This window comes from Thiocystis violascens DSM 198, assembly GCF_000227745.2.
GTDB classification, from domain to species: Bacteria; Pseudomonadota; Gammaproteobacteria; order Chromatiales; family Chromatiaceae; genus Chromatium; species Chromatium violascens.
This window is the reverse complement of sequence record NC_018012.1, coordinates 1-115,343: the sequence shown is the minus strand read 5'-3', so window position 1 is coordinate 115,343 and position 115,343 is coordinate 1. Positions and strand designations below refer to the sequence as shown.

Below are 115,343 nucleotides of genomic sequence, written 5' to 3'. Positions count from 1 at the left end.
CACCAGGGATCCATGTGGATGACATAGTCGGCGGCGGTGAGGTTGAGCCCGGAACCGCCGGCGCGCAGGCTGATGAGGAACAGATCGCCCTCCCCCGCCTGGAACGCGGCGACGGCGGTCTTGCGCTTGGCCTCCGGGGTGGAGCCGTCGAGATATTGATAACGCACGCCCCGCGCGTCCAGATGGGCGCGGATCAGATGCAGATGGTCGACGAATTGGCTGAACACCAGCGCTTTGTGACGGTTTTCGAGCAGTTCGTCGACGATCTCGCCGAAGGCGTCGAGCTTGGCGCTCGGGATGTCGCTGTCGGGCAGCGCCAGCTTGGGATGACAGCAGGCGCGGCGCAGTCGCATGATCTCGGCCAGCAGTTGCATGCGCTTTTGGCCGGGGTTGGCGTCTCCGAGTTTCAGCCGTTCGATGGCCTGTCGGCGCAGTGCTTCGTAAAGCGCCGCTTCCGCCGCGCTGAACTCCAGTTCCAGGGTGATTTCGGTGCGCGGCGGCAGTTCGCTCAGGACATCGGTCTTGAGCCGGCGCAGGATGAAGGGCTTGAGCAGTTGGCGCAGACGCTGGCGCGCGCCGCTGTCCTGACGTTGTTCGATGGGCGCGGCGAAGCGCTGGTTGAAGGAGTCCAGCGAGCCGAGCAGTCCGGGGTTGATGAACCGGAAGAGGTTCCACAACTCGCCCAGATGGTTTTCAATGGGGGTACCGGTGGTGATCATCCGAAAGCCGGCGTTGAGCTTCATGATCGCCTGCGAGCGTTTGGTCTGGGCGTTCTTGAACGCCTGCGCCTCGTCGGCGACGATGGTCGACCAGTTCACGCCGGCGAGCCGCTCGCCCTCGGTCTGGAGCAGTCCGTAGGTGGAGATGATGAGATCGAAGGGGCCGGCTGATTCGAGCATCCGCTCCCGATCGCCCTCGCCGAAGCGTTTGGGTTGCAACGTCGGCGCGAACCGGCGAGCCTCGCTGACCCAGTTGGAGCAGACCGACATGGGGGCCAGGACCAACGTCGGCCCTTCCGGGGCACGCGCGAGGATCATCGCCAGGGCCTGCACGGTCTTGCCCAGTCCCATGTCGTCGGCCAGACAGGCGCCGGCGCCCCAATGGGCCAGACGCGCGAGCCAACGGTAGCCCTCGACCTGATAGTCACGCAATTCAGCTTGCAGCGTGGACGGGATGACAGGCTCCAGTTCGCGCACCTCGGCCAGCCGCGCCAGCAGACCCTTCCAGTGTTTGCTGGACTTGACCGCCATGCCTTCCAGACTTTCCTCGATGGCGGCGGCGGCCAGCGGGTGGAAATGTCCGCGATCGGTCAGGCCCCGCAGATTGTCCAGGCGTCGGCGTAGCGACTCGCTGAGCACCAGATATTCGCGTTCGTCCAGGCGCACGAAACGGCCTTTGGAGTCCGCGACCAGTTCCAGGAGCTTGCGCATCCCGAGCAGGCTGCCATCGTCCAGGGTCAGTCCGCCCTCCAGCCCCAGCCAATCGCGTTCCTTGGCGATACTCACGCTCATCCGCGCGAGCGTGGCTTCCTTGGAAAGACCGATCCGCTTGCCCTCGGGCCATTGCAGCACGACCGCGTCGCCTAGCATGTGCAACTGTTCCAGCGCGGTCAGTGCCGTTTCGGGATCGTCCAGACACCAGTTCCAGTCGCCTCCGTCGGCGAGCGCCGGGCAGGCATCGAGCACGGTTTGCGCGTTCCGGCGCTCGCCGACCAGATCGCGCGCGGTCTGCACCGCGCGCCCGTCCAACTCGCCGAACAGGGTCGACAGGCCCTGACCCGGAAGCAGTCGCGGACCCTTTTCGCCCAAGGGCTGCATCAGGAGTTCCAGATTCAGACCGGCCTCGGCCGGATTCAGATGCAGATAAGGACGCGGATCGGCGGGGACGGTTTCGGCGATCTGTTCGGTTCCGCCGATTGCCGAATGCACGGTCAGCAGCGGGGCGATGGCGGCGATACCTTCGAGCAGCCGCTCCTTGCCGTCCGGTGGAACCTTGAGCCCCTCGGCCCCCAGGATGGACGCGATCCGGCGATGCGTGGCGTCGAACTGTATCAGCCGGATGCGCGCGGCGGATTCGCTGACCAGCAGCAGATTCGAGCCTTCCGGGGGCACCGGATTGATGCGCACCAGGATGACGCCCTCGCCCTTGACCACTTCGAGCGCCGGGCCGCCGCGCACCAGTTCGAGCGGGGTCTCCATGGCGCCGGCGCGAAACACCAGCGGATGCCCGACAGCGGCTAGCAGGGCGGCGTCCGAGTCCAGGCTGAAATGGGTGCGGCCATAGCCGCCGTACCAGCCGGTTTCGGTCTCGCGCTGGATGCAGCCGCAGATCCGTCGATCCTGCGGGGTCAGATAGTCGTAATCATTGGGCGACTCTGCCAGCTTCTGCAACGCGACCGGGCGGCCCTGCGACCAGCCGCCGGCCTTTTTCCGCTTCTGTTCGCGCGGCTCCAGGGTACCCTGACCGCCATAGAGCGCGAGCTGCCAGCACATCCGGCGATCCGCTCCGGCCTCGCCGCCCGGCGCGGTCTTGCCCTCGCCGCCCGTGGCTCCGACCCCCTTGAGTGCCTCCAGGGCGATCTCCCAGGCCGATTTCGGGGTGAGCAGTCCGGCGAGCCTGACCAGTGACTCCGGTGGCGTTGGCAGCGCGGCAATCTGGAGTGGCCGGCCGTGCAATCGCAACAACTCGATGCCTTCCCAGGCATACCAGTGGATCCCCGCCGCGACGGCATCCTCGCAGTAGGTCGCAAGTGCCTTGAGCAACTCCAGACCGGGACGTTCGCCCAGCCAATGACGCATGAGACACAGAAAGAGGAGATCGAAAGGGCGTTTGACCACCGCGCCCTCGCGCAGCCAGCTTGCCTCCTGCGGGCGCTGGCGTCCGGCGAGCACGCTGGCCAGTTGGCTGAGCATCTGGAAAACCGGCGCGCTCGGATCGGCGACTGGCAACCGCAGCACCAGACCGGCTTGCGCCTGGACCCGCTCCAGATCCGCCGGCGAGCCCCGACGCAGCAGCGCGAGCAGGTGCATGATGCCGGGCAGCCCCGGCACGGCGAGATTGCGCTTGCGGGTCTGACGCCGCAGGGTCGCGAGGTGCAGATCGAAGACCTCCAGCGATTCTTCGTGACGCCCGCGCGCCAGATGCAGCCAGCCGATCAGGGGCAGGGTTTCGGGCGTGATCCGGTTGCCCAGGATGGCCGCGGCCTGGTCGAAATAGCCCCTGAACAGATGTTGCTCGGCAAGCGCGCAGGCCGCTTCGGGATACTCGGTCGCCAACGGCGTCAGACCACGCTCCATGAACGCCTGAATCTCCGGTCGCGGAGTCAGCGTCAGGCTCGCCTCGCGCATCCCCGGCGCGAGCGCCAGGATGCGCAGCCGAGGGCTGAGCATCTCGAACCAGTCCGGATCGGGCGAGGCGGTACAGATACGCGTCAGCGACTCGACCTCCCGGTAGCTCACGGGCAGCTCCGGGCTGCGCTTATCCAATCCGAGCAGAGTCAGGACATCCGCTTCCCGACCGGCGTAGAGCGCGTTGCGCAGTCGCCGCGTCTGCCGGCGCTCGCTCACCGTCTCCCACTGATAGCGCGACTTGGCGCTCATGACCGTCTCGGCGGCGGCAACGATGCGATCAAAGGTGCCTTCGCGAACCGTTTCGCGGGTGAGCATCTCGGCCAGATCGGGGGCGCAGAAAAAATTATTCCCCTGCTTGACCAGGATCCGCTGAACGAGCAGACGGGTACGTCGCGCGGTCGAAAAGAGTGTGGAGAGTGGCTGGCCCTTCTGATCGCGCCAGCCAAGCTGGTTCAGGATTGTCTGCAAGCTGGTCTGGTTGACCGCTTCATGGACAACGGAAACCACCTGGAGAATGCGGCGCTCGTCGGCGGGGAGTTCCTGCGCGGCTTCGATCACAGTGGCCATAAAAACCTTAAATAGTGGGAGTCTTTGGATTGAGGGCAGCAACTTAGGCGATTGTTGGGAAAGCCCCTAACCGTAGGAACCCGCTTGCGGGCGACTTGACCCGCTAAGATGCCTTCCATGCGCCCAGCCGTCGCCCGCAAGCGGGCTCCTACGGGGTTTGACGCCGGGTCAAGTCATTTCCGGAATTCGCCTAAATTCAACCGCGCCGCTGACGGATGAAATGTTCCAGCAGCGCGCGCGTGGACGGATCATGATCCGCCGTCACCTTGCCGGACTGGATCTCGTCGAGGATGACGCTGGCCAACTGTTTGCCAAGTTCCACGCCCCATTGGTCGAACGAATTGACGCCCCAGATCACGCCCTGGGTGAAGATGCGGTGTTCGTACAGGGCGATCAGCGCGCCCAGGGTACGCGGGGTCAGACGCTCCATCAGGATGCTATTGGTCGGCCGATTGCCGGGGAAGGTACGGTGATGGGCGAGCCATTGCGCCTGCTCCTCGGGGAGGCCCGCGGCCCGCTGCTCCGCCAGCGCCTCCTCGAAGGTGCGACCGCGCATCAGCGCCTCGGTCTGGGCGAAGAAGTTAGCCATGAACTTGGGATGATGATCGCCGAGTTCGTTGTGGCTGCGAATGGCGCCGATGAAATCCGCCGGAATCGTCTGGGTGCCCTGGTGGATGAGCTGATAGAAGGCGTGCTGACCGTCGGTGCCCGCCTCGCCCCAGACCACCGGGCCGGTGCTGTAATCGACCGCCACGCCCTCGCGGGTGACGCCCTTGCCGTTGCTCTCCATGTCGCCCTGCTGCAGATAGGCCGGCAGGTAACGGAGCGACTGATCGTAGGGCAGCACCGCGTGGGTGCGGGCACCGGCGAAGTTGGCGTACCAGACTCCGATCAATCCTAGCAGCGCCGGCATGTTCTCGGACAGATCCGCGGTGCGGAAATGCTCGTCCATCGCATGCGCGCCTTCGAGCAACTCGACGAAGCGATCGAAACCGACCGCCAGCGCGATCGGCAGGCCGATCGCCGACCACAGCGAATAGCGCCCGCCGACCCAGTCCCAGAAGCCGAACATGTTGGCGGTATCGATACCGAAGGCGGCGACCTTTTCGGCGCTGGTGGAGACAGCCACGAAATGATGGGCCACCGCCGCGGGATCGCCGAGCGCCGCGAGCAGCCAGTCGCGCGCGCTGGTGGCGTTGGTCATGGTTTCCTGGGTGGTGAAGGTCTTGGAGGCGACGATGAACAGCGTGGTCTCCGGGTCCAGTCGCTGCACGGTCTCGACCAGATGGGTGCCGTCGACATTGGAGACGAAATGCACCCGCAGATCGTCGCGCTGATAAGGCGCCAGCGCGGCGCAAACCATCTTGGGACCAAGATTGGAACCGCCAATGCCGATATTGACCACGTCGGCGATGCGCCGCCCGGTATGTCCGCGCCAGTCGCCGGAACGGACGCGGTCGACGAATTGCTCCATACGTCCGAGCACGCCATTGACCAGCGGCATCACGTCTTCGCCATTGACCTGGATCGGCCGATTGGAGCGATTGCGCAACGCGATATGCAACACCGCACGCCCTTCGGTGTTATTGATCGGCTCGCCGTCGAACATGCGCCGGGTCCAGCCCTTCAGATCCACCGCCTCGGCCAGCGCCAGCAACAGGGACAGGGTCTCCTGGGTGACGAGATTTTTCGAGTAATCGAGCTGGAGCCCGGCCGCCGACAGGCGCATGGACTCGGCGCGCTTGGGCTCGGCGGCAAACAGATCCTGGATCCGCGCGGCTTGCAGCGCGTCCCAATGTTGCTGAAGGGCCTGCCACTGAGGGGTCTGATTCACGAGCGACATGATGATAAATTTCCTCGCGCAAAATAAGGGGTCAAGCGTTCGTCTCCCATAAGGACTGGGTCGCAATCTCCCGAACCCGGAATAGGGGTTTACCCAATCTCTCTCCGGAAATGAAGACATCGGCTTGCGCGGCAATCGCCACGGCGAGATGAATCGCGTCCATTGCGGCAAGCCCATAATCCTGGGCGAGGAGTTTAGCCGAATCGACCAGTGAGATTGACCAAAGATGGTGCTCGGCGCGGACTGGTAATTCATCCGGTAGATGCACCAGATGATCCGCGCTCACCCGTCAAGCCCATTACGCCACTCTTGATCGTCCCGGTCGAACAGCCGGTTGGCCTCGGCCGGCCCCCAGGAACCGGCCGGATAGGTTTGGATGAAATCGCGCTCGGTGGCCCAGAGTTTGAGCACCGGATCGACCACCCGCCAGGCCCAGTTCACCTCGTCATAACGCAGAAAATGGGTGTGATCGCCCTCGATCACGTCCAGGATCAACGCCTCGTAGGCGTCGATGTGCTCGGGCGGCAGGGTACAACTGCTGGCGTCCAGACGCTCGGTCTGGGCGAGCATTTCGAGCCCCGGCTGTTTGACCTGGATCTCCAGACGCATGCATTCGTTGGGCTGGATGTTGAGCAGGATCCAGTTGGGTTTGAGCCGTTCGATGGCAGTGGACTGGAATAACTGCTGCGGCGGGTGCTTGAAACGAATGGCGATCAACGAATTGGTCTGCCCGAGCCGCTTGCCGGTGCGCAGATAGAAGGGCACGTTGCGCCAGCGCCAGTTGTCGATATAGAGCTTGAGCGCGGCATAGGTCTCGGTGGTGCTGTTCTGCGCCACGCCGGGTTCCTCGCGATAGCCGGCCAGTTTGCTGCCGCCGGCCTGACCCGGCGCGTACTGGGCGCGGAACGCCTGCGCGTGAACCGCCTCGCGCGGAATCGGGCGGATGGAGCGCAGCACCTTGACCTTTTCGTCGCGCAGCGCCTCGGCGTCCAGGTTCGGCGGCGGCTCCATCGCGACCAGTGTCAGCATCTGCAGCAGATGACTCTGGATCATGTCGCGCAGGGCGCCGACCCCATCATAAAAGCCGGCGCGCTCCTCGATCCCCTGCGACTCGGCGTGCGAGATCTGCACGTGATCGATGTAATTGCGATTCCAGAGCGGCTCCAGAAGCAGATTCGCGAAGCGGAAAACGAGTATATTCTGCACCGTGCTTTTGCCGAGATAGTGATCGATGCGATAGATCCGATCCTCGGTAAAATGGCGACGCAACCCGAGATCCAGAATGCTGGCGCTCTCCAGATCGAACCCGAACGGCTTTTCCACCACCAGCCGGGACCAGCCCCGTTCCTGGGCGTGAAGACCGTTGGCGGCGAGTTGTTCGACAATCGGCGCATAATATTTGGGCGCCACCGCCAGGTAGGACATCAGGTTTCCGGAAAATCCCTCGGCGCCCTGTAGCCGCTCGGCGAGTCGTCGGTAACCGTCGGGCTGTTCCAGATCGCCTTCGACGAAATGCGCGCGCGCCAGCAAACGGGAAATGGCGCTCGCGTCCTGTTTTTTTGCGCCGTATTCGGCAAGTATCGTTTGGATATGCCCGCGCCAGTCGTCGTCGGACCAGTCGCGCCGGCCAAAACCGAGGATCCGGCTGGCGGGGTGCATCCGTTCCGCCGCCTCGATGTGATAGAGGGCCGGGAGCAGTTTGTGACTCGCCAGATTGCCGGTGGCGCCGAAGATGAGAATGGTGCAGGGATCCAACATGGGCCTGTTGCCTCGCTCTAGGGGAAATGTGCTAACGTGAAGTCTGTCATCAAGTTGCCAAGCCGTGCGCGGGCGCATCACGAGCACACCCGCCAGGATTCAGAGACCTCCCATGGAGCAGCCAGTTAAATCCTCTTCCTCCCCCGCGTCCAATCAAGATTGCTTGAGCGTCCTGATGGCCAGCAGCGAGGCGCATCCGCTGATCAAGACCGGCGGGCTCGCCGATGTCGCGGCCAGTCTGCCGGCGGCCTTGCGGCAGCTCGGGCATGACGCGCGGCTCATCATGCCCGCCTACCCGCGCGCCGTCAGACAGTTGCGCGACCCGAAGCCGCGGTGCGAACTCAAGGTTCCCGGATATCCCGCCGGGATCCGTCTGCTGGAGGGCCTGCACCCAGACCATGACCTCCCGGTTTATCTGGTCGACGCGCCGGACTATTTCTGCCGGGAAGGCAATCCCTATACCGATCTCAGCGGTCGCGACTGGGGCGATAACGCCGAACGCTTCCTGCTGTTCTGCCGCGTCGTCGCGCTGATCGCCCAGGGTTTGCCGGCGCTCGGCTGGCGGCCCGACGTGCTGCACGGCAACGACTGGCAGACCGGCCTGGCCCCGGCCCTCCTGAAGGATCTTCCCGAGCGCCCGGCCACGGTCTTCACCATCCATAATCTGGCCTACCAGGGCCTGTTCGACCGCGCCACCTATGAGCGCATCGGGCTGCCGCCCGCGCTCTGGAGCCTCTCGGGGTTGGAGTTTCATCAACGCCTGTCCTTCATCAAGGGCGGCATCGTCTTCTCCGACCGGGTCAATACCGTCAGCCCGACCTATGCGGCGGAAGTCCGTACCCCGCGCTTCGGCTGCGGGCTCGATGGACTGTTGCGTCAGATCGGCAGCCGCTTCAGCGGCATCCTCAACGGGATCGACTATCAGGCCTGGGATCCGGCGACGGATCCGCTGATCCCGCATCATTATGATCGGGACAGCTTCGGCCTGAAGGCGGAGAACAAACTCGATCTCCAGCGCGAGTTCGGTCTGCCGCGCAACGAGGACGCCTTCGTCCTCGGCTATATCGGGCGACTGGTCGAGCAGAAGGGCGTGGATCTGATCCTGGCGATCCTACCGGAACTGCTGCGCGACCCCCGCGTCCAGTTCATGGTGGTGGCCGCCGGCGAACGTCGGACCGAGCAGGCGCTGCTGGACATCGCCGCCCGGCACCCGCGCCAGGTCGGCGTCTTCATTGGCTATGACGAGGCGCGCGCGCACCGCATCGAGGCCGGTTGCGATGTCTTTCTCATGCCCTCGCGTTTCGAGCCCTGCGGACTCAACCAGATCTACAGTCTGCGCTACGGCACGCCGCCCATCGTCCATCGCACGGGCGGACTCGCGGACACGGTCGTGCACAGCACGCCCGAAACGCTCGCGAACGGAACCGCCACCGGTTTTCTGTTCGACGAACCGCAATCACCAGCACTGCTGAACGCGATCCATCAATCCTTGCGCCTCTATCGGGACGACCCGAACGGCTGGCAACGACTGGCAACCACGGGGATGTCGCAGGATCTGAGCTGGGAGGCCAGCGGGCTGCAATATCTCCAACTCTACGCCGACGCCATCGCGGAGCGTCAAACCCGGCTCGACGCGGCGCTGGGTTGATGCGCCGCGCCGTCGAGACTCGCTAGAATGGGAACTCCCTAATAAGCGACCCCACGAGCAAATGCCCATGAAAATTCTGATCGTGTTTAACCGCGAGCCCTACGACAACACCGATGTCACCTGGAACGGACTGCGCCTCGCCAACAGCCTGGCCGAGAACGGACAGGAGGTTCGTCTATTTCTCATGAACGATTCGGTGGATCTGGCGCGTGAGGTCTGCCGTCCGCCCGAAGGTTACGATCAGGATCTCTCGCAGATGCTCAAGGCGCTGATCGCGCGTGGCGTCGCGGTCAAGGTTTGTGGCACCTGCATGGCGCGCTGCGGCATTTACAAAAATCATCCCTATTTCGAGGGTGCCGAGCAGTCGACCATGCAAGCGTTGGCGCAGTGGATCGTGGACAGCGACAGGATTCTAACGTTCTGACATCTTGACGTTTAGCGTGCCGGCACACGGCACATGCCGCACCGCATGCCTGGTTGATCCCAAGAGATTCAGGCCGCTTGGGCAGGAATCGCATCGCCGGTGCGAATCACCCGATTGTGCTCGTTGAGATAGACCAGATCCGGTTTGAAGACCTCGGCCTCCGCCTCGGTCATGCCGGCATAGGCGCAGATGATGACCCGATCGCCGGGCGCGGCCTTATGAGCCGCGGCGCCATTCACCGAGATGACCCGCGAACCGGCCTCGGCGCGGATCGCATAGGTTGTGAAGCGCTCGCCATTGGTGACGTTATAGATCTGAATCTGCTCGTATTCGCGGATACCCGATAGCTTAAGGAGATCCTCGTCGATGGCGCAGGAACCCTCGTAATCCACTTCGGCATGCGTCACGCAGGCGCGATGCAACTTGCACTTCAGCAAGGTTAAATGCATGTATTCATTCCTCTCAAAGGCCGCTCGGGCCGGGTCTTCATGACTCGATGAAGACGCTTTCATTAGCAGATAGCCAGTAGTTTACCGCAGCATTTGCTGCAATGCAGCATCACGCTGCGGCGATCCGCGTCACTCTCAGATTATCGATCAACCGCGCCCGACCGAGATAGGCCGCTCCCAGGACCACGACATTCGCATCGTCCCCAGTCACCGGATCAAGATCGTCCGCCCGGCGAACCGTCACATAATCGGGCGTCAGACCCGACTCCCGCAGCGCCGCGACCGCCGTTCGTTCGACCTCATCGACGGCGATCCCCTGACGCAACAACTGTCCCGCTTGCGTCAGCGACCGATACAGCGCGGGCGCAAGCGCGCGTTCATCCGGAGACAGATAGCCATTGCGCGAGCTCATCGCCAGTCCGTCCGGCTCGCGCACCGTCGGCACCCCGACGATCTCGACCGGCAGATTTAGATCCTCGACCATGCGCCGGATCACCAGCAGTTGTTGGAAATCCTTCTCGCCGAACAGCGCGACATCCGGCTGTACCATGTTGAAGAGTTTACAGACGACCGTCGCGACCCCGACGAAGTGTCCGGGCCGGGTGGCCCCGCAGAGGATGTCCGAGAGTCCGGGCACCTCGACCCGCGTTTGACCGGACTGACCGCGCGGATAGACAACGCTGGCCGTGGGCGTGAAAAGCAGATCGCAGCCGGTCCCGTCAAGCAACCGCCGGTCCTCTTCCAATGTGCGCGGATAGGCGTCCAGATCCTCGCCGGCGCCGAACTGAAGCGGATTGACGAAGATGCTGACGACCACTCGCTCGGCCCGACTCCGCGCCTCCCGCGCCAGCGTCAGGTGACCTTGATGCAGGTTGCCCATGGTCGGGACAAACGCCACCCGTTCGCCAGCGGCGCGCCAGCCGGCGACCCGGGCGCGCAGATTCTCAAGTGGCTCGATGCGATCCATTCTCGTATCCCAGTCTTCAATACGGCGTTTCGACGGCCGCCGGGAAACTGCCGTCGCGGACCGACTCCACATAGGCGGCGATCGACTCGGCGATCGAGCCGCGCCCATGCATGAAATCGCGGCTGAAACTCGGCGGACGGCCGGGATGCAGACCGAGCATGTCATGCAGTACCAGCACCTGACCGTCGCACCCCGCGCCGGCACCGATGCCGATGACGGGAATCGTCAGGGTCACGCCGATCTCGGCGGCCAACGCCGCCGGGACGCACTCCAGCACCAGCAGACTGGCGCCCGCGTCCTGCATCGCCAGGGCATCGTGCCGGATCGCCTCGGAGGAGGCATGATCGCGTCCCTGGAAGCGGTAACCGCCGATCCGATGCACCGACTGCGGCAGCAGCCCAAGATGCGCGCACACCGGCACGCCCTGCTCGGTGAGCCGCCGGACAATCTCCAGCATCGGCGCGCCGCCTTCGAGCTTGACCACATGAGCCCCGCCCTCCTGCATCAGACGCGCCGCATTGTCGAGCGCGCGCTCCGGCGTGGCGCAGGACAGGAACGGCAGATCGGCCACCACCAACGCCCGCTCGCGTCCACGAGAAACGCAGGCGGTATGGTAGGCCATCTGCTCGACCGTCACCGGTACCGTGGTGGCATGGCCCTGCAGAACCATCCCGAGCGAATCGCCCACCAGCAGCAGATCCACACCCGCCGCGTCGAGCAGGCGCGCGAAGCAGGCGTCATAACAGGTCAACGCAACAATCCGCTCGCCCCGCGACTTCATGGCGGCCAGAGCGGTGACGGAGATCGGCGTAGAGGACATTGGCGGCTCCGAAGGCATCATGAAGGGTGAAAAGAATACTGACAGCGGCCCGGCGGTACCAGTTTTTCGGCATTGTTCTCCCATCGCATGCGACGGGATCGGTTAAGTATGACTCGGCATCACGGCCCTGACACAAATCAATCAGGCGACTGACCCGTTGGTGGAGTGCATCCACTTGTCCGATCAACGCGGGGCGATCAAAAAGGCGGATGGTCTCGGACAGGGCGCCGACGATCTTCCGATAGTGCGCGACATCCTCGTCCGACAGGGTGTGGTCTTTGCGATCCTTGAGCCATTTGTGGCAGACCGAGTCTGAGCGGCGATATCCACATGCCAGTCGGTCAGCTTCTCACGTAGTCAATCGCCATTGATCTGCAATACCAGAATGTTTCGGAGAGGATTCGCCCCTGCGCTCTGGAATCAACCGGCTGTTTCCGTGGAGGAAGCGGCGGACTTACCGCGACGCCGGCGCGGCCGGCGGCGTTTGGCTCCGCCTTCGATCATCTTGGCCCGCTCCGGACCGCTCGCATCCTGGAAACGGGTCCACCAGTCGGCCAGCTCGGCATCCGCCTCGCCCGCGGCGGCCCGCACCACCAGAAAATCGTAGGCGGCCCGGAAACGGGGGTGGGCGATCAGCCGATAGGGCCGCTTGCCGTCGCGCTGTTCGAGACGCGGCTGCAGCGCCCAGATTTCGCGCATGGGCAGCGAGAAGCGCTTGGGGATCGCAACCAGCGATTGTTGGCGCTGGCAGACCGCGCTGGATGCCAGCAGAATCGCCTCGACGGCGGGCATCCCCTCGGCCTGTAACTGCTCGGACCGCTGGCGCACCGGCTCCCAAAGCAGAATCGCGAACAGAAACGCGGGGGTGACCGGTTTATCCTCCCGAATACGCTGATCGGTGTTCGACAACCCGCGGCTGACGAAGGTGATCGGAAAGTCGTGATCCTCGCGCGCCAGACAGGCTTCGGTGTCCGGGAAGAGCTGGCCGAAGAGCCCGTAATGACGCAGTTTCTCGAAGACGTCGAGACCGTAGCCCGAGTGAAACAGTTTGATGAGCTCGTCGAACAGACGCGCGGCGGCGATGTCGGCAAGCAGCGAGCCGAGTTCGTACAGCGGCCGCTCGGTGGCCGGTTCGATGGCAAAGCCGAGCTTGCAGGCGAAGCGCACGGCGCGCAGCATCCGCGCCGGATCCTCGCGATAGCGCTGCTCGGGATCGCCGATCAGACGCAGCCGGCCGGCCTTCAGGTCCGCCAGGCCATCGGCATAATCGTGTAGCGAAAAATCGGCGATATCGTAGTAGAGCGCGTTGATGGTGAAATCCCGCCGTAGCGCATCCTCCGCGATGGAGCCATAAATGTTGTCGCGCACGATCATGCCGTTTTCGAGTCGGCGATCCAGCGGATCGGCATCGTCGCCGCAGCCGCGAAAGGTCGCGACCTCGATGATGTCGCGCCCGAAATGGACATGCGCCAAACGGAACCGTCGCCCGATCAGGCGGCAGTTACGAAAGACTTGACGCACCTGTTCGGGGGTGGCGTCGGTGGCGATATCGAAATCCTTGGGCTCGTGGCCCAGAAGCAGATCGCGCACGCCGCCGCCGACCAGATGGGCCTGAAAATTCTCCTGCCGGAGCCGATAGAGCACCTTGAGCGCGTTCTCGCTAATGTTCGCGCGGGAGAGGCTGTGTTCCGGACGAGGCACGATCAGCGGTCTCGTCACGTTCGTCGTGTTGGGGTCGGATTCCTGCATGACCTTCGTGTAAGCGGTTCCTTAAAGCGCCGGGGCGGCAATTCGTGAGAGCGGGAATGGATCCCAGTGTTCCCCAGCGAGTAAATATGACCGGTTGGCCGGTCGAGAATAACCGCCGCTTGTGAAACGGCAGCGTCTGCGTATATTATGCGATTCTTCGCTGCACTCGCAGACATAATTACTGCTCCCTTCGTCTAGCGGTTAGGACGCTGGCCTCTCACGTCGGCAACAGGGGTTCGAACCCCCTAGGGAGCGCCAATCGAAATCAAGGGCTTGCGCCACACGCGCAAGCCCTTTTTCGTGTCCGCCCGACAGCCTCGATCAGGCTCAGGGAATCCCAAGCAACTTGTGCGTCTGCACGCTCAACCGCCAGCGCGGCTGGGCCTTGCAGTAGTCGATCGCCTGGGCGGTATGGACGGCGAGATGGGGACCATCCATCGGCTGCAGGAAAAAATACCGGAAGCCGAGCCCCTCGAAGCGCTCGGGCGGAGCCTCGGGCTGCGGATAGACGAGTTTGAGTTCGTCGCCCTCGATCAGCCGGAGTTCGGCGCCGGCCTTGGGACTGACGCAGATCCAATCGAGCCCCAACGGCGCGGGACAGGTTCCGTTGGTTTCGACGGCGATCTCGCAACCGCGCGCATGCAGGGCGGCGATCAGCGGGGCGTCGAGCTGCAACAGCGGCTCTCCGCCGGTACAGACGACATAGGGTCTGACTCCGGCGTCATCATCGCCAAGCCAGGCCGCGCGAATCCGGTCGGCCAGTGCGCTGGCGTCGCGAAAGCGTCCGCCGCCCTCCCCATCGGTGCCTCGAAAGTCGGTATCGCAGAAGTTGCAGACAGCCCGCTCGCGATCCGGTTCGCGCCCGGACCAGAGATTGCAGCCCGCGAACCGGCAAAAGACGGCCGGACGGCCAGTCTGGGCGCCCTCCCCTTGCAAGGTGTAAAAGATCTCCTTGACCCGATAACTCATGTCGGCAATGCCGGTCCCAGTTCGCCCCAACAGAGACTGGCCCCGCATCCTGGCGTCTCGTGCAGGTCGATGCGGTCGAGTTGGGGGAGCACGGCCGCGCACTCCTCGCGGATCCAAAGTGCCAGACGACCGGGATCCGCGGCGTCAAGACGCGGCAATGCGTCGAGCCGATGGTGATCGAGTTGCCGGTAGACGGGCGCGAATAGAGCCTTCACATCGCCATAGTCGACCGTCCAGCCAAGCACGGTGTCCAGCGGCGCGGTGAGATGCAGCCGCAGCAGATAGCTGTGACCGTGCAGCCGGCGCCGCGAGTCGCCTTCGGGGGCCGCGGGGAACTGGAGCGCGCTCTCGAAACGCTGTTCCTTCCAGATACGGTAATGACGGCCGTCGTAGTGACAGCCGGCGGTCGCGGTTTCGTAAACGGTCACCCAGGACAGCGCCGGCAACTCGGGCTTGAGACGCTGCCACAACCAGCTCGCGAGCAGCTCGCTGGTGGGATTTTCCAGACCGGGAATGTCATTCAGACAGGCGTGATGGAGTTCGGCCTGGAGCGGCGCCCAGAGCGTGTCGAGCCGATCGAAGTCGCTCCCCATGTCCCGACCCGCCAGCGCTTGATCGGCGTGCAGGATGACCTCGAAACCATGACCATGCATGCGCCCGCATTGATGCCCCGGCGGGACGTTCGGCAGGCGATGGGCGGCCTCGAAACGGAAACGGCGCCAGACATGGGCGTGATCCGCGCCATCCAGATCGGCGCCCTGATCGCGGGTGCTTTGAATGCCGATCGACGCGACTCCCGGCACGCCGAGGCGGTCGCGCACCCAGCGCGCGAGGTTTTCGTCGGTCGGGACTGGCAGGAATTCGTTCAGATCGCGATAATCGAGCGCCCCGACGCATGCCTGGAGCGCGGCGGTCAGCATCCCGGTCGCGGCACCAGGAAAGGCGGCCCAGTCGGACGGCGGATCGGCGCGGACGCGCGCCAGGAAACCGTGACCGTGCAGACGACGCGCGCGATGTCCCTCCGGCAGGATCGCCACCCGGCGCGCGGCCTCGAAGGGAGCGGCGGCAACATGGAAAAGACGTTCGGTCATGCGACAACCTCAAAGCGAAAAAACGGCGTCTCATCGTTCATCAATCGGAACGCGGCGTAACAGCGGATCGGCGAACCCCGCCTCGGCAAAACCCTTGGCACGGAGCAGACAGGAATCGCACTCTCCGCAGGGCCGGCCAGCCTCGCCGGGATCGTAACAACTGCTGGTCAGGGCATAGTCGACGCCCAATTCGATCCCCTTGCGAATGATTCCGGCCTTGGTGAGTTCGATCAGTGGCGCATGGATTTTGAGCCGTTGACGGCCTTCCACCGCAGCGGCGGTGGCCAGGTTCGCCATGCGCTCGAAGGCTTCGATATACTCGGGGCGACAGTCGGGATAGCCAGAATAATCGAGCGCATTCACCCCGATAAAAAGATCGCTGGCGCCCAACACCTCGGCCCAGGCGAGCGCAAAGGAGAGAAACACGGTATTGCGCGCGGGGACATAGGTGATCGGAATCCCCTCGCCCATCCCGGCCAGGTCGCGCCCTTTCGGGACAGCCAGGTCGGCGGTCAGGGCCGATCCGCCGAAGCGCCGCAGATCGATGTCGGCGATCACATGCTCGGCCACGCCCATGGACTTGGCAACCCGCGTGGCCGCATCGAGTTCGATCGCATGGCGCTGACCGTAGCGGAAAGACAGTGCATAGGGTACAAAGCCCTCGGCCCGGGCAATGGCGAGCGTCGTCGTCGAATCCAGCCCGCCGCTCAGCAGCACCACCGCATTTGTCATCTCTTCACCCCTTGCACGCATCTTGATTCAACAGGTAGTTCATCCGAAACTCGGCCGATAGCCACATCACGCATCCAATGCTGGACGCGTTCAATCCATCCAATTGGTGCAAATCGATGCAAAAACATGTTATCCGACTGTGGGATCTGCCGACCCGCGTCGTTCACTGGCTGCTCTTCGTACTGGTGGCGGCGGCCTTCGTCACCGGGCTGTCTGGCGGCAATCCGATGGTGTGGCACGGCCGTCTTGGACTTGCCATTCTGGGCCTGCTGACCTTCCGACTGATCTGGGGTCTGATCGGTTCCACCTATGCCCGTTTCAGTCAGTTCGTGCGCGGACCCGGGACGATACTCGCCTACCTGCGTGGCCGGTGGCATGGGATCGGGCATAATCCGCTGGGGGCCATCTCCGTGCTGGCACTGCTTGGCGTCCTACTCTTTCAGACCCTGAGCGGCTTAGTCGCCAACGATGACATTGCCTTCAAGGGCCCCCTTTACGCCATGGTGTCGACGGCGACCAGCGAGTGGATCACCAGCCTTCATCGGCAAACGATCTGGTTCATCGGCGGACTTGTCGGGCTCCATGTCTGCGCGGTCCTGCTCTATACCTTCGTGCGTCAGGACAACCTGATCAAACCGATGCTGACCGGCCGTAAGCCTGTCGCGGATCCAGCGGTTAAGTCGGCCGGCGGCGGCGGCCCGTTGGCTTTTATCGTGGCCTTGGCGCTGACCGCTGTGGTCGTCTGGATCGCAAACGGCGGACTGCTGACGCCACCTCCGCCTCTGCCAGCCAGTACCGTACCGGCCTGGTGATCGGTCATAAAAAGGCCGCCCACGAAGGCGGTCTGTCTTCAAAACCAGCCTGACCGCATCCGCTCCGACGGCAATCCGTTCATGCCAGCCTAGCGGATCGCGCGCAACGACGCCTCTCGGAATGGATGCGGTTTAAGGCCGGATCAGTTGTCGGCACGATATTTCTTATGGCAGGCCTTGCAGGCACTACCGAGATCGGCAAACGCCGCCTGCACCTCGCTCTTTTCGCCTTCGGCGGCAATCTCGGCCAGGTTGTCGGCGGCGTCCATGAACTCGCGCGCCAGTTGGCCGACATCCTCCCCATTCTGGAACAATTCTGGCTTCACCCGAGTCTTCACCTCGCCGATATTTTGATCGGTGCCGGGGCCATAGAGCGCGCCCATCCCCGAGTTCGCGATCGCGGCAATGGCATTGGCGGCCTTCGAGACCTGATCGGAACTAAAGTCGCCCTCCAAATTCGCCTTGATTTTGCCCATGTTCCAGCTCATAAAGCTGTACCCGGCCTGGCGATACTCGATCTGTTCTTCGGGCTTGAGGTCAGCGAACGCGGCACTGGCGAATGCGACGGCAAGGATGCCGAAGGTTGTGCTGGCTACCGTTCGTTTCATAGACAATCTCCATGTTGAAAAAATATCGCGGTGAGAGTTTCCCTCTCGCGACGGAGCGCGAGAGCGCTTGCCTACATTGGGGCTAACGACATTGCTCACAAGTTAGGCGATTTCCGGACAAGCGCGGTTTCGCTGACCCTTCTCCCAAGCTCGGCTAGAATCCGCTCATCGTGACGCACTGGAACCGCTCGATGATCCTGTTTTTCTTTCTGCTTGGCCTGGCTGTCCTCATCCTCGGCGCCGAATTGCTGGTGCGTGGCGCCTCCCGCCTTGCCGTCTCCTTCGGCATCTCCCCGCTGGTGGTGGGCCTGACCGTCGTGGCCTTCGGCACCAGTTCGCCCGAACTGGCGGTCTCGGTGCAGTCCACCTGGTCCGGACAGGCGGATATCGCGCTGGGCAACGTGATCGGCAGCAATATTTTCAATATCCTCTTTATCGTTGGGCTCTCCGCGCTCATCACCCCCCTGATCGTCAATCGGCAGCTCGTGCGTCAAGAGGTGCCGCTGATGATCGGCGTCTCGCTGCTGACCTGGGGCCTGGCGTGGGATGGCGCACTGTCGTTTCTGGACGGCGCGCTGCTGTCCGGCCTGCTGGCGGTCTATTGCGTGTTTTTGATCCGGCAGAGCCGCCGCGCCCAGTCGTTCGATCTGGCGAATGCAAACGCCTCACCGCTGGACCTGCCGGATGATTCGACCTGGGACCGGCATTGGGCTGTGCAACTCGGACTGATCGCCGCCGGGCTGATCCTGCTGGTGCTCGGCTCGCGCTGGCTGGTGGAGGGCGCGATCGCCTTCGCGACCTGGATGGGAGTCAGCGAGCTTGTCATCGGACTGACCATCGTCGCCGCCGGCACCTCTCTACCCGAGGTCGCCACCTCGGTCCTGGCGGCGCTGCGGGGCCAACGCGATATCGCGGTGGGCAACGCGGTCGGCAGCAACATCTTCAATCTGTTATGCGTCCTCGGCATTTCCGCCTTGGTCGCGCCGACGGCGCTGCCGGTCTCGACGGGCATGCTGAGCTTCGATCTGCCGATTATGATTGCCGTGGCAGTCGCCTGTCTGCCGATCTTTTTCACCGGCTATGTGATCGCGCGCTGGGAGGGCTTGCTGTTTCTGGCCTATTACGTGGCCTATACAGCCTGGCTGTTCCTGCACGCCACCGACCATGGCGCCCAGGCGCTGTTCGGTACAGTGATGATCGGCTTCGTCCTCCCGCTCACCTTCGTCACGCTCGCCGTCCTGAGCTACCGCCATTGGCAGGGATCGCGCCGTCCGGGCAATACCTGAGCGGGCCGCGCGGAGGCAGCCTGTCGGCCACACCAAACATCGGGACACCGCTTCCGAGCGGCAGTCGGTTCGGTTATGATTCGACGACTCATCAGGCGGCCTGTCACGGGTTGGCCTGACCGGCAATCCCGAACGGCTGACGCGGACCATTCTTCCGCGCCAGTCCCCCCTGACAACAAATCATCCACGATGGTGGCGAGACGGAGAATCCCATGGGACTCGGTGGTATCAGTATCTGGCAGCTCCTAATTATCCTGGTCATCGTTCTGTTGCTGTTTGGCACCAAGCGATTGAAAAATGTCGGTTCCGATCTCGGTGGCGCGATCCGGAGCTTCCGCGAATCGATGTCGAACGCGGACAAGGATGACAAGGTCGACGATGAACAACCGACCAGCGGACAGGTCGCCAGTGCGCAGGTTTCAACGTCGAAAACCAATCAGGACACGGACAAGAATCGCACCTGACCCGCGATCGACAGAGCAGGTTGACTCATCATGTTCGATGTTGGCTTCTCGGAACTGATTCTGGTCGCGGTCGTCGCGCTCCTCGTCGTCGGCCCGGAGCGGCTGCCGAAGGTCGCCCGCGTCGCCGGCATGTGGCTCGCGCGCGCGCGGCGCAGCCTGGTCGCGGTCAAGCAGGAGATCGACCGTGAAATGAAGGCGGGGGAACTCGCTGAAATCCTCAAGCAGCAGGCCGCTGCCAATCCGCTGGAGACCATTCTGGAGGATTCGTCCAAACCTCCTTCGCCATCGCCTACCCCAGCCGCGCCGGCTTCCGCCGATCCCTCGGCCACGCCCGATCAACATTCGCGCGGCTAAGGCAGCGACGATTGTCCGTTTCGACTGCGTGACAAGCGCGCGACCAAAGGCGAACGGAGCATGGGCAGACGCTTTCCCGGAAGTCACCTAAACCGCTTCGCACTCCGCAACTCCCGCACCTGGAAGCACCCTGGCGGTGCAAGACGATCCACTCAAGGATGGTCCGCTCACCACTGCGGGGAAACCTATTGACAACAATTCATGCCGTTAAAGAGGTTGCTCGATTGAATCCCCTATCCGCCTGGACATCCCGCGTCCACCAATCCTCGTTCTCCCGGCGCATGCCCCGGCCCGTGACGATCGCCCTGATCCTGACCGTCCTGCTGGCGCCGGTCGCGGCCAGTGCCGCGACGACACAGGAGATCGCGCTCTTCGGTATCCCGATCGAATTCATCCTCTTCGCACTCACCCTGCTTGGGGTCGCCTTCCTTCATCACCACACACTCACCGTCGCCCTAACCGGGCTTGCCGCGATCACGACCTACAAACTCGTCTTCACGGGTTTTCACGCGGGCGCTGGCCTTGCGGGTCTGGCGGGTCACATGGGGCATGAATGGGTCATCCTGACCAACCTGCTCGGGCTTCTGCTCGGTTTCGCGCTGCTGGCTCGGCATTTCGAGGACAGCGGAGTGCCCCAGATTCTGCCCCGCTATCTGCCGGATGGCTGGCTCGGCGGCTTGGCGTTGCTGGCCGCGATTTTCGTGCTGTCGAGTTTCCTCGACAACATCGCCGCAGCCCTGATCGGCGGCACCATCGCCTTTACCGTCTTCCGGCGGCGGGTGCATATCGGCTATCTCGCGGCCATCGTCGCGGCCTCCAATGCCGGCGGCTCGGGGAGCGTGGTTGGCGATACCACGACAACCATGATGTGGATTTCCGGCATTGCACCGCCAGAGGTCTTCCACGCTTATGTCGCTGCGGGCGTGGCCCTGGTGATTTTTGGCATCCCCGCCGCGCTCCAGCAACATCGCTTCTCACCGATCGTCCGCGATGCCCCGGCGGGAGCCCAGATCGACTGGACGCGCCTCGCCATCGTCGCCTGGATTCTCATCGCCGCCGTCTCCACCAACATCGTCGTGAATTCCGGCTTCAAGGAACTGGCGGACAGCTTCCCCTTTCTTGGCGCCGCGGTCTGGGTCGCCATCCTGCTCGTGGTGCGCGTTCGCAAACCCGAGTGGAGCTTGCTGCCGGAGGCATTCAAGGGCAGTCTCTTCTTGTTGACGCTGGTCGTCTGCGCCTCGATGATGCCCGTGGAGAAGTTGCCGGAGGCCTCCTGGTATTCCGCCTTCACCCTCGGCTTCGTCTCCGCCGTCTTCGACAACATCCCGCTCACCGCGCTGGCCATCCAGCAGGGCGGATTCGATTGGGGGATGCTGGCCTACGCGGTCGGTTTCGGCGGCTCCATGATCTGGTTTGGCAGTTCGGCCGGCGTGGCGCTCTCGAATATGTACCCACAGGCCAAATCGGTCGGCTCCTGGCTGCGTCACGGCTGGCATGTGGCGGTGGCCTATGTGATTGGCTTCGCCGCCCTCATGTTCACCCTTGGCTGGCAACCGCATGAGGCGTCGCTGGCGGCGGCCCCCGTCGCGAACACCGCGCACAGCGAACAACCCGTACCCCAGCTCGATAATCCAACGCACGCGGATCGGGAGACAGCGCAATGATCAAGTTTCTGGCACCGGTCGATGGTTCGGAATCGGCGGAACGTGCCGTCCGCCACCTGATTCAACTCGCTCGCTGCAAGGCGCCAGCGGAAATTTATCTTCTCAATGTGCGTCCTCCGATCGAGGCATGGGAAGTGCGCCGCTTCCTGACCGAGGAAGAAATCGCGCAGACCCAGCAGGGCGAGGGCGAAAGCGACCTGCAGTCCGCGCGCGCCTTGCTCGACGAGGCGGGACTCCCCTACACCGCCCAGGTGCTGATTGGCCCGGTCGCGCAGACCATCGCGACCTTCGCCACCGAGCAGGGCTGCGACGCCATCGTCATGGGGACGCATGGCCGGGGAGGACTCGGGAATCTCCTGATGGGATCGGTCGCGACCAAGGTGATCCATCTGGTGAAGATTCCGGTGACACTGGTCCGGTAGACGGGAACGGCCTTGCCCGGCGCCGCCGGGTCGGGCCGTAAACAACCGCTTGGCCTGGGTCCGACAGGTTGCTCGTCCTGCTTTGTCGCGATTTTTATATCGCCTGCCCTGTTTTTTTCAACATTTTGATACCGGCTCTCCTAGCATAAAGGCAGTCCATGCCCGTGACGGAGGTGAACCGTGGATCTCGTCTATCTTGCTGGCATCGTCGCGCTCTTCGCTCTGGCGGTTGGGTTCGCCCACGGTTGCGCCAGATGGGGAGGTGCCCGATGAGCTGGTTGCACATCGTTAGCGCCGTCGTCGCGGTGGCGCTGCTCGTCTACTTGATCGCCGCCCTGCTCAGGCCGGAAGATTTCGCATGACGCCGCATGCCTGGATGCTTCTTGGGCTTTACCTGCTCGTGCTCCTGCTCGCGGCCAAGCCGCTGGGCAGCTACATCGCGGCGGTGATGGAGGGGCGCCCGATCCTGGCGCTGCGGCTCGGCGGCGGTCTCGAATCGCTGCTGTATCGCCTGTGCGGGGTGCGCCAGAACAAGGAAATGGGTTGGCTGCACTACGCGCTGGCCATCCTGCTGTTCAACCTGCTCGGTGCGCTGGCCGTCTATGCCCTGCAACGGCTGCAAGTCTGGCTGCCGCTCAATCCCCAGCAACTCGCCAACGTCAGCCCGGATTCGGCCTTCAACACCGCCATCAGCTTCGCCACCAATACCAACTGGCAGGGCTATGCGGGCGAATCGACCATGGGCCATCTCACCCAGATGCTGGGTCTCGCGGTGCAGAACTTCCTCTCGGCCGCCACCGGCATCGCGGTCGCCGTGGCCCTGATGCGCGGTTTCGCCCGGCATTCGGCCAGCACCATCGGCAATGCCTGGGTCGATCTGACCCGCGTCACACTCTATCTGCTGCTGCCGATCGCGCTGGTCTACGCCGTCTTTCTGGTCAGTCAGGGGACGATTCAGACGCTCGACGGCTACCAGGAGGTGACGACGCTGGAGTCCGGTCCCGCCACGGCGGCGCCACAAACACAGACCCTGCCGACGGGTCCAGTCGCCTCGCAGGAGGCGATCAAGATGCTCGGCACCAACGGTGGCGGCTTCTTCAACGCCAACTCGGCGCACCCCTACGAGAACCCGACGCCCCTGACCAATATCATCCAGATGCTCTCGATCTTCCTGATCCCGGCGGCGCTCTGTCTTACCTTTGGGCGGATCGTCGGCGATGTCCGTCAGGGCTGGGCGGTGCTGGCGGCCATGACGGTGCTCTTCGTCGTCATGGCGGTGGTGGCGATGAGCGTCGAGCAGCAGTCCAACCCACTGTTGACCAGCCTGGGTATCGACGGCTCGGCGGGCAATCTGGAAGGCAAGGAGACGCGCTTCGGCAGCGCCGAATCGGGCCTCTTTGCGACCATTACCACGCTCGCCTCCTGCGGGGCGGTCAATGCCATGCATGATTCATTCATGCCACTGGGCGGCTTCGTGACCCTCTGGAACATGATGCTCGGCGAGGTCGTCTTCGGCGGCGTTGGCACCGGGCTCTATGGCATGCTGGTGTTCGCGGTCATGGCCGTGTTTCTGGCCGGACTCATGATCGGGCGCACCCCGGAATATCTGGGCAAGAAGATCGAGGCCCACGACATCAAGATGGTCTCGCTCGCCATCCTGGTGACGCCGCTGCTGGTCCTGACCGGCACCGCGCTGGCCGTGACGCTGCCCGCCGGGGTGGCCGGGGTCGCCAATCCCGGCGCACATGGCTTCGCGGAGATCCTCTACGCCTTCACCTCGGCGGCCAACAATAACGGCAGCGCCTTCGCCGGACTCTCGGCCAACACGCCCTTCTACAACGTCCTGCTGGGCATCGCCATGTGGTTCGGACGTTTCATTGTGATCGTGTCGGTTCTGGCGCTGGCCGGGAACCTCGCGGCCAAGAAGCGCATCGCCGCCAATGCCGGCACCATGCCGACCCATGGTCCGCTGTTCGTGATGCTGCTGATCGGCACCGTGGTGCTGGTCGGCGCACTCAACTATGTCCCGGCGCTTGCACTCGGGCCGGTGGTCGAGCAACTCATGCTCCAGTCGGCGCATTGATTTAAGGAGAGACACGTGGCCCGTAAGACACTATCCATGTTCGATCCGGCCCTGCTGTGGCCGGCCGTTCTCGATGCCTTCCGCAAGCTGAACCCGGCGGCGCAGTGGCGCAATCCGGTGATGTTCGTGGTCTATGCCGGCTGCCTCCTGACCACCGCGCTTTGGGTGCAGGCGCTCACCGGGACCGGCGAGGCCCCGGCCGGATACATCCTCGCCGTCACCCTCTGGCTGTGGTTCACGGTGCTCTTCGCCAACTTCGCCGAGGCGCTGGCCGAAGGTCGCAGCAAGGCGCAGGCCGCCTCGCTGCGCGGCTTGAAGCGCGAGACAATGGCCAAAAAGCTCAAGTCAGCCGACGCGAACGCCGACTGGTCGTCGGTCCCCGCCACCGAACTGCGCAAGGGTGATCTGGTGCTGGTACAGGCGAACGACACCATCCCCGCCGACGGCGAGGTCATCGAAGGCGTCGCCTCGGTCGATGAGTCCGCGATCACGGGCGAGTCCGCGCCGGTCATTCGCGAGGCCGGGGGCGATTTCTCGGCGGTGACGGGCGGGACGCGCGTGCTGTCCGACTGGCTGCTGGTGCGGGTGACGGTCAATCCCGGTGAGACCTTCGTTGATCGCATGATCGCGATGGTCGAGAACGCCAGGCGCAGGAAGACCCCGAACGAGATCGCGCTGACCATCCTGCTGGTCGCGCTCACCATCATCTTCCTGGTGGTCACGGTGACCCTGCTGCCCTTTTCGATCTTCGGCGTTCAGGCCGCCGGGGCGGGCACGCCGGTAGCCCTGACGACACTCATCGCACTCCTGGTCTGTCTGATCCCGACGACGATTGCCGGTCTGCTCTCGGCCATCGGCGTGGCCGGCATGAGCCGGATGATGCAGGCCAATGTCATCGCCACCTCCGGGCGCGCGGTCGAGGCCGCTGGTGATGTCGATGTGCTGCTGCTGGACAAGACCGGCACCATCACCCTGGGCAATCGTCAGGCCGCCGCCTTCCTGCCCGCCGAGGGCGTGCCCGAGCGGGATCTGGCAAGCGCGGCCCAACTGGCCTCGCTCGCCGATGAGACGCCGGAGGGCCGCAGCATCATGGTGCTGGCGAAACAGCGATTCGGCCTGCGCGAGCGCGACATCCAGGCGCTGAACGCGCAGTTCATCCACTTCTCCGCCCACACCCGCATGAGCGGGGTCGATCTGCCGGGCAGTCAGATCCGCAAGGGCGCCGTCGATGCCATCCGCGCGCACATCGAGACGCTCGGCGGACGTTTTCCGCCGGGGGTGCTCCGCGCCGTCGAGGAGGTCGCCCGCCGTGGCAGCACGCCGCTGGTGGTCGCGGACGGCAGCCGCGTGCTGGGTGTCGTCGAGCTGAAGGACATCGTCAAGGGCGGGATCAAGGAACGTTTCGCCGAGCTGCGCCGCATGGGCATCCGCACCATCATGATCACCGGCGATAACCCGCTCACCGCCGCCGCCATCGCCGCCGAGGCGGGGGTCGATGACTTCCTCGCCGAGGCCACGCCGGAGGCCAAGCTGGCCCTGATCCGCCAGCATCAGGCCGAGGGCCGGCTGGTCGCCATGACCGGCGACGGCACCAACGACGCCCCGGCGCTCGCTCAGGCCGATGTCGCGGTCGCCATGAACACGGGGACTCAGGCCGCGAAGGAGGCCGGCAACATGGTCGATCTCGATTCCAATCCGACCAAGCTGATCGAGGTCGTCGAGACCGGCAAGCAGATGCTGATGACGCGCGGCGCATTGACCACCTTCAGCGTCTCGAACGACATCGCCAAATATTTCGCCATCATCCCGGCGGCCTTCGTGACCACTTACCCGCAACTGGGCGCGCTCAACGTCATGGGGCTCGCCAGCCCGACCTCGGCGATCCTCTCGGCGGTCATCTTCAACGCGCTCATCATCATCGTCCTGATCCCGCTGGCGCTGAAGGGCGTGACCTACCAGCCGATGGGCGCCGCCGTGCTGCTGCGCCGCAATCTGGCGATCTATGGTCTGGGCGGTCTGATCGCGCCCTTCATCGGCATCAAGCTGATCGACCTGACCATCGCCGCCACCGGACTTGCCTGAGAGGACACCATCATGACCGCACTCATCCGCCCCGCCGTGAGCCTTTTTCTGCTGCTGACCGCCCTGACCGGCGTTCTCTATCCGCTCGCGGTGACGGGCATTGCCCAGGTGCTGTTCCCCGCCGCCGCATCTGGCAGCCTGATCGTCCGCGACGGCAAACCGGTCGGCTCGGCCCTGATCGGCCAGTCATTCACCGATCCCAAGTATTTCTGGGGCCGGCCTTCCGCCACCTCGGGTCAGCCCTACAACGGCGCGGCCTCGGGCGGCTCCAATCTGGGACCGCTGAATCCGGCGCTGGTGGAGGCCGTGAAGGAACGCATCGCCGCACTCCAGGCGGCGGACCCGGACAACCAGCGGCCGATTCCGGGCGATCTGGTGACGGCCTCCGGCAGCGGGCTCGATCCGCACATCAGCCCGGCCGCTGCGGCCTATCAGGTGGGGCGTGTCGCCCGCGCGCGGCGGATGGAGGTCGAACGGGTTGCCATACTCGTCGCCAGGAACACGGAAGGTCGGCAGTTCGGATTCTTGGGGGAGCCGAGGGTCAACGTCTTCGCGCTCAATCTGGCGCTTGATACCGAGGGGCTGTCATTACGTCAGGGTGGTGCGGAGTAGTGGCTTTAACCACTTGTTAAGCGATGCTTGAGAAGCACGGGAAAGTACGCTAACTGGCCGAGTGTGCGACAGGATGTCGGCGCCGAGCAAATTGCTGGACGATCTCTGGTGGCGCTGGCATCAAATGCGCCTCGATGGTATCGGCGGAAAGATCGGCACCGCATGCCCACTCAAGAAAATAGCCTCCGTTGTGAACAGCCGTGAATTCATCATGATCCTGGAGGGCCGCGAAGACCTCCCCTGACAGATAAGGCTTGATATCAAAGAGACCCATAGCGCCGTCTTCAGACGCGACGAGAAGAATATGATTTTCCAAAGGTATGACTTCAGCGATTCTCATTGATCGAGTCCTCTGATCGGAAAAGGCTTTTTACCGTTGACAGCAAGTTCCCAATCGGCGATTAGCTCATCTTCGTGAATTGCGATCCAGGCGACGACCATCTTGTCTTTGTGAGGTTTCAGTGGGTAGCGTGCCATCAGAAATCGTTGCGCACATTCGTCCAGTCTTCGAATTCGCTATCATCGCCAGCGTGAAGTCGTGCTCGAATTCGCTTGGTGTTCTCACGCTCTGCTTCGGATAAGGGTTCCTCATCCTCAAACAGTACGTAGCGATCGGAAGGTAAATGCTTGAGAAACGCGATCAGATAAGTGCGCTCGTCGATTTCAAGAGTCACGGTCTTCATGTCAGCTCCAAATGGCTCTCTCAAGCCTTGATTCGCGCTGAGTGTAGCGTTGCTTTAACTGATTATTAGGCGGTTCTGATGTTGTGATGTTGGGGTTCACTCTCGTTCACCCCAATCTACCGCCCTCAAGCGATTTTCATCTTCGGGTCGGCCTAATTCTACTTTGTTAGCTTGACATAAGCTTATGATTTTCAAATATTATTTTCAGGGAAAATTTTATTTGGAAATGGCAGATCATGGCTAACGCGATTGGTAGCGAAACCGATGCGATGTTAAAAAACATGGTTGGTAACCTCTCCGCTCATCTGGAGGATTATCACGAATTTTTTCAAAACGAAACAGCTGATGGTCATGAACTGAGTCGAGCTTACATCATGGGTCTTCTCAAAACTGAAGCCGGAAAACGGAATCTCGAACGCATCAACGAAGAAATTGATGTGTCCGGTGGTGATGGTTATCAACGGATCCAACAGTTCATCACAGATTCACCGTGGTCGGCGGGAAACCTCATCGGTGCGATCGCCCAAGACACCTCAAGTCTGTATGCGAATCAGCCGAATTATCGCGGTCGGGATGTCGGCTACATCATTGATGAGTCAGCGCATCTCAAGAAAGGCAAGTATTCCGTTGGCGTCGCGCGGCAATATGCCGGTGTCATTGGTAAGGTTGAGAATTGCCAGGTGGGCGTTTATGCCAGCTTAGTTTGGGAATCACAGAGCACGTTAATTAATGAGCGGTTGTTCCTTCCAACGTCCTGGACCGCTGATTTAAAGCGATGTGACCAAGCGGGTATTCCTGAAGAGGCACGTCAGTTTAAAACGAAGATCGAACTCGCACTGGAGATGATTCAATCCGATCTGGCGGCGGGCGTAGACATTGGTTGGGTGGGCGGTGATGGCCTGTACGGACACGGGTTAGAGCTTGGTGTTTCTTTAGATAACATAGGGTTAAATTTTCTGCTTGATGTTCATTGCGATCAGATGATCTATCCCCTCAAACCCATTCTATCGGTTCCGGAATCCGCTGGGCGAGGACGAAAGCCAACCAAACTTCAAGCTGATCGCGACCCCACGCAAGTGAGATGGTATGCCGACCATCTTTATCCTTTCCAATGGCGCACGATGGCCGTTCGCAATGGGGCCAAAGGGCCGATCACGCTGTCCGTTCATACCGCTCCCGTGTGGGTTTGGGATGGCAAGTCGGAGCGCGTGACCGAGCGGGTATTGGTCATCAGCCGAAATCACGCGGACAACAAGATCAAATACTCACTCAGTAATGTCGATTATCGGAGCACCCCGATCGAAAGGCTGGCTTACATGCAAGCACAGCGCTATTGGGTTGAACGGGCATTTCAAGAAGCCAAAAGCGAATTAGGAATGTCAGATTATCAAGTCAGAAAATGGAATGCCTGGCACCACCATATGGCGCTGGTGATGTTGTCGCTGTCCTTTATTGTTAAAGAGCGTCTTTTGCACAAAACCGATTATCCATTGGTGAGTTGCCGTGATCTTCGGCTTCTCATCATCGCTTTACTACTCAACGATCCGGATGCGGTCGAAAAAAGAATCCAGCAAATGCGGGTCAGGCATGAGCAAAGGCGCAAGGATATCGAGCGTTATTACAAGCTGACCGCGACGGGATAGTCAATGCGTTTGAATTAAAGTAACAAAGTAGAACTAAAAATAAATCTACCCTCCTTTTCTCCCGTGCAACACTTTGTCATGATTAAAGCTCGCCATCTTCTCTAAGTTTTTTAACGTCATTTGATATGGTTTTTTGAGAGTACAGAGTCTTCTCGGCGATTTCTGTTTGAGTTAAGCCTTGGTTAATCATTTTCTTAACTGTTTTTCTACGAGCTTCAGGCTTCTGCTTTTCGATATGCTGGGTAGAAGTGTGTGTGTAGCCTTCCATTTGTGTTTGGGTTTGAATTACTCGGGCTTTCCCATCACTAGAATCAGCCTTAACTGTTATGCTTCCATTGCTTGACTGATTAATTTCATAGTTTCTGACTGTGCCCTGCTCAATGCCGGTAGCAAGAGCGCGGAGAGTATTGGCAATATTTACCTTGGATTGAATTACAAGAGGATGTTCTTCTGACATGTGGTTGCTCCGATTGTGTGAATGTGAGAGCACAATATCAGAAGAAACCGAAAATGACTAGTAATTTTTCGGTTACTAGAACTTGTTGACTTACGATAGCGCTGAGGGACATAACTTTAAGCACTAGGCAGAATCGGTTCTCTCTCCGAACAAACCCCGATCAGAAGCCAGACATCACTCTCCCGCCTGACTCGGCTTATTGTCTCGCCCGATACCGAACGCCGTCAACCAACTGAAATACAAAGCGAAATACAACGCCCAACCCTCATCATTCAAACCATCCCCCTGGCTTTGCGCTCAAGCCCAAGAGGAACCCCACATGTCCGATGGTCGCCCCGATCCCGATGCGCTTCTGGAGCGCATCAAAGAAGATGAGCAGCGCGCCGCGCGCGGTCGGCTCAAGGTCTTCTTCGGCGCCTCGGCGGGGGTCGGCAAGACCTACGCCATGCTGTCCGCCGCGCGGGCGCAGGCGGAGCAGGGGGTCGATCTCGTCGTCGGGGTCATCGAGACCCATGGCCGTCGGGAGACCGAGGCGCTGTTGACGGGGCTGGAACGGCTGCCGCTCAAGGAGTTGGAGTACCGGGGGCGGGTGCTGCGGGAGTTCGATCTTGATGGCGCCCTGGCGCGCCATCCGTCGCTGATTCTGATCGACGAGCTGGCGCATTCCAATCTGACCGGCTCGCGTCATCCCAAACGCTGGCAGGATGTCGAGGAACTGCTGTCGGCCGGGATCGACGTCTATTCGACGGTCAATGTCCAGCACCTGGAGACACTCAACGACGTGGTGGGCGGTATCACCGGCATCCGCGTCTGGGAGACGGTGCCGGATCATGTCTTCGATGCCGCCGACGAGGTGGTGCTGGTCGATCTGGCGCCGGATGAGCTGTTGCAGCGGTTGAAGGAGGGCAAGGTCTATCTGCCCCATCAGGCCGAGCGGGCGATCCAGAATTTCTTCCGCAAGGGCAACCTGATCGCGCTGCGCGAGCTGGCGCTGCGCCGCACCGCCGACCGGGTCGATCGTCAGATGCTGGACTATCGACGCGATCAATCCGTGGCGCCGGTGTGGCAGACCCGCGAATCGGTCCTGGCCTGCATCGGTCCCGGCGAGAGCGCCGAGCGCATCATTCGCCGCGCCGCCCGGATCGCCGCGCGCGACGACGTGCCCTGGCATGCGCTCTACGTCGAAACGCCCTCATTGCAGCGTCGCTCGCGGGCGCAGCGTCAGTGCATCCTGAAACGGCTCAAGCTCGCCCAGGAGCTGGGGGCGGAGACGGCGACCCTGTCCGGCGGCGACCCGGTCGAGGTGGTGATCGGCTATGCGCGCAGCCACAACCTGTTCCGAATCCTGCTCGGACGCGATCATCCGCGTCGCTGGCGGCCCTGGTACCGTTCATTCGCTGACCGGATCGGCGGACAGGCGCCGGAACTGGAGGTGATGCTGGTCGCCCATGACGAGGCGCGCCCGCCGTCGCCCGATCAGGACCGGACGGACGAGTCCTGGCTGGAGCGGCTGAAGGCGCCCTGGCGGTCCTATGCGATGAGCCTGCTCATCTGCGCCACGGCGGCGGTCGCGACGGCTCCGCTGCACTCGATGTTCGATCTGGCCAATATCGCCATGCTCTTTCTGCTGGCGGTCGTGGTCGTCGCGGCGCGTTACGGACTTGGACCTTCGGTCATGGCGTCCTTTCTCAATGTCGCCGCCTTCGATTTTCTCCATGTGTCGCCGCGCTTCTCCTTTTCGATCAGCGATATTCAGTACCTGCTCACCTTCGTCGTCATGCTGGGTGTGGGGCTGGTGATCGCGCAGCTCACCACGGGCATGAAGTATCAGGCGCGGGTGGCGAGCCGCCGCGAACGCCGGGCGCGCGCACTCTACGAGCTGTCGCGCGACCTCTCCGGGGCGCTGTTGCCGGAACAGATTGCCCAGATCGGTCAGCGCTTCGCCGAGTCGGAGTTCGGTGCCCGCTCGGTCATCATGCTGGCCAATGACAGCGAACGGTTCAGCGCGCTGGTCCTGCCCGCGCCGGGCGAATTGCCGGTCGATGTCGGCATTGGCAAATGGGCCTTCGATCATGGCGCCGAGGCGGGCTGCGGCACGGATACCCTGCCGGGCAGCCCGCTCCTCTATCTCCCGCTCCAGGCGCCGATGCGGGTGCGTGGCGTGCTGGCGCTGGAGCCGCGCGATCCGCGCCAGATCATGGTTCCCGAGCAACGACGTCTGCTCGATACCTTCGCGCGGCTCATCGCGATCGCGCTGGAGCGGGTTCACTACGTGGAGGTCGCCCAGACCACGACTTTACAGATGGAATCCGAGCGTCTGCGCAATGCCTTCCTCGCGGCGATCTCGCACGACCTGCGCACCCCGCTCACCGCGCTGGTGGGTCTGGCCGATGCGCTCGCGATGACCCGACCGCCGCCGACCGCCGAGCAGGCCGAACTTGCCGCCGCGATGCGCGAAGAGGCGCTGCGGATGAGTTCGCTGGTCAACAATCTCCTCGACATGGCGCGGTTGCAGTCCGGTTCAGTCAGACTCAATCGACAGTGGCAGCCACTCGAAGAGGTGGTGGGCAGCGCCCTCGGGGCGGTTCATTCGATCATCGCCGGCCATCGGGTGCGTGTCGATCTACCGGGGGATCTTCCGCTGCTTGAGTTCGACGCCGTCCTGATAGAGCGAGTGCTCGTGAATCTCCTGGAAAACGCCGCCAAATACACGCCGCCAGGCAGCCGGATCGGCATCGGCGCCGCGCCAGCGACGCCGGATCGGATCGAGATCTGGGTCGAGGACAACGGCCCTGGATTGCCGGTCGGAAAAGAAGAGGCGGTCTTTCAGACGTTCGAGCGCGGCCAGACAGCGGGCGCGACGCCGGGGATTGGCCTGGGGTTGGCGCTGTGCCGGGCGATCATGGAAGCCCATGGCGGCACCATCCGCGCCGAGCGGCGCCCCGCTGGCGGCGCTCGTTTCGTTTTTTCCCTGCCGCGCGGCACTCCTCCCGTCGTCGAGACAGCCGATGAGGCGTCGCCGGTCGAGGCGTCTCCGAGATGAGCGAACCGGTTCCCGCCATCCTCATCATCGAGGACGAGCCCAAAATCCGCCGCTTCATGCGTCTGGCGCTGGAGCGGGAAGGCTGTCTGCGGGGTCCAAGCGCGACTGGACCATCTTGCCGTTTTATGAAGAGGATCGATATTTTTAATAGACGAACAATCGATCATTTCGATGGTCGACGAATGGCGAAATAGCCCCGTTAGCCGCCTCTGTGGCGTCCGCCCTAAAACATCCTTAATAAACATTATTTTTTAATTAATTACAGTTATTTATGACAAACCTTGCCGTCCTGTCGGCCGGGTTTGTCGGGTGCTGTCGCGGGAGAGTTCCAAGGTTGCCCCAAGCCACGATGCGCGACCGCGATATGGTCTTCATCGGCCGTGCGAATATTTCAGGGATATTGCATGTCCGCGCGAGTTGGGGGTACAGTATTTTGACGCGATGCAGCAATTGCAAGCCGCGCTGATTTTCTAAGTAAATTCCCGACCGAGGTCCACCATCATGCCGAGCGATGTTCCCGCGCCGGAGGATCCGACGGACCCGTTCCAACCGGAGCTGGTGGAGGGTCTGGCGCGCGTCGTCGCGGTGGAAGGTAAGCTGGCCTGGCTTGAACCCGAACAAACCACCTCTTGCGGCGGCTGCGCGGCATCCGGGCTGTGCGGAGCCAAGGGCATCGGCACGGCCGCGAGTCGGCTGGAAATGCGCCGCTTCCCGCTCGTCAATGAGGCAAGCCTCGCCGTCGGCGATCGAGTAGTCGTCGGAGTCGATGCGCGCGCGCTGCTCAAGGCATCGGGAACCGCCTATGCGCTCCCGCTGGTCATCATGCTAGGCGCTGGGGGGATGGCGCAGTGGATCGCCGGAAGCGATGGGATCACCATGGCGACGATGTTGACGGGACTGGGCGTCGGCCTGATCGCCGCGCGCTGGGGCGCGGGTTGGCTTGGTGCCCGTGGCCAGCTCGCCCCGCGCTTTCTCCGCCGCGCCAGTGACGGCGAAACCTGTCGAATCGATTAAACCGCGTCCGGCAGGGTCCGCATCCTTTGTGGATTGGATCGACATCGCAGGAATCCAGGCACGTCGGCGCTGACGCAGTTTAAGTTTTTTTAATTTTTATCATTTAAACCGCGTGTGACTGATCGTCGTTGGTGGCTAGCAAAACTTGGGGTCACTTAAAACAATGCCTGTCGCGCTGGACGCGGTTTAACGGGGTTCGGAACATGCAGGAATACATTCTTCTCATGGTCGGCGCGGCGCTGGTCAACAACGTGATCCTGGCCCGTTTCCTGGGTCTCTGCTCCTTTATGGGCGTGACGACCCGGATCGATACCGCCATCGGCATGGGGTTGGCGACGACCTTCGTCATCACCGTCTCCTCGATGGCCAACTGGGGGGTCGAACAGTATCTGCTGGAGCCCTATGGCCTAGGCTATCTGCGTACCGTCACCTTCATCCTGGTGATCGCGAGCGCCGTGCAGTTCACCGAGATGACGGTGCGCAAGGTCTCGCCGCCGTTGTTTCAGATGCTGGGCATCTATCTGCCGCTCATCACCACCAACTGCGCCGTGCTGGGTGTCGCGCTACTACTGGTCGAGGGCAAGATGACGTTTATCGCGGCGACCCTGTTCGCCTTCGCCTCCTCGCTCGGCTACAGCCTGGTCATGGTCATCTTCGCCGGGCTGCGCGAACGCCTAGCCCTGGCCGAGGTGCCGCGTCTGTTCGCCGGTCCACCGATCGGATTCATCGTCGCCAGCCTCCTCGCGCTGGCATTCCTGGGTTTTTCTGGCATTAGCACGACCTGAGGGCTGAAGCAATGTTGACGGCGGTTGGAAGTTTGACGGCGATGGGCGTTGCCCTGGGTGGCATGCTGGGTGTCGCGGCGCGTTTGCTCGCCGTCGAGGAAAACCCGCTGGAGCTTGAGCTTCAGGCGTTGTTGCCGGGCTCGCAGTGCGGGCAATGCGGCTTCGTGGGCTGTGCCCAGGCGGCGGCGGCGCTGGCCAGGGGCGAGGCGGCGGTCACCCTCTGCCCGCCGGGCGGCAAGGCCGTCGCGGAACAATTGGCCAAGCGCTTGGGCGTGACGGTCGATCTGGCCGATCACGCGCCGCGAGTGCCCGTGTATGCGGTCATTGATGAGGAACTCTGTATCGGTTGTACCCGTTGCGTCAAGGAGTGTTCGGTCGACGGCATTATCGGTGCCAGCAAGCTGATGCACACGATCGTCGCCGAGGTCTGTCACGGTTGCTCCAAGTGCGCCCAAGTCTGCCCCACCGATGCGATTCGCATGGTCGAGATCCCGCTCACCCTCGCCGCCTGGCATTGGCCGAAGCCCGCCTCGCCCCATAAGCACTAAGGTTCTTCTCCCCGCACATCTTCTCGGCGGGGGGATTTCGAGCGCCCGCGGCGCGATTTTCACGGTGTCCCTGGAGCCGTCGATCACATGAAGCTTTTCCCGATCCGTGGTGGTATCCATCCCGAATACCGCAAGGAGTTGAGCGGCGAGCGCGCCATCGAGGCGCTGCCGCTGCCGAACCGACTCTACATCCCATTGCAACAGCACATCGGCGCGCCCGCCGAGATCCTGGTGTCCGAAGGCGACCTGGTCAAAAAGGGCCAGGTCATCGCGCGCCGTCAGGGACCAATCTCCGCGCATCATCATGCCTCCACCTCCGGACGCGTGGTCGCGGTGACCGAGATCCCCGCCCCGCATCCGTCGGGCCTGCCCCAGCCGACCATCGTCATCGAGCCCGATGGCCGGGATGAGTGGGCGGCGCTGCCCGAGCCCATCGCCGATCCCTTCGCCGTCGCCCCCGAGGTCATCGAGGAGCGTGTCGCCGAGTCCGGCATCGTTGGCATGGGTGGCGCGACCTTCCCGGCGGCGGTCAAGCTGCACCTGGGCATCCAGTACCGCATCGACACCCTGCTGATCAATGGCGCCGAGTGCGAGCCCTATCTGACCTGCGACGACCGGTTGATGCGCGAGCACGCCGAGGCGATCGTCGATGGTGCCCGCATCATGGCTCACACCTTGGGCGCACCCAGGATCGTCGTCGGCATCGAAGAGAACAAGCCGCAGGCCTTGGCGGCCATCACGGTCGCGGCCAGCGCCTTTCCGAACATCGAGGTCGCCGCCCTGCCCGTGAAGTACCCGATGGGTTCCGAGCGTCATCTGACGCTGGCGATCACCGGACTGGAGACCCCGGCACGCAAACTGACGGCGGATCTGGGCGTCGTGGTGCATAACGTCGCCACCGCGCGTGCCGTCCATCAGGCCGTGCGTCTGGGTCGTCCGCTGATCGCCCGCGTGGTGACAGTGAGCGGCGAGGCGATACGCGAACCCAAGAATATCGAAGCGCCCATCGGCGCGCGGGTGTCCGACCTGATCGATTTCTGCGGCGGCTTCGCGCAGCGCCCGGAACGGATCATTCAGGGCGGCCCGATGATGGGCACGCCGCTGCCCAATCTGGAGGTGCCGGTGGTCAAGGGCACCTCGGGCATCCTGGCGCTCACCGCGACCGAAATCAACGAGCGCCCCGCCGATCCCTGCATCCGCTGCGGCGCCTGCGTCAACATCTGCGCCTGCGGTCTGACGCCGGTCGAACTCGCCGCGCACATCCGCCATGACGATCTGGAGGGCGCGGCGAAGCTCGGACTCTCGGACTGCGTCTCCTGCGGCAGTTGTTCCTGGGTGTGTCCCTCACATATTCCGCTGGTCCATTATTTTAATTACGCCAAGGGCGCCCTGAACGCACAGGATCGCGAGCAGCGCAAAACCGAGCGGACGAAAACGCTGGTCGAGGCCAACGCGGCGCGTCAGGAGCGACTCGCCGCCCAGCGCGCGGCCGCCCGCAAGCCCAAGGCCGCACCCGCCGCCAACGAGGTCCAGCCATGATTGGCGGGGAGACCACGAAAAGCGGGCCATTCGCCCATAGCACGAACACGGTCCAGCAGACCATGTTCACGGTGATTCTGGCCCTGTCGCCCGCCACGCTCTTCAATCTTTATCTGTTCGGCTGGCCGTCGATCCTGCTGTTCGGCGTCACCATCGGCGCCTGCGTGGTGACCGAGGCGATCTGTCTGGCGCTCGCCGGGCGGCCGGTGACGCGCACCCTGACGGACGGCTCGGCTATTCTCACCGGCTGGCTGCTGGCCATGACCCTGCCGCCCTGGGCGCCCTGGTGGATCGGCGTGCTCGGCGCCGTCTTCGCCATCCCGCTGGCCAAGCAGGCGTTCGGCGGATTGGGTCAGAACCTGTTCAACCCCGCGATGGTCGCGCGCGTCGCGCTGCTGGTGTCTTTTCCGGTCGTCATGACCGCCTGGATCGCGCCCCATCCGCTGTTCTCGGCCAGCGCGCCCGGTCTGGCCGATTCCATCGCCATCACCTTTGGCGGACAGGTGCCGGACGGCGTGACCGCCGCCACCGCGCTTGGCTATGTCAAGACTGAACTGTCACGGGGGATTCCGGTCTTCCAGTCGCTCGTCGAGTACGGCCGCGGCACGAATCTGACCTATACCCCGGATCTCATGGATCTGGCGACCGGCTACAAACCGGGCAGTCTGGGCGAGACCTCGGCGATCCTGATCCTCATCGGGGGCTTGTTCCTGATGCGTCGGCGCATCATCACCTGGCATATTCCGGTCACGGTGCTGGGGACACTGTTCCTGATGGGCACCCTGTTCAACCTGCTGGATCCGGGCCGCTTCGCCCCTGGACTTTTCCATGTCATCTCCGGGGCGACCTTCCTCGGTGCCTTCTTCATCGCCACCGACTATGTGACCTCGCCGGTCTCCGAGAAGGGGCAGTTGATCTTCGGCATCGGTGTCGGACTCCTGACCTGGGTCATCCGCACCTTCGCCGGTTATCCGGAGGGGATGGCCTTCGCCGTGCTGCTGATGAACTCGCTCACCCCGATCATCGACCAATACACCCGTCCGCGCCTCTTTGGCCGCACGCGCAAAGGCGAGCCCTTGCCGCTGAAGGGGAAAGCATGAATCCGCTCATGAAACAGGGCACCTTGACCCACGCGGCCATTCTCGGCGTCTTCTGTCTTGGTTTTGGCATCTTCCTCGGGCTCACCGAGCTGGCAACCCGCGACGCCATCGCCGCCCGCGCGATGGAAGACCGGCAGAACTCGCTCGGGCAGGTGATCCCGGCGAGCCTCCACGACAACAACCCGGTCATCGACAACTTGGCCATGCGGGACGCCGAGGGCAACGACATCACCGTCTACCGTGCCCGCAAGGCCGGCCAGGTGACCGGTGTCGCCTATGAAATCCACGGCTCGGGCTACGCCGGCCACATGAAGTTCATGCTCGGTGTGGACGCCGAGGGCCGGGTTCTAGGGGTGCGCGCACTGAGCCACAAGGAGACCCCTGGACTGGGCGACAAGATCGAGATCAAGAAGGGCGACTGGATTCTCCAGTTCGCCGGACTCTCGCTGGGCAATCCGCCCGCCGAGAAATGGAAGGTGAAGAAAGACGGCGGCCAGTTCGACCAGTTCACCGGGGCCACCATCACTCCCCGTGGCACCGTCACCGCGATTCGTCACGGTCTCGAATTCTTCGACGCCCACCGGGCGCAACTGCTGGAGATGAACTGATGGCAGCCAACTATGGCCGGATCGTCCGCGACGGTCTGTGGGACAACAACGGCGTGCTCGCCATGCTGCTCGGCATGTGCCCGACCATGGCCATGACCACCAGCGCCACCAACGGGCTGGGGATGGGGTTGGCCACCGCCGTGGTGATGGCCGCCTCCAACTTCATGGTCGCCGCCTTCCGCAACTACATCACCCGCGAGGTGCGCATTCCGGTCTACATCCTGATCGTGGCGGCCAACGTCACCTTCGTGGATCTGACCATGAATGCCTGGATGCACGAACTCTACAAGGTGCTGGGACTCTTCATCCCGCTGATCGTCTCCAACTGTCTGCCGCTGGCGCGGCTCGAATCCTTCGCCTCGAAGGAGCCGATCCTGCCATCGCTGATGGACGGCATCTTCATGGGGCTGGGGTTCACGCTCGCGCTGACCCTGATCGGCGCGGGGCGCGAAATCCTGGGGTCGGGCACCCTGTTTGCCGATGCCTCGTTGCTGCTGGGTCCAGCCTTCAAATTCATGGAGCTGCGCATCATGCCCGCCGACATGGGCGTGCTGATGATGATCCTGCCTCCGGGTGGATTCCTGGTCACCGGGCTAGTCGTGGTGGGCAAGCGCCTGCTCGACATCCGCGCCGGCAAGGGCATCCAGATGGCCGGCGCCCATAGCGTCTGAGGAGATTCCGAATGAAGGTCAGCATTGTCTATGCCCTGGCCAAGCGCCAGATCTGGTTGAACATCGAGGTTCCCGAGGGCGCCACCCTGCGCGAAGCGGTCGAGCGTTCGGGCCTCCTCGCGCAATGTCCCGAGATCGACCTGGACCAGCAGAAGGTCGGAGTCTTCGGCAAGGTCTCCGCCCTGGAAACCAAGCTGGCGGATGGTGATCGCGTCGAGATTTACCGCCCGCTCATCGCGGACCCCAAGACCCTAAAGGGGCGTGCCAAGGGCGAGGATGCGGCGGCTCCGCCCGCCAAGACTTCTGCACATTGAGGCTGAAATAGAATCCCTGACGCACCGCTGTCCAGTTGCCAAGCCGGTCTTCCGGCCGATCGCTGTTGGGCGGCCAGAGATAGCCATCACGTCCATGCCGGTTTCGTCATATCGACCACCGCCACTCCGGCGATGCACTCGCCGCTCCATAGCAACCGGCTCAGAGGGTGTAGACAAAATCAAACCGTTGTGGTCAACCGCCGCAGCAGGATGCGCGCCTCCGCCAGCCAAACCCAGGTTTCGGAGACCGCTGGCAGACGGTCATGATGCATGATCAATCGACGGGCACGCTCATTCCACGCATGGGTGCGCTCGACAACCCAGCGCTTCGGCAGCGGAACGAAGCCGTCGGCGTTGGCGATCACCACTCGGTCAGGCGCCCCGTCCACGTGCCAGGAGCCAACGCTTTTGTTGGCTGGATGGCGCACGACTTCCACGCGGATCGCGTGGGTCTGCTCGGTGGTTTGGGCAAATTGACCGGCGTAGGCGCTATCGACAAACAGCGTGTTGATCTGGGGGTACTTGGCGGCCGCGTCAGCGACGGCGCCCGAGGCGGCATCGCGGTCCTGAAGATTGGCCGCGACCACGCTCACCGCCAACACGAACCCCAAGGTATCGACCACCAGGCTGCGCTTGCGCCCCTTGACCTGCTTGCCCGCATCAAAGCCGCTCGGTCCACCCTGCGGCGAGCCGCGGGTCGATTGCGCATCCAGCACCGCCGCCGTCGGCGCGATCTCACGCCCCTCGCGTTCGCGCCATTGCCCCCGCAGTCGATCATGCATCTGCTCAAACTTCCCAGCCGCACTCCAACGGCGAAACGTCTTGTAGACATTCTGCCAAGGCGCGAAATCGTGCGGCAGCATCCGCCACGCGCACCCCGTGCGCACCACGTAGCAACACGCCTCCAGGATGCTCCGGCGCGACACGCGGGGCGGTTGACCCCGCCCGCCCGGCATCTCAAAGAGAGCGGCGACCAAGTCCCACTCCGCATCGGTCAGACAACTTGGGTAGCTTTGGTCGGGGTCGTGGCGACGATGCGCATCCGTATACCCATACCGACGCGGCGTTGCGCGCGCTTGCGCCTCGAGACCACTCTCGCCCCGGAGGCGCGTGACGCCCGCCTCCCGCAAGGACTTGCGAATCGTTGCTTCATGAGCCTCGATTCCCGTCCGTGCCGCGAGTTCCCGGGCAATCTCTGACAGCGTGGAGGTCGGGCGATCCGTGACAATTTGACGCAATACCGCTTGCTCCGCCTCGTGAATCTTGGGGGGACAACCAGCTTTCGACATCAGCGCACACCAGCTCAGTTGTAGACTGGTATACAAATAGCAGCTCAATTATTTTTGTCTACACCCTCTCAGTCCACCGGCAGATACCCGAAAAAGGCTTGTTGTGCGTTCCGCCGGTGTGCGGTGTCGTATCCCTTGAACTGGCTGCTCTTTGCAGGATGATTGTTGGAATTGTCGCAGTCTAAGATGTCGGACGTGATTTGGATTCAACCGCCGCCGATCCCGCCACCACGATGCGGTTGCGTCCCTGGCGCTTCGCCGTATAGAGCGCCTCGTCCGCCGCCTTGATGCATTGTCCCAGCGTCTGTCCCGGACCGTAAGCGGCGAGACCCAGGCTGATGGTGAGTCGCAACCCGGTCGGGCCAATGTCCAGCGCGGTTGCCGCGATGGTCTCGCGGACCTTTTCAGCGACCCGTGCCCCGCCATCCAGATCGGTCTCCGGCAGCAGGATCAGGAATTCCTCCCCGCCCCAGCGCGCCACCAGATCCTGGGCACGAAGGCTCTGGGTCAGGCAGGCGGCGGTCTGGACCAGGGCCTGGTCACCGGCGTCGTGTCCGTGGGCGTCATTGACCGCTTTGAAGTGGTCCAGGTCACCCATCCCCAAAACGAATGGAGTCTGGCTTCGCTCGAAGCGGGTCGCCTGGTATTCCAGATGTTCCAGCATGGCCCGGCGGTTCATGAGTCCGGTCAGCGGATCGGAGCGGGCGCTGTGCGCGAGGAGTTCCTCCGCGCGGGCGCGCTCGGCCACCTCGCGCAGCAGCCGCGCGTTGAGGTCGACCAGCTCGCGGGTGCGCTCGCCGATGCGCTGCTCCAGGTGATCACGGGCCTGTTGCAGGGCGGCGCGGGCGCCGTCGGCATGGGCGCGGCTTTCGGCCAAGCGCATGAACATGGCATTGAAGGCGTCCACCAACTGCTCCAATTCGTCGCCGTTGCGCAGTTCCACGAAGCGATCCAGTTCGCCCGTGGCGATGCGGCGGCAGCGCGCGATCAGCATGCGCACGGGTCTGAGCATCTGAGCCGACAGGGCATGGCTGAAGGCGAAGGCCAGGAGGATCGACAGCACCAGGGAGAGGCCCCCGGCGATGCGGATGTCCTGCAGCTTGCGCGCGAATTCCTCCGCGCGCAGATCGAGTCCGACCAGATATTCGCCATTGCCATTGCGCAGCGGGGCATAGCCGGACATGAAGCTCCCCCAATCGTCCGTGTAGAGCCGGTCGTCCACGGAAGGATGCTGGAAGCCCCGCAGAAGCGAGGGGGTATGACTGGCGTAGATCTGACCGGGGGTGGCCTGGCGCTCGCTCGGGTCCGAGTCGAGCACGAAGGTGACCTGGCTCCCGTCATGACGCATGACATAGAGGAAGGCGATATCCGGGTTGGTCCGCTCCAGTGTGCGGAGCAGGGCCAGATGGCGTTGGTATTCGGGGCGCTCGCGGTCGGCCGGTGCGCGGATCCGATCCAGTTCGCGCGCCTCCAGGATCTGGCCAACCAGCGCCGCGGTGTTCTCAAGACGGAGCTGGATGCTGGTGGTCAGGCTGGAGACGGCGCTAAGATAGAAATAACTGCCGATACTCCCGGAGACCAGCAGCACCGCGAAAAAGTGGCTCAGAAAGAACTTGCGGCGGATGGTCAGGTGCATGGTCGTGACGATCTACAGAGTGCAAATGCTGGGATAATGCAGCGAAAGCAAGAGGGTTTTCAAATTGCGCACTCAACACCAAGGTCTAGTTTCATTGCTTCTGCGGTTGCACGGGTGGCGCCTGTGGATATCTGTGTCGTTAGGCACAGTCGTGAGTGCGATCTTAATCGTGTCGGTGATGAGCCTGTTCTTAAAAGGCGAAGTGACCTGGGATTATGTTCTTACCGGTTTCGTCACCGCCTGTATCGTTGCTCCGCCGAGCCTTGGTTTGCTGAGTTACCTGCTGGGTGAGCTGGCACGCGTTGAGTCGAGTGCAGCGCTGCAGGAATCCCGCAATCTACTGCAATCCATCATCGATAACGCCCCGATCCGCGTGTTCTGGAAGGATCGCGCGTGTCGCTATCTCGGCTGCAACCCGGTCTTCGCGCACGACGCCGGACAGCAGACGCCGGCCGATCTCCTCGGTCGGGATGACTTTGCCATGGGCTGGGCCGAGCAGGCCGAGTTCTACCGCGCCGACGATCAGCAGGTGATGGAGTCGGGACAGGCGCGCATGAACTACGAGGAGCCCCAGACCACGCCGGACGGCCGAACCATCTGGTTACGCACGTCAAAGGTGCCATTGCGGGATGCATCTGGACAGGTGATTGGGGTGCTCGGCATCTACGACGACATCACAGAGCGCAAAAACGCCGAGCTGGCGCTGCAGCAACGCGACCGGTATCAGCGCGCCCTACTCGACAACTTCCCCTTCGCGGTTTGGCTCAAGGACACCGAAAGCCGCTTCCTCGCCGTGAATAGCCAGTTCGTGACGCTGTTTGGGGCGCGCAGCGCCAACGATCTCGTCGGCAAGAATGACTACGATATCGCCCCGGTCGAACTGGCCGAAGGATACCGGGCCGACGACAGAACGGTGCTCGCCTCGGGGCAGGCGAAACATGTCGAAGAAGAGATCATTGACGGCAACGGTGTGCGCAAGTGGTTCGAAACCTACAAGTCGCCGGTGGAACTCGACGGCAAGTTGCTGGGCACGGTTGGCTTCGCCCGCGACATCACGGAGCGCAAGCAGATCGAGCAGGAACTCAAGCGTCACCGCGACCATCTCGAAGAGGAGGTGCTGGAGCGCACCGTGGAATTGACCGAAGCCAAAGTTGCCGCCGAAGCCGCCAACCGCGCCAAGAGCGTCTTCCTCGCCAACATGAGCCACGAACTCAGGACGCCGATGAACGGCGTGATGGGCATGATTGAACTCGCCAAGCGGCGCATGATCGACCCCAATGGACGAGATCTGCTCGCCAAGGCCAAGCACTCCGCCGAGCGCCTGCTCGGCGTGCTCAACGACATTCTGGACATCTCCAAAATCGAAGCCGAGCGCATGGTATTGGAGACCGTTCCCCTGCAAATTTCCGCTGTCGTCGATCATCTCACCAGCACACTTGGCCACAAAGCCACAGCGAAAGGCCTGCGCTTGGCAACAGACCTCCCGGCCGATCTCATGCGTCAGCCTCTCAAGGGCGATCCACTGCGACTAGGCCAGATTCTCTTTAATCTTGTTGGCAACGCAATCAAGTTCACCCAGCAGGGCGAGGTGATTTTACGCGCCCGGTCGGTCGGGGAAACGTCCGAAGCGCTGCAGGTACGCTTCGAGGTGAGCGACACCGGCATCTGCATCAGTGCCGAAGCGCAGTCACGGCTGTTCCAATCCTTCGAGCAGGCCGACAACAGCATGACCCGCAAGTACGGAGGCACCGGACTCGGGCTGGCGATCAGCAAGCGGCTTGTGGAGTTGATGGGCGGCGAAATTGGCGTGGTTAGCACCCCGGGCCAGGGCAGCACCTTCTGGTTTGTCGTCCCCCTCGGGAAACGGGCGCAGACCATCGCCGCGCCAGCGCCGACTTCTGCAACCCTCAAGGCGGAGCAGCGCCTGCAAACCGAATATGCCGGCGCCCGCGTGCTGTTCGCCGAGGACGAGCCGATCAGCCAGGAAGTCTTGCGTGGTTTGCTGGAGGATGTGAATCTGGTTGTGGATATCGCCGAGGATGGCCAACAGGCCCTCGCACTGGCACGCCAAAACCGCTACGTCCTGATCCTCATGGATATGCAGATGCCAGTTCTCAACGGCGTGGAGGCGGCGCAAGCGATCCGTGCCGAATCTCTGAACAAGATCACCCCCACCCTCGCCATGACCGCTAACGCCTTCGACGAGGACCGTGAGGTCTGCCTCGCCGCCGGCATGAATGAGCACATCGCCAAGCCGGTGGATCCGGACAAATTGTATGAAACCCTAATTGAGTGGTTGGATAATCGCGGCGACTGATCGGCTGCTTGACGCGTTATGTAAACCTTTACATAGACGAGCAAATTGCGAACCGAACTTTGGCAATTTTCTCTATCAAATCGATAACGGCCGCGTCGTGCTGCTGGATTTCGGCTCCACCCACCCGGTCCCGCCCGCCATCCTTTCCGGCTATCGCAATCTGATCCGGGCCGCGATGGCGGACGACCGCGCGGCCATTTACCAGAGTGACTAATGGCTGAAATTCGTAAAGCTGATCCTGTGGCCCAACGGCGCGTTTTGCTGGTTGTCATTGTCGGAGCAATTGCCGGCACACTGTCGATCACGGCATTCGAGCACGATGGTACGTTCGTTAAAGAGTGGCTCCTGTCCGCGCCTGAACAACTGGTAGACCGTGTCAAGCTCGTCTTTTTCTCACTCGGGGCGGCCCTTTCCCTGCCGCTCATCGGCGGTGCCGCACTCTTCTGGTCGATTGGCGTCAAAGTCTTGAATGCGCGAGAGTTTCCGCCGCCAGGTATGCGAGTGATCCGTGACACCCCCGTCAGTACCGGAATCGCCGCAATTTGGCGAGGCCGTGCGCTGAAAGTCTTCGCCCTTTGCTTGGCTGTTGCTGCTGCGTGGTCATGGGTAGTGATCGCGCAGTTGGGGAGTGTCGTTAGCGCGCGCGTCCCCTAGCCCACGGACAAGAGACGCAACGCCAGCAAGGTTTGCCGCCAATCTTCGTGCCACTCAACTCTGCGAGCGCCGGAAGCGCGAGCCTACACGGACATATGCCGTTGCGGTCGGAGCAGTGATTTTGACGAACAGTGCGAAGCAGCATGGCGCCACTCCAGCGTTGCGTTGAGAACGGCGATCTCCGCCTCACGCAGAGCGCGTAAACCATCAAGCTACAACCAGGCGCACGGAAAATCCTGGCCACCTGACTGTTAAGTCGTTCACAGTTCGACCCTTCGACGGGCTCGGGACTCACCACGAACGGCTTAACTTCATTCCAGCGGGACGGAGCCCACGATCAACCGGCCTTGGTGACCAGCACCGCGCAGGGAGTCGCGTTCAGGATGCGCTCGGAGGTACTGCCGAGCAGTGCGCGTTCCAACCCCGTGCGGCCATGGCTGCCGGTGACGATGAGATCGACCTCCCGCTCGCGCGCCAATTCGACCACGCGCTCCGACGGCTCCCCTTGCAGCACTTGCCCGTCGGCGGCAATGCCCTCGCCGCGCAGATGGGCCAGGACACGCTCGACGACCTGCTCGGCGAGCGCGCGCCGCTCCGGGCCATGGCTCTCGGTCGTGACCGAGACCACGGTCATCGGCGCGCGACAGGCACGGGCGAGACTGCCGGCGGTGATCGCCGCCGCCTCCGCGAACCGCGAGCCGTCGGTGGCGAGCAGGAGACGACGTGCGTCGATATGCGCCGCGCGCGGCACCACCAGAACACTGCAATGGGCCAACCCGATGACCTGCGCCGTGGCATGTCCGAGCATCATGCGCGCCAGGCCGCGCCGTCCGCGCCGGCCCATGACGATCAGGTCGACGTTCAACTGCTCGGCCAGATCGCAGATCTCCTGGTGCACGTTGCTGCCCTGGATCAGGTGAGTCTCGCAGCGCACCCCGGCCGCCACCGCCTGTCCCCGAATCTCGTCCAGGTGTGCCTGAGCGGTTGCCATTTCCTGCTTGAGGATGGAGGTACCCATCGCTTCGTACTCGACACCGGTCGCGATCAGCGACATCAGATGCAGCTCGGCACCGCACCGGCGGGCCAGACCGATTGCCTCGCGTACCGCGGCGGCGCTGAAATCGGAGCCGTCGCTGGCGACCAGGAAGCGCTCGAAGCGCCCGAGCGGCGAGAGTTGCGGTCCGCCGGCCACGGCGGCCACCGGGGCAACCTGCGGCGCTGGCGCCAGAAGGGTGGCGGCACGATGCTCACGCATCCCCTGATAAAGCGCCTGGAGGATCATGACGCCCCCGAACAGCAGCGCGAAGACCAATGCCGCCTCGCCGATGCCGTCGAGCCAGCCGATGGTCGCGGGATCGAGGGCGGGGATCGATCCCAATTCGGAGAGATAGCCGGGGATGTAGAAAAAGCGGCTGACCAGCACCAGCAGCATGATCGCGGCCATCACGAACTTGACGACATGGTCCTTGACATAGGTGGTGCCGATGGCCCCGATCTGGATGCCGAACAGCGAGCCGGCCAGGATGATCATCGAGAGCCGGATGTCCACGTAGCCTTCCAGCGCGTAAAAGAGGCTCCCGCCCAGACCCATCACGAAGGCCACGACCAGTTCGGTCGCGCTCGCCATGATGGCCGGCAGCCCGAGGATGTACATCATGGCCGGCACGCCGATGAAGCCGCCGACCGCGATGGTCGCCGCCAGGAGTCCGGTGGCGAAGCCGAGCGGGGCGATGACGAGAAAAGACACCCGCGCGTCGACGCTTTTCAGATGCACCATGGTGCCGGGGATGACGATCCGACGCACCCGCTGGACCAGCTTGCTCGGTCCCTCCGCCTGACTGCCGATGCGCTCGCCGCGCCGTTCCCGTATCGCATCGCGCAGGACCATGCCGCCGACGATCGCGAGCACCACCACGAAGACGAACGAGACATAGAGGTTAGTCCCGGCGGCGCCGAAGCTCTCCTTGATCCCGACCATGATGTGCTTGCCGAACAGCACGCCGAATTCGGCGAAGAGCCCCATGACAAGCCCGAGCTTGATGTCGACCTGGCCGTATTTGTTACGCTTATGGGCGCCGACCAGGGCTTTGGGAAACTTGTGGGCCATGTTGCTGGCCACGGCGACCACGCCCGGCACGCCCATGCTCATCATCGCCGGGGTCAGTACGAAGGCGCCACCGGAGCCGATAAAACCGCTGACCATGCCGCCGACGAACCCGACCACAAACAGGATCAGGACCGAAACCAGGTTGAGGTCGATGAACTGGATATTTTCCACGCTGGCGATCCCCCGTTATTTCTTGGCGCGCAGGCCGAGCAGATCCCAAAAATGCCCGGTGAAAGCGCCGTGTACGAAGGAGAAGACCATGGCGACGGCGAGCGGGATCAGGGCGTAAAGCTTTTCGCCGTCGCGCGTGGCGGTGGCGATCTCGTTCAACCGGTCGGCGAACAGGAACAGCAGCAAATACAGAAGCGCGCTTGCCGCTCCAAGGGTCAGCGTGATGGCGAGTGCCCGCGACGAACGTCCGGGGGCTGAACTGGGTGAACTCATCGCGAGCGTCTCCTCATCAATTGGGTGTTGGCAAATGAGCGCGTGCCGTAGGATTATGCACACATTGTCTGGCAGGTGCCTGTCGATGGCTCCAAAACCTGTTCGAGTGACGCGCGCGAACACTTGTATTCGTTCTCTCTCATGAGGTTCCTTACCATGGGTTTTTCCGGCATCGGTTTCTGGGAATTGCTATTGATTCTGGTCGTGGTACTGCTCCTGTTCGGGTCCAAACGGTTGCCGGGCATCGCCTCGGATCTGGGATCGGCCATCCGGGATTTCCGGCGATCCGTCTCTAGTGGCGGGCCTGCGGGAGCGGATGAGGCCCCCTCGGGGAGAGACCAACCCCAGGATTTTCATACGCAGTCTGACCGCCCGACGTGAACACGGCGAAACAGACTCAGGCGATGAAGATTCTCCGTACAGTCATGAAAAGTCTCCGCCGATGCGAATCCTGGATTCTGCCTGCAATCACCGTATTCGCCCTTCTGCTCACCGGCTGCGGCGAGCGCACGGCGCCTTTGATCGAGATCGAAGGCCCCACGATGGGCACCTATTACTCGGTCAAGGTCGCCCGCCCACCCGCTGGCATGAACGCCGAGACGCTGAAGCGCCAGGTCGAATCGGCGCTCAATGAGGTGATCGCCGAACTCTCGACCTATGATCCGACCTCCGAGTTATCCCGCCTCAACCGCAATCCCAGCACCGATTGGATTCCTCTCTCGCCCAACCTCCACGCGGTGATCGCCGAAGGCCAGCGCATCGCCGCCCTGACCGATGGCGCGTTCGACATCACGATCGGGCCGCTGGTCAATCTCTGGGGCTTCGGTCCCGAGGCACGCCCGGAGGCGCTGCCGACCGAGGCGGAGATCCAGGCCGCCCAAGCGCGCGTCGGCTGGCGCAAGCTGGAACTGCGCGTAGCGCCGCCAGCCGTTCGCAAGGCACGGGGCGATCTCTACATCGATCTCTCGGCGCTCGGCGAAGGGGTCGGCGCCGACCGGGTATCGGCCGGGCTGGAGGCGTCTGGCGTAGACCATTATATGATCGCGGTGGCTGGCACCATTCGCGCCAAGGGACGCAATGCCAAGAACCAGCCCTGGGCCATTGCGATCGAGGAACCGCTACCAGACCAACGCACCGTCCATCGCATCGTCCCCGTCTCCGACCGCGCCATCTCGACCTCGGGCGACTATCGCAACTTCTTCGTGAAGGACGGCAAACGCTATTCTCACGAGATCGATCCCAGTACCGGTGCGCCGATCGAACGCAACCTGGGTTCGGCCACGGTGATCGGTGACCGTGCGATGGTCGTCGACGGGCTGGCGACCGCGTTCATGGTCCTCGGAGAGACGCGGGGACCGGCGCTCGCGGCATCCCAAGGGCTGGCGGCCTACTTCATCGTTCGCGATGGGGACGTGCCGCGCGGCTTCGGCAGCCCGGCCTTCGAGGACGATCTGGCACGGAGCCATCAACCGTGAAGATCATCATCCTGGGCGCCGGCCAGGTCGGGGCGTCCGTGGCCGAAAGCCTGGTGTCCGAAGCCAACGAAATCACCGTCATCGACACCGACATCCGGCGTCTGCGCCAATTGCAGGAACTCCTGGATCTGCGAACCGTGGTCGGGAACGCGGCGCTGCCCTCCGTGCTGCGCCAGGCCGGGGCCGAGGATACCGACCTGCTGATCGCCGTGACGCAGAGCGATCAGACCAATCTCTGCGCCTGCCGCACCGCCGACACCCTCTTCAAGATCCCGACCAAGATCGCGCGGCTGCGCTCGGCCGACTACAGCGAACACCCCGAACTGCTGGATAGCAAGAATTTCGCGGTGGACTTCAGCATCTGCCCGGAGCAGATCGTCACCGACTATCTGCTGAAACTCATCGAGTTTCCCGAGGCGCTGCAGGTGCTGAAATTCGCCGACGGCCTGGTCAGTCTGGTCGCGACGCGCGCCGTGGCGGGCGGTCCGCTGGTCGGACACCCGGTCTCCGACCTGCGCAGGCACATGCCAAAGATCGACGCCCGCATCGCCGCCATCTATCGTCGGGATCAACCGCTCGCGCCCGAGGGCGACACCCTGATCGAGACGGGCGACGAGGTCTTTTATCTCGCGGCCACCCAGAACATCCGTCAGGTCATGAGCGAGTTGCGCCGCTGCGACCAGCCGACGCGACGGATCATGATCGCGGGCGGCGGCAACATCGGCTCCCGTCTGGCGGGCGTCGCGCAGGAGCGCTATCAGGTCAAGGTGATCGAGGCCGATGAGGCGCGCGCCCGGGAACTCGGCGCCACCCTGACGAATACGCTGGTTTTGCACGGGGATACCACCGACGAGACCCTGCTCGCCGCCGAGAACATCGACGACATGGACGTTTTCCTGGCCCTGACCAACGACGACGAGAACAACATCCTGGCGTCCCTGCTGGCCAAGAGTCTCGGCGCGCGCCGCGTACTGGCCCTGATCAATCGGCGCGCCTACGCGAATCTGCTCCAGGCCGATCGCATCGACATCGCCATCTCGCCGGCCCAGATCTCCATCGGCTCGCTGCTCGCGCATGTGCGCCGCGGCGACGTGGCGGCGGTGCACAGTCTGCGCCGCGGGGCGGCGGAGGCGCTGGAATTCGTGGTCCATGGCGACCCCACCACCTCCAAGGTCATCGGTCGGCGGATCGATGAGCTGGACCTTCCCCAGGGCGCCAGCATCGGCGCCATCGTGCGCGGGATCAGCCGCGATAGCCCAGGTGCCAGCCTGCGCCTCGGTCAGGTGCTGATCGCCCATGGCGATACCCTCATCGAGCCCGAGGATCATGTCATCCTCTTTCTGGCGAGCAAGGATCTGGTGCCCAAGGTCGAACGCTATTTCCAGGTCGGCCTGACCTTTTTCTGATGCGCGCGCTGCTCTCGGTCCTAAATGTCCTCGGGCACCTGTTGATGGTGTTCAGCGTGACCTATCTGCTGCCGATCGTCTGCGCCATCCTCTATCGCGATGGCACCCTGCTCACCTTCGTCATCAGTCTGGCCGCTTGCGTGGCGGTGGGCGGCGCGCTCACGCTGGCGACCCGGCGTTACCGGAGGGAGCTGAAGGCGCGCGATGGCTTCATCCTGGTCACCCTGTCCTGGACCCTGATCTCGGCCATCGCCACCGTGCCGCTGATGCTGCACGAGCAACTCTCCTTCACCGACGCCTTCTTCGAGACGATGTCCGGCCTGACCACCACGGGCGCGACCGTCATGGTCGGGCTCGATACCGTCGCCCCCTCCATCAACCTCTGGCGGCATGCGATCAATTGGCTGGGCGGCATGGGCATCATCGTGCTGGCGGTCGCCATCCTGCCGATGCTCGGCGTCGGTGGCATGCAGTTGTTTCGTGCCGAGGTGCCCGGCCCCATCAAGGACGCCAAGCTCACCGCCCGCATCGCCGACACCGCGGCCGTGCTGTGGGTCATTTACCTGGTGCTCACCCTGGCCTGTATCCTCGGCTTGTGGCTGGTCGGCATGAGTTGGTTCGATGCCATCTGTCACGCCTTCGCAGCCCTCAGTCTGGGCGGCTTCTCGACCCGCGACGCCAGCGTCGGCGCCTTCGATTCGCCCGCCATCGAGGCGGTGCTGATCGGCTTCATGGTCCTGGCCGCGCTGAATTTCGCCACCCACTTCACCGTCTGGCGCGAGCGCAGTCCACGGGCTTACTGGCGCGACGCCGAGGCACGCGGGGTGGTGATCGTGCTCCTGGCGAGCAGTCTGGGCTGCGCCTTCTATCTCTGGTGGGGCGAGGTCTATCAGGATTTCCTGACGGCGCTGCGTCATGTCAGCTTCAATCTGGTCTCGATCGCGACCGACTGCGGCTTCGTCAGCACGGACTATGCCCTGTGGCCGACCTTCGTCCCCTTCTGGATGCTCTTTCTCTCCGCGATCACCGCCAGCTCCGGCTCGACCGGTGGCGGCATCAAGATGATCCGCACCCTGATCCTGGTCCGCCAAAGCTCTCGCGAACTGACCCGGCTGCTGCATCCAGCGCTCGCGGCTCCGGTCACGGTGGGCGGGATGGCCGTTCCCAACCGCGTGGTCGTGGCCATCCTGGGGTTCATCTTTCTCTATTTCATGAGCATCGTGGCCATGACCTTCCTGCTCATCTTCGGCGGGCTGGATTTTATCTCGGCCTTCACTGCGGTCATTGCCTGCATCAACAACGCCGGGCCGGGCCTGGGCGTGGTCGGACCGGCGACGAATTACGGCGGACTCACCGATTTCGAAACCTGGGTCTTGAGCGTGACCATGCTGCTCGGGCGACTGGAAGTGTTCTCGCTGCTGATCCTCTTTACGCCACAGTTCTGGCGGAAATAGGCGCGGACTTGATGGGTGCGGGCAAATCCGTGCCCACGAATTTTTCGATGTCGCTTCGACTTGTGGCGATCTCCCAGTCCATTTGATTTTTCAGGAGGTTCCATGCGGTTGTCCGAATTACTGCGAACCAAGATGATCAACGCGGGTCACGACTTGCACGGTGGGGAACTGCGGCGGGTGCTCGGTCCCCTGGATCTCACGCTGCTCGGGATCGGCGCCATCATCGGGGCCGGCATCTTCGTGCTGACGGGCGTCGCGGCGGCAACCCAGGCGGGTCCAGCCATCGTCCTGTCCTACCTGGTCGCTGGTATCGCCTGCGCCTTCAGTGCCCTGGCCTATGCCGAACTGGCCGCCTCCGTCGGCGGTTGCGGGAGTGCCTACGGTTATAGCTACGCGGGACTCGGCGAGATCGTCGCCTGGATCATCGGCTGGGATCTGATCCTCGAATATGGCGTGGCGACCTCGGCGGTCGCCATCGGCTGGTCCGGCTATGTCAACAACGCTCTGGCGGCGGTTGGACTGGCCCTCCCGGAGCTTTTGACGAAGGGGCCGCTGGAGGGCGGGCTGGTGAATCTGCCGGCCGCGCTCATCGTGTTGATCCTGGCGGCGCTCCTGAGCCTGGGGGTGCGCGAGAGCGCGCGCTTCAATGCGATCATGGTGGTGGTCAAGCTGATCGCCATCACGATTTTTATCCTGGTGGCTGCGTCCCATGTCCAACCCGCCAACTGGAGTCCCTTCATGCCCTTTGGCTGGAACGGGGTCATGGGCGGCGCGGCCCTGATCTTCTTCGCCTATGTTGGTTTCGATGCCGTCTCGACCGCCGCCGAGGAAGCGCGCAATCCCCAGCGTGACCTGCCCATCGGGATTCTGGTTTCGCTTGGAGTCTGTACCCTGATCTATATCGTGGTCTCGGGGCTGCTCACGGCGATCATAGCCTATCCCAGCCTCAACGTCGGCTCCCCGGTCGCCGATGTGATGCTGCGGCTCGGCTATCCCTGGGCCGCCGGACTGGTCGCGGCCGGGGCCATCGCCGGTCTGACCACCGTCATGCTGGTGCTCTATTACGGCCTGGTAGTGCCCTTCTCTATATGATTTCACGAATGAGCTTTAACTGAGAGAGTGCTATTATAATGATGGACAAAATGCCAAATAGCTCCAATATGGTTCTCAAGCTTTTTTGAGAAAGAAAGTGCTTTTCGTACGAGCCTGGAAATACGTTGCCTGAGTGTGCAGTTGTATCGTTCGATATGATTTGTCTTTCCCGATTCCTTACCGACAGCGTAATGACGGAATTCTGGAAAAACGGATTGATAAGCTTCCCAAAAATCGGTGTAGAAATCGGCCAATTCTTGATAATCGCGTGGCAATGAATTCCATAATCCTTGCGCACCCTTAATGCCACGAGATCCGATATAAAGTCCGACAACATATCCAGAGTCACGATCTTTCGCGATCCAAACCCATTGTTTTTCATCTTTTTTCAAAACAAATGACCACAGTTCGTCGCACTCGACAACCAGTCGAAAATCAGACAACTTTGGCACGTTTAATTGGCGCGGAACGCCCTCGTATTTTTGATTGACATAGATTTGCAACCAGGATTCAGAGACATTTGCAACACGCGCGATACCAGCAAGCGCAATCCGTTCAAGAAGCAGTCGATCGATCAGCGATTTGGTCTCTTCAGAAATCGCTGAAACTAAGGGGTCAATCACGAATTGACGGCCACATTCCCGACAAAGATGGTTTTGCTTTCCGGTTGCATTAAATCCATTCTTCACGATCTTGGTGGTGTTGCAAGTTGGGCAGTGATTCATGTTTGAATAAATCCAGTCAGATTTTAGATCCTATAGATTGGGGCACTACCTACGGCCTGACGCGCGTGTTCCTGGCGATGTCGCGCGACGGGCTGCTGCCACCGGTTTTCGCCCGCGTGAACTCACGGAGCCATACCCCAATTCGGGTCATCGTGGTGAGCGGGTTGTTGATGGCAGCGGTCGCGGGCTTGACACCCATCGGCGAGGTCGCCGAACTGGTCAATATCGGCACCCTCGCCGCCTTCTTTCTGGTGTGCATCGGCGTAGTCAGCCTGCGCGCGACGCATCCCGATCTGCCGCGGCCTTTCAAGACACCCTGGTCGCCGGTCGTCCCCCTGCTTGGCGCGATCTCCTGCCTTTATCTGATGCTGAATCTGCCGCTCGTGACCTGGCTACGTTTCGGGTTGTGGCTGGCGCTGGGGCTCGTGATTTATTTCATGTATTCGCGCCGCCACAGTGCCTTGGCGGCCGTCGAATCTTGAACGGAGAGTCTCTGCAAGACGTCATGGTCGGGTCGGAGAACCTGTCGATCTTGATCATCGTTCCGGCCAGCACCGATCGGCCGATGGTCCGCGCAGCGGACCCTACCGTAGGGTCCGCTGCGCGGACCGAACGACGGTGACCGAAACGACGATCAACGCCCGAATGTCGTTAGAATAGCGCCAACGCCCGCCACACCTCGGTACTCCGTGAACGAACTTCCCCTGACCGGCCTGTTTTTCGCCCTGTTCGTCCTGATCGCGCTCTCGGCCTTCTTTTCCGGCTCCGAGACCGCGCTCCTCACCATGAACCGCTACAAGCTGCGGCACCTGGCCGACCAGGGCCATCGCGGCGCGCGGCGCGCCCGCAAGCTGCTCGACCGCCCCGACCGGCTGATCGGACTCATCCTGCTCGGCAACAACTTCGTCAATACCATGGCCTCGGCCCTGGCCACCATCATCGCGCTGCGCCTCGGCGGCGAGGCGGCGATCGGCCTCGCCGCTGGCATCCTGACCCTGGTGATCCTCGTCTTTGGCGAGGTCACGCCCAAGACCTACGGCACGCTCCATCCAGAGCGCCTCGCCTTTCCCGCCGCCTATGTCTATGCGCCGCTGCTCAAGGTGCTCTATCCCATCGTCTGGTCCGTCAATCTCGTCACCAACGGACTGCTGCGGCTGATGGGGATCGCCCCCGAAGGCGGTTCGAATACGGCGCTAAGTCGCGAGGAACTGCGCACCGTGGTCAGCGAATCAGGCGCCATGGTCCCGGAGCGCAGCCGCGATATGCTGCTGGCGATCCTGGATCTGGAACACGCGACCGTGGAAGACATCATGATTCCGCGTCACGAGGTCGAGGGCATCGACCTCCAGGACAGCGAGGACGAGATCCTCCAGGCCATCCGCAACGCCGGCTATACCCGCCTGCCGCTGTTCGACGGCGGCGTCGATAACGTCATCGGCGTCTTTCATGCCCGCAACGCCCTGCATGCCCTGCTGGAGAAGGGTCTGGACAAGGAGCATCTGCGCAAGATCGCGCGCGAACCCTACTTCGTGCCGGAGGGCACGCCGCTCTATCAGCAACTGCTCAACTTCCAGCGGCTGAAGCGGCGCGTGGCGCTGGTGGTGGACGAGTACGGCGATTTCCTTGGACTAATCACTTTGACCGATCTGCTGGAGGAGATTGTCGGCGAGTTCACCACCGACCCTTCCGACAGCATCGAGGAGATCCATCGCGCCGAGGACGGCAGTCTGCTAATCGACTGCGGTATTGGCTTGCGCGATCTGAACCGCGCGCTGCGCTGGGAGCTTCCGACCGACGGCCCCAAGACCCTCAACGGCCTGATCCTCGAATACCTGGAGACCATCCCGGAGCCGGGCACCAGCCTCAAGCTCCACGACCATCCGCTGGAGATCATCCAGACCGCCGATTCAGGGGTGAAGACCGTCAAGGTCATTCAGCGCACGCTGCGCAAGGGGCGGCGTTGAAGCGCGCGTCCGCGTGGCTTGCCGCACTGTTTCGCGTGAGCCCGACATGGCTGCAATCCATGGTCATCGCGAGACGATGACCAGAATCCGACGCCTGTTGGTCAACGCTCAGCCGGCGTGATCTCCAGCAACACCTCATCCGGATTCACCGCATCGCCCTTGATGACGAACATGGCGGTGACCGTCCCGGCGATGGGCGCCTGAATCTCGGTCTCCATCTTCATCGCCTCGGTGATCAGCACCGGCTGACCGGCCGCCACCGTATCGCCTTCCTTCACCAGCACGTCGACGATGTTGCCGGGCATCGAGGTGGCGACATGGCCGGGCTGAGTGGGCTTGGGACGCTTGCCGGCGATGGCTTTCTTGACCGCGCCCTGGGCGCCGCCCGTCAGCACCAGTTCGTCGAGCGTCTCGACCACCACCTCTTCCGGGATGCCATCGATGGCGAAATAGAAATGACGTTCGTCCTGACTCTTATGTCCCGTGCCTGTCACTTTGACGTGATAGGTCTCGCCATGGACGGCGATATTGAACTCGGTGGGCGCGGTGCGGGGGCCAGCGCCGCTGGGTAGCGGCTCCAGCGGTTCCGGATGCAGGGTGCCGGCGGCGCGATGTTCCAGGAAAGCGCGCCCGATCTCCGGGAACATGGCATACGTGAGGGCGTCTTCCTCGGAGATTGCGAGTTCGCCGATATCGTGGCGGAGTCGCTCCATCTCCGGTGTCAGCAGGTCGGCCGGGCGGCAGTCGATCAGGTCCTCGTTGCCGATGGCCTGCTGCTGAAGGGTCGGGTTAATCGCGCCCGGCGCGCGTCCGTAGCGCCCCTGCAGATAGAGCTTCACCTCGTTGGTGATGGTCTGGTAGCGCTTGTCGGTCAGGACGTTGAGCACCGCCTGGGTGCCGACGATCTGCGAGGTTGGCGTCACCAGCGGGGGATAGCCGAGATCCATGCGTACTCGCGGAATCTCTTCGAGCACCGCGTTCATGCGCTCCAGCGAATTCTGTTCCTTCAACTGGTTGGCCAGATTGGAGATCATGCCGCCGGGCACTTGATTGACCTGGACCCGGGTGTCCACGCCGGTGAAGTCGCTCTCGAACTGGTGGTACTTCTTGCGGATCTGATAGAAATACATCCCGACTTCCTGGATCGCCTCCAGGTCCAGGCCGGTGTCGTAGTCGGTGCCGCGCAATGCGGCGACCAGACTCTCGGTGGGCGGGTGCGAGGTGCCGCCAGCCATCGATGAAATGGCGGTATCCAGGGTATCACAGCCGTTCTCGATGGCCTTCAGATGGCACATATCGGCCAGACCTGAGGTGGCGTGCGAGTGCAGATGCAGCGGCAGGTCGACGCTATCCTTCAGCGCCTTCACCAGCTCGGCCGTGACATAGGGCGTCAGCAGACCCGCCATGTCCTTGATGGCGATGGAGTCGCAGCCCATGGCCGCCAGTTCCTTCCCCAACTGGACGAAACCGGCCACGGTGTGAACCGGACTGACCGTGTAGCAGATGGTGCCTTGGGCATGCTTGCCGGCGGCCTTGGTGGCCTCGATCGCCGTCTTGAGATTGCGCGGATCGTTGAGTGCATCGAAAATGCGGAACACATCCATGCCGTTCTGGGCAGCACGGGCCACGAAGGCGCGTACCACGTCATCGGAATAATGACGGTAGCCAAGCAGATTCTGGCCGCGCAGCAGCATCTGCAGGCGAGTGTTCGGCAGCGCCTCGCGCAGCTTGCGCAGACGCTCCCAGGGATCTTCCTTCAGGAAGCGCACGCAGGCATCGAAGGTCGCGCCGCCCCAGCATTCCAGCGACCAGTAGCCGATGGCGTCCAGCTTGGGACAGATCGGCAGCATGTCCTCGGTGCGCATGCGCGTCGCGAGCAGCGACTGGTGGGCGTCGCGCAGGACAACGTCGGTAATGTTGATCTTTGGCATGATGTCAATCTCGGAAAGCGAGGCAATTGGTTAGTTGGATGTCTGGATCTGGGTCTGCTCGGTCGAACGGGCCGGCCCGTCAGGTCAACTGTCGCGGAAACTCAGGCGCCAGCACGGACTGCGTCCGCTCACCCTCCGGGGTATGAAAGCGGAGCGCGCCGGTCTCGTCACACTGCCAGACCTCTAGGGCGCCCGCCTCGAAGTACAGCGTCCGCTTGGTCGCCAGTTCGCGATTGGTGTTGCTCCCCGAGAGCACCTCGATACAGATCTCGGGCGCCAAACCTTGATCGGCCAGCAGGTCAGCCTCGCGGTCCCGGGAGTACCAGACGACATCGGGCGTCTTGGTGCCCAGTCGCGTATCGATCGCGAACTCCGGCGCGGTGCGCCCCATGGGCAAACACTGGCGCAACCGCCATTCGATTTCTCCCTGCCAGATGGCATGGATGCGTTTGTGCGGCGACATGACGATCTGCCCGTATTCGTTGGTTTCGATCTTGTACGGCAAATCCTTGAGCGCGGGATCGGCGACGATCTCTGACCATTGCATATGTCTGAACTCACCTGGACGATGCGGTTGACGACGACCGCGCGCTACAAACCGGCATGCGCCGCGATCGCCGCTGCCAGCACGGCGGCGACATCCTCGCGGCGACGTTTGGTGGAATAGTCCAGCAACTCGGGATGCGTCTCCAGAAAACTGGTATCGAAGGATCCAGAGCGAAAATCGGGGTGACGCAGGATCTCCTGATAGAAGGGGATGGTGGTCTTGACGCCATAGACGCCGATGTCGCGCAGCGCGCGATGGCCGCGATTGACGACATCCTCCCAGTTCAGCGCCCAGACGATCACCTTGGCCAGCATGGAATCATAATGCGGCGGAACCGTGTAGCCGGTGTAGATCGCCCCATCGGTACGCACGCCCGGACCGCCGGGGGCGTAATAGCGCGAGATGCGCCCGAAGCTCGGCAGGAAATTGTTCTTGGGATCCTCGGCATTGACGCGGAACTGCATGGCGAAGCCGCGCCGTTGGATCTCGTGCTGCTTGAAACGCAGCGGCAGCCCGGCGGCAATGCGGATCTGTTCCTCCACCAGATCGACCCCGGTGATGGTCTCGGTGATGGTGTGCTCGACCTGGATGCGGGTGTTCATCTCCATGAAATAGAAACGCCCGTCCGAATCGCGCAGAAACTCGATGGTGCCGGCATTGGTGTAACCGACAGCGCGCGCCGCCAGCACCGCCAGGCCGCCGACATACTGGCGTTCGGCCTCGTCGAGCTGCGGCGAGGGGGCGATCTCGATCAGCTTCTGATTGCGTCGCTGGATCGAGCAATCGCGCTCGTAGAGATGCACGCAGTTGCCATGATGATCGCCCAAGATCTGAACTTCGATGTGTTTGGGATTGACCACGCACTTTTCCAGGAAGACCTCGGCGCGACCAAACGCCTTGGTGGCTTCGGAGATGACGCGCTCGTAGTTATTGCGCAGCGCATGGGCATCGTCACAGCGCCGGATGCCGCGCCCGCCGCCGCCGGAGGTCGCCTTGAGCATGATCGGATAGCCGATCTCGTCGGCGAAGCGCAGGGCCGCGTCCAGGCTCTCCAGGTTGCCGGGGCTGCCGGGCGTCACCGGAACACCGGCCTTCTGCATCGCGAGCCGCGCCTCGGTCTTGTCGCCCATGCGGGCGATCACCTCGGCGGTCGGGCCGATGAAGGTCAGTCCGCGTCGCGCGCAGGCGCGCGCCAGTTCCGGGTTTTCGGACAGAAAACCGTAGCCGGGATGCACGGCATCGCAACCGGTCGACAGGGCCAGGTTGACGATGTTGTGGACATTGAGATAGCCCGCCAGCGGATCGCTGCCCAGGCTATAGGCTTCGTCGGCCTTTTTGACATGGAGCGAATGACGGTCGGCCTCGGCATAGATGGCCGCCGAGCGGATCCCCATCTCGGCACAGGCGCGGATGACACGGACCGCAATCTCGCCGCGGTTCGCGATCAGAATCTTTCGAAGCATCGGTTGGCCTCTGAAGCGGCCGGTTCAGCGGCCGAAATCGTGGTCACGAGCAAGCTCGCAGTTTATGCTGCTATGCAGCAATATAGCCGAAAAGGAGGAGTAAGCATAGCGAGCGAGCGCGCGCGAGAAAATCAGGACGTATTTCTCGACAAGATCAAAAGCATCCCTCATAAGTATCGGTCCACCGCTCGTCGGCCATACGGGGTGAGATCGCGGGTGTCGGGAACCAGGTAGCGGACACCGTGGGAGTCCAGGATCAGGGCGCTGTGGGGGCCTAGGCGGCGCACGTCCTCTTCGGTCTTGAGGACGAAGCGAGTCGGACCGCAATCGGTCTCCACCTCCCATTCCGCGGGTTCCAGATAGCTGGAAACCTGGATCACCCGCAAGATGCGGGGGACGAATTCCCGGTGGGCGAGTTCGTCTTCCAGAGTCGCACGGACATCCGGCGGCAGGATGGCCAAGTCCTCAATGCAGCGCAGTTCCCGCCCCTCGTGGTCGCAGATGGTCACCCAGCGCCGGGGATCGCTCAACGGGTAGGCCCGTACCGGAATGGCATCCTGGTGCTCGACACCTGTGGCATCGATGTAGGTCAGTCGACCGAACGGGTTGATGCACAAGTGAAAATCGAGGGGGTGCTGGGGCGTCTTTTGACTGGTGGTCATGCCTCTACCTGTCGAGGATTTGCATTGTTGGCGCGCATTCTGTTTCCATCTCAATTCTATCGGTCAACCAGGAAAGAGGCCATGTTTCCAGGCTCCACCAAACCCGCCATCCGCTCCGTCGCCTGGTTCGATTCGATGGGGTGGATTGGCCTGCTCGCCGTCTGCGCCCTCCCGGCAATGGCGTTCGCCGCGCCACGTTTGCGCTGCACCATCGATCAGGGCGGCACAACCCAAACGGTCGAATCCGCTCCGGTCACCGACTCTTACCGCGTCGAGTCCACCGACATCAATGGACGGTTTCGTTTCAAGGCGGTGGCGGTCGGCGACGAACAGCAGGTCCGCTACGTCAAGCTCTACAGCTATTATCGAGCCAACGGGCGCTGGATGTTGTTGCATGAGGCGAGATACGAAACACCCGCGATTCAAACCGGCGGGTCGACCGACGCCCTAACCGGGCGCCATTCTCTGTACTCCCCTGGCCGGGAGCGAGAACTGCAATATGGTTGCACACTGATCGAGGCCGCCCCATGATCCCGGTTCATCGCTCGCGTCTAGCCGCGATTTTCTGCTGCGCTTGCGCTGTCTCTGGCGTTGCCATCGCGGAGAATCTGCCTCCTCCCGAACCGACCGTCACGCTCGCCATCGTCGGCGATCTCATGCTCGACGAGACGCCGGGCGAGGCGATCCGGAGCGGTCGCGATCCCTTTGCGTCCTTTGCCGCCATCCTGGACAGCGCCGACATTCGCGTGGGTAATCTCGAATGTGTCGTCGCCACCCGTGGGGAGGTCGAGCCGGGAAAGCCCTACACCTTCCGCGCCCATCCGCGCGTCTTGCAGCCGCTCAAACGGCATTTCGATGCGGTGAGCCTGGCGAACAATCATTCCGGCGATTTTGGCCCGGTTGCCTTCGGCGAGATGCTCGACCTGCTGGGACAGGCGGGCATCGGCTGGTTCGGGGGCGGCAGCGACTTGTCGCGGGCGCATCGGCCGCTGGTGATCGAGCGTCATGGCCTGCGGATCGCGCTGCTGGGTTACAACGAATTCCTGCCGCGCAGCTTCGAGGCCGATTACGACAAACCGGGGATTGCCTGGAGCGAGGATGAGCAGGTGCAACTCGATATCGCCAAGGCTCGCGAGGTCTTCCAAGCCGATCTGGTGATCCCGATCATGCACTGGGGCTGGGAACACGAGACCGCCGCCAGTCCACGTCAACGCCAACTGGCGCGCCTGATGATCGACGCGGGGGCGGACGCGGTCGTCGGCGGTCACCCCCATGTCACCCAGGACATCGAGCAGTATCGCGGCAAGCCGGTCATTTACAGCCTGGGGAACTTCGTCTTCAACGGGTTCACCGAGGCTATCAACACGACCGGCTGGCTGCTCCGACTGGATCTGGATCGCGCGGGCGTGCGTCGCTGGCGGATCGTCATCGCTCACCTCGACGCCGAGGGCATTCCTCACCCGGCCCCGTCTCCCGAAGAGGTCTGCTGGGAACGCGGACAGGAAAACCCGTTGCCCTGCGGAAATCGCTGACGGGAATCCACGCTTGGCGCGCCGGGCGCGGTTACATGATCACATGCTGCTTCGCCTGCTCCATCTGGGCATGGTAGAGCCGGTAATAGGCGCCCCGCTGCTCCAGTAGTGCCTTGTGCGTCCCGACCTCGCTGATCCGTCCGCGCTCCAGTACCACCAACCGATCGGCCTGGCGCAGGGTGCTCAAACGGTGGGCAATGGCAATGGTCGTGCGCCCCTGTGTCAGGTTGTCGATGGCGCCCTGGATCTCCCGCTCGGTCTCGGTATCGACCGAGGACGTGGCCTCGTCGAGGATCAGGATCCGAGGGTCGGTGAGCAGCGCGCGGGCGATGGAGATGCGCTGGCGCTCCCCGCCGGAGAGTGACTGGCCACGCTCCCCCACGAGCGAGTCATAGCCGTCCGGTAGACGCAGGATGAACTCATGGGCGCGGGCAGTACGGGCGGCGGCCATCACCTCGGCCCGACTGGCGCCCGGACGGCCGTAGGCGATGTTGTCGGCGATGGTGCCGAAGAACAGGAAAGGTTCCTGCAGAACGATTCCGATGTTGCGCCGGTAGGCTTCCACCGGGAAGGAACGGACATCGACGCCGTCCACCAGCAGTTGGCCCTCGGCGACGTCGAAGAAGCGGCAGATCAGATTGACGAGCGTGGTCTTGCCCGCCCCCGTGTGGCCGACCAGACCCACCATCTCGCCCGGCTGGATCGCGAGGTTGATGTCGTGCAGGACGCGCCGTGGCCCGTACTGGAACGATACGCCCCGCAGTTCGAGGGCCCCCTTGACCCGTTCCAGCGCGACCGGGTGGCTCGGCTCCGGGACGCTGGGGATACGATCCAGGATTTCGAAGACGCGGTGCGTCGAGGCGGCGGCACGCTGCACCGCTCCGACCAGTCGGCTCAGAGTGTCCAGCCGAGCATAGAAGCGGCCGATGTAGGCAATGAAGGCGGTCAGCACGCCCACCGTCACATGGTCCTGACCGACCTGCCACACCCCGAAGGCCCAGACGACCAGCAGCCCCAGCTCGGTGAGAAAGGTCACGGTCGAGCCGAAGAAGGACCAGAGCGTGTTGACTCGGGTGTTGATCGCAACCACATTCTCGTTGGCCTGATCGAAGCGCTCGATTTCGCGCCGCTCCTGGGTGAACGCCTTGACCACCCGGATACCGGGGATGGTGTCCGCCAGCACGCTGGTCATCTCCGCCCAGGCGCGACTACCGCGCTCGAAGCCGTGGCGCAGACGCGCGCGCACCGATTGGACCAGCCAGGCGATCAATGGAAACGGAGCCAGGGTGACCAGCGCCAGCACCGGATCGATCGAGAAGAGAACCACGGAGACCATCAGGATGGTCAGCAGGTCGTTGAGCAGGTCGAGCAGGCTCACCGAGAGAAAATAGCAGAGCCGTTCCGTGTCGGTGCCGATGCGCGCCATCAGATCCCCGGTGCGTTTGCCGCCGAAGAACTCCAGGGATAGGGTCTGCAAGTGCGAGTAGGTCGCGCTGCGCAGGTCGGCGGCGATGCGCTCGCTCACGACGGCCAGCACATAGGTACGGCCCCAGCCGAGTAACCAGGCGAGCAGTGCCGCACCCCCGAGACCGGCCAGGTAGAACAGGGCGAGCCCGTGGTCGAGGGGTGCGCCAGTGCTCTGGTGAGGAATCAACACCTCGTCCAATAATGGGATCGTGAGATAGGGCGGGACCAGACTGACCGCCGTGCAGGCGAGCATGAGACCGAAGCCCAGGGCGATGAGTCCGACCCGTGGACGCGCGAAACGGGTGAGCCGCCAGAGCGAACGACCGGGCGGCGGCAGCGGCGGCGCGACGCAAAAGGCGCAATCGGTCTGGCCAGAGGGAACCACTGCGCCGCAGGTGGGGCAGATGGTCCCCTGGCCTTCGCCTCCCGCGACCGCTCTGCCGCCGAGTCGGTCAATGGCGGCGGTGCATTGCGCGGCAAAGCGTTTGGCCGACGCCTGGCAGGCGGCGGTATGGCGCCAGTACGCGAGCCGCCGATCCGTCCCCAGTAGCTCCAGGAATCCCGCCTCACCACGCTGACCGGCCTGCACCTGATCCAGCTCGGCCAGCGGCCAGGACATCCAGACATCAGTGGCCCCGGTCGGATCCGGACCCAACAGCCGGCGCGGCGTTAAACACAGGAAGCCGGCGTGATAATGGAGCCGCTGATTCAGGTCAGGCACGAACCAGGCGAGTGGGAATTCTCCCGCGTCGAGTTGAGATTGAAGGGCGGCGGTCCACCAGGGCGGTAAGGGTCCGTTCGGGGCGTCCCAGGGAAGTGACGGAAGATCGGTTGGAGATGCTGGTTGGGCCAAGGGACTGTCGGGATCCATGCAAACGAGCGAGCGCCGGCGAAGCGAACGGGAGGCGCTCATGGTCGCACTTGGGGCACAGATTTTCCAGAAAAGCTGTCGATGGCAACTCGGGAGACGCTGGGCGGATTCGCGGATCTCGACTTTCGCGCGCCCCCGTCATAGCATCTCGCCGCGACCTCCCCACCCGACCTCCGTTCGCGAGTCGCTTGTGGCCCATGGAGGGTCGAGTACGGATCGCGCGACGGGCGCGCGATCCTTGCTGATCCAGGTTCCTCAGGCTTCGAGCGCCCGGCCGATGCAAGGTCGGCCATCGAGCCCGAGGGAGAACGCCCGTTCAATTGCGTGTCGGGTCAGATCGAGTGCATATCCGCAGAGTTCGTGAATTGCGCGGCCTTAACCTATGGGCCGATTTTCCCGTGGCCGAAGTCTGGCTGGATCTTTCCGACCATCCGCCTGGCGACATCCTGTGGTCGTCCGCCTATCTACGCCCGCGCCTGGGCCGGTTGCTACCGGGTCTGAAGCGACCGCGTCGACCGCCAATCAAACACGACCAGAAGCGCCACGAACGCTGGCTGACGCAGGTGCTTCTGGAGATAATCCTTGAGCTGGCCGCCCGCATCGGCAAGCGCCCCGACTTTACGCGGGTACGCCACACCTCCGAACCGGGCGTCTATCGCCTGGTTTTCCAGTCGATCGAGGGACTGCCAGCGGCGGACTGCGCCGAAACCGCGCTCGAAATCGTCAAGGCCGCCTTGGCTGGCACCCAGTGCGACGCCGAGTTCCTGCTGGAGGCATTGCGAGGCAAGGCACAAGACATTGCTCTCACGCCCACCGGCACCGCGCTCCTGACTGCCGCCCAGGCGCGCGGTATCCCGGTGCGCCGACTACCCGGCGAGTTGCTGCAATTCGGTCATGGCGCCCGACAGCGACGTTGGTTCCGCACGGTACCGGCCGAAGCCGAGCCAGCGACCCTGGAGGCGAGCCAGAACCGGGAATTACTCGACACCTTGCTGGCGGCCACCGGCTTGGGCTGCACCGATGCACCGGTCAAGGATACCCATTATCGGATTCTGGTGGCTGGACAGCGCGTGCTTGCCGCGCTCTGGTGGCAACTGGATTCCAGCGGCAACGGAATTGACCCCACAATCACGGACGTGAGCGGTCTGCTCCATGATGAGGTGCGCGCCCGCTGCCTGGACGCGGTGCGCGCCTTGGGGCTAGAAACGGCGGAGGTGCGTCTGGCAGTGCCGGACATTACGCAATCCCTGGAGTCGCAGGGTGGTCGAGTGAGCGAGGTCGTTTCCTATCCACCGCTCGATCTCTACCTCAAAGCAGTACACTCGTGCTCCATTGCCGACGCCTGTCTCGATACCCTGTTCCGACCCGGCGAGACCGGCCGCATCCCGATCGTGGCCGTGTCCGGAACCAACGGCAAGACCACCGTGACCCGCCTGATCGCCCATGGACTCGGCATCTCCGGACGCTTCGTCGGCATGACCTGTACCGACGGGATCTATCTGGGCGAGCGGCGCATCGACACCGACGACTGCGCCGGACCCAAGAGCGCCCGGCTGGTGCTGCTCAACCCCCAGGTGGAGGCGGCAGTGCTGGAGACCGCCCGGGGCGGCATCCTGCGCGAGGGTCTGGGTTTCGACGCCTGCGACGTGGCGGTGGTCACCAACATCGGCGAAGGGGACCATCTAGGATTGGGCTGGATCGACACCGTCGCGGAGCTGGCCGAAGTCAAACAGACCCTGGTGCGCGGAGTCGGTCCAGAGGGGACCGCCGTGCTGAATGCCGACGACCCCCTGGTCGCCCGGATGGCCAGGCATTGCCGGGGTGACGTTTTGTTCTTCGCCCGCGAGGCCAGTCATCCACTGATCTTGCGCCACCGGCGGAATGGTCGGCGCGTGGCCTTCACACGGGGGTTGGACCTGATCCTGGCCGAGGGCAAGAACGAATGGACCTTGCTCCCATTAAGCCGTATCCCTCTGACCCACGACGGGCAGATTCGCTTCCAGGTCGAAAATGTCCTGGCGGGTGCGGCCGCCCTCTGGTCCCTGGGCGTCCCCTTGGAAACCCTGACCGTTGCCCTGGAGACCTTCGGGGCCGATCTGGACAAGAGTCCGGGGCGCTTCAATGTACTTGCCATCGGTGGCGCCACCGTGGTCTTCGACTATGGCCACAACCCCTCCGCGCTCATCGCTTTGATTGAGGCCCTTGGGGTCTTCCCGCATCGGCGTCGGCTGGCCGTCTATTCCGCCGCCGGGGATCGACGCGACGTGGACCTGATTCGTCAGGGCGAGATCCTGGGCCACGCCTTCGACCAGGTCATCCTCTATGAGGATCACTACACCCGTGGACGTCAGCCGGGCGAGATTATGTCGATCTTCAATCAGGGATTGGCCCTAGGCAAGCGGGTGCGCGAGATCCAAACCATCCACGGCTGGCAGAATGCGGTGGAGTCGGCGCTGTGGCAGGCACAGCCAGGGGATCTGCTGCTGATCCAGGCGGACGTGATCGACGAGACCGTCGATTTTGTGCGCGCCCACCTCGCGGGGAATGCAGCGCTGCGGGAACTGCCGTTGCTCCGAACGACGCTGACAGCCGCGTCCGCGCGGGATCCCGCCGTGTTGATGGGGCAGGCGTGAGGCGGATCCGCGCCGACCGCTCGGGAGGCGCTCCAGGTTGAGCGGCCAGCCGAAAGGCGGTTTCGTCGGGAAAGGGACAAGATTAACAGGATTTTTCCGGAAAACGCCTAACCAACCGCGCCGTCTGACGGCGCATCAGGAACTCCAATGCTGACCATCCAACATCAATGGGTTTTGCGGGGCCCCAACATCTGGGCTCATTTCCCGGTCATCGAACTGCGACTGGACCTGGGTGAAATCAGAGACACCTCGTCCGAGGAGATTCCGGGATTCAATGATCGGCTCAAGTCCTGGCTACCGTCGCTGATCGAGCACCGTTGCAGCGTCGGCGAACGGGGCGGCTTCTTTCAGCGGCTGGACCGGGGCACCTACATGGCGCATATCCTGGAGCATGTCTCCCTGGAACTGCAAACCCTGGCCGGCACCCCGGTGGGCTATGGTCGCGCCCGCGAAACCGAGGAGGAGGGAGTCTATAAAGTCGCCATCGAGTACGAGGAAGAAGCCTTGGGCCTAGCCGCGATCGCAGTGGCCCACGAGTTGATCCTCGCCGCCATCCACGACGCCCCATTCGAGGTGACGGCTGAGCTGGAGCGTCTGCGCGACCTCTGCCATGAGGTTCGGCTCGGTCCCAGCACCGCCGCCATCGCCAATGCCGCCCGCGCCCGCGGCATTCCCGTCCGACGCGTGGGATCCGAGAATTTGCTGCAACTAGGCTGGGGTCGCCGCCAGCGCCGCGCCTGGACCGCCGAGACCGACCGCACCAGCGCCATCGCCGAAGCCATCGCGCAGGATAAGGAATTGACCCGGATGCTGCTGCGCGCGGTCGGGGTGCCGGTCCCCGAGGGCCAGCCGGTGACGAGCGCGGAGGATGCCTGGCGGTTCGCCCAGGCGTTGGGCGCACCGGTCGTCGTGAAGCCGCGCTATGGCAACCACGGCCGTGGCGTCACCGCCAACCTGATCGGCCGCGAGCCAATCGCGGCAGCCTTTGCCGCCGCCCGGGAAGAAGGTTCGTCCATCCTCTGCGAACGCTATATCCCAGGGGCGGATCATCGTTTGCTGGTCGTGGGCGGGCGTCTGATCGCCGCCGCGCTGCGAGAACCCGCCCAGGTCGTCGGCGACGGGCGCTCCTCGATTCAGGAGTTGATCGACGCGACCAATCGCGATCCGCGCCGCAGCGCCGGTCATGCCACCATGCTGAGTCTGATCGAGCTGGACGCGATCGCGCTCGCGATGCTCGCCGAGCAGGGTCTGACCTCGGAGTCAATCCCCGCCGCCGGGCAGCGGGTGCTGCTACGCCGCAACGCCAATCTCAGCACCGGCGGCACCGCCGTGGACGTGACCGATCAGGTCCACCCGGCAGTCGCCGCCCAGGCGCTGGAAGCGGCGCGGATGGTGGGCCTGGATCTGGCGGGAATCGACATCCTGGCCGCCGATATCGCGTGCCCCCTGGAAGAACAGGGCGGTGCCGTGGTGGAGGTCAATGCCGGTCCGGGACTGCGCATGCACCTGGAACCCTCCGCCGGTCAACCGCGCCCGGTGGGCGAGGCCGTCGTGGACCTGTTGTTTCCCGAGGATACCGACAGCCGCATTCCGCTGATCGCGGTCACTGGGGCCAGCGGCGCCGACGCGACCGCACGGCTCATCGCCCACCTGATCCAGAGTCGGGGCGATCTGGTGGGCTTGGCCACTCGTGAGGGCATCGAGATCGGCAACCGCTGCATCGATCCGCGTGACGGCTCCGGCCCCGAGGCGGCGCGCACCTTGCTGATGCACCCGCGACTGGACGCGGCGGTCCTGGCATTGGCGGCTGGCTCCATCCGGCGCGAGGGGCTGGGTTTCGACCGCTGCCGCGTCGGTGTTGTCAACCAGGTCGGTCAGACACTCTCCCTGGGACAACCCGGGATCGAGACGCTGGATGACCTGGTGCGAGTCAAGCGTTGTATCGTGGAGGCAGTCGCCCCGGACGGCTGCTGCGTCCTCAATGCGGATGATCCCCTTGCGGTCGGGATGGCGGAATCCTGTCGAGGTGCCGTGATCTGGTTTGCCAGTGACCCGGAGACCCCGTCGGTGACTCCGGGGATTGGCCGAGCCGTGTTGGAGCGGGATGACTTGATCGTCCTCGCGACGGGCGATGCGGTGGAGTCACTCTTGCCGCTGGGACAGGTTGTCTGGATCGAGCAAGGGCGGGAGGAGCCCCAGATCCAGCCAATCCTGGCCGCGGTTGCCACGGCCTGGGGGCTGGGGTTGTCTCTGGACGAGATACGCGCTGGGCTGATGACGATTCCACCGTCACCAAGCCACAGCAGGTAATCACGGGGCCTGGGATCCCAAGCAGAGTCAGACTGAGCACGAGCAGGATGACATGCACCTGGCGGCGTGCGCTCAGGTGGCGGGAGATCCAGTCCGCATAGGCGTAGCCACCCAGAAGCGTGACCTGGAAGAACACCATGCAGACCGACCAGACCGCCGCCGATCCCCCGAACCAGGGCAGGATTTGCTTGGCGATCAGCGGCTGGACCAGAAACAGCAGAAAGGAGCTGGAGAAGATGGTCCCCGCGAAGAGGAACTTTGAGCCTAGGCTATGCATGGGGGATGACTGGTTCCTCGTGAATTTAAGCATGGAGCATCGGGTGTCAACAGGGGCGTTTCTCCGCTGTCGTTCGCTTTCGGCTCGGCCGTCTCCATAGCTACGCGATTATCGAGACACCATGTCCGCATCGTTTCTCGGATCGCTGCATTGGGCGGGGGTTGAACACCGACGTTGTGCCCTGAGGTGGGCGATCATGGATTTGGATGATTTTCGAGATTCTCGCCCTCAATTAGGCTGCACCCAGTAAAAAGCCGAGGTTCCACCCGCGGCCATCCCTTTCATTCATCCAACGACTCACCACAATGCCGCGCCGTATTCTCCCGTTCATCATCCTGCTCGCCGGTCTTGGCGGCTTTTTCGCCCTCAAGGAAACCCGCCCAACCCCCAACCCCGTGGTGCCGACGGAGCGCATCTGGCGGGTCGCGGTCACTGCGGCCACGCCGGCGGATCACCGCCCTATCCTCTCGCTGTTCGGTCGCGTGGAGGCGCCGGATCGGGTGCGCGCCGCCGCCCCGGTGGCGGGACGGCTGCTGGAGGTGCGCGTGCGCGACGGTGAGTTGGTCGAAGCCGGGGCGGTGCTGGCGCGGCTCGATCCGCGCGATCTTGAGCCGCGCCGGCTCAAGGCGCGCGCCGAGGTCGAAAAGGAACGCCTGCGTCTGACCCACGACACCGAGGCGCTGGAACAGGAACGCGAGCTGCTGCGGCTGGCCGATGCCGCGGTCACGCGCGCCGATACGGTGCAGTCCAAAAAGCTGGGCTCCATCTCCAGCGTCGACGAGGCGCGCGAACAACTCGCGCGGGCACGGCTCGCGGTGACATTGCGCGAGCAGTCGATCGCCGAACACCCGTCCCGGCTCGCGTCGCTGAAGGCGACGCTGGCCGAGGCCGAACGCGATGCCGCGCGCGGCGAGATCCTGGCCCCCTTCGCGGCACGCATCGGCGCGGTCGAGGCGGCGGCCGGCGATCAGCTTCAGGCCAATCAGACCATTCTCACGATCGTCCCGCTCGACGGACTCTATCTGCGCGCCAAGATCCCAGGCGCCTATGGCGAGGAACTGCGCCGGGCGCTGAACGCCGGCGAACGCCTGACCGCCCGCGGCCAGCATGCCGGTAAAGACCTGACGGCGGTGCTGGAGCGACTCGCCGGCGAGGCCGACGCGCGCGGGGTCGACGCCCTGCTGCGGCTCGACGCCGGCGCCGACCTCCCGCTGGGCGCCTTCGTCAATCTACGTCTGGAACGCCCGCCGGCGCCCGATACCGTCGCCCTGCCCTTCTCGGCGCTGCATGGCGGCGACCGTATCTTCGCGGTGGACGACGGCCGGCTGCGCGGGATCGCGGTCGAGCGGATTGGCGAATTCGGCGGCGACACGACCGAGGCGGGACAGGTGCTGGTCCGCGCGCCCGAGCTGACGCCGGGGACGCCGGTGATGGTCACGCATCTCCCCAATGCGCTCGACAGCCTCAAGGTGGAGACCATCCAGTGAACGACGGCTTGATCGCGGTCTTCGCCCGTCACCGACTGCTCGCCAACCTATTGATGGTCATGATCTTCATCCTGGGCGGGATCAGTCTGACCCGGATGAACATCCAGTTTTTTCCGACCTTCGCGCTGGACATCATCTCGGTACGGGTGGTCTGGAGCGGGGCGGCGGCGGAGGACGTGGAAAACGGCATCCTGATCCCGCTGGAAGAACGGCTGAAAACCATCGACGGGCTGAAAAAAATCACCTCGACCGCCGCCCAGGGCATCGCCAGTCTGTCGCTGGAGTTGCAGGAGGACACCGATCCGCTGCTCGCGCTGGACCAGACGCGCCAGCGCGTGTCCGAGTTCCGCAACCTGCCCCAGGACGCCGAAACCCCGCAGATCAGTTGGGTCTCGCGCTACGATTCGGTGGCGCGACTGTTGGTCTCGGGTCCCAGTCTCGCCGATCTGCGCCCCTGGGTGCGTCAGTTCGAGCGCGAACTCCTGGCGCGCGGGATCGACCGGATCGACATCAGCGGACTGCCCGAGGAACGCATCGCCATCGAGGTGTCGGGGCGGACCCTGGAAAGCCTGGAACTCTCGCTGGATGGCATCGGCGAACAGGTCTCCCGACTCGCCCGCGACCTCCCCTCCGGCCTCGCCGGCGACGCCGACGGCGCGCGCGAACTGCGCAGTCTGGAGCAGCGCCGCGATCCGGTGGACTTCGAGGATCTGGCGATCGTCAGCGACGAGCGCGGCCTGGTGCGCCTGGGCGACGTGGCGACCATCGTGCGCGAGGCGCGTCCCGCCAGTCTGCAACTGACCGAGATCGCCCTGGACGACACCTCGGAAACGAACCGCGACAACGCCCCCGCCACGGTGGAGATCCTGGTCCAGCGCGCCGAGAACGGCAACTCGCTGACTGCCGCGCGGATCTTCGAGGAATGGCTCGCGGACACCCGCCCCACGCTCCCGCCCGCGCTCGAACTCACCATCTTCGACGCCCAATGGGAACCGATCCGGGACCGCATCGACCTGCTGATCCGCAACGGTCTCCAGGGCTTCACCCTGGTGCTGCTGCTGCTCTTTCTCTTTCTGCCCGGACGGGTGGCCTTCTGGGTCGCGATGGGCATCCCGACCGCCTATCTGGCCGCGCTGACCCTGCTCTGGGCCTTTGGCGGCACCATCAACATGATCAGTCTGTTCGGACTGCTGCTGACGCTCGGCATCATCGACGACGACGCCATCGTGATCGGCGAGCATGCCGAGGCGCGGTTTCGCGCCGGTCTGGCGCCCGCCGATGCCGCGATCGCTGGCGCGCGACGCATGTTCTGGCCGGTGGTCGCCTCGGCCCTGACCACGGTGGCCGCCTTCCTGCCGCTGATGGTGGTCGGCGGCATCATGGGCAACATCCTGGGCGACATTCCTTTCGTCGCCATGATGGTCCTGCTCGCCTCGCTGCTGGAGGTCTTCCTGATCATGCCGGCCCACCTACGCGCTGCCTTCGCTCATCACGCCGAGGCGACGATTCCGCGCTGGCGCCAGCGGGTGAATGCCGGCTTCGATCATTTTCGCGATGGTCTCTACCGACCGCTGGTGACCGCGGCGGTGCGCTGGCGCGGCGTCACCGTCAGCGCGGTGGCGGTGCTGATGCTGCTAGCGGTCGGGCTGCTCGCTGGCGGGCGCATCCAGTTCGTCTTCTTCCCGACCCCCGAATCGCAGATCGTCTTCGCCAATGCGACCTTCGTCGCCGGCACCCCGCGCGAGCAGAGCGCGGCCTTCCTCGGCGAAATGGAACGGGCATTGCGCGAGACTGAACAAACGCTCGGCGGCAACCTGGTCGAGGCGGCGGTCGCCCGTCTGGGCAGCACGGTCGCGGTGGAGGCCGGCGCCGGGGCCAAGGGCGATCAACTGGCCGCGATCCTGCTGCAACTCGTGCCCTCCGAGCGGCGCGAGGTCCGCAACGAGACCTTTCTCGCCGCCTGGCGCAAGGCGATCCGGATGCCGGCCGGGCTGGAAAACCTGGTCATCTCCTCGAACCGCGCCGGACCGCCGGGACGCGATCTCACGGTGCGGCTGACCGGCGACGACGCTACCCGTCTCAAGGCCGCGGCGCTGGAACTGGCGCAGAGTCTGGAGAGCGTCCCCGGCGTCTCGGACATGCTCGACGACATGCCCTTCGGACGCGAGCAGTTGATCTACCGCCTGACCCCGGCGGGACAGGCGCTCGGTCTGACCACCGAGCTGCTGGGACGGCAACTGCGCGCCGCCTTCGACGGGCATCTGGCGCAACTGGTCCAGGTCGGACAGGACGAGTTGGAGGTCCGCGTCCTGCTCCCGCGCGCCGAGCGCACCCGGCTCGACGCGCTGGAACAACTGCTGATCCGTGCCCCGGACGGCGCCTTCGTCCCGCTCGCCACGGTCGCCCGTTGGGAGTCCCGGCGTGGGTTCGAGACGCTGCGTCACGCCGGCGGACGTTTGGCAGTCGAGGTCTCGGCGGACATCAACCGCGCCCTGAGCACCCCAGATAATGTGCGCGAGGCGCTGGAGCGCGAACTGCTGCCCAAGCTCGCCGATGAATACGGGATCGAATACAGCTTCGAGGGCCGCGCCGCCGATCAGCGCGAGACCCTGGGCGACATGCGTCTCGGGCTGATGCTGGGACTGGGGCTGATCTATCTGATCCTGGCCGCGGTCTTTTCGAGCTGGGGCTGGCCGTTGGTGGTCATGACCGCGATCCCGTTGGGTCTGGTCGGGGCGATTACCGGACACTGGCTGCTCGGGCTGGATCTGACCCTGCTGTCGCTGTTCGGTCTGTTCGGGCTGTCCGGCATCGTGGTCAATAACGCCATCATCCTGGTCAGCATGTATCACGAACTGCGCGAGACCGGGATGGAGGTCGACGAGGCGCTGGTCGAGGCCGCTACCTCGCGCCTGCGGGCGATGCTGCTGACCTCGGCGACCACCGTGGTCGGTCTGGGACCGCTGATCTTCGAGACCAGTCTACAGGCGCAATTTTTGATTCCGATGGCGGTCTCGCTCGCCTTTGGCGTCAGCTTTTCCACCATCCTGGTGCTGATCTTTACGCCGGCCCTGCTGTCATTGCACGAGAGCCTGCATCGGCGGATGGGGCGGTTGTGGGACTGGATGCTCGATCGGCCCGCGGCGGCAGCGCTTCCCGCGCGGAGCGAAGCGCGCTCCGAGGCGCCAGCACCGGGCTCCTGACCGATCTGGCCTTGCGTTGGCGCGGGCGCGGGGTGGCGGCATGAGCCTGGAAGCGCATGGGCTGCGACTGATCACGCATCAGCCCGAGATCGTCGCTGGACTCCTCGAGCAGCATGCCGAGCGCCAGCTGATCGAATTTTTCCAGGCCAGCGAATATGCGACTAACGAGAAAAGAGCGCTTCACCGTCAACCCGAAGCGATGGCTTCCGCCATCCAGTCTTCCAGTTGCCTGATCGGCATGGGCCGGGCGAACAAATACCCCTGAGCCTCCTGACAGCCCATCGTCAGCAGGCAACGGCGCTGCGCCTCGGTTTCCACCCCTTCGGCGATCATGATGAGGTTGCACTGATGCCCCAGGGCGACAATGAGCTGCGCGATACCGCTCTCGGGATTCGATGGCTCCAGTTCGTGCACAAAGGCGCGGTCGATCTTCAGGCGGTCGACCTTAAGCTGCCTGAGCACGCTCAACGAAGAATAGCCGGTGCCAAAATCGTCGATGGCGATCGCGACGCCAAGACGCCGAATCTCGGCCAATTTGGCGGTGATCGCGTCGATTTGCTCCATGGCGATCGACTCGGTCAATTCCAGCTCGACCTGCGCGGCGGCAACCTGGCAGTCGGCGAGCACGCGCTCCAGCATGGGGACAAAGCCCGGTTCGCGAAACTGCGCGTGCGAGACATTGATCGCCATCCGAAATCCCGCATGTCCCAGTTCGGTCAGGCGGCGAAGCTGCTGACAGGCGGTCCGGAGCACCCATTCGCCGAGCGGCACGATCAGGCCTGACTGTTCGGCGAGCGGGATGAATTGGTCCGGGGGAATCCACTGTCCCTCGTCGGTTTCCCAGCGCAGCAGCGCCTCGGCGCCGACCGGCCTGCCGCTGGCCAGATCGATCTGGGGCTGGAAAGCGAGCGAGAGCCGCTCGGCGGAGAAGGCGGCGCGCAAGTCGGTCAGCATCCGCATCCGCTCGCGCGCTGCGTGGCCGAGGGCATCCGAAAAATAGCTCGCCTTGCCGCGACCGAACCGCTTGCCCTGCTTGAGCGCGATGCTGGCGTCCTTGAGCAGTTCACCGCCCCGAGCCGGGTTTCCGTTCAACCGGATCAGGCTGCTGGTGGCCGAAATGCGGATCGTCTCGCCTTGCACCGTCAGGGGGCCGGCAAACACCTGCTGAAGACGGTCCGGATTGAGATCGTCCCGCGGTCCGAGCAGACCAAAGGCATCGCCGGCGACCCGGGCCAGAATGACGCGCGGTCCAAAGGTTTGCCCCAGCCGGTCGGCCACCGCCTGGAGCACCAGATCGCCAAAACGATGGTCGAGCGCGAGGGCGATCTCGGCGAAATCGTCGAGATCCAGCAGCGCCAGCGTCATGTCCGGATCGGTGCACTTTTCCTCAAGGAGTTGAATGAACCGGTTGCGGTTGGGCAGACGCAATAATTGGTCGTGATAGGCGAGATCGAAAAGCTGGCTGTGCAGCAGAACGTTCTCGAAGCCGACCGAGACGTTGGCGCAGAACACTTCTAGCAGATGGCGATCCATCGGGCAGGGTTCGCGCGCAATCTTGAGATAGGCCGCCATGTCCCGCGTCTCGCTGACATTGAAATACAGACAAATGCCGTGCGTGAAAAGGTGCCGCTTTTCCAACAGGCACTGTTGCAGGGCGTCGCGGACCGGCGCTTCGGGCAATCCCCGCAGGGGACGATGGATCGTCTCCCGATAACGCCCGGCGGCAGCGATGACCAGCGGCTCCCCCCCGTCGGTGAGCGCACCGGCGGACGAGGCGCAGATCAGACCCTCCGGGGCGATATTGAGCAGGGCGCAGACTTGAGTGACCACCCCTTCGGCAAACTGTTGAAGGGCGCGAAGACGGTTCAGGCCGGTGCTGGCCGCGACGATGAGTTCCAGACCGCGCCGGCTCAGCTCGATCTGGCGGATCTGCCAATAGGAGCGGATCGCCACGGTCAGGCTAGTAAAGAGGCGGACCCGCGTCAGCTCGGATTTGGTGCGGTAATCGTTGATGTCATAGGCGCGAATGGTCTCGATCTCCGGCGCATAACCGGGTTGTCCCGTGCGCAGGATGATGCGGACGGACTGGTTGTGGAGTTCGTCGCGAATCCGCCGGACGAGTTGCAGTCCGGCGTCCTCGGACTCCATGACCACGTCCAGCAGAATGACCGCCAGCGCCTGGTCGCGCGCGAGGATGGCGTAGGCTTCCCGCGCGGAGTAGGCATGGAGAAAGGCCAGCGGACGGCCCTCGATCGTCAGGTCGCGCAAGGTCAGCAGGGTCGCCTCATGGACATCGGCCTCGTCGTCGACGATCAGGATGCGCCAGGGCTCGACCGATGCGGCAGGTGCCCGGTCCGAAGGGTCATCGATGAACTGGACGATATCGTCGTCATCCAGGGAAGGAACATCGCTCATGCGCTTATCCTATGCGACGGATCGTGAAAGGCCGGTCCGGTCGCGCGGCGGGGTTCGCGCCCCGCTCCGCTCGCGGTGGCAGCTCCCACCATAGCGAGTGGCGCGATCGAGGGCAATTCGATGTCGAACGCGGTGCCCTGGCCAGGGACGCTCTGGACCGTGATCGTGCCGCCGAGCAGCCCCGTCACCAGATTGTAGACGATATGCAGTCCCAGTCCGCTGCCGCCCTGACCCAGCCGGGTGGTGAAAAAGGGATCGAAAATCCGGCCCAGATTGGCCGGGTCGATCCCGCAGCCGTCGTCGCTGATCCGGATGCCGACGTGACCGGGAGCGGCAGGGCGGCTTTCGATACGAATCTGGCCCGCCGCGCGTCCCTCGAAGGCATGCAGCAGCGCGTTCTGGATCAGATTCATCAGAACCTGGCCAAGCGGCCCGGGGAAGCTGTCCAGCCACAGATCCGGCGCGACGCTCACGTCCAGGGTTGCGGGCGAATGCCGCAGGCGCGGATGAAGGGTGAGGGCGATCTCCCGCGTCACCTCCTCCAACGCGAAGTTGCGACGCTGATAACTTGCCTGGTCGACGGCCACCTGCTTGAAACTGCCGATCAGCTCCGCCGCGCGTTGAAGACTGCGCAGCAGAATCTCGCTGTTGTCGCGCACGGCGTCGACAAAGCGTTGCAGGGCGGCACGGCTCAGCCCCGCCGCCATCTGCTCCCTAAAGTTGAACTCCTGGTCGGCCAGGGTGCTGGCCAGCATGACGGCGTTGCCGATCGGCGTATTCAATTCATGCGCAATGCCGGCCACCAGATCGCCCAGCGCCGCCAGCTTTTCCGACTGTACCAGATCGGTCTGCGCGCGTTCCAGTTGCGCCAGGGTCTCGCGTAGATCGTGCGTGCGTTCGGCCACGCGCTGTTCCAGTCCGTAATTCTGCGTGGCGATGTGCGCACGCGCCAGCCCGAGTTCCCGGTTGAGCTTCGCCAGCCGCCGATTCCAGACCAGTACCGCCCACAGCATGGCCCCGGCAATGCCGACGACCCCGGCGACGATTTTCCACATCAGGACATAATCGAACACCTTCTCGTAGTGGGTCGAGAGCCAGCGATTGACGATTTCCTGACGCTGCTCTTGGGGGAAGGCATTGATCGCGGACTGAAAAATCTCCTGTAGTAACGGCTCGTCGCCGCGGGTGGCGATGGACAGATTCCAGGAGAGATTCTGACTATCCTCCAGTTGTCCGGCGATTTTCATGTCGAAGAGCGCCTGAGTCTGAATGCGATAGGCAATCGTCGGCAGCGCGTCGATAAATCCGAACACCCTGCCCTCCTGAACCTGCCTGAATCCGTCCTCGGTATTGGCGACTTCCCGCAGACGGATACCGGGATAGCGCGCCTGTAAGGCGTCGATCAGGGCATAGCCCCGGACGATGCCGAAGGTTTCGCCCAGGACGGACTCGAAATCGTTGATGAACACCTGCTGGGTCTGGGTCGCGATCACGGAGCGGAACGAGAGATAGGGCGTCGTAAAGTCCAGGAAGGTTTGACGTGAGGGTGTCGAGATCGCCCCGGACAAGAGATCGCAGCGTCGCTCCTTGGCATAGGCGAGGGATTCCTCCCAGTTCGCGGTTGGCGTCAGCACGATGTTCGTTTCAAGCATCTCGGCGAGACGGGCGAACACATCGGCGATGATGCCTTCGTGGACGCCATCCTCGGTGATGCGTTCCGCAGGCATCCAGGCGGGATCGACGCACATTCTGAGCGAACCCTTGCGACGGAGATAGTCGCGCTGCTCGGGGGAAAGAGTGAGGCGGGCCGCCTGGCCGCCCGTCTCGCCAAACCACTTGTCCTGCAAGATCCGCAGTTCGCCCGGCGGCAGCGACGCCAGCGCCTTGTCGATGATCGTCTGAAACGTCGGCCAGTCCTTGCGGGTCGCGATATGGAGCGCGGCGTACTCCTCGCCCCTGTCTTCCCGGTTCCACACCCCCTGAACTTTCAGGTTGACGTAGCCCGAGCGGGCAATGTGATAGTTCAGGACGTTGGCAAAGTCAGTGGTAAAGTCGGCCCGCCCCTGGTTCACCGCATCGATCGCCTCCCCGATGTTGTCCGTCTCGATGATCCTGAATTTGTCGCCGAAGCGTCGTTTCAGCAGTTCGGTCTGCTCCCATCCTTTGGGAGAGGCCGCCACGGAACCGAACAGATCGGCAATGGAATGGACCGCCGGGCGATCCTTGCGGGTCAGAAACTGATTGGCGACCTGGATGATCGGCGGCGAGAAACTCCCACAGTCCAGCACCTCTCGTGGCTTATCGGAGGGATGCAGCAGGTCGATCCTGCGGGCACAAAACCAATCGACCAGTTCGTCCCAGTTCGCGCCCTGCACGAACTCGAGGGTCACGCCGATCCGCGCCGCCAGCAGGTTCATCAGGTCGACCGAATAGCCCCGCGGCATTCCGTTCTCGAAAAAATCGTAGGGCGGCCAGTCGAGTTGATTGCTGACACGCACCACCGGATGGGCCTGGAGAAAGGCGCGCTCGGCCTCGGTCAGCGCGAGCGTCGCGGCGGATTTGGCGTCGCCATCGGTTCCCGTGGGCTCGAAGATCATGCCCTCCAGCCGGTCGAGAGAGGTGGCTTCTCCCGCCTGGACCATGGTTTCCCCGATCCGCCGCAGTTTGTTCGGATCGATGCTGCCCACCGGATAGACCTTCGGCAGCATGACTCTGGCGGTTTCCCGCGCCTCGAATTCCAGCGCGGCGCGGGTTTTCCCTCGCGAGTCATATTGACGCAAAATGAGATCGATGATGTCCTCGGGATGCGCCAGGGCATAGACCCAGCCACGGTCGCTGGCCTGCCTGAAGGCCCGGACAATCTCGGGGTTGGCGCTGGCATAGGACTCGCTCGTCAAGAGATTGATGTCATCGGCCTCGCCACCGTAATGGCTCGGATCGATGATGTTGTAGGGCACCCCCGCCTGCTGAAGCTCAAAGAGATCGTTGGTCAGGAAAACCGACATCGCATCGACCTTGCCGGCAATGAAATCCTGCGTATCAAAGCTGTGCGGGACGATCTTCAGGTCCGTCCCGGTCAGTCCGAATTGTCGAAACATGGTCGAAAAACTAACGCTATCGAGCTCCCTGGTCTCGACCATGAAACCTTTACCCTTCAAATCGCTCGGGATCCGAATCTCGGGTTTGGCGACGATGGCCAGCGGCGAACGCTTGAAATAGTTGGATAGCAGCAGCACCGGGGCGCCCTGTAACCGGCGGCTGACAAGGTCGGATCCAGTGACCCCAAAGGTTTTTTTGCCGTCGATCACCTCCTGCGTCGGATCAATGCCCGCCTCGTACTCGAAAAATTCGACATCCAGTCCGGCCTCTGCGTAGTAACCCTGCTCCTTCGCTGCGTAAAAACCGGCAAACTCGAATTGATGCATCCATGAAAGTTGCAGGGAGACCTTCCGAAGAGGCGCGTTAACCGCTCCCGCCGCGGACACGGCAAGCAGAAGCGAGAACAGCAGAAACGACTGGATGCGAATCACGCGGGGGGCTCTGATCGGTTCGCCGTTCGAGGAGCCCGCGTCAGGGCTCGACGGTTGACCGTTAAAGACGGCTGACCGTTAAAAAAGAAACGTTCGACCGACGGTGAACAAGAGCACGGTATCGCCAGCCGCGTCGCTCAACGTCGTGCCGCTCACGCCAAGCGCGACATCGAAACCGGCGTAGGTGGTTCGATTCATGACCTGCCAGTGAAGATAGTGATCCCGATCCCCATCCCAGGCGAAGCGATCGGCATCGAGACTGGTCGACCGGTCAAGCTGTGTCGCAATGGTCCAGCGGTCGTTGATTGTGAAATCCTTTTGCAGCATGACCACGACGTGCCCGACATCCAGACCGGAATAATCGTGGCTATACCAGGTATTCAGGTTGAAACCGGCGATGCCCAGTTTGAGATAGACCTCGGAATAATTGGTCTCCGAGCTGTCGCTGCCGCCATGATAGGTATAGAGGGCAACACCAGTATCGATCGAATAGCCGGGGCGATATTCGACGGTATACCCGAGGTAGACGTCCACTTCCGCAGTGGTGTCATCGCCAAAATCGACATTCGAGGCCCAGGTGCCCGCGTAGATTCCCGCTGCTCCGGACCAGTCCAAACTCGCCTGCGCCGCCGGTTGATGATCGGTTTGCGTCACGCCATTGAAAAGATAATCGCTCGCGCCGGTGAAGGTCGCGGACCAGTCCGCCTGAGCCGTATTCGTCAAGCCGGCGACGGCCAACGCGAGCAGGGTTTTCGTCTTCATGCATTCATGCCTTGAGCAGATTGAGCTGATCGTCGAGCGTCTGGATGGCGCCATGAGTTGCCTGGGCCGCCGCCTCGGAAACCTGCGCCAGATGCGCCAAATCCCGAGCGGCATCGCCGATGGCGGTGATGCTGCGATTGATATGCTCGCTGACCTGACTCTGTTCCTCGGCGGCGGTGGCCACCTGCAGGGCATGGCTGTCAATCCGCTTGACATCCAGGACGGCGCGATCAAGCAGTTCCGCGCTACGATGCGTGAAAGTCAGGGTCTGCTCCATCTCGCCACGGCTGCTGTCGAGCAGTTGCTCCGCCTGTTTCACGTCGCCCTGAAGTCCCTTGATCAGTTCGTCCACATCCTTGGTCGAGTCCTGGGTGCGTGTGGCCAGGTGACGGACTTCCTCGGCGACCACGGCGAAACCCCGCCCCTGTTCGCCCGCCCGCGCGGCCTCGATCGCCGCGTTGAGCGCCAGCAGATTGGTGCGTCCGGCGATTTCGCGGATCGTCTCCAGTATCCCATCGATCGCCCGGCTGCGCTCGGCGACCTGACGCATCTGGCTGGACGCTTCATCGACCGAGCGCGAGAGCAGTCCCACCTTGTCCTTGGTGCCGTTGAGCGCCTGCTGGGTCTGGTCGATGTGCTCCGCCGCCTCGCGCGACGCCTCCGCCGTCTGGTGGGCGAGATTCGCCACTTCATTGGCAGTGCTCGACATCTGGGTCATGGCGGTCGCGACGCTATCGATCTGCGTATTCTGGGTCGCGGTGGCCTGCCCGACTTGGCAGGCATAGTCGCCTAAGTCGGCAGAATGCCCGGACAGGGTCCGACTTTGCTCCTTCATGACCAAGATCATCTGGCGCAGTTTGTCGACGAAGCGATTGATGCTCTTGCTCAGATCGATCAGTTCGACGTGATGATGCACCATGACCTTGGCGGTCAGATCGCCTTCCGACGAGGCCAAGGTTCGCATACCTTGGGCAAGCTGCCCCAGCGGTTGCGTGATGGTCCGCATCAGGATCACCATGACTAAGAGCCCAAGCACGGTCATGACCGCGGCCCCCGCCGCCAGCTTGGCGGTCGCCGCGCGGGCATCGGCCTGCAGTTCGTTCTCCAGGGCATTGGCGGCGGCGAGAACCTCCGCTTGCGGAACCGCGATCGAGAGGGTCCAGGTCGCGTTTGCAATCGCAATCGGTAGGCTATGCAGCCAGCGGTCGCCGCTGGTGCTGTAGCCGGTTGTCGCACTGGCGGTCGCTAGGTCCGGAGCGACATCCTTCAGGCGCTTACCGATCTGATCGGGAAAATGCGACGAGGCGGCAATCAGCCCCCCGTGACTAACCAGGGTCAGATCGCCCTTGCCGTGAAACAGCCGTTGGGAAATGGTCTTGGTGGCGGACTGGAGGGCCGAAAGGTTGATGTCCATGCCGACGACGCCGATGAATTGCCCCGCGACGACGAGCGGCAGGGTTAGGCTCGTCATCAACTCCTCGTATCCTTCTCTGATTTCGTAGAGGTAGGGATCCGTGATACAGATCTGTTGACGTTCCTTCGGGCAGAGATACCACTCGGCCTCGCGCTGGCCGTAGTCGTTGAGCGTTTCCTTATACTTCTCGCTCGGATCCAGGGTCTCATGAAAGACGAGCGCGTCGCCTTCGCGCACGAAATAGATCTCGATGGTGCCGGTCGGGGAGCTATGGGACAGATTGCCGGCATGCTCGCTGTCCCTGCCGTCATACCCATTCGGTTCGAATTGCGCGTAGACGGAACTAATGAACGGGTTGCTTTGTAACGTATTGAGGACCAGCCGTTTGAGCTGTTCCCGCTCGTAGGGCGGCGTCTCGCTGCTCGCGGTGACGGCCGAACTCGTGATCTGCCGTTGCAGGACCGAGGCGCTCGCCAGAGTCACGGCCAGCAGCCGGCGGATTTCCTGGCTGGTGCCAAGCGCCGTCTCGCTCATGATCTCGGCGGCCTGTTGCGAGAGGTTGGCGGTCATGGAAGCGCTGGCAGTCTGGATCGAGTCGCGGAAGATCAGGGTGGCCGCCGCGATGATCATGCCCGCCGTGAGCACCAGGATGGTCCCGGTGACCAGCAGCAGTTTCAGACGCAGACTGAGGGTTCGCATGTCGGAGTAATCTCGTGGAGGAAGCTCCAGCACGGAACGTCAGCGTGCTGGAGGATCGGTCGCTTGTGTCCGATCAAGCGGCCTTGCCTAAACGGGATTCCGTGAGCATATCAGCGGATGATGAAGGAGACGTTAATGCGCGGTACCGCAGAGCGATGTCCCCGTAGACGTCAGAATCATGCTCCATGCGGCATCTTAATTTGCCTGCGTAACCAATTTCTGAGCGGTAAACAACATGATGAAACCACAACCAAGAACCGACCTCGTCACCGGTCAACTCGGGCTTGGGCAAGGCGACGGCGCCCGTGCTAGCCAGCGCGGGATGGCGCGTCGGACTGGTCGCGCGCGACCGCGCGTGCGGGGAGTCGGCGCTCGCCGAGATCCAGTTTGCGGGAGATCGGCGAGACGCTGACTTTTCAATTCGATGGAGACGATTATCCTCTTGCGTCAGGGCTATGCGGAAACGGACATCTGGCTCGTCTGATTGGTCTGATCCGTCGATCCATAGCTCTGCATCAACTGCATGATCGTCCGCATCACGGCGGTGCTGTTTGTTGCGCCGTCATCGGTAGCCTCCGAGGAGGATGCCTGCGACTGGCTGTAGGCGAGGAACTCCTCCATGCTGACCGTTCCATCCTCGTCGGTATCGGCCGCGGCGATGATCTGGCTCGCATCGGATTCGCTCTCCTCCGAGGGCGGCGGCCCACCCATGCCTCCCGGACCGCCTGGCCCACCCGGACCTCCCGGCCCAGCCGGTCCCCCCGTCATACCTTGGGCGTTTGCCGTGGCCGCGTCCTCGCTGGATTGTTCCAGCGTCATCGCTTCCTGAAACGTCACGCGCCCATCGTCATCGGCGTCCGCCGTCTCGAACTGGCTCAGAACATTGGTCAAGAGTTCGGCGCGCGCCGTCTCCTCATCAGTCAATGAATCCGCTTCATTGAGTGTGGCCAGTTGGCTCGTCAACTCTTCCTCGGTGAACCCGATATCGTTTTCACTGCCACCCGGTCCACCGCCCATGCCTTGAGCGAAACCGATGCTGTCGGCGAGTGTCTGGAGGGTATTTGTTAGCTCGGACTCCGTGACCTCGCCATCCTCGTCCGCATCGATTGCCGAGAAGACCTCGTCGGTGCTTGCAACCGAGGAATCCCCATTCGCCGAAGACATCTTCTCGATGGCCGCCTGAAGCTCCGACGCGGCGAGCGTCCCATTGCCGTCGGAATCCAGGTCGGAAAGCAGGTTTTTCGCCATGGTGGCGGGATCGGGTGGCCGCACGTTGCTCCTGGCCCCTGCCCCGTATGTCATCGACGAAAGACTACCGATCCCGCTGATCGCGCTCATGTCACACTCCTCATGGATGAAACGACCACAACCGCCCGTCTTCCGGGCGGTCTGCTGCTGAGTCAAAGTATCGGCTTTTCTCGGACAAGATGGGCACTCGCCAAGGTAAAAGTGGGTAAAGATTCAAGTGCGTCGATGCCATCGGCGGACAGTTCACGTCAATCGAGCAGATCGCATGAATCTATCCGAGGATCTCCGGCTGCGGTTGCAGCGGCAGGCGGATCTCGACACGGAGTCCGCCATCCTCGGGCAGCGAGGCCAGGATCGTCCCCTGATGGGATTGAATGGCGCGACGCGCGATGGCCAATCCCAGACCGAAACCCTCCGTGGCCGCATTCCGATGTCCCCGGTGAAAGGGTTGGAAGATCGTTTCCAGTTCGCGCGGCAAGACCCCAGGTCCATGATCGCGGACGCTGACGCAGACGTGACCGGAGTCCGCGCCATCCAGCGCGACCTCCACCGTCGAACCCGGACAGGTATATTTCACGGCGTTGCGCAGAACATTCTCGAAAGCGCGATGCAATGGCTCCGCCCGCCCCAGGACAAACCGCTCGCCACTGCCTGAAAAATGCAGATCCCGTCCATTGGAACGCGCCTCGAAGCGGGCGTCCTCGGCGATGTCCGCGAGCAGTTCGACCAGATCGAGCGACCTCGCGGGCGTCTCGTCACGCCCGGACTCCAGTCGCGCAAGGGTCAGGAGTTCGCCGACTAGGGTCGCCAGCCGCGTGGACTCGCATTCGATGCGGTCGAACGTCATCTCGATCTGACGGGGATCCTGACGGGCCAGTCCGATCGCGGCCTGGAGACGGGCCAGCGGCGAACGTAACTCATGCGAGACATCGTGAAGGAGTTGGCGCTGCGACTCCACAAGGCGTTGCAATTCCAGCGCCATACGGTCGAAGTCGCGGCCCAGGTCGGCGATTTCGTCGCGGCGGCGACCCATCCGCGACTGGATTCGCGTCTCCAGTCGACCCTCGGCCACCGCACCCAGCGCCCAACGCAGATTGCGAACCGGCTTGGCGAAATACCAGGCCAGCAGGGCGCTGGCCGCCAGACAACCGAGCAGGATGGCGAGCATCGGCAGATAGGGCGGCGGTGGTGGCGGTCCTGGGGGCGACGGAGGTGCAAAACCTGGAGCCCAGGGCGGCGAGCCGGGAGAATCTGCTCCCCATGGAAAATCCATCGCGTCATTGTCCGCTTGCCAGACATGCGACATGGCGTGTGGCGGCGGTGGACGCGGTTCCCAGGAATCCTCGAATACGCCAATGGTCAGAAACAGCGCCAGCGCGGCAAGTCCCTGAGCCAGAAGGAAGGCGAGAAAGAATTTCCAGAACAGACGGCCCACGCCGGATTATTCCCTGACCAACTGATAGCCCATGCCGCGAACGCTCTGAATCCAGGAGCGACCGCTCGGCAGGGCGCCGAGCTTCTGGCGAATACTGCTCAGATGAACGTCGATGCTGCGGTCATAACGCGCCAGGGGGCGACCCAGCCCCTGTTCCGACAGGATCTCCTTGCCGACGATGTGGCCGGCATGACGCGCCAGTACTTCCAGCAGATTGAATTCGGTGCTGGTGAGTTCAAGCGGCTGTCCCTGCCATTCGGCGCGACGACGTTCCGGCCACAGGGTCAGAGGACCGGCGCTCAGGGTCGCGCGCACCGTATCGACCTGGCCAGCCGTGGAAACACGTCGCAGGATGGATCGCAACCGAGCCACCAGCTCACGGGGCGTACAGGGCTTTGGAACATAGTCGTCAGCCCCCAGCTCCAGTCCCACGACGCGATCCAGATCATCGCCACGACCGGTCAGCATCAGCACCGGGATCTGACTCGTTTGACGGATTCGGCGCAACGCCTCAAGCCCGTCGAGCAGGGGCAACATGACATCCAGGACGACGATGGCATAGTCGCCATCCAGCGCCCGCGACACGCCGGCCTCGCCATCCTGGACGGCATCGACCTGAAACCCCTCCCCTTCGAGGTATTTCTTCAGCAGCGCGCTCAGACCCAGATCGTCGTCGACCAGCAGAACCTTGTGCATCGAACTCAATCCGTCGGACGACGCAAGGCGTCCAGACGCTCGCGGATCGGATCGATGACGGGGGCGAGCTTGCGGCGCATGAGACTGCCCAGCGTGGTGGAGTCGGACAGAATGGGCCGGATCAGGCCATAGCCCACGCCGGAGAGAAACCGCATGGCCGCGATCTCGGGGGCCAGGGCCGGTATCCGCCGCAGAATCCCGGCGACCCGTGCGTCCGGGGCGTCCGCATCGACGAATTGTCCGGCGTCCGCGAGCAGGGCGTCGAGCGCGAGATCGGGATCGCCCCCCGGGCGCAACGGGGCGAAATACGCGCGCAGACAGGCGAAGGCGGCGAGCACGATCTCCTGACTGGGCGGCTTGGCGAGCACGTCCCCGACTGTCTTGAGAAACGCCTGACCCTGCCCCGAACACGCGCGCTGGAGCAAAGCCGCGACGGTATCGTGTTGCTCCACCAAGTCACGGACAGTCTCCGCCAACGCGCGCGCGGGCGGCGGTTCCGGGAGATCGTCCGGCAATGCCTGGAGAAACCCGACCAGATAGGCATGCTTGCGAGCGGACTTGCGCCAGAGATCGCCCCGCCGTTCCGCGTCGAGCAGACCCGGCTGCAGCATCAGCCGAACCGATTCGACGATCGCCTCGCTTTCGGTCTCGAACGGCAGGTATTCCATCAGATAATCGGCAAGCACCCGACCCATGGCGCTGCGGACGATGGCTGGATTGGCGAGCATGCGGCGGGCATTGCCGGCGTCCTCCATCGCCCACCAGGCGCGTCGCGCCAATTCCTCGCTGAGTCCAGGCGCGCAGACGGCGGCGACCACCGCCTCGGGCTCGCCGAGCAGCAGCAGTTGCGCGAGGCTGTCGTCACGCATCTGGCCCATTCGGGTCCAGCGTCGCAGATAAATGGGATAGCCGCCGGGCGAGCCCAGGACATGCCCGGAAAGCAACTCCCGCACCCGGCGCAGATACGGCTCCGGGCGGGTATTGGGATTGAGCCGAATGGTCGCTTCGCCCTGGGGACCAAGCCCCTGGACAAGCATCCGGCACTCGTCGATGCGGATCGCCTGGGGTTGGTTGGCGAGCAGGACGTTGAGCCGGAGGCGATCCTCGGGAGTGAGATCCATCGGATCAGGACGCCCGGGCGAACCGCCTGGCGGTGGTTGAAGAACGCATCGCTAGTCCTCGATCGGCGGCTTGAAGTTCGGGTCTTTCGGATTGAGAAAGATGAAATGAAACTGGCCCGGTTCGATCTCGACATAATCCATGGTCGCCTGATCCAGCAAGGGAACCTGTTCGAGGGTCATGACAACATCGACGCCCGCGCAGTTCATCCGAATGTCGTCCTCGGTGAGTTCGTCGAACCCCATGCGATAATCGATCCCGCCATCCGGCTGCCGGACGGCGGCCAGTCGCAGCGACAAACCCTCGGCGCCACCCTGACTCGCCGCCTTGAGAACCTGTTCGGCGGCTGCTGCTGTGAGTTTGAACATCTCAGACCTTTACCTGTTGGCTATTCGCGTCGAAACTCTCGTCAGTTTAAACCTTCTGATGCGAGTTTTGGACCGCGCCGCTTGTGCGGCATGCCCTCGATCAACGTCCACGAAAGAAAAAGGGAGAACATCCGCCGCCTCGGAGCGCGAAACCGTTCGTGGTTCGAGTGCCTCACCACGAACGGTTTCTTAGGTGATCTCCTGACAACAACCTACCCACGGAGAGACTGTCAATCTTGAAAAATCCTGTGAATCCTGTCCATTGAAAGCGTTGATTCCGGTAGAAACTTTCCCGGAAATCGCCTTATCTCTTTTCATCGAACGCCGGCGCCTGCTTGGGAAGATCCCGCGCCAGCGTCGCCACCTCCCGGCTGAAATCGGCCAGCGTCGCGCTCAGGGCGGCAATCAGTGCGTTTTCGTCTTTTGGCGCGGCCAGCGGACGCTGGTAGCGGCTCTCGCGCACGGCCAGCACCCGATCGAGATTGGGGTCGAGGACGACCCAGCGCACCTTGAGCAAAGCCTGAGCGTCGGCGGTTCCCTGGAAGGCCAGAACCTCGGCGGCGATCCTGACATCGAGCGGATAGCGCACCTCGCTCGGCAAGATCAGAATGCGGCTGGTACCGAGCAAACGTGCCAGGTTTTCGCTCCAGACCCGCATGAAATCATCCTGCAGCGTCCCGCCCCAACGATGGAACTCGTCGACCGCGAGACGATTTCCACCCGTCTGGGTCACGATCTGCGGCCGATCCAGAAAGACCGGAAAGGACACCGGACCCAATCCGATCGCCAGTTCGCTGTCCGCAGGGGTCGGCGGTCCGTCCATGGCCGATAAGACGGACAGGAGATAGAAACTGGACGGCGGCGTACTCGCGCACCCGCCAAGATTCAGCACCGCCAGAACGACCAGGGTTCGCCACGGCAACCTCGGACTCATCGGCCCTTCCCCTTGAGCAGCGCCTCGGGATGACGTTCCAGATAATCGGCCATCAACCGAACCGAGCGCGCCGCCGTGGAGACTTCCTGAAACATGCGGCGCATCTCGATCGAGACGGCCGAATTCTCCGAAATCGTCGCGCTCGTCGCCTTGAGCGTGGCGGCGGTTTGTTGGAGCGTCAAGGCCAGTTCCGGCGCGATCCGGTCGTTGAGTTGCTCGGCGGTCGCGCGCGCGCCGACCAGCGCGCCTTCGAGTTCGACCAGCGTCCGCTTGAGTTCGGGCGAGTTGATCAGAGCGTTGGCGCCCGCCACCGTCTGACTCAGTTCCTCGCCGATCCGGTCGAGCGGGAGGCGCTCGAGCTTGTCCAGAATGTTGGCGAGCTGGGTCGTCAGCGCCTCCAACTGTGCCGGGAGCGTCGGGATCACCCCGTAGTCGCCATGGCGCGCGACCCGCGCGGGCTTGGCCTCGGGATAGACATCGAGATCGACATACAGCTCTCCGGTCAACAGGCTGCTGGATTTGAGCTGCCCCCGCAACCCGGTCTCGACCAACCGTTCCACCATCCGCTGCCCCTCAAGTTTGCCGGAATCGCCCAGGATCGCGATGCGGTCGGGTTCGATCTCGATCAGCACCGGGAGACGGAATTGCGCATCCTCGACGCTGAACTGAAGCTGGACATCCAGCACCCTGCCCAGATCGATGCCCTTCAGCAGCACCGGCGCGCCGATGGCGAGCCCGCGTACCGAGCCATCGAAAAAGAGCAGATACCGCTCCTTGCGCGCATAGGTCTTGGCGTAGGCCTCCGCGCGACTCGAATACAGCATGAAATGCCCCGCGTCTTCGCCGGGCGCCAGCGCCTGATCGCTGGCCCCGAGCGGAGTCGCGGCGATGGTCTCGGGGGTATCGAAGGAGACGCCGCCAATCAGCACCGACAGGAGCGAGAGCGTATCGACCTTGACTCCGGCGGAACTCAGCGAGAAATCGATCCCGCTCGCGTTCCAGAACCGGGTTCGGGGGGACACCAGCGCATCGTGCGGCGAGGAGACGAACACCTCGATGCTGACCGCCTGGCCATCCGCATCCAGCGCATAGCCGGCCACCTGCCCCACCTGGATCTGACGATAATAGACCGGCGAGCCGATGTTGAGCGATCCCAGGGTCGGCGCGCGCAGCACGAAACGCCGGCCCGGCTCCGAGGTCGTGAACAGCGGCGGTTCTTCGAGTCCTGTGAAATCCCGTCTCGGCCGTCCGTCGGTGACCGGATCCAGAGCAATAAAGGCGCCGGACAACAGGGTCTCCAAGCCCGAAATTCCGCTCGCCGAGACGCGCGGACGCTCGACCCAGAAACGGGTTTTCTCGGTCAGAAAATCCGCGAAGACATGCTTGAGTTCGGCGGTGACGATCACGGTCTTGAGATCCGCGCTGACATCGACGGCAGTCACCTGCCCCACCTCCACATCCTTGAATTTGACCTTGGTTTGCCCCGCGGCAAGCCCCGAGGCGGTCTTGAATTCGATGTGGATGGTCGGCCCCTGTTCCGCGAGGGTCTTGACGGCCAGCCAGACGCCGATCGCCAGCGCCAGCAGCGGAATCAGCCAGACCAGCGAAACCCCGCCGCGCCGGACGAGTGCCTCGGGGAGCGGCTCGGAGGGCGCGTCAAGGGACGCCGGTGGCGAGGCGGTGCGATCGCTCGGGGTTTCTGACATGCGGCTCCCGCTCCAGGACATCCCAGATCAGTCTGGGATCGAAGGACATGGACGCGAGCATGGTGACGACCACGACCGCGCAAAAGAAGATGGCGCCCGCCTCCGCCTGAACGCTCGCCAGATGTCCCAGCCGCACCAGCGCCACCAGGATGGTGACCACGAAGATATCCACCATGGACCAGCGCCCGATCAGCTCCAGGACACGATAAAGCCGGGTGCGCTCGCGCGGACGCCAGTGCGAGCGCCAGTGCACCGACAGCAGCAGAAAGACCAGGATCAACAGTTTCAGGAGCGGCACGACCACGCTGGCGATGAAGACGACGAGCGCCAGTGGCCACAGGCCATAGTCCAGCAGAAAGAGTACGCCGCTGAAAATGGTATCCGATTGAACGTAACCGAGCGAGGTCATCGTCATGATCGGCAGCAGATTCGCCGGGAGATAGAACGCAATCGCCGCCGCCACCAGCGCCCAAGTGCGCTGAAGAGTGTGCGGCTTGCGCCGGTGCAGCACGTCCGCGCAACGCGGACACCGCGGGAGGCGGTTCAGCGCGAGGCCGAAGGAGCGATGATCCCGCACGGCATCCGAGCGGTGCATCACCAATTCGCAGACATCGCAGACGAGATGATCGTCGCCGGGTCGCACCGGTCGCGAAGGGTCGATCTTCAAAGGCACCCGCGACCACACCAGATCCGGATCCAGGGCCGCCTGCGCCGCCGCCAGAATCAGAATCAGCGCGCCAAAGGCAAAGAGCGAGGCACCCGGAACGATGGTTGCCATCTCCGACAGCTTCACCACCGAGACCAGAATCCCGAGCATGAAGACATCCATCATGCCCCAGGGCGCCAGGGTTCGTACCCAGCGATAGAGACGCGGCAGCCAGGGCGGCATGTGCCCCAGCGCAAGCGGAATCAGCACCGCCAGCAGTAGCACCAACTGCAACCCTGGCGCCAGGGCGCTGGTAAAGAGCACCACGGCGGCGATGAACCAGTTACCGCCCTGGTAGAGATCCATCACGCCCGTCAGGAGGGTCGTCTGGGTCGACTGTCCCTGCATCTCGAACGACAGGAACGGGAACGCATTGGCGACGATGAAGAGTACGAACCCGGCAATCGTCAGCGCTAGGGTGCGATTCAGACTATCCGGTCGGTCACGATGCAGGACGCAGCCGCAGCGGGCGCACTCCGAGACACCTCCGGGCGGCAAGGCCGGATTGCGTTGAAGCAGGCCGCATTCGAGACATTCGGTCAGGGTGTCCTGGGTCATCCGATGTCATCTCATGCTCGCAAGCGCGAGCAATGAACGTGTCATTCGAGATTGAACAGGCGTCGGTAATTATCGCCGGTGATGGCCGCGATCTCCAACGGATCCATGCCGCGAATCCCGGCGAGACAGTCCGCGACATGGCTCACGTACCGCGGTTCATTGGGTTTGCCGCGATAGGGCACGGGCGCCAGATAGGGCGAGTCGGTTTCGATCAGCAGCCGATCCAGCGGCACCTGACGCGCGACCTCGCGCAATTCGACGGCCGCCTTGAAGGTCAGGATGCCCGAGAAAGAAATGTAAAAGCCGAGATCCAGTCCCTGACTCGCCATCTCCCAGTTCTCGGTGAAACAGTGCAGAACGCCGCCGACCTCGCTCGCCCGCTCTTCAGTCAGGATGCGGATGGTGTCCGCGCGCGCCTCGCGGGTATGGACGATCAGCGGTTTGCCGCAGGCGCGCGCGGCGGCGATATGGGTGCGGAAACGCGCCTGCTGCCAGGTCAGATCGCCCTCGCTGCGATAGGTATCGAGACCCGTCTCGCCAATGGCGACATTGCGGGGATCGGCGGCCAGTTCGACCAATTGCTCGACGCTCGCCTCGGTCCTGGTCTCCTGATTGGGATGCACGCCCACCGAGACCGCGACCTGAGGGAAGGGATCGACCAGTTGGCGCATCGCTGGATACTGCTCAAGGTCGATGGAGACGCACAACAGTTGGGTCACGCCGGCATCGGCGCAGGCGCCCATCAGGCGTGCGAAGTCGCCGTCATAGGGCTTGAGATCCACCCGATCAAGGTGGCAGTGAGAGTCGACGAGCATCGCGGTTCCTGACTGTGCGCGGTTGCGCGGTTACATGGTATGCGTGGGCCGGTCGGAATTGAGCGCGCCGGCCAGATAGGCCTCGATCTTGCGCCGCGCGCCTCCCTTATCCTGTTCGCTGAACTGGACACCGACACCAATGGAGCGGTTCCCCTCGGCGCCCGCCGGCGTCACCCAGACCACCTTGCCGGCGACCGGGATGCGGTCGGTCTCTTCCATCAATTGCAGCAGCAGAAAGATCTCGTCGCCGAGTTGATAGTTTTTGGTGGTCGGAATGAACAGACCGCCATTCTTGATGTACGGCATAAAGGACATATAGAGCGCGCTCTTGTCCTTGATGGCGAAACTGAGAATCCGCTGTTGCCCGCCCAGCGATCCAGCGGACGTCGTGGTCGCACTCATCTTCAGGGTCTCCCATGATCGCGAAGGTGATTGAGCATCGACCATTCGATGGCCAGCGATTCCAACAGCAAGAGTGGATTGACATTGGTTTCGGCCTGGGCGCGCCCTTCCAGAACCTGCCTCAGGAAACGATGCCCGGACGCCGGATCGAGGTGCCCCGCGAGACGCGCGAAGTCCGCGTGCCGGTCCGGGTTGTCCAGTCTGACCGGTTCGTTGGCGACCATCAAGCGCAGCAGATCGCACAGCCATCCCGCGAGCCAGTCCAGGATCTGCCGCGCGCCGAGCGTATTCCAGACCGCCGCCTCGCTGACCGGATCGCGGGTTCCCGCCGCGATCGCGAGAAATCCGGCCAATCGCTGGCGCCGCTGTTCGAGCAGGTCGTCATCGAATTCGGCGAGCGCGCGCAGTGGAGCGCCATGGGCCAGCCGCAGCCGGAGTGCCTGATCGCTTCGCGAGGTCTGTGCGCTCAACCAGGCCAGCGCGTCCGACTCAGCCGGGATCGGCACCTTGATCTGCTGACAGCGACTGCGGATGGTCGCGGGAAGCTGGCCGATTCGCTCGCCGATCAGACAGAGGATGGTCCGTCCGGCGGGCTCTTCGAGGGTCTTGAGCAAGGCATTGGCCGCCGCGGGGTTGAGCCGATCGGCAGGATCGATCAGCGCCACCTTCCAGTCGGCGCGGCTCGGCGTGAGCGATTCGCGCCCCGCGAAGTCGCGGATCGTCCCGATCGTGATCTCGCCGGACTTGGCTTCGGGGTCCGGTCCGACCCGGATCAGATCCGGATGGCTTCCGGCGGTCACCAGATGACAATCGGCACAGCGTCCACAGGCCACACCCTGAGCGTCGCGTTCGCGACACAGGAGCGAACGGGCAAGGCGTTCGACAAGCTGGCGTTTGCCAACCCCGCGCGGACCGCTGATGAGCAGACCGTGCGCCAGCCGATCCGCCGCGCGCGACGCTTGGAGCCGTGACCAGATATCGGCCAGCCAGGGCAAGGGGGCGTCAGGCACTGTCATGCGTTCGAATCCGCGTACCGACCGTTCAGCGTCAGGTCAATAAAGACCGTCGCCAGTTCACGGACATGATCGGTGACTTCCGGAAGAGACGCGCTGGCATCGATCAATCGATACCGTTCTGGACAGGCGTGCGCACGTTCGCGGTAGACCGCGCGGACGGACTCGAAAAACCGTAGCGCCTCCTGCTCGAAGCGATCCGCTTGGCCGCGACGTCTGCGCGCCCGCTCCAGGCCCAGAACCGGCGGCAGGTCGAACAATAGGGTTAGATCGGGACGCAGCGAACCCTGCACCAGATTTTCCAGAATCGCGATGCGCGCGGGATCGACCCCGCGGCCGCCGCCCTGATAGGCATAGGTCGCATCCGTGAAACGGTCGCAGATCACCCAGATTCCGGACTCCAGGGCCGGACAGATGGTCCGCTCAAGATGCTCTGCACGGGCGGCGAACATGAGCAGCAATTCGGCCGTCTCGCTCATCCCGGTGTTGAGCGGATCCAGCAGCAAGGCGCGCAGGCGCTCGGCAATGGGCGAACCGCCGGGTTCGCGCGTCGTGATCAGGCTTAGGCCGCGCTCGCGCAGAAGTCGGGCCAGTTGATCGACCTGGGTGGACTTGCCAGCGCCTTCGATGCCTTCGAGCGTGATGAAACGCCCTCGTTTCGTGGATTCCATGATCTCAACCGCTCTTTCTAGGTGTTCCAGGACTCGGATCGATGCGCTCGACGCGAAGGTTGCGCGGCATCCCTGTCGGGGCGAATTCATTCGCCCCGACAGGCCAGCGTCCTGCTCAAGGGATGGAGATGCCCTTATCTCCGTGCGAATCCCACACAAGTAGAATTGATGACACGCCCTACGGCTTACCCAGAATATAACGCCGGACGGCTCGATTATGCGCATCGAGCGTGCCCGAGAATTCGTGACTGCCATCGCCCCTGGCAACGAAATAGAGACTGTCGCCGTCCTGCGGCTGAAGCGCGGCGCGGATCGCCTCGCGCCCCGGCAGGGCGATCGGAGTCGGCGACAGGCCATTGATCATGTAAGTATTATAAGGATTCGACTCGCGCAGATCGGCGCGCCGAATGTTGCCGTCGTAGCGCTCGCCCAAGCCATAGATGACCGTCGGATCGGTCTGCAGCCGCATGCCCTGCTGGAGCCTGCGCACGAAGACCCCGCCGATTTGCGGACGCTCGGCGGGCACGGCGGTTTCCTTTTCGATGATCGAGGCCAGAATCAGGGCTTCGTAGGGTGTGCCGATGGGCAGACCTGGGCGGCGTTTCTCCCATTCCTCCGCCAACACCCGATCCATGCGTTCCAGCGCGCGACGCAGAACATCCAGCCCCCCGGTCTTGCCTGGAAAGCGATAGGTATCTGGAAAAAACCGGCCCTCGGGATGCTCTCCAGCCCGCCCGAGTTGGGACATCAATGCCTCGTCGGTCAGATTCGCGAGCGAATCGCCGCCAAGCCGCGGATGAGCGTCGATGGTCGCGAGTGCCTGACGGAAGGTCCAGCCCTCGACCAGCACGATGGAATATTCGATCACCTGGCCCGAGGTGATGCGCTCCAGCACCTGCGGCGGGGTCATGGTGGCCGTCAGCTCGAATTCGCCAGCCTTGATGCGCGCCTGATCGCCCTGCAGATAGGCCAGCGCGATGAAATACCAAGGATGTCTCAGGATGCCCCGGTCGGTCATGCGGCGCGCGAGCGCGCGGAGCGAGGTGCCCTTGGGGATGTCGAGGGTCATGCTTTCGGCCGGCAGGGTGACCGGCGCGGTCACGAAGCGGCGATAATCGATTGTCAGGACGGCCAGCAGGGATCCTGCGGCAATCAGGAAAACGAAGAGGCTGGTGCGCCAGATCATCGAACAAAATCATCCCGGTGTTTGAGCGGCCTGTCGGACAGCGTCCAACAGAGACCAGGGCAAACGCGTTAGGTCGAACGAATGCCCCGCGAGTTCCCGCACGGGCCAGATGCCCACGATGGCGTTGGTGAGGAACAATCCCCGCGCGAGGCTGAGATCGGCGGGTTCGAGCCGTGACTCGACGCAGTCAAGACCCGATTGAGCCGCCAGATCCATGGTCAAGGCCCGCCGGGTTCCGGCGATCCCGCTACGATCGACCGGCGGTGTCAGAAGCCGCCTCCCATCCCACAGAAAGAGATTGGTCCGGGTGCCGCCGACGACACCACCGGACGGATCGAGCATCAGTCCCTCGGCAATCGTCGGATCGCTCCATTCGCGACTGCCCAGGACGGAATCCAGCCGGTTCAGGTGCTTGATCCCAGCCAGCGCGGGATTGATGGAGGCGGGAGTGCGGCAGTAACGGACTGAGACGCCCTCCTCCCAGGATCCGAGCGGATCGAGAGGCAAGGGATAGGTCAGCAGGATGCGCCGCGGTTGCGGCGAGTCTGGCGGACGATAGCCTCTGCCGCCGCGCCCTCGGGTCAGGATCAGTTTCAGCACGCCGTCATCCAGTCCGTGCGCCGCGTCGGCAATCTCCGCAGCCAGGCTTTTCGGGTCGGGCGATGGAATCCCCAGTCGACCGGCCCCGCACGCAAGTCGGTCGAGATGCCGCTGCCATTGACAGGGACGCTCGTCCCGAAGCCGGATGGTCTCGAACAGACCATCCCCGTACTGCAAACCCCGATCGACGACCTCGAGCAGATCCTGACCCCGGCCATCGACCAACACCCGCAACGGGCCACCGCTCCTAGCGGAAAATCCCCGTGTCGACACCATTGGCTTGACTTTTCAATGGGTCCATCGAAACCCGAATCAGGCGCGACGGAAGGCCAGCGTCCCGTTCGTGCCGCCAAAACCGAAGGAATTGGAGATCGCGACATCGATCTTCATCTCGCGCGCCGTGTTAGGCACGCAGTCGAGATCGCAATCCGGGTCCGGCGTCGAGTAATTGATGGTCGGCGGCGCGACCTGATCGCGTAGCGCCAGGATAGTGAAGATCGCCTCGGCGCCACCGGCCGCGCCCAGCATGTGCCCGGTCATGGACTTGGTCGAGCTCACCGCCAGCTTGTAGGCATACTCGCCAAAGGCGCGCTTGATGGCCTTGGTCTCGGCGATATCGCCCGCCGGAGTGGCGGTGCCGTGGGCGTTGATGTAGTCCACCTGCTCCAGATTCAGACCCGCGTCGTTCAGGGCCAGCAACATACAATCGCAGGCGCCCTCGCCGGTCTCCGACGGAGCGGTCATGTGATAGGCGTCGGAGTTCATGCCAACGCCGACCAGCTCGGCATAGATGTGCGCGCCACGCGCCTTGGCCCGCTCGTATTCTTCCAGCACCACGACCCCGGCACCATCGCTGAGGACGAAGCCGTCGCGTTCCTTGTCGAAGGGGCGGCTGGCTCCCTCGGGATCGTCGTTGCGGGTCGAGAGCGCGCGCGCGGCGGCGAAACCGCCCAGCCCGACCGGCGAGGTCGCCATCTCGGCGCCGCCCGCGATCATGACATCCACATAGCCGTGGCGGATCATGATGGCCGCCTCGCCAATGTTGTGCGAACCGGTGCTACAGGCCGAAACGATGGAGTAATTCGGTCCCTTGAGCCCGAATTTAATCGACAGATTGCCAGCCACCATGTTGATGATGTTGGCTGGGACAAAGAAAGGCGAGATGCGCCGCGGCCCTTTATCCCGATACGCCTGGTAGTTGTTCTCGATGCCGGTGATGCCGCCGATGCCCGAACCGATGGCGACACCGATGCGCCGACGGTTGGAGTCGTCGATCGTCAGACCGGAATCGGCGATGGCCTGACAGCCCGCCACCATGCCGTAATGGATAAATTTATCCATCTTCTTGGCTTCTTTTTCCGAGATATATTCGCTCGGATCGAAGCCGTAGATCGGCCCGCCGAAGCGGGTGCTGAACGGTTCGATATCGAAGTGGGTAATCGGTTTAATCCCACTCTTGCCGGCCAGGATGCTCTCCCACGAGGACTTGACGTCCAGACCAACCGGAGCCACAAGGCCCAATCCAGTGACGACTACCCTTCTGCCTGCCATTACGTACCTCTATCGTTCAGAACGCCACAGTCGACGCGCCCGAGCCGCGCACCGTGCGTCGCACAGCCCCGCGCGGTTCGAAATTTCGAAATCAAGCCTGATGCGCGTTGATGTAGTTGATGGCCTGCTGGACCGTCGTGATCTTTTCCGCGTCTTCGTCCGGAATCTCGGTTTCGAATTCTTCCTCGAGCGCCATGACCAATTCCACGGTATCGAGAGAGTCCGCGCCCAGATCGTCCACGAAAGACGCTTCGGCGGTGACTTCCTCTTCCTTGACACCCAATTGTTCGATCACGATTTTACGAACTCGATCTTCAACGCTGCTCATAGGAACGATTCCTCACGGATGAATAAAAAAGGCCCTTGCTGGACCACGCGGTATTCTAGTGACAAACGATGGCCGATGAAAGCTGCGCGATGAACGGCTGCCATTCCCGGTCTTCTTTCAAGTGACTGATTGAATTCCTTCAACTCACGCCATGTGCATACCGCCATTCACGTGGAGCGTTTCCCCGGTGATATAGGCGCCCGCCGCGGAGGCCAGAAAGACCGCCGCGCCGGCGATCTCCTCGGGTTTTCCCAAACGTCCGAGCGGGATGGCGCCAAGCAGGGTCTCGCGCTGCGCATCCGGCAGGGCGCGGGTCATATCGGTATCGATGAAACCCGGCGCGATACAGTTGACCGTGATCGCGCGGGAGCCGACCTCGCGGGCCAGCGCCTTGGTGAAGCCCATCATCCCAGCCTTGGCGGCGGCATAATTGGCCTGACCGGCATTGCCCATGGCGCCGACCACCGAGGCGATATTAATGATGCGACCCTTGCGGGCCTTGGTCATGGCACGCAGACAGCCCTTCGAGAGCCGATAGACCGAACTCAGATTAGTGTCGATCACCGCGTCCCATTCGTCGTCCTTCATGCGCATCAGCAGATTGTCGCGGGTGATGCCGGCGTTGTTGACCAGGATGGTCGGCGCGCCGAGCTGTTCGGTGACCTGACTCAACGCGGCGTCCACCGATGCCTGATCCGAGACATTCAGCACCAGACCGATGCCCGGATAGCCGGCATCGCTCAGCGCCTGCGCAATGCCAGCCGCGCCGACCTCGGTGGTGGCCGTGCCGGCGACCCTGGCGCCCTGTTCGGCCAGCGCCATCAGAATGGCGCGGCCAATCCCGCGCGAAGCGCCGGTGACGAGTGCGATTTCATCGTTAAGCATGGGCTGTCATCTCCAGTGCCGCGTCCAGTGTCTTGGGGTCGAAGACCGGCAGCGTCGTCAGGTTGTCGTCGATACGTTTGCAGAGTCCGGTCAAAACCTTGCCTGGACCGCACTCTATGGCTCTTGTCACCCCTTGCGCCGTGACCGAACGAACCGTCTCGACCCAGCGCACGGGGCTGTAAAGCTGCCTGACCAGGAGATCGCGCAGCGCCTCGACACTGTCGGCGGGCGCGACATTCACGTTATGAATGACCGGGACAGTCGGCAAGGACAGGGGGACATCCGCCAGTCGTTGCGCCAGACGCTCGGCGGCGGGACGCATCAGGTCGCAATGCGAGGGGACGCTGACCGGCAGCGGCAGCGCTCGCTTGGCGCCCGCCAGCTTGGCGGCGGCGATCGCGCGCGTGACCGCGGCGGTTGCGCCGGCGATCACCACCTGTCCGGTCGAATTGAAATTGACCGCGGCCAACACCGCGCCTTGTGCCTGTTCCGCGCAGAGCGCGATGACCTGATCGTCGTCGAGTCCGAGTACCGCCGCCATGGCGCCCTCGCCCGCCGGAACCGCTTCCTGCATGAAACGAGCGCGGTCGGCGGCCAGACGCACGCCGTCGGCGAACGGCATCGCCTCGGCCGCAACCAGCGCCGCATATTCGCCCAGGCTGTGTCCAGCCATCAGGGTCGCCGGTCGACCGCCCACCTGTGTCCAGACCCGCCAGACGGCGACCCCGGCAACCAACATGGCAGGCTGCGTGTTCTCTGTGCGGTCAAGATCGTCTTTCGGCCCCTGACTGACCAGTTGCCAGAGATTATGACCCAGCGCCTCGGACGCCTCGTCGAAGGTGTGCAGAACGCCTGGATAGGCGGCGGCGAGCGCATCGAGCATCCCGACGGATTGCGCGCCCTGACCTGGAAAAAAAACCGCGAGCTTCTGTGTCATGAAAAACGAACCGCTAAAAATCAGTAACGAATCAGCACCGAGCCCCAGGTAAAACCGCCCCCGAAGGCTTCCATCAAGAGCGTCTGGCCGCGCTGGATACGACCATCGCGCACCGCCTGATCGAAGGCGAGCGGAATGGAGGCGGACGAGGTGTTGCCATGTTCGGCCACGGTCACCACCACGCGCTCCATCGGAAGATCGAGCTTGCGGGCGGTCGCCTGGATGATGCGGATATTGGCCTGATGCGGAATCAGCCAGTCGATGTCGGATTTGCTCAGGTTGTTGGCTTCAAGCGTCTCGTCGACGATCCGGCCAAGGGTGGTCACGGCGATCCGGAAAACTTCATTGCCCTTCATTTCCATGAAGGCGGCTTCCGGGCGTCCGTTTCCATGCCCGCCCGGAACCTGAAGCAGGTCTTTGTAAGCGCCATCCGCGTGCAGATGGGTTGAAATGATTCCCGGCTCCTCGGCGGCACCGAGCACGACAGCGCCCGCGCCATCCCCGAACAGCACGCAGGTGCCGCGATCTGTCCAGTCGAGCAGGCGAGAGATGGTCTCCGCCCCCACCACCAGGGCATGCTTCGCGGCCCCGGTGCGGATGAATTTATCGGCGACGTCCATCGCGTAGACAAAGCCGGCGCAGACCGCCTGCAAGTCGAACGCCGGACAGCCGTGCACATCGAGACGCTGCTGCAACAGACAGGCGGTGCTCGGAAAGAACTGATCCGGCGTGGTGGTCGCGACCAGGATGAGATCCAGATCCGATGCCTGAATTCCGGCGGCCTCCAGCGCCTTGCGCGCGGCAGCCTCGGCCAGATCGCAGCAGGTTTCGCCCTCGGAGACCAGATGGCGCTGCTCGATCCCAGTGCGTTCCCGAATCCAGGTGGCGTTGGTGTCGACGATCGCTTCAAGATCGGCATTGGTGACGACGCGCGACGGCAGATGACTGCCCGTCCCGAGCACACGGGAATACTTCATCAGGCCGTTTCCCTGTATTGTTCGCTGCCCAGGTGGAGACCGACCTGTTCGCTGATGCGCCGGGGGATATCCGCGTGGATTTCTTTTTCGGCGATGTAAATCGCATTCTCGAAGGCGAGCACATCCGCGCCGCCATGACTCTTGATCACGATGCCGCGCAGCCCCAGCAGACTGGCGCCATTGTAACGACGCGGATCCATGGTGCGGCGAAAGCTTTTGAGAATCGGCATTGCCGCCAACCCGGCGAGACGGGTGAACCAGGTTCGCTTGAACTGGCTGGTCAGCGAATGGCGCACGAACTTGGCGACGCCTTCGCTGCATTTCAGCGCGACGTTGCCGACAAAACCGTCCGACACTACTAGATCTAGGTCGCCCAGGAAAATCCCGTCGCCTTCCACGTAGCCGATATAGTTCAGACCGCTATGCGACAGGAGTTCGTGCGCCTGCTTGACCTGCTCGTTGCCCTTGATCTCTTCCTGACCGATATTGAGCAGCGCGACCCGAGGCCGGGCGATACCATCGACCGCGGAGACCAGCTCGCTACCCATCACCGCGAATTGAAAGAGATGCTCGGCCGTGCAATCCACGTTCGCCCCGAGGTCCAGCATATGCGTGTGACCATGGACGGACGGCACGGCGGTGATGATGGCCGGGCGATCCACATTCGGGAGCATTTTCAGCACGAAGCGCGCGGTCGCCATCAGCGCGCCGGTATTGCCGGCACTGACACAGCCATCGGCCACGCCATCCTTGACCAGGTCGATGGCGACCCGCATGGAGGAATCTTTTTTGCCGCGCAACGCCTTGGACGGCGATTCGTCCATCGCCACTTCCTGCGTCGCCGGATGGATGCGAATCCGCTCGCGGGAAGCGCTGCCCAAGTGCTCGTTGATCCGGTCCTCGTTGCCGACCAGAATCAATGCGACCTGCGGGTTATCCGCCTGAAACCGCAGCGCCGCCGCAACCACGACTTCCGGACCATGGTCGCCGCCCATGGCATCCAGCGCAATTGTGCAGGTCGGCGCGGGCCGAACCTGTTTGTCGCGACGCGAGCTCACAAGACGAACGATGCCAAAGCGACTGGGTCCGGTCACTCCGATTTATCCACAACCTTGCGACCACGGTAAAAACCGTCGGGGGAAACATGATGACGGAGGTGCGTCTCGCCACTGGTGGGATCGACCGACAGCGTCGGCTTGCTGAGCGCATCATGCGAACGGCGCATGCCGCGCTTCGAGGGGGTCTTGCGATTTTGCTGGACAGCCATTTCTAAATCTCCGGGCAGGACACGTACCGACGAAGCGTCATGGTGCCTGCAAAACGTACATGAAAATTTGATAAATCTTGTGTCCGGAGGCGGTCAGCGCCTTGTCACAAGCCAATCCCAGGTAATTCCGCACCCGGTTACGCCTTATCGACGCCCCTGATCCCCGCCAGGACAGCGAACGGGTGCGGTTTTTCCGCTGATGGATCGAGACCGGATTCCGACGCGCTTGCGCTCCGTTCCGGCGACCGGGAAGACGCACGCGCCTGTACCGGTTCCGGCGGCTGACAGAGGCCATCGCCATGGCGCGGCACTGCGGGAATCGCGAGCAGAAGCTCGTCCTCGATCAAGGCCGCGAGATCGAGCGAATCCCCCGCGACCACGCACGGGTCAATGTCGTCGGGCAGTTCCCCGGCCAATTGATCCGTCTTGACCAGCGCCAGCCGCAGCGGTGCGTCGACCGCGATCTCTACCGCCCCCAGACAGCGTTGACACGGCAAACGCAGACAGGACCGGACGTGACCGATCACCAGCGCGCGGCCTTCCGGATCGCGCTCGAAGCGCAACCGGTAGTCAACCCGCGCCGGCGGTGCGTCCTCACGCGCAAGAACGATCTCAGCCAAGCGCGGCAATTGGCTCAACGCGACCTCGCCGGTGAATGCGAGACCGTACCTGACCGCGCGCCAGGGATCGAGATGATCGGATAAGGCAATCGACATAAGCGCGTAAATTTAACCGATCAGCGGTGATTCCGTCAATTGGCCTGAACGGCGTCCACTCGGGCATTGCGGTTTGATTGGGCTTGCGATGCCGCGCGGATTGCTGCGCTCGGGAGACATTTTTTTGGATCCTGCCCGTACCGCGCTGATGGTGAACGTTTTTGCAACACGCTGCATCGTCTCGGCGTTAACCCTGCAATTATCTGATCGTCATGCGTTTTTTGTGAAATTTCATCAAGCATTCGCGCGTTCATGTGTATTCGCATCGATACAGGGGAGAAACTCAATACGTTATTGTTATTTAAGTTATTTCTTGAAAACAGGATTTTATCGCTCACCGGAAGACACAATTTCCTACCGGCCACAATTCAAAAACACAATAAAATCAAAATATTGAAAATTGGCACTAACTTTGCTTTTCGGAATGACGTGACTGCCCAACGATTCTGCACCGATATGCGCCGCACAGTTTGAGGCGTGTATCGCCAAGGCAGTGATTCGGGACAGAACAAATTCATTTCTAAAATTAAGGCCGACAAGAAGGAGCCAAACCGATGAGAACGACGACGCGAATTGCCCTGCTCGGAGGCGTCTTGATCGGTGCTTCATGCGCTGCAAACGCCGAAACGAGTCACGCCATTGCGTTGAGTGTTGAACAAATGGATGGCGTCACGGCGGCTGGATTGACCTTCGGCGCCCCGCTGGCGAGCAGCGAAGCACTCTCTCATGCAACAGGCGCATTCGTCATCACAGGATCTCAGAGCAAAACCCTAACATCCAAAAGCGACCCCGCTGGCCTCCCCCCGGTTCTTAACACGTATGGAACCGTCTCTTACGGTTTGTCCATGGCGGCTAACGGTGGCGATCAGAGCATCCCTGGATCAAGCGAGGCAAATGTAACGGCCACAAACTCACTGCCATTCGCGGACGTCATCGGAGGCACGGTACATGGCCGGTACGAAGGTGCGAACGGCGTGATCGAGAGCACCGCATCGGTCTATATCGGAGGTGCTTGGATCTCCATGGCGCCTGCCTGGGTCAAGAGTGGGCTATGACAGGAAGCGGGCGGTTCCCTACGCGTGAAAGCCGAGGATTAAGTCCACGGACTTAGATTGAGAGGCGGATACGTACAGTCATCTTTACCGCATGACAGGGATGCCGTGCTGCAAGCAATGGTGCCCAGCATCGTTGCGTGAACGGATGAGGGAGGATTCTTTATCTCTCTCATGCCGACTGATATCAGGAAGAGTCAAGTCGGCAATTCGCGGCGGGCGACCGTCGTAGTCAAACTAAAATTACCTTTGTGGAGAGATCAAATGAAAAATTTCGCGATTAGCCTGAGCGCTGCTTCCCTGTTGGTCTTAGCCGGTGTCGCCTCTGCGGGGCAGCAGTTGACGAGCGCCGAGATGGACGGCGTGACGGCTGGTGGTTTTGCTGGCGGCTTCGCTTGGGGCACGGCCACTGGCCCTAATGTCGTGACGTATGGCACAGTCAACACATGGACTGCGGGTGGGCAAGCGGTCGATCCACAGGCGGGTGTTTTCTACCCGGTCACTTCCCACGTCGACACCGAGGCACTGGCCGTCGCTAATGCCCCGACAAGCGAGGGCGGACCTGGTGGTGGCGTCTACGGTGCCGGCGCAACTCTCGGCCAAGCAACTGGCAACCTGTTCTCCGAAACCGCGAGCGGTTTCCAAGACGATGAAGGCGTCGTGTTTGATGCGACCACTGGCTTTGCGAGTGTTCCTGGCCTGAACAGCAGCGGTTTTGCCACCAATAGCTCCGCAGCCGCATCCGTGCTCGAGCCGGCTACTGCCCACAGCTTCGCCGCTGCGGCCTCTGGTCTGTCGTTCTGATGAAGGCGACTTGCCGTCTCAAGCGTTCTTGAGTTCGAGCGCGAGAGGATGCCCCCGCGCCACGGCGCGGGGGTATTGCTTTGTCAAATCGGACCTTACCCGCTTTCAGTCCAGCAGAGGCGATGACTTTTATGAACCAGGAGATGCGTCAAACATCAATGTGCGCCGTTCTGTGTGCGATCCTCTTGCTACCGCTGACAGCCGCACAAGCTCAGACCATACCCTATTTTGCGGGCGCTTGGTCAGGCAGCACAGCCGGTACATCCAATACGGCCAGTTCGACCACCGCAACCCTGATTCTGACCTGTGGTCTACCCGGAGCCAGTTCCAGCAACCCCTCCTCCACCGCTAGCGGCAATTGCACCTGTACCGAAACCGGCAGCGGCAGCGTCTCCTGCAGTTGCGCGAGCGGAACGGGCAACGCACCAGCCGTCGGCACTGCCGGATCCTTCAGCTTTTCCGCCAGTTCCAATACCCCCGAGGCGCTGCTCGATAAAGTCAGCGCCGCCGACAATTGCGCCGAAGCCAAGGCGCTGATCGAATCGAATTCGGGACGCAGCGGCGGTGCCTGCTCCATGATCTCCGCTGATAGTCTTGCCCCGCTCCTCTTCGTTTGCGACATCGTCGGCGAGAGTTTCTGACATGCAGCCCCGCCGTCTGGCTCCCTTCGCCGCCTTGGCGCTAACGCTGTCGTGTGGCATCGGCGTCGCCGCCGATCCCGTGAAGTCGCTTCTGGAGATACGTCGCGAGAACGTGGTGATTCAGGAATGGGATCTGAGCTGCGGAGCGGCCGCCCTGACCACTCTGCTCCATCACCAATACAAGGATCCGGTCACCGAAAAGGAGGTCGCCACCGCCCTCATCGACCGTGCCGAGTACATTGCAAACCCGCAATTGGTTCAGGTCCGCGAGGGGTTTTCTCTGTTGGATCTGAAGCGTTACGTCGATGCGCGCGGCTACACGGGCATCGGCTTAGGCAAGATGACCCTGGACGATCTGGAGCGGAAAGCGCCCACGCTGGTGCCAATCCATACCAACGGCTATAACCACTTCGTCGTGTTCCGTGGCCGTCTGGGTAACCGCGTCCTGCTCGCGGATCCGGCCTGGGGCAACCGCACCATGACAACCGAACAATTCAATCGCGCCTGGATCGAGTATCCCCGGATTGGCCGGGTTGGGTTCGTCGTGGAGACCGATGACAAGCGCGTGCATGCCCTGGGCTCGCTCAAACCCAATCCAAGGGATTTCGTGACGTTCAACTAACGTCTCAATGTCCGGCGGACGCGGGGAGTGCCGCGCGGATCTGCCCCGCCAGACCGCGTGCCTGCAGAACCACGGCATCCTTGATCGCCTTCGCAAGCGCCGGTCGCGACAACAGGCGCCCGTTCATCTCCAGACTGGTCGGCGAGGTGCCATAGGCGGCGAGCGGATCCGCCAGCGTCAGCGCCGTGTCTTCGACGGATCGCCAGGGATATCCGCAGACCGCCTCCCCGGCGCTCGGAGTCTCGAAACGGAGCCGGATCGACAGCCCGTCATAACCACGCGCATCGATCGTCACCCCGGTCCAGACCGCCGGCGTCGTGGCAGGCAATTGGGTCAGAACCAGCGTGCGACAAAAACTCAGACGGACATCCTCCGAGGGATTCCCGCAGCCGGAGAGGAACGTGGCGCATGCCAAGAGTCCGAAGAGGGTGCCAGGCATCTTGTCAGAGGTTCTCATCGTTCGCCTATAAAATTCCCGAATATCATTGTCCCTGCTGCCAGACTCAGGACTTCCTGGCCTTGGCAAAGGCATCCGCCATGGTTCCGCCCGCCGCTGGCGGCGCGGGTTTCGGAGCCGGCGCGGATGGACGCTCGTGTGCCGGGCGCTTGGACGCCTGCTGGCGCGCTGGCGGCGCTCCGTGACCGGAAGGGCGCTCGGCACGCATTCCTGACTCCTGATGCCGCTCGGCGGACTCCCCCAGCCGCATGCTCAGTGCAATCCGCTTGCGCGGCAGGTCGATCTCCATCACCTTGACCTTGACCAGATCGCCGGACTTGACGACCTCGTGCGGATCCTTGACGAAGCGGTCGGACAGCACCGAGATATGCACCAGACCGTCCTGATGCACGCCGATATCGACGAAGGCGCCGAAATTGGTGACGTTGGTCACCGTGCCCTCCAGGATCATGTCCGGCTTGAGGTCGGCGAGCGTCTCCACGCCCTCCTTGAACTGGGCAGTCTTGAACTCGGGGCGCGGATCGCGACCCGGTTTTTCCAGTTCGGCCAGGATGTCCTGAACCGTCGGGACGCCGAAGCGCTCGTCGGTGAACTGCCGGGCATCGAGCTTGCGCAACGTGGCGCTGTCGCCGATCAGCGCGCGGATGTCCTTGCCGGTGCGCTCGACGATGCGGCGCACCACGGGATAGGCTTCGGGATGGACCGCCGAGGCGTCGAGCGGCTCGTCGCTGTCCGGCACCCGCAGAAACCCCGCGCTCAACTGGAACGCCTTGTCGCCGAACCGTGGCACGGCCATGAGTTTTTTACGATTCGGAAAGGCGCCATTGGACTCGCGGAACTGCACGATATTCTCGGCCAGACCGCGATTGAGTCCGGACACCTGGGTCAGCAGCGGCACCGAGGCGGTGTTGAGATCCACGCCGACCGCGTTGACACAGTCCTCGACCAGGGTATCCAGCGCGCGGGCCAGGCGGCTCTGATTGACATCGTGCTGATACTGGCCGACCCCGATCGCCTTGGGATCGATCTTGACCAACTCGGCGAGCGGATCCTGCAAGCGACGGGCGATGGAGACCGCCCCGCGCAGCGAGACATCCAGCTCGGGGAGTTCCTTGGACGCGAATTCGGAGGCCGAATAGACCGAGGCCCCAGCCTCGCTGACCACCATCGCGCGCAGACCCAATTCCGGATGACGCGCGATCAGGTCGCGCGCGAGCCGGTCGGTCTCGCGCGAGGCGGTGCCGTTGCCGATGCTGATGAGCTTGACGCCGTGCGTCTTGGCGAGCGTCCCAAGCCGCGCCAGCGAGGCATCCCACTGATTCTTGGGGACATGCGGATAGATGGTGTCGGTCGCGGCGACCTTGCCCGTCGCGTCGACCACCGCGACCTTGACGCCGGTGCGCAAGCCCGGATCGAGCCCCAGGGTCGGCAGCCGCCCCGCCGGCGCGGCCAGCAGTAGCGCCTTGAGATTGAGACCGAAGACCCGGATGGCTTCCTCCTCGGCGGATTCCAGCAGACGGCCCTTGAGTTCCAAATCGAGCCGGGTGAGCAGCTTGATACGCCAGGTCTTGCGCACCGTCTCGGCCAGCCAGTCGTCGGCGGCACGTCCCTGATGACGGATACCGAACCGCGCGGCGACCCGTGCGCGGCAGAGCGCGTCGGGATCCTCGCCCTCCCCGGCCAGCAATTCCAGGCTCAGAACGCCCTGATTGCGGCCCCGGAAAAGCGCCAGCGCGCGATGCGACGGGATCTTGGCGATAGCCTCGCGGTAGTCGAAATAATCCGCGAACTTGCTGCCTTCCTGCTCCTGCCCCTCCATCACCCGCGAGACCAGAATGCCGCGCTCCCAGAGATCGTCGCGCAGTTGGCCGGTCAGTTCTGGATCCTCGGCGAAGCGTTCCATCAGGATCTGGCGTGCCCCTTCGAGCGCGGCGGCCGGGTCGGCGATGCCTTTGGCCGCGTCGACGAAATCCGTGGCGCGGCTCTCGGGGGTCAGGGTCGGATCGGCGAGCAGTGCATCCGCCAGCGGTTCCAACCCGGCCTCGCGGGCGATCATCGCCTTGGTGCGGCGCTTTTGCTTGTAGGGCAGATAGAGGTCTTCGAGCCGCTGTTTGGTTTCGGCGGACAGAATCTCGGCATGCAGTTCGGCGGTCAGCTTGCCCTGCTCCTCGATGCTCTTGAGTACCGCCACCCGGCGTTCGCCCAATTCGCGCAGATACCCGAGCCGCTCCTCCAGATGACGCAACTGGATATCGTCGAGACCGTCGGTGACTTCCTTGCGATAGCGGGCGATAAAGGGCACGGTCGCGCCCTCGTCCAGCAGCCGGATGGCCGCCTCCACCTGGGCCGGGCGGGCGGCGATTTCCTGGCTGATGATCTCGATCATGCTAATCATAGGGTTCAAAATGTCCGGTACAGGCTGGAATCAGCGTCGACATGCACGGTCGATGCGCTCGATGGGGTTCAATCGATACGGCAGGTCTCGCCATAGACGGCCATGATCTGCTTTAATTCGGCAATCAGCAGGGCGCGTTCGCGGGGGCTCAGGCCCTGAGTCTCGGGAAGCGCGGCACCCGCCTCCAGGGCGGCGAGATCGCGCCGCACCTGACGACAGCCCTTCTGACACAGGGCCTCGATACGCGCCTCGACGCGGGATTCTTCTAGCGTGTGCACAAACGCCTCCTGATCCTGGGGCGGGCATTATAGGTGGATTTCCAGGGACTCGGTGGATTTGGGACGGACTCGGGTGGATCGACCGAGTCGCGGACGGAGATCCCACGGGCAAACAGAAGATGCCCGTCCCCTTAGAAGCATAGACAGGATCATGCAGGATTTGCGATGTCAGAAGTCATCCATTGGAGACCCGCCCGCGGATCGTTGGACCTCGACGCCGGGGATCTCCATCTGTGGCGGATTCGCACCGACGACCGCGGCCTGGATCTCGACGAGGGTCTATCGTTGCTCGGCGAACATCAGCAGGCGCGCGCCCGGCGCATGCGTCACGCGGCCTACCGCGAGCGCTATGTCCGCTCGCACGCGGGATTGCGTCTGATCCTCTCGCGTTATCTCGACCTCGCACCCCGCGCCATCGCGTTTGAACACGGCCCGGCCGGCAAGCCATTTGTTACGGCGAGCGCCCTTTCGTTCAACCTGACCACTACCGGCGATCTGGCCCTCGTCGGCCTCTGCACCGGAGCGGCGAGCGAGTTGGGCGTGGATTGCGAGTGGATTCGCCCGCGTGTCGATCTTCAGGGCGTCGCGAAGCGCATGTTCGAGCCGGACGCGCTCGGGAGACTGGCGGCAGCCCCCGAAACGGAGCGGCTGGAGTGTTTTTATCGGGCCTGGACCGCGCTCGAAGCGGATGCGAAGTCGGACGGACGCGGATTGTTTCGACCCCGCGCCACCGACGCGGTCCGGCCCGCGATCGCGCACTGCATCCCCGAAACCGGGTATGTCGCCGCCGTCGCCCGCGCGTGGCTTCCGCCGATCGCGCAATGGCTGACGTTTGAACTGGATTCGCGCTAGCCTAGCCGGACAGGCTCTCCATCCGAATCCTCATCACCGCTCCCTGCACCGACTCCAGCGCCTCGATCCGCGCGATGGCTTCGTTCATCCGACCCTCGATCACCCGATGGGTGAGCATCACCAATGGCACATGGGTTTCGCCCTCGCCCGGTTCCTTCTGCTTGATGGCCTCGATGCTGATCCCCTCCTCGCCCAGGATACTGGCGATGCGCGCCATGACGCCCGGCTGGTCGAGCGCGGAGAGACGCAGATAGTAGGCGGTCTCGATTTCGTCCATCCGCAGCACCGGCGTATCGACCAGCTCATCGGGCTGGAAGGCAAGATGCGGCACGCGGTTGTTGGGATCGGTCGTCAGGGTGCGCACCACGTCGACCAGATCGGCGATCACCGCAGAGGCGGTCGGCAGAGCGCCGGCGCCAGCGCCGTAATAGAGAGTCGGTCCAACCGCGTCGCCCTTGACGAGGACCGCGTTCATCACGCCGTCGACATTGGCGATCAGACGACGCTCCGGGATCAGGGTCGGATGAACGCGCAACTCGATGCCGCCCGGCGAGCGCCGCGCGATCCCGAGATGCTTGATGCGATAGCCCAGCTCGGCGGCATAGGTGACATCCAGCGCGCCGATCTTGGAAATGCCCTCGGTAAAGCAGCGCTCGAACTGCAACGGAATGCCAAAGGCCAGCGAACCCAGGATGGTGAGCTTGTGGGCCGCGTCGATGCCCTCGACATCGAAGGTCGGATCGGCCTCGGCGTACCCAAGCGCCTGCGCCTCGGCGAGCACGTCGGCGAAATCGCGCCCCTTGTCACGCATCTCGGTCAGGATGAAATTGCCGGTCCCGTTGATGATTCCGGCGATCCATTCGATATGGTTGGCGGCCAACCCCTCGCGCAGCGCCTTGATGATGGGGATACCGCCGGCGACCGCCGCCTCGAAGCCGACCATCACGCCCCGCGCCTGAGCGGCGGCGAAAATCTCGTTGCCGTGACGGGCGATCAGCGCCTTGTTGGCGGTGACGACGTGCTTGCCGTTGGCGATCGCCTTCAGAACCAGTTCGCGCGCTGGAGAATAGCCGCCGATCAGTTCGACGACGATCTGGATCTCGGGATCGTCCACCACCGCGAAGGCATCGTCGCCGATCCGCCCGACGTGCTCCAGCCCCTCGATGGACGCGGGGTTGTAGTCGCGCGCCGCGGCATGTGCGATCTCGATGCCGCGTCCCGCGCGCCGCGCGATTTCATTCGCGTTGCGGGTCAGCACGGTCAAGGTTCCGCCCCCGACCGTCCCCAACCCCAACAATCCAACCTTCACCGGTTCCATTCATTTCACCTCGTTTAAAAACCAGAGTCGGATGGCGCAAAGCACCAGACACACCCCTGGACACCGCGGCGCGGTGTCACGAAAAAGACCAAACACTTCGTAAAAGCGGGCCTCAAGCCGCTTTTACGAATGGCGGAACATCTCCTTGATGCCGCGTACCGCCTGCCGCGTCCGATGCTCGTTCTCGATCAGACCGAAGCGCACATGGGTATCGCCATACTCGCCAAAGCCGATTCCCGGCGAGACCGCGACCCGGGCCTCGCGCAGCAGCTTTTTCGAGAACTCCAACGAACCCATTTCCCGATAAGGCTCCGGAATCGGCGCCCAGACGAACATGGTCGCCTTGGGCGGCTCGACCGCCCAACCGGCGGCATTGAGCCCGCTGCAGAGCACGTCGCGCCGGCTCTCGTACATATCCCGGATCTCGGTCACGCAGCCCTGCGGGCCTTCGAGCGCGGCGATGGCCGCGACCTGAATCGGCGTGAAGGTGCCATAGTCCAGATAGGACTTGATGCGCGCCAGGGCGCCGACCAGGGTCCGGTTGCCGCACATGAACCCGACGCGCCAGCCGGGCATGTTGTAGCTTTTGGACATCGAGAAAAACTCGACCGCAATCTCCTTGGCCCCTGGAATCTGGAGGATCGAGGGCGCCTTGTAGCCGTCGAAGACGATGTCGACATAGGCAATATCGTGCACCACCCAGATGCCGTGCTCGCGGGCGATGTCGATGACCTTCTGGAAAAAATCCAGCTCCACGCACTGGGTCGTGGGATTGCCGGGAAAGTTGATCACCAGCATTTTCGGCTTGGGCCAGGATTCCTGGATCGCCTTCTGGAGTTCCTCGAAGAAATCCACCTCGGGCGTCAGGCGCACATGGCGCACGTCGGCGCCGGCGATGATGAAACCATAGGGATGGATCGGATAGGCCGGGTTGGGCACCAGCACCGTATCCCCGGCGCTCATGGTCGCCAGCGCCAGGTGGGCGAGCCCTTCCTTGGAACCGATCGTCACGATCGCCTCGGTCTCCGGGTCCAGATGCACATCGAAGCGATCCCGATACCAGTGACAGATGGCGCGCCGCAGGCGGGGAATGCCGCGCGACATCGAATAGCGATGGGTATCCTTGCGAACCGACGCCTCGACCAACTTGTCGACGATATGCTGGGGCGTGGGCTGATCCGGATTGCCCATCCCAAAGTCGATGATATCCTCGCCTCGGGCTCGTGCCTCCGCCTTCAACTCATTGACAATGTTGAAGACATAAGGCGGCAACCGCTTGATGCGGTGGAAATCTGACTCGGGGGCAACCACTGGCGACCTCTTGATGTTGGCGTGGACTGAAGGCATAGAGTCTACAGTCGCGCCGATGCACAAACAACGCATGCCATGATGAACCGACTCCCGACCCGGTTTTGCCTTTTCCTGATCCTGACGGCAACGCTGACGAGCGGCGGTGGTTGCAGCCGTGTCAGCATCGTCTACAACAGCGCCGATTTTTTCGCCAAGCAATACGCAGACGACTATCTGAGTCTCGCGGACGACCAACTCGCGAGCTGGGAACCGCGCCTGAAGGCGGAACTCGCGCGCCATCGCGCGGAGGAACTCCCCGCGCTCGCGGCCTTCTTCGACAAAACGCGACTGGCCAGCCGGGCGGGCTTCGACGCACGCAACACGGCCTGCCTGATCGCGCAATTCCGCGACCTCTACCGGCGTCACGCCCGAGTCGCGGTCACGCTTGCAACGCCGTTGCTGGCCAACCTGACACCCACCCAGATCGACGCGCTGGAACGCAAATTCCGCCAGCAGGCGCGCGAGGACCGACAGGATCTGGCCACGCGCGACCTGGCCTGGGAGAAACGCAAACGCGCCAAACGCTACGTCAAGGCGATCGAGGACTGGACCGGACCATTGCAGGCCGGTCAACCGGAAATTGTCGCCGAGGTGACTGGACGCATGCCGGATTCCGAGACGGCCCTGATCGACTATCGCGCCCGCAAGCGCGAGGAGCTGCTGTCGCTGCTGAGAACACGTGCCGACGAAGCCCGGATTCAGGCGTTCATGACGGCCTGGCTGGTCGAGTTCAGCGACCTGCCGTCCAGCCTCGAACGCGACGGCGATGCGATTGGCGAGCGCATCGGCGAGCTGTTCATGCGTCTCGGCGCCAGCCTGGACGAGCGCCAGCGCGAGCGGCTCGACCAGCGTCTGCGCCAATTGCGTGACGAGCTGCTGAATCTGCAGAATCAGCCGCGCCTGGCACCGCTGGATTGCTAGGGCGAGCGCTCGACGCGTATGTTGCACGGCATCCCTGTAGGGGCGAATTCATTCGCCCCTACAAGCCTGCATCCGGGGCTGCATCTCGCCCGCCAGCTCCGGCGCTTCGCTGATTTCCGAACCGATTCCGATAAAATCGCCACACCGAATCCCCACGGATTCGCCCAACCTCCGAGGATTTCACAGTGACTGAACGTGTTGTCGACGTCGCCATCATCGGTTCCGGTTCCGCCGGACTCAACGCACTCGCGCAGACCCGGCGTGCCGGCAAGACCTTTGTCCTGATCAATGGGGGCGAACCAGGCACCACCTGCGCGCGAGTCGGCTGCATGCCCTCGAAGGCCATGATTCAGGTGGCCGAGGACTACCATCGCCGCACCCATCTGGGTAAATACGGCATCGACGGCCACGAGGCCATGACCCTGGACATCCCGGAGGCGCTGGAACATGTCCAGGATCTGCGCGACACCTTCGTGGATCGGGTGCTCGGCAGCAGCACCGACGACATGCCCGAGGATCTCTTTATTCAGGATCACGCCCGCTTCATCGAGCCGACCCTGATCGAGGCCGCCGGTCAGCGCATCCGGGCCGGAGCCGTCGTCATCGCGACCGGCTCGCGCCCCGTGGTTCCGGCGGCCTGGACGCACTTCGGCGAGCGGGTCATCACCACCGACGACCTGTTCGAGCTGGCCGACCTGCCGGCCTCCATGGCCGTGATTGGCCTCGGCACCATCGGTCTGGAGCTGGGCCAGAGTCTGTCCCGGCTGGGCGTGGACATCACCGGGTTCGATCAACTCCATGTCATCGCCGGCACCCAGGATCCGGAGGTGAGCCAGACCGCAATCGACCTTCTCGGCAAGGAGTTCCCGATCCATCTGGGACAGGCCGCCGAGATCCACGAGGAAGGCGAGCAGCTTCGGGTCACGGCTGGCGCTCACAGCGTCGTCGTGGACAAAGTGCTGTGCAGCATCGGGCGGGCACCCAATGTCGCGGGGCTGCAACTGGAAAACCTCGGGGTGCCGCTCGACGCGCGGGGACTCCCGACCTTCGATCCGAACAGCATGCAGGTCGGCGATCTGCCGGTCTTCATCGCCGGAGACGTGACCGGCGACCTGCCCCTCCTTCACGAGGCCGGCGACGAAGGCAGGATCGCCGGGTACAATGCCGCCCATGGCGAGACCGCCAGATTCCGCCGCAAAACCCCGCTCTTCATCAATTTCTGCGACCCGAACATCTGCGCCGTCGGTCTGCGCTGGAACCAACTGGACATGGAGACGACCGCCGTCGGTCAGATCCGCTTCGCGCCGGTCGGGCGCGCGCTGATCATGGGCAAAAACAGGGGCGTGCTGCGGGTCTATGCCGACAAGGCGAGCGGACGTCTGCTCGGCGCCGAGATGATCGGCCCCAAGGGCGAACATCTGGCCCATCTGCTCTGCTGGTGCATCGAACGGAATCTGACCGTCGGGGATCTTCTGCGCCTGCCCTTTTATCATCCGGTCATCGAAGAGGCGCTCCAGGCCGCGCTCTATGACCTCTATGCCAAGGTCGACACGAAGAATGAAGGCGGATTGATCGAGCTGGCGAGATTGCCGGATTAAGGTCATTTCCGG

104 protein-coding genes and 1 tRNA gene (1 of these 105 running past the window's edge) are annotated in these 115,343 nt (G+C 63.2%); 46 read left to right on the top strand and 59 right to left on the bottom strand.

Translation table 11 applies throughout. The features are described 5' to 3' along the window. The 4 genes from THIVI_RS00530 to zwf all read right to left on the bottom strand — a co-directional run. Window positions 1–3,917: the 5' portion of a DEAD/DEAH box helicase gene (locus tag THIVI_RS00530; protein WP_014776700.1), read on the bottom strand. It extends 223 nt beyond the left edge of the window; only the first 3,917 of its 4,140 coding nucleotides appear in the window; the start codon lies at window positions 3,915–3,917; the stop codon falls past the left edge of the window. A 196-nt stretch (window positions 3,918–4,113) separates the two neighbouring features. Beyond that, window positions 4,114–5,760, bottom strand: a complete 1,647-nt coding sequence (pgi, locus tag THIVI_RS00525) for a glucose-6-phosphate isomerase (RefSeq protein WP_014776699.1) — start codon at window positions 5,758–5,760, stop codon at window positions 4,114–4,116. Between the two features lie 31 nt (window positions 5,761–5,791). Beyond that, complete coding sequence (locus tag THIVI_RS00520) at window positions 5,792–6,028, bottom strand: PIN domain-containing protein (protein ID WP_157174326.1); 237 nt, start codon at window positions 6,026–6,028, stop codon at window positions 5,792–5,794. A 14-nt stretch (window positions 6,029–6,042) separates the two neighbouring features. After that, window positions 6,043–7,518, bottom strand: coding sequence for a glucose-6-phosphate dehydrogenase (gene zwf / locus THIVI_RS00515; RefSeq protein WP_014776697.1), 1,476 nt, complete (start codon window positions 7,516–7,518; stop codon window positions 6,043–6,045). A 175-nt stretch (window positions 7,519–7,693) separates the two neighbouring features. On the opposite strand from zwf, the gene glgA reads away from it, so the two are divergent. Beyond that, window positions 7,694–9,166, top strand: coding sequence for a glycogen synthase GlgA (gene glgA, locus THIVI_RS00510; protein ID WP_014776696.1), 1,473 nt, complete (start codon window positions 7,694–7,696; stop codon window positions 9,164–9,166). A gap of 67 nt (window positions 9,167–9,233) precedes the next feature. Beyond that, a complete protein-coding gene (locus THIVI_RS00505; RefSeq protein WP_014776695.1) occupies window positions 9,234–9,590 on the top strand; it encodes a DsrE/DsrF/TusD sulfur relay family protein in 357 nt (118 codons plus the stop codon). 68 nt (window positions 9,591–9,658) lie between these two features. On the opposite strand, the gene panD is transcribed toward THIVI_RS00505, so the two are convergent. The 4 genes from panD to pcnB all read right to left on the bottom strand — a co-directional run bounded on the left by panD (window position 9,659) and on the right by pcnB (window position 13,575). Further along, complete coding sequence (panD, locus tag THIVI_RS00500) at window positions 9,659–10,039, bottom strand: aspartate 1-decarboxylase (RefSeq protein ID WP_014776694.1); 381 nt, start codon at window positions 10,037–10,039, stop codon at window positions 9,659–9,661. A gap of 109 nt (window positions 10,040–10,148) precedes the next feature. Beyond that, window positions 10,149–11,006, bottom strand: a complete 858-nt coding sequence (panC, locus tag THIVI_RS00495; RefSeq protein WP_014776693.1) for a pantoate--beta-alanine ligase — start codon at window positions 11,004–11,006, stop codon at window positions 10,149–10,151. 16 nt (window positions 11,007–11,022) lie between these two features. After that, entirely contained in the window at window positions 11,023–11,826 is an 804-nt protein-coding gene (gene panB, locus THIVI_RS00490) for a 3-methyl-2-oxobutanoate hydroxymethyltransferase (RefSeq protein ID WP_014776692.1), read from the bottom strand. 420 nt (window positions 11,827–12,246) lie between these two features. After that, a complete protein-coding gene (pcnB, locus tag THIVI_RS00485) occupies window positions 12,247–13,575 on the bottom strand; it encodes a polynucleotide adenylyltransferase PcnB (protein ID WP_014776691.1) in 1,329 nt (442 codons plus the stop codon). Between the two features lie 183 nt (window positions 13,576–13,758). Here pcnB and THIVI_RS00480 point away from each other — a divergent pair. Next, window positions 13,759–13,833 (top strand) — tRNA-Glu (locus THIVI_RS00480). 69 nt (window positions 13,834–13,902) lie between these two features. Here the strand turns inward: THIVI_RS00480 and queE are convergent. From queE to queC, 3 genes are read right to left on the bottom strand one after another with little or no spacing between them, the layout of a single operon-like run. After that, on the bottom strand, window positions 13,903–14,544 hold the full coding sequence (queE, locus tag THIVI_RS00475; RefSeq protein WP_041446746.1) for a 7-carboxy-7-deazaguanine synthase: 642 nt from the start codon (window positions 14,542–14,544) through the stop codon (window positions 13,903–13,905). After that, window positions 14,541–15,635, bottom strand: a complete 1,095-nt coding sequence (locus tag THIVI_RS00470) for a 6-carboxytetrahydropterin synthase (protein WP_014776689.1) — start codon at window positions 15,633–15,635, stop codon at window positions 14,541–14,543. Before THIVI_RS00470 ends, queE begins: the two co-directional genes overlap by 4 nt. A gap of 30 nt (window positions 15,636–15,665) precedes the next feature. Then, window positions 15,666–16,367, bottom strand: coding sequence for a 7-cyano-7-deazaguanine synthase QueC (gene queC, locus THIVI_RS00465; protein WP_014776688.1), 702 nt, complete (start codon window positions 16,365–16,367; stop codon window positions 15,666–15,668). A gap of 116 nt (window positions 16,368–16,483) precedes the next feature. Between queC and THIVI_RS00460 the strand changes: the two genes are divergently transcribed. After that, on the top strand, window positions 16,484–17,179 hold the full coding sequence (locus THIVI_RS00460; RefSeq protein WP_014776687.1) for a cytochrome b/b6 domain-containing protein: 696 nt from the start codon (window positions 16,484–16,486) through the stop codon (window positions 17,177–17,179). A 143-nt stretch (window positions 17,180–17,322) separates the two neighbouring features. Here the strand turns inward: THIVI_RS00460 and THIVI_RS00455 are convergent, their stop codons facing one another. Continuing rightward, the gene (locus tag THIVI_RS00455; RefSeq protein ID WP_014776686.1) at window positions 17,323–17,787 is read right to left on the bottom strand and encodes a c-type cytochrome; all 465 of its coding nucleotides are present in this window, start codon (window positions 17,785–17,787) and stop codon (window positions 17,323–17,325) included. A gap of 191 nt (window positions 17,788–17,978) precedes the next feature. Between THIVI_RS00455 and THIVI_RS00450 the strand changes: the two genes are divergently transcribed. From THIVI_RS00450 to kdpC, 9 genes are all read left to right on the top strand, one after another. Beyond that, window positions 17,979–19,073, top strand: a complete 1,095-nt coding sequence (locus THIVI_RS00450) for a calcium/sodium antiporter (RefSeq protein ID WP_014776685.1) — start codon at window positions 17,979–17,981, stop codon at window positions 19,071–19,073. A 212-nt stretch (window positions 19,074–19,285) separates the two neighbouring features. Next, the gene (gene tatA / locus THIVI_RS00445) at window positions 19,286–19,537 is read left to right on the top strand and encodes a twin-arginine translocase TatA/TatE family subunit (protein ID WP_014776684.1); all 252 of its coding nucleotides are present in this window, start codon (window positions 19,286–19,288) and stop codon (window positions 19,535–19,537) included. Window positions 19,538–19,567: 30 nt separating this feature from the next. After that, a complete protein-coding gene (tatB, locus tag THIVI_RS00440; protein WP_014776683.1) occupies window positions 19,568–19,891 on the top strand; it encodes a Sec-independent protein translocase protein TatB in 324 nt (107 codons plus the stop codon). A gap of 224 nt (window positions 19,892–20,115) precedes the next feature. Continuing rightward, entirely contained in the window at window positions 20,116–21,555 is a 1,440-nt protein-coding gene (locus tag THIVI_RS00435; protein ID WP_014776682.1) for a citrate transporter, read from the top strand. Further along, entirely contained in the window at window positions 21,552–21,977 is a 426-nt protein-coding gene (locus THIVI_RS00430) for a universal stress protein (protein WP_014776681.1), read from the top strand. Before THIVI_RS00435 ends, THIVI_RS00430 begins: the two co-directional genes overlap by 4 nt. 269 nt (window positions 21,978–22,246) lie before the next feature. Beyond that, window positions 22,247–22,339, top strand: coding sequence for a K(+)-transporting ATPase subunit F (kdpF, locus tag THIVI_RS00425; RefSeq protein WP_014776680.1), 93 nt, complete (start codon window positions 22,247–22,249; stop codon window positions 22,337–22,339). Further along, window positions 22,336–24,060, top strand: coding sequence for a potassium-transporting ATPase subunit KdpA (kdpA, locus tag THIVI_RS00420; protein ID WP_014776679.1), 1,725 nt, complete (start codon window positions 22,336–22,338; stop codon window positions 24,058–24,060). Before kdpF ends, kdpA begins: the two co-directional genes overlap by 4 nt. A gap of 15 nt (window positions 24,061–24,075) precedes the next feature. Further along, window positions 24,076–26,142 carry a potassium-transporting ATPase subunit KdpB gene (gene kdpB / locus THIVI_RS00415; RefSeq protein WP_014776678.1) on the top strand — a complete coding sequence of 689 codons (2,067 nt, stop codon included), beginning with the start codon at window positions 24,076–24,078 and terminating at the stop codon, window positions 26,140–26,142. A gap of 12 nt (window positions 26,143–26,154) precedes the next feature. Next, complete coding sequence (gene kdpC, locus THIVI_RS00410) at window positions 26,155–26,754, top strand: potassium-transporting ATPase subunit KdpC (protein ID WP_014776677.1); 600 nt, start codon at window positions 26,155–26,157, stop codon at window positions 26,752–26,754. Window positions 26,755–26,803: 49 nt separating this feature from the next. On the opposite strand, the gene THIVI_RS00405 is transcribed toward kdpC, so the two are convergent. The 3 genes from THIVI_RS00405 to THIVI_RS00400 are packed head-to-tail and all read right to left on the bottom strand — an operon-like array spanning window position 26,804 to window position 27,437. Beyond that, the gene (locus THIVI_RS00405) at window positions 26,804–27,094 is read right to left on the bottom strand and encodes a DUF2442 domain-containing protein (RefSeq protein WP_014776676.1); all 291 of its coding nucleotides are present in this window, start codon (window positions 27,092–27,094) and stop codon (window positions 26,804–26,806) included. After that, on the bottom strand, window positions 27,091–27,231 hold the full coding sequence (locus tag THIVI_RS24195; protein ID WP_157174325.1) for a DUF4160 domain-containing protein: 141 nt from the start codon (window positions 27,229–27,231) through the stop codon (window positions 27,091–27,093). The genes THIVI_RS00405 and THIVI_RS24195 overlap by 4 nt, the downstream gene beginning before the upstream one ends. Next, complete coding sequence (locus tag THIVI_RS00400) at window positions 27,231–27,437, bottom strand: hypothetical protein (RefSeq protein WP_014776675.1); 207 nt, start codon at window positions 27,435–27,437, stop codon at window positions 27,231–27,233. The genes THIVI_RS24195 and THIVI_RS00400 overlap by 1 nt, the downstream gene beginning before the upstream one ends. A 236-nt stretch (window positions 27,438–27,673) precedes the next feature. Between THIVI_RS00400 and THIVI_RS22400 the strand changes: the two genes are divergently transcribed. Then, window positions 27,674–29,080, top strand: coding sequence for an IS701 family transposase (locus THIVI_RS22400; RefSeq protein WP_014776674.1), 1,407 nt, complete (start codon window positions 27,674–27,676; stop codon window positions 29,078–29,080). Window positions 29,081–29,162: 82 nt separating this feature from the next. Here THIVI_RS22400 and THIVI_RS24350 read toward each other — a convergent pair whose 3' ends face one another. Continuing rightward, complete coding sequence (locus THIVI_RS24350; protein WP_157174324.1) at window positions 29,163–29,537, bottom strand: hypothetical protein; 375 nt, start codon at window positions 29,535–29,537, stop codon at window positions 29,163–29,165. Between the two features lie 319 nt (window positions 29,538–29,856). On the opposite strand from THIVI_RS24350, the gene kdpD reads away from it, so the two are divergent. From kdpD to THIVI_RS00345, 10 genes are all read left to right on the top strand, one after another. After that, entirely contained in the window at window positions 29,857–32,580 is a 2,724-nt protein-coding gene (gene kdpD, locus THIVI_RS00390) for a two-component system sensor histidine kinase KdpD (RefSeq protein ID WP_014776673.1), read from the top strand. Then, the gene (locus THIVI_RS00385; protein ID WP_014776672.1) at window positions 32,577–32,774 is read left to right on the top strand and encodes a response regulator; all 198 of its coding nucleotides are present in this window, start codon (window positions 32,577–32,579) and stop codon (window positions 32,772–32,774) included. The genes kdpD and THIVI_RS00385 overlap by 4 nt, the downstream gene beginning before the upstream one ends. A 307-nt stretch (window positions 32,775–33,081) precedes the next feature. Continuing rightward, entirely contained in the window at window positions 33,082–33,594 is a 513-nt protein-coding gene (locus THIVI_RS00380) for a SoxR reducing system RseC family protein (RefSeq protein WP_014776671.1), read from the top strand. Between the two features lie 203 nt (window positions 33,595–33,797). Continuing rightward, complete coding sequence (rsxA, locus tag THIVI_RS00375) at window positions 33,798–34,379, top strand: electron transport complex subunit RsxA (protein WP_014776670.1); 582 nt, start codon at window positions 33,798–33,800, stop codon at window positions 34,377–34,379. 11 nt (window positions 34,380–34,390) lie between these two features. After that, window positions 34,391–34,927, top strand: a complete 537-nt coding sequence (locus tag THIVI_RS00370; RefSeq protein ID WP_014776669.1) for an RnfABCDGE type electron transport complex subunit B — start codon at window positions 34,391–34,393, stop codon at window positions 34,925–34,927. A gap of 87 nt (window positions 34,928–35,014) precedes the next feature. Beyond that, window positions 35,015–36,466 carry an electron transport complex subunit RsxC gene (rsxC, locus tag THIVI_RS00365; protein ID WP_014776668.1) on the top strand — a complete coding sequence of 484 codons (1,452 nt, stop codon included), beginning with the start codon at window positions 35,015–35,017 and terminating at the stop codon, window positions 36,464–36,466. After that, on the top strand, window positions 36,463–37,566 hold the full coding sequence (locus THIVI_RS00360) for an RnfABCDGE type electron transport complex subunit D (RefSeq protein WP_014776667.1): 1,104 nt from the start codon (window positions 36,463–36,465) through the stop codon (window positions 37,564–37,566). The genes rsxC and THIVI_RS00360 overlap by 4 nt, the downstream gene beginning before the upstream one ends. Continuing rightward, complete coding sequence (gene rsxG, locus THIVI_RS00355) at window positions 37,563–38,174, top strand: electron transport complex subunit RsxG (RefSeq protein ID WP_014776666.1); 612 nt, start codon at window positions 37,563–37,565, stop codon at window positions 38,172–38,174. The genes THIVI_RS00360 and rsxG overlap by 4 nt, the downstream gene beginning before the upstream one ends. Beyond that, a complete protein-coding gene (locus tag THIVI_RS00350; RefSeq protein ID WP_014776665.1) occupies window positions 38,174–38,845 on the top strand; it encodes an electron transport complex subunit E in 672 nt (223 codons plus the stop codon). The genes rsxG and THIVI_RS00350 overlap by 1 nt, the downstream gene beginning before the upstream one ends. A gap of 11 nt (window positions 38,846–38,856) precedes the next feature. Next, the gene (locus THIVI_RS00345; protein WP_014776664.1) at window positions 38,857–39,159 is read left to right on the top strand and encodes an RnfH family protein; all 303 of its coding nucleotides are present in this window, start codon (window positions 38,857–38,859) and stop codon (window positions 39,157–39,159) included. A gap of 179 nt (window positions 39,160–39,338) precedes the next feature. Here THIVI_RS00345 and THIVI_RS00340 read toward each other — a convergent pair whose 3' ends face one another. Next, window positions 39,339–40,448, bottom strand: a complete 1,110-nt coding sequence (locus THIVI_RS00340) for an IS5 family transposase (RefSeq protein ID WP_052315090.1) — start codon at window positions 40,446–40,448, stop codon at window positions 39,339–39,341. A gap of 181 nt (window positions 40,449–40,629) precedes the next feature. Continuing rightward, entirely contained in the window at window positions 40,630–42,084 is a 1,455-nt protein-coding gene (locus THIVI_RS22395; RefSeq protein ID WP_014776662.1) for a diguanylate cyclase, read from the bottom strand. A gap of 178 nt (window positions 42,085–42,262) precedes the next feature. Here THIVI_RS22395 and THIVI_RS22390 point away from each other — a divergent pair, with 178 nt between their 5' ends. The 3 genes from THIVI_RS22390 to THIVI_RS00325 are packed head-to-tail and all read left to right on the top strand — an operon-like array spanning window position 42,263 to window position 45,055. Next, on the top strand, window positions 42,263–44,401 hold the full coding sequence (locus tag THIVI_RS22390; protein WP_052314918.1) for a PAS domain-containing hybrid sensor histidine kinase/response regulator: 2,139 nt from the start codon (window positions 42,263–42,265) through the stop codon (window positions 44,399–44,401). Continuing rightward, window positions 44,373–44,615, top strand: coding sequence for an AarF/UbiB family protein (locus THIVI_RS25955; protein ID WP_281054905.1), 243 nt, complete (start codon window positions 44,373–44,375; stop codon window positions 44,613–44,615). Before THIVI_RS22390 ends, THIVI_RS25955 begins: the two co-directional genes overlap by 29 nt. Continuing rightward, on the top strand, window positions 44,615–45,055 hold the full coding sequence (locus THIVI_RS00325; protein ID WP_014776660.1) for a hypothetical protein: 441 nt from the start codon (window positions 44,615–44,617) through the stop codon (window positions 45,053–45,055). Before THIVI_RS25955 ends, THIVI_RS00325 begins: the two co-directional genes overlap by 1 nt. A gap of 337 nt (window positions 45,056–45,392) precedes the next feature. Here THIVI_RS00325 and THIVI_RS00320 read toward each other — a convergent pair whose 3' ends face one another. Continuing rightward, on the bottom strand, window positions 45,393–47,333 hold the full coding sequence (locus THIVI_RS00320; protein WP_014776659.1) for a TSUP family transporter: 1,941 nt from the start codon (window positions 47,331–47,333) through the stop codon (window positions 45,393–45,395). Window positions 47,334–47,348: 15 nt separating this feature from the next. Further along, a complete protein-coding gene (locus tag THIVI_RS00315) occupies window positions 47,349–47,606 on the bottom strand; it encodes a hypothetical protein (protein WP_014776658.1) in 258 nt (85 codons plus the stop codon). A 141-nt stretch (window positions 47,607–47,747) separates the two neighbouring features. Here THIVI_RS00315 and tatA (THIVI_RS00310) point away from each other — a divergent pair, with 141 nt between their 5' ends. The 5 genes from tatA (THIVI_RS00310) (at window position 47,748) to THIVI_RS00290 (ending at window position 53,033) form a co-directional block, all read left to right on the top strand. After that, complete coding sequence (tatA, locus tag THIVI_RS00310; RefSeq protein ID WP_342610377.1) at window positions 47,748–47,987, top strand: twin-arginine translocase TatA/TatE family subunit; 240 nt, start codon at window positions 47,748–47,750, stop codon at window positions 47,985–47,987. A 44-nt stretch (window positions 47,988–48,031) separates the two neighbouring features. Next, window positions 48,032–49,081 (top strand): FAD:protein FMN transferase, encoded by a 1,050-nt coding sequence (locus tag THIVI_RS00305; RefSeq protein WP_052314917.1) that lies wholly within the window; start codon window positions 48,032–48,034, stop codon window positions 49,079–49,081. Beyond that, on the top strand, window positions 49,078–50,487 hold the full coding sequence (trkA, locus tag THIVI_RS00300) for a Trk system potassium transporter TrkA (protein ID WP_014776655.1): 1,410 nt from the start codon (window positions 49,078–49,080) through the stop codon (window positions 50,485–50,487). The genes THIVI_RS00305 and trkA overlap by 4 nt, the downstream gene beginning before the upstream one ends. Further along, window positions 50,487–51,941: a TrkH family potassium uptake protein gene (locus tag THIVI_RS00295; protein ID WP_014776654.1), complete on the top strand. Its 1,455-nt coding sequence runs from the start codon at window positions 50,487–50,489 to the stop codon at window positions 51,939–51,941. The genes trkA and THIVI_RS00295 overlap by 1 nt, the downstream gene beginning before the upstream one ends. A gap of 102 nt (window positions 51,942–52,043) precedes the next feature. Beyond that, window positions 52,044–53,033 carry an amino acid permease gene (locus THIVI_RS00290; protein ID WP_245537335.1) on the top strand — a complete coding sequence of 330 codons (990 nt, stop codon included), beginning with the start codon at window positions 52,044–52,046 and terminating at the stop codon, window positions 53,031–53,033. A 2-nt stretch (window positions 53,034–53,035) separates the two neighbouring features. Here THIVI_RS00290 and THIVI_RS23185 read toward each other — a convergent pair whose 3' ends face one another. Beyond that, window positions 53,036–53,758, bottom strand: a complete 723-nt coding sequence (locus THIVI_RS23185) for an IS1 family transposase (protein ID WP_014776653.1) — start codon at window positions 53,756–53,758, stop codon at window positions 53,036–53,038. A 2-nt stretch (window positions 53,759–53,760) separates the two neighbouring features. Between THIVI_RS23185 and THIVI_RS00280 the strand changes: the two genes are divergently transcribed. Continuing rightward, window positions 53,761–54,240, top strand: coding sequence for an APC family permease (locus THIVI_RS00280; RefSeq protein ID WP_245537334.1), 480 nt, complete (start codon window positions 53,761–53,763; stop codon window positions 54,238–54,240). 207 nt (window positions 54,241–54,447) lie between these two features. Continuing rightward, a complete protein-coding gene (locus THIVI_RS00275) occupies window positions 54,448–55,722 on the top strand; it encodes an HlyC/CorC family transporter (RefSeq protein ID WP_014776652.1) in 1,275 nt (424 codons plus the stop codon). 101 nt (window positions 55,723–55,823) lie between these two features. Here the strand turns inward: THIVI_RS00275 and oadA are convergent, their stop codons facing one another. The 4 genes from oadA to THIVI_RS00255 all read right to left on the bottom strand — a co-directional run bounded on the left by oadA (window position 55,824) and on the right by THIVI_RS00255 (window position 60,325). Next, window positions 55,824–57,653: a sodium-extruding oxaloacetate decarboxylase subunit alpha gene (gene oadA / locus THIVI_RS00270; protein WP_014776651.1), complete on the bottom strand. Its 1,830-nt coding sequence runs from the start codon at window positions 57,651–57,653 to the stop codon at window positions 55,824–55,826. Window positions 57,654–57,732: 79 nt separating this feature from the next. Further along, window positions 57,733–58,200, bottom strand: a complete 468-nt coding sequence (locus THIVI_RS00265; RefSeq protein WP_014776650.1) for a Uma2 family endonuclease — start codon at window positions 58,198–58,200, stop codon at window positions 57,733–57,735. Window positions 58,201–58,244: 44 nt separating this feature from the next. After that, window positions 58,245–59,663 (bottom strand): acetyl-CoA carboxylase biotin carboxylase subunit, encoded by a 1,419-nt coding sequence (locus THIVI_RS00260; RefSeq protein ID WP_014776649.1) that lies wholly within the window; start codon window positions 59,661–59,663, stop codon window positions 58,245–58,247. 167 nt (window positions 59,664–59,830) lie between these two features. Then, window positions 59,831–60,325 (bottom strand): cyanophycin metabolism-associated DUF1854 family protein, encoded by a 495-nt coding sequence (locus THIVI_RS00255; protein ID WP_014776648.1) that lies wholly within the window; start codon window positions 60,323–60,325, stop codon window positions 59,831–59,833. An 81-nt stretch (window positions 60,326–60,406) separates the two neighbouring features. Here THIVI_RS00255 and THIVI_RS00250 point away from each other — a divergent pair, with 81 nt between their 5' ends. Together THIVI_RS00250 and THIVI_RS00245 are read left to right on the top strand one after the other, a co-directional pair. Further along, a complete protein-coding gene (locus THIVI_RS00250) occupies window positions 60,407–60,856 on the top strand; it encodes a hypothetical protein (protein WP_014776647.1) in 450 nt (149 codons plus the stop codon). Beyond that, window positions 60,853–61,857 (top strand): CapA family protein, encoded by a 1,005-nt coding sequence (locus THIVI_RS00245; protein ID WP_014776646.1) that lies wholly within the window; start codon window positions 60,853–60,855, stop codon window positions 61,855–61,857. Before THIVI_RS00250 ends, THIVI_RS00245 begins: the two co-directional genes overlap by 4 nt. 31 nt (window positions 61,858–61,888) lie before the next feature. On the opposite strand, the gene THIVI_RS00240 is transcribed toward THIVI_RS00245, so the two are convergent. Next, on the bottom strand, window positions 61,889–64,177 hold the full coding sequence (locus tag THIVI_RS00240) for a cyanophycin metabolism-associated ABC transporter (protein WP_245537333.1): 2,289 nt from the start codon (window positions 64,175–64,177) through the stop codon (window positions 61,889–61,891). 416 nt (window positions 64,178–64,593) lie between these two features. On the opposite strand from THIVI_RS00240, the gene THIVI_RS00235 reads away from it, so the two are divergent. The 4 genes from THIVI_RS00235 (at window position 64,594) to THIVI_RS00215 (ending at window position 74,105) form a co-directional block, all read left to right on the top strand. Continuing rightward, window positions 64,594–66,828, top strand: a complete 2,235-nt coding sequence (locus THIVI_RS00235; RefSeq protein ID WP_245537332.1) for a Mur ligase family protein — start codon at window positions 64,594–64,596, stop codon at window positions 66,826–66,828. Window positions 66,829–66,975: 147 nt separating this feature from the next. Further along, window positions 66,976–69,138 carry a cyanophycin synthetase gene (locus THIVI_RS00230; RefSeq protein ID WP_014776643.1) on the top strand — a complete coding sequence of 721 codons (2,163 nt, stop codon included), beginning with the start codon at window positions 66,976–66,978 and terminating at the stop codon, window positions 69,136–69,138. Between the two features lie 582 nt (window positions 69,139–69,720). Continuing rightward, window positions 69,721–70,902 (top strand): efflux RND transporter periplasmic adaptor subunit, encoded by a 1,182-nt coding sequence (locus tag THIVI_RS00220; RefSeq protein WP_014776642.1) that lies wholly within the window; start codon window positions 69,721–69,723, stop codon window positions 70,900–70,902. Continuing rightward, window positions 70,899–74,105, top strand: a complete 3,207-nt coding sequence (locus THIVI_RS00215; protein ID WP_014776641.1) for an efflux RND transporter permease subunit — start codon at window positions 70,899–70,901, stop codon at window positions 74,103–74,105. Before THIVI_RS00220 ends, THIVI_RS00215 begins: the two co-directional genes overlap by 4 nt. Window positions 74,106–74,291: 186 nt before the next feature. On the opposite strand, the gene THIVI_RS00210 is transcribed toward THIVI_RS00215, so the two are convergent. The 27 genes from THIVI_RS00210 to THIVI_RS24340 form a co-directional block, all read right to left on the bottom strand. Then, on the bottom strand, window positions 74,292–76,520 hold the full coding sequence (locus THIVI_RS00210; protein WP_014776639.1) for a putative bifunctional diguanylate cyclase/phosphodiesterase: 2,229 nt from the start codon (window positions 76,518–76,520) through the stop codon (window positions 74,292–74,294). Next, the gene (locus THIVI_RS00205) at window positions 76,517–80,050 is read right to left on the bottom strand and encodes an ABC transporter substrate-binding protein (protein WP_014776638.1); all 3,534 of its coding nucleotides are present in this window, start codon (window positions 80,048–80,050) and stop codon (window positions 76,517–76,519) included. Before THIVI_RS00205 ends, THIVI_RS00210 begins: the two co-directional genes overlap by 4 nt. Window positions 80,051–80,128: 78 nt before the next feature. After that, window positions 80,129–80,812: a TorF family putative porin gene (locus THIVI_RS00200; RefSeq protein ID WP_014776637.1), complete on the bottom strand. Its 684-nt coding sequence runs from the start codon at window positions 80,810–80,812 to the stop codon at window positions 80,129–80,131. Window positions 80,813–80,816: 4 nt separating this feature from the next. Further along, window positions 80,817–82,925 (bottom strand): methyl-accepting chemotaxis protein, encoded by a 2,109-nt coding sequence (locus tag THIVI_RS00195; RefSeq protein WP_014776636.1) that lies wholly within the window; start codon window positions 82,923–82,925, stop codon window positions 80,817–80,819. A 453-nt stretch (window positions 82,926–83,378) separates the two neighbouring features. After that, window positions 83,379–84,173 (bottom strand): EF-hand domain-containing protein, encoded by a 795-nt coding sequence (locus THIVI_RS22385; RefSeq protein ID WP_052314916.1) that lies wholly within the window; start codon window positions 84,171–84,173, stop codon window positions 83,379–83,381. 271 nt (window positions 84,174–84,444) lie between these two features. Further along, complete coding sequence (locus tag THIVI_RS00185; protein WP_014776634.1) at window positions 84,445–85,608, bottom strand: ATP-binding protein; 1,164 nt, start codon at window positions 85,606–85,608, stop codon at window positions 84,445–84,447. Between the two features lie 6 nt (window positions 85,609–85,614). Next, entirely contained in the window at window positions 85,615–86,304 is a 690-nt protein-coding gene (locus THIVI_RS00180) for a response regulator transcription factor (protein ID WP_014776633.1), read from the bottom strand. A 5-nt stretch (window positions 86,305–86,309) separates the two neighbouring features. Beyond that, the gene (locus tag THIVI_RS00175; protein ID WP_014776632.1) at window positions 86,310–87,425 is read right to left on the bottom strand and encodes a hypothetical protein; all 1,116 of its coding nucleotides are present in this window, start codon (window positions 87,423–87,425) and stop codon (window positions 86,310–86,312) included. 51 nt (window positions 87,426–87,476) lie between these two features. Further along, a complete protein-coding gene (locus tag THIVI_RS00170; protein ID WP_014776631.1) occupies window positions 87,477–87,791 on the bottom strand; it encodes a HesB/IscA family protein in 315 nt (104 codons plus the stop codon). Between the two features lie 304 nt (window positions 87,792–88,095). After that, window positions 88,096–88,725: a PqiC family protein gene (locus THIVI_RS00165; protein WP_014776630.1), complete on the bottom strand. Its 630-nt coding sequence runs from the start codon at window positions 88,723–88,725 to the stop codon at window positions 88,096–88,098. Further along, the gene (locus tag THIVI_RS00160) at window positions 88,722–90,431 is read right to left on the bottom strand and encodes a PqiB family protein (protein WP_014776629.1); all 1,710 of its coding nucleotides are present in this window, start codon (window positions 90,429–90,431) and stop codon (window positions 88,722–88,724) included. The genes THIVI_RS00165 and THIVI_RS00160 overlap by 4 nt, the downstream gene beginning before the upstream one ends. Then, window positions 90,382–91,695 carry a paraquat-inducible protein A gene (locus THIVI_RS00155; RefSeq protein ID WP_014776628.1) on the bottom strand — a complete coding sequence of 438 codons (1,314 nt, stop codon included), beginning with the start codon at window positions 91,693–91,695 and terminating at the stop codon, window positions 90,382–90,384. The genes THIVI_RS00160 and THIVI_RS00155 overlap by 50 nt, the downstream gene beginning before the upstream one ends. Window positions 91,696–91,736: 41 nt before the next feature. Then, window positions 91,737–92,510, bottom strand: coding sequence for a TatD family hydrolase (locus THIVI_RS00150; protein WP_014776627.1), 774 nt, complete (start codon window positions 92,508–92,510; stop codon window positions 91,737–91,739). 30 nt (window positions 92,511–92,540) lie between these two features. Continuing rightward, the gene (locus tag THIVI_RS00145) at window positions 92,541–92,912 is read right to left on the bottom strand and encodes a PilZ domain-containing protein (protein ID WP_014776626.1); all 372 of its coding nucleotides are present in this window, start codon (window positions 92,910–92,912) and stop codon (window positions 92,541–92,543) included. Window positions 92,913–92,914: 2 nt separating this feature from the next. Beyond that, window positions 92,915–93,928 carry a DNA polymerase III subunit delta' gene (gene holB, locus THIVI_RS00140; RefSeq protein WP_014776625.1) on the bottom strand — a complete coding sequence of 338 codons (1,014 nt, stop codon included), beginning with the start codon at window positions 93,926–93,928 and terminating at the stop codon, window positions 92,915–92,917. Further along, window positions 93,925–94,596 carry a dTMP kinase gene (gene tmk, locus THIVI_RS00135; RefSeq protein WP_014776624.1) on the bottom strand — a complete coding sequence of 224 codons (672 nt, stop codon included), beginning with the start codon at window positions 94,594–94,596 and terminating at the stop codon, window positions 93,925–93,927. The genes holB and tmk overlap by 4 nt, the downstream gene beginning before the upstream one ends. Window positions 94,597–94,774: 178 nt before the next feature. Beyond that, window positions 94,775–95,782, bottom strand: coding sequence for an endolytic transglycosylase MltG (gene mltG, locus THIVI_RS00130; protein WP_014776623.1), 1,008 nt, complete (start codon window positions 95,780–95,782; stop codon window positions 94,775–94,777). A 9-nt stretch (window positions 95,783–95,791) separates the two neighbouring features. Further along, on the bottom strand, window positions 95,792–96,610 hold the full coding sequence (pabC, locus tag THIVI_RS00125) for an aminodeoxychorismate lyase (RefSeq protein ID WP_245537459.1): 819 nt from the start codon (window positions 96,608–96,610) through the stop codon (window positions 95,792–95,794). An 84-nt stretch (window positions 96,611–96,694) separates the two neighbouring features. After that, entirely contained in the window at window positions 96,695–97,933 is a 1,239-nt protein-coding gene (gene fabF, locus THIVI_RS00120) for a beta-ketoacyl-ACP synthase II (protein WP_014776621.1), read from the bottom strand. A 91-nt stretch (window positions 97,934–98,024) separates the two neighbouring features. Then, window positions 98,025–98,261 (bottom strand): acyl carrier protein, encoded by a 237-nt coding sequence (gene acpP / locus THIVI_RS00115; RefSeq protein WP_014776620.1) that lies wholly within the window; start codon window positions 98,259–98,261, stop codon window positions 98,025–98,027. 144 nt (window positions 98,262–98,405) lie between these two features. Then, entirely contained in the window at window positions 98,406–99,146 is a 741-nt protein-coding gene (gene fabG / locus THIVI_RS00110) for a 3-oxoacyl-ACP reductase FabG (protein WP_014776619.1), read from the bottom strand. After that, window positions 99,139–100,083, bottom strand: a complete 945-nt coding sequence (gene fabD, locus THIVI_RS00105; protein WP_014776618.1) for an ACP S-malonyltransferase — start codon at window positions 100,081–100,083, stop codon at window positions 99,139–99,141. The genes fabG and fabD overlap by 8 nt, the downstream gene beginning before the upstream one ends. Before the next feature lie 20 nt (window positions 100,084–100,103). Next, window positions 100,104–101,060 (bottom strand): beta-ketoacyl-ACP synthase III, encoded by a 957-nt coding sequence (locus THIVI_RS00100; protein ID WP_014776617.1) that lies wholly within the window; start codon window positions 101,058–101,060, stop codon window positions 100,104–100,106. Further along, complete coding sequence (gene plsX, locus THIVI_RS00095) at window positions 101,060–102,118, bottom strand: phosphate acyltransferase PlsX (RefSeq protein WP_281054904.1); 1,059 nt, start codon at window positions 102,116–102,118, stop codon at window positions 101,060–101,062. Before plsX ends, THIVI_RS00100 begins: the two co-directional genes overlap by 1 nt. Window positions 102,119–102,150: 32 nt before the next feature. Next, on the bottom strand, window positions 102,151–102,327 hold the full coding sequence (rpmF, locus tag THIVI_RS00090; RefSeq protein WP_014776615.1) for a 50S ribosomal protein L32: 177 nt from the start codon (window positions 102,325–102,327) through the stop codon (window positions 102,151–102,153). A 137-nt stretch (window positions 102,328–102,464) separates the two neighbouring features. Further along, window positions 102,465–103,043 carry a YceD family protein gene (locus THIVI_RS22380; RefSeq protein ID WP_014776614.1) on the bottom strand — a complete coding sequence of 193 codons (579 nt, stop codon included), beginning with the start codon at window positions 103,041–103,043 and terminating at the stop codon, window positions 102,465–102,467. A 35-nt stretch (window positions 103,044–103,078) separates the two neighbouring features. Beyond that, window positions 103,079–103,381: a hypothetical protein gene (locus tag THIVI_RS24340; protein ID WP_157174321.1), complete on the bottom strand. Its 303-nt coding sequence runs from the start codon at window positions 103,379–103,381 to the stop codon at window positions 103,079–103,081. Between the two features lie 216 nt (window positions 103,382–103,597). Here THIVI_RS24340 and THIVI_RS00080 point away from each other — a divergent pair, with 216 nt between their 5' ends. Together THIVI_RS00080 and THIVI_RS00075 are read left to right on the top strand one after the other, a co-directional pair. After that, complete coding sequence (locus THIVI_RS00080; RefSeq protein ID WP_014776613.1) at window positions 103,598–104,098, top strand: hypothetical protein; 501 nt, start codon at window positions 103,598–103,600, stop codon at window positions 104,096–104,098. A gap of 261 nt (window positions 104,099–104,359) precedes the next feature. Beyond that, entirely contained in the window at window positions 104,360–104,899 is a 540-nt protein-coding gene (locus tag THIVI_RS00075) for a hypothetical protein (RefSeq protein WP_014776612.1), read from the top strand. Window positions 104,900–105,122: 223 nt separating this feature from the next. On the opposite strand, the gene THIVI_RS24335 is transcribed toward THIVI_RS00075, so the two are convergent. Beyond that, on the bottom strand, window positions 105,123–105,476 hold the full coding sequence (locus THIVI_RS24335) for a hypothetical protein (protein ID WP_157174320.1): 354 nt from the start codon (window positions 105,474–105,476) through the stop codon (window positions 105,123–105,125). Between the two features lie 65 nt (window positions 105,477–105,541). Here THIVI_RS24335 and THIVI_RS00065 point away from each other — a divergent pair, with 65 nt between their 5' ends. Then, the gene (locus THIVI_RS00065) at window positions 105,542–106,162 is read left to right on the top strand and encodes a C39 family peptidase (protein WP_014776610.1); all 621 of its coding nucleotides are present in this window, start codon (window positions 105,542–105,544) and stop codon (window positions 106,160–106,162) included. 4 nt (window positions 106,163–106,166) lie between these two features. Here THIVI_RS00065 and THIVI_RS00060 read toward each other — a convergent pair whose 3' ends face one another. From THIVI_RS00060 to THIVI_RS00050, 3 genes are all read right to left on the bottom strand, one after another. Further along, window positions 106,167–106,601 carry a hypothetical protein gene (locus THIVI_RS00060; RefSeq protein ID WP_052314914.1) on the bottom strand — a complete coding sequence of 145 codons (435 nt, stop codon included), beginning with the start codon at window positions 106,599–106,601 and terminating at the stop codon, window positions 106,167–106,169. 64 nt (window positions 106,602–106,665) lie between these two features. Beyond that, window positions 106,666–109,014 carry a Tex family protein gene (locus tag THIVI_RS00055; protein ID WP_014776608.1) on the bottom strand — a complete coding sequence of 783 codons (2,349 nt, stop codon included), beginning with the start codon at window positions 109,012–109,014 and terminating at the stop codon, window positions 106,666–106,668. A 68-nt stretch (window positions 109,015–109,082) separates the two neighbouring features. Beyond that, window positions 109,083–109,292, bottom strand: a complete 210-nt coding sequence (locus THIVI_RS00050) for a hypothetical protein (RefSeq protein WP_014776607.1) — start codon at window positions 109,290–109,292, stop codon at window positions 109,083–109,085. Window positions 109,293–109,457: 165 nt separating this feature from the next. On the opposite strand from THIVI_RS00050, the gene THIVI_RS00045 reads away from it, so the two are divergent. After that, window positions 109,458–110,144, top strand: coding sequence for a 4'-phosphopantetheinyl transferase family protein (locus tag THIVI_RS00045; protein WP_014776606.1), 687 nt, complete (start codon window positions 109,458–109,460; stop codon window positions 110,142–110,144). A gap of 1 nt (window position 110,145) precedes the next feature. On the opposite strand, the gene THIVI_RS00040 is transcribed toward THIVI_RS00045, so the two are convergent. After that, window positions 110,146–111,462 carry a homoserine dehydrogenase gene (locus tag THIVI_RS00040; RefSeq protein ID WP_014776605.1) on the bottom strand — a complete coding sequence of 439 codons (1,317 nt, stop codon included), beginning with the start codon at window positions 111,460–111,462 and terminating at the stop codon, window positions 110,146–110,148. Window positions 111,463–111,585: 123 nt separating this feature from the next. Next, window positions 111,586–112,773, bottom strand: coding sequence for an alanine transaminase (alaC, locus tag THIVI_RS00035; RefSeq protein ID WP_014776604.1), 1,188 nt, complete (start codon window positions 112,771–112,773; stop codon window positions 111,586–111,588). A 75-nt stretch (window positions 112,774–112,848) separates the two neighbouring features. Between alaC and THIVI_RS00030 the strand changes: the two genes are divergently transcribed. Next, window positions 112,849–113,733: a DUF6279 family lipoprotein gene (locus THIVI_RS00030; protein ID WP_014776603.1), complete on the top strand. Its 885-nt coding sequence runs from the start codon at window positions 112,849–112,851 to the stop codon at window positions 113,731–113,733. 185 nt (window positions 113,734–113,918) lie between these two features. Next, window positions 113,919–115,331, top strand: a complete 1,413-nt coding sequence (locus THIVI_RS00025) for a dihydrolipoyl dehydrogenase (protein ID WP_014776602.1) — start codon at window positions 113,919–113,921, stop codon at window positions 115,329–115,331. Window positions 115,332–115,343: the final 12 nt, after the last annotated feature.

Excerpts from the sequence above, each read along its gene's own strand:
- pgi (WP_014776699.1), bottom strand. The coding sequence starts at position 5,760 with ATGTCGCTCGTGAATCAGACCCCTCAGTGGCAGGCCCTTCAGCAACAT.
- zwf (WP_014776697.1), bottom strand. The coding sequence starts at position 7,518 with ATGTTGGATCCCTGCACCATTCTCATCTTCGGCGCCACCGGCAATCTG.
- glgA (WP_014776696.1), top strand. The coding sequence starts at position 7,694 with ATGGCCAGCAGCGAGGCGCATCCGCTGATCAAGACCGGCGGGCTCGCC.
- THIVI_RS00505 (WP_014776695.1), top strand. The coding sequence starts at position 9,234 with ATGAAAATTCTGATCGTGTTTAACCGCGAGCCCTACGACAACACCGAT.
- panD (WP_014776694.1), bottom strand. The coding sequence starts at position 10,039 with ATGCATTTAACCTTGCTGAAGTGCAAGTTGCATCGCGCCTGCGTGACG.
- panC (WP_014776693.1), bottom strand. The coding sequence starts at position 11,006 with ATGGATCGCATCGAGCCACTTGAGAATCTGCGCGCCCGGGTCGCCGGC.
- panB (WP_014776692.1), bottom strand. The coding sequence starts at position 11,826 with ATGTCCTCTACGCCGATCTCCGTCACCGCTCTGGCCGCCATGAAGTCG.
- pcnB (WP_014776691.1), bottom strand. The coding sequence starts at position 13,575 with ATGCAGGAATCCGACCCCAACACGACGAACGTGACGAGACCGCTGATC.
- queE (WP_041446746.1), bottom strand. The coding sequence starts at position 14,544 with ATGAGTTATCGGGTCAAGGAGATCTTTTACACCTTGCAAGGGGAGGGC.
- THIVI_RS00470 (WP_014776689.1), bottom strand. The coding sequence starts at position 15,635 with ATGACCGAACGTCTTTTCCATGTTGCCGCCGCTCCCTTCGAGGCCGCG.
- queC (WP_014776688.1), bottom strand. The coding sequence starts at position 16,367 with ATGACAAATGCGGTGGTGCTGCTGAGCGGCGGGCTGGATTCGACGACG.
- THIVI_RS00460 (WP_014776687.1), top strand. The coding sequence starts at position 16,484 with ATGCAAAAACATGTTATCCGACTGTGGGATCTGCCGACCCGCGTCGTT.
- THIVI_RS00455 (WP_014776686.1), bottom strand. The coding sequence starts at position 17,787 with ATGAAACGAACGGTAGCCAGCACAACCTTCGGCATCCTTGCCGTCGCA.
- THIVI_RS00450 (WP_014776685.1), top strand. The coding sequence starts at position 17,979 with ATGATCCTGTTTTTCTTTCTGCTTGGCCTGGCTGTCCTCATCCTCGGC.
- tatA (WP_014776684.1), top strand. The coding sequence starts at position 19,286 with ATGGGACTCGGTGGTATCAGTATCTGGCAGCTCCTAATTATCCTGGTC.
- tatB (WP_014776683.1), top strand. The coding sequence starts at position 19,568 with ATGTTCGATGTTGGCTTCTCGGAACTGATTCTGGTCGCGGTCGTCGCG.
- THIVI_RS00430 (WP_014776681.1), top strand. The coding sequence starts at position 21,552 with ATGATCAAGTTTCTGGCACCGGTCGATGGTTCGGAATCGGCGGAACGT.
- kdpF (WP_014776680.1), top strand. The coding sequence starts at position 22,247 with ATGAGCTGGTTGCACATCGTTAGCGCCGTCGTCGCGGTGGCGCTGCTC.
- kdpA (WP_014776679.1), top strand. The coding sequence starts at position 22,336 with ATGACGCCGCATGCCTGGATGCTTCTTGGGCTTTACCTGCTCGTGCTC.
- kdpC (WP_014776677.1), top strand. The coding sequence starts at position 26,155 with ATGACCGCACTCATCCGCCCCGCCGTGAGCCTTTTTCTGCTGCTGACC.
- THIVI_RS00405 (WP_014776676.1), bottom strand. The coding sequence starts at position 27,094 with ATGAGAATCGCTGAAGTCATACCTTTGGAAAATCATATTCTTCTCGTC.
- THIVI_RS24195 (WP_157174325.1), bottom strand. The coding sequence starts at position 27,231 with ATGGCACGCTACCCACTGAAACCTCACAAAGACAAGATGGTCGTCGCC.
- THIVI_RS00400 (WP_014776675.1), bottom strand. The coding sequence starts at position 27,437 with ATGAAGACCGTGACTCTTGAAATCGACGAGCGCACTTATCTGATCGCG.
- THIVI_RS22400 (WP_014776674.1), top strand. The coding sequence starts at position 27,674 with ATGGCTAACGCGATTGGTAGCGAAACCGATGCGATGTTAAAAAACATG.
- THIVI_RS24350 (WP_157174324.1), bottom strand. The coding sequence starts at position 29,537 with ATGTCAGAAGAACATCCTCTTGTAATTCAATCCAAGGTAAATATTGCC.
- kdpD (WP_014776673.1), top strand. The coding sequence starts at position 29,857 with ATGTCCGATGGTCGCCCCGATCCCGATGCGCTTCTGGAGCGCATCAAA.
- THIVI_RS00385 (WP_014776672.1), top strand. The coding sequence starts at position 32,577 with ATGAGCGAACCGGTTCCCGCCATCCTCATCATCGAGGACGAGCCCAAA.
- THIVI_RS00380 (WP_014776671.1), top strand. The coding sequence starts at position 33,082 with ATGCCGAGCGATGTTCCCGCGCCGGAGGATCCGACGGACCCGTTCCAA.
- rsxA (WP_014776670.1), top strand. The coding sequence starts at position 33,798 with ATGCAGGAATACATTCTTCTCATGGTCGGCGCGGCGCTGGTCAACAAC.
- THIVI_RS00370 (WP_014776669.1), top strand. The coding sequence starts at position 34,391 with ATGTTGACGGCGGTTGGAAGTTTGACGGCGATGGGCGTTGCCCTGGGT.
- rsxC (WP_014776668.1), top strand. The coding sequence starts at position 35,015 with ATGAAGCTTTTCCCGATCCGTGGTGGTATCCATCCCGAATACCGCAAG.
- THIVI_RS00360 (WP_014776667.1), top strand. The coding sequence starts at position 36,463 with ATGATTGGCGGGGAGACCACGAAAAGCGGGCCATTCGCCCATAGCACG.
- rsxG (WP_014776666.1), top strand. The coding sequence starts at position 37,563 with ATGAATCCGCTCATGAAACAGGGCACCTTGACCCACGCGGCCATTCTC.
- THIVI_RS00350 (WP_014776665.1), top strand. The coding sequence starts at position 38,174 with ATGGCAGCCAACTATGGCCGGATCGTCCGCGACGGTCTGTGGGACAAC.
- THIVI_RS00345 (WP_014776664.1), top strand. The coding sequence starts at position 38,857 with ATGAAGGTCAGCATTGTCTATGCCCTGGCCAAGCGCCAGATCTGGTTG.
- THIVI_RS00340 (WP_052315090.1), bottom strand. The coding sequence starts at position 40,448 with ATGTCGAAAGCTGGTTGTCCCCCCAAGATTCACGAGGCGGAGCAAGCG.
- THIVI_RS22395 (WP_014776662.1), bottom strand. The coding sequence starts at position 42,084 with ATGCACCTGACCATCCGCCGCAAGTTCTTTCTGAGCCACTTTTTCGCG.
- THIVI_RS22390 (WP_052314918.1), top strand. The coding sequence starts at position 42,263 with ATGAGCCTGTTCTTAAAAGGCGAAGTGACCTGGGATTATGTTCTTACC.
- THIVI_RS00325 (WP_014776660.1), top strand. The coding sequence starts at position 44,615 with ATGGCTGAAATTCGTAAAGCTGATCCTGTGGCCCAACGGCGCGTTTTG.
- THIVI_RS00315 (WP_014776658.1), bottom strand. The coding sequence starts at position 47,606 with ATGAGTTCACCCAGTTCAGCCCCCGGACGTTCGTCGCGGGCACTCGCC.
- tatA (WP_342610377.1), top strand. The coding sequence starts at position 47,748 with ATGAGGTTCCTTACCATGGGTTTTTCCGGCATCGGTTTCTGGGAATTG.
- THIVI_RS00305 (WP_052314917.1), top strand. The coding sequence starts at position 48,032 with ATGAAAAGTCTCCGCCGATGCGAATCCTGGATTCTGCCTGCAATCACC.
- THIVI_RS00295 (WP_014776654.1), top strand. The coding sequence starts at position 50,487 with ATGCGCGCGCTGCTCTCGGTCCTAAATGTCCTCGGGCACCTGTTGATG.
- THIVI_RS00290 (WP_245537335.1), top strand. The coding sequence starts at position 52,044 with ATGCGGTTGTCCGAATTACTGCGAACCAAGATGATCAACGCGGGTCAC.
- THIVI_RS23185 (WP_014776653.1), bottom strand. The coding sequence starts at position 53,758 with ATGAATCACTGCCCAACTTGCAACACCACCAAGATCGTGAAGAATGGA.
- oadA (WP_014776651.1), bottom strand. The coding sequence starts at position 57,653 with ATGCCAAAGATCAACATTACCGACGTTGTCCTGCGCGACGCCCACCAG.
- THIVI_RS00265 (WP_014776650.1), bottom strand. The coding sequence starts at position 58,200 with ATGCAATGGTCAGAGATCGTCGCCGATCCCGCGCTCAAGGATTTGCCG.
- THIVI_RS00260 (WP_014776649.1), bottom strand. The coding sequence starts at position 59,663 with ATGCTTCGAAAGATTCTGATCGCGAACCGCGGCGAGATTGCGGTCCGT.
- THIVI_RS00255 (WP_014776648.1), bottom strand. The coding sequence starts at position 60,325 with ATGACCACCAGTCAAAAGACGCCCCAGCACCCCCTCGATTTTCACTTG.
- THIVI_RS00250 (WP_014776647.1), top strand. The coding sequence starts at position 60,407 with ATGTTTCCAGGCTCCACCAAACCCGCCATCCGCTCCGTCGCCTGGTTC.
- THIVI_RS00245 (WP_014776646.1), top strand. The coding sequence starts at position 60,853 with ATGATCCCGGTTCATCGCTCGCGTCTAGCCGCGATTTTCTGCTGCGCT.
- THIVI_RS00230 (WP_014776643.1), top strand. The coding sequence starts at position 66,976 with ATGCTGACCATCCAACATCAATGGGTTTTGCGGGGCCCCAACATCTGG.
- THIVI_RS00220 (WP_014776642.1), top strand. The coding sequence starts at position 69,721 with ATGCCGCGCCGTATTCTCCCGTTCATCATCCTGCTCGCCGGTCTTGGC.
- THIVI_RS00210 (WP_014776639.1), bottom strand. The coding sequence starts at position 76,520 with ATGAGCGATGTTCCTTCCCTGGATGACGACGATATCGTCCAGTTCATC.
- THIVI_RS00200 (WP_014776637.1), bottom strand. The coding sequence starts at position 80,812 with ATGAAGACGAAAACCCTGCTCGCGTTGGCCGTCGCCGGCTTGACGAAT.
- THIVI_RS00195 (WP_014776636.1), bottom strand. The coding sequence starts at position 82,925 with ATGCGAACCCTCAGTCTGCGTCTGAAACTGCTGCTGGTCACCGGGACC.
- THIVI_RS22385 (WP_052314916.1), bottom strand. The coding sequence starts at position 84,173 with ATGGCGAAAAACCTGCTTTCCGACCTGGATTCCGACGGCAATGGGACG.
- THIVI_RS00180 (WP_014776633.1), bottom strand. The coding sequence starts at position 86,304 with ATGCACAAGGTTCTGCTGGTCGACGACGATCTGGGTCTGAGCGCGCTG.
- THIVI_RS00175 (WP_014776632.1), bottom strand. The coding sequence starts at position 87,425 with ATGGATCTCACTCCCGAGGATCGCCTCCGGCTCAACGTCCTGCTCGCC.
- THIVI_RS00170 (WP_014776631.1), bottom strand. The coding sequence starts at position 87,791 with ATGTTCAAACTCACAGCAGCAGCCGCCGAACAGGTTCTCAAGGCGGCG.
- THIVI_RS00165 (WP_014776630.1), bottom strand. The coding sequence starts at position 88,725 with ATGAGTCCGAGGTTGCCGTGGCGAACCCTGGTCGTTCTGGCGGTGCTG.
- THIVI_RS00160 (WP_014776629.1), bottom strand. The coding sequence starts at position 90,431 with ATGTCAGAAACCCCGAGCGATCGCACCGCCTCGCCACCGGCGTCCCTT.
- THIVI_RS00155 (WP_014776628.1), bottom strand. The coding sequence starts at position 91,695 with ATGACCCAGGACACCCTGACCGAATGTCTCGAATGCGGCCTGCTTCAA.
- THIVI_RS00150 (WP_014776627.1), bottom strand. The coding sequence starts at position 92,510 with ATGCTCGTCGACTCTCACTGCCACCTTGATCGGGTGGATCTCAAGCCC.
- THIVI_RS00145 (WP_014776626.1), bottom strand. The coding sequence starts at position 92,912 with ATGAGTGCGACCACGACGTCCGCTGGATCGCTGGGCGGGCAACAGCGG.
- holB (WP_014776625.1), bottom strand. The coding sequence starts at position 93,928 with ATGACAGTGCCTGACGCCCCCTTGCCCTGGCTGGCCGATATCTGGTCA.
- tmk (WP_014776624.1), bottom strand. The coding sequence starts at position 94,596 with ATGGAATCCACGAAACGAGGGCGTTTCATCACGCTCGAAGGCATCGAA.
- mltG (WP_014776623.1), bottom strand. The coding sequence starts at position 95,782 with ATGATCTGGCGCACCAGCCTCTTCGTTTTCCTGATTGCCGCAGGATCC.
- fabF (WP_014776621.1), bottom strand. The coding sequence starts at position 97,933 with ATGGCAGGCAGAAGGGTAGTCGTCACTGGATTGGGCCTTGTGGCTCCG.
- acpP (WP_014776620.1), bottom strand. The coding sequence starts at position 98,261 with ATGAGCAGCGTTGAAGATCGAGTTCGTAAAATCGTGATCGAACAATTG.
- fabG (WP_014776619.1), bottom strand. The coding sequence starts at position 99,146 with ATGCTTAACGATGAAATCGCACTCGTCACCGGCGCTTCGCGCGGGATT.
- fabD (WP_014776618.1), bottom strand. The coding sequence starts at position 100,083 with ATGACACAGAAGCTCGCGGTTTTTTTTCCAGGTCAGGGCGCGCAATCC.
- THIVI_RS00100 (WP_014776617.1), bottom strand. The coding sequence starts at position 101,060 with ATGAAGTATTCCCGTGTGCTCGGGACGGGCAGTCATCTGCCGTCGCGC.
- rpmF (WP_014776615.1), bottom strand. The coding sequence starts at position 102,327 with ATGGCTGTCCAGCAAAATCGCAAGACCCCCTCGAAGCGCGGCATGCGC.
- THIVI_RS22380 (WP_014776614.1), bottom strand. The coding sequence starts at position 103,043 with ATGTCGATTGCCTTATCCGATCATCTCGATCCCTGGCGCGCGGTCAGG.
- THIVI_RS00080 (WP_014776613.1), top strand. The coding sequence starts at position 103,598 with ATGAGAACGACGACGCGAATTGCCCTGCTCGGAGGCGTCTTGATCGGT.
- THIVI_RS00075 (WP_014776612.1), top strand. The coding sequence starts at position 104,360 with ATGAAAAATTTCGCGATTAGCCTGAGCGCTGCTTCCCTGTTGGTCTTA.
- THIVI_RS24335 (WP_157174320.1), bottom strand. The coding sequence starts at position 105,476 with ATGGAGCAGGCACCGCCGCTGCGTCCCGAATTCGATTCGATCAGCGCC.
- THIVI_RS00065 (WP_014776610.1), top strand. The coding sequence starts at position 105,542 with ATGCAGCCCCGCCGTCTGGCTCCCTTCGCCGCCTTGGCGCTAACGCTG.
- THIVI_RS00060 (WP_052314914.1), bottom strand. The coding sequence starts at position 106,601 with ATGCCTGGCACCCTCTTCGGACTCTTGGCATGCGCCACGTTCCTCTCC.
- THIVI_RS00055 (WP_014776608.1), bottom strand. The coding sequence starts at position 109,014 with ATGATTAGCATGATCGAGATCATCAGCCAGGAAATCGCCGCCCGCCCG.
- THIVI_RS00045 (WP_014776606.1), top strand. The coding sequence starts at position 109,458 with ATGTCAGAAGTCATCCATTGGAGACCCGCCCGCGGATCGTTGGACCTC.
- THIVI_RS00040 (WP_014776605.1), bottom strand. The coding sequence starts at position 111,462 with ATGGAACCGGTGAAGGTTGGATTGTTGGGGTTGGGGACGGTCGGGGGC.
- THIVI_RS00030 (WP_014776603.1), top strand. The coding sequence starts at position 112,849 with ATGATGAACCGACTCCCGACCCGGTTTTGCCTTTTCCTGATCCTGACG.